The organism is Streptomyces sp. NPDC030143 (assembly GCF_055573695.1).
On record NZ_JBVIAY010000023.1, the window covers coordinates 1 to 104,966 of the forward strand.

Below are 104,966 nucleotides of genomic sequence, written 5' to 3' on the forward strand. Positions count from 1 at the left end.
GTTGATAGGCCGGATCTGGAAGCACGGTAACGTGTGGAGGTGACCGGTACTAATAGGCCGAGGGCTTGTCCTCAGTTGCTCGCGTCCACTGTGTTAGTTCTGAGGCAACGACCGTTGCCGGCTTTGAGCTAAAACAAGTAAAGAGTGTGCTTGTTCGCTCGAAACCATTAGGGTTTCGGTGGTTATAGCGTGAGGGAAACGCCCGGTTACATTTCGAACCCGGAAGCTAAGCCTTACAGCGCCGATGGTACTGCAGGGGGGACCCTGTGGGAGAGTAGGACGCCGCCGAACAATCTTTGGGAAGGACCCCTGGTCACCAGCGTTCAGCTGGGACCAGGGGTCCTTTCGTTTTTTGGAGCGCACCGGGTACTCGGCTGCGCGAGAATGTTTGCGGTACCGAAGACAGGAGTCACCGATGTCCACCAACTCTCCCGACGACCGACCGGAGCGCGACCAGCGGCGACGGGACAGTGGGGATCGCGGCGATCGTGGCGGCTTCCGCCGCGACAGCGACCGCGGTGGTTACGGCCGTCGCGGTGACAACCGGGGCGGCGGCGGGTTCGGCCGGCGTGACGACCGTGACCGTGGCGACCGCGCTGGCGATCGCGGTGGCGACCGCGGTGGCTTCCGCCGCGATGACCGGCGTGACGATCGACGCGATGACCGCCGTGACGACCGTCGTGACGACAGCCGTGGTGGCTACGGCGACCGTGACCGTGGTGGCTACGGCGACCGTGACCGTGGTGGCTACGGCCGGCGGGACGATCGCCGTGAAGGTGACAGGGGTTCCCGTCCGGCCGTCCAGCGGGACGACCGTGATCGCGACCGCGGATTCCGTCGTGACGACCGTGGCGATCGCCCGGGTTTCCGGCGCGACGACAACCGCGGTGGGTTCGGTCGGCGTGACGACCGTGACCGTGGCGATCGCGGTGGGTTCCGGCGCGATGACCGCCGTGATGACCGCCGTGATGAGCGCCGTGACGACCGACGTGATGACCGGCGCGATGACCGCCGTGACGACCGACGTGATGACCGGCGGGGCGACCGTCGTGACGACAGCCGTGGTGGCTACGGCGACCGTGACCGTGGGAACTACGGACGGCGGGACGACCGGGACCGTGGGTTCCGGCGGGACGATCGTGGTGGGTTCCGTCGCGATGACCGGCGTGACGACCGCCGTGACGACCGACGCGATGACCGGCGTGACGACCGACGCGATGACCGCCGTGACGACCGCCGTGACGACAGCCGTGGTGGTTACGGGCGGCGTGACGACAGTCGGGGTGGCGAGCGTGGTGGGTTCCGGCGGGACGATCGTCGGGGCGGCGAGCGTGGTGGGTTCCGGCGGGACGACCGCGGTGGGCGGCCCGGGAGTTTCCGGGGCCGTGATGGGCGGGACGCCCCGCGCAGCGGTGGTCGCTTCCGCGACGAGCGTGACCGGGACCGCGAGCCGATCAAGCGGCTGCCGATCCCGGAGGACGTCACCGGTGACGAGATCGACAAGGACGTGCGGCAGGAACTGCAGAGTCTGCCCAAGACGCTCGCCGAGGACGTCGCCAAGAACCTGGTGATGGTCGCGCGGCTCATCGACGAAGAGCCCGAGCGGGCCTACGGGTACTCGAAGGTGGCGCTGCGACTGGCGTCCAGGGTCGCTGCCGTGCGGGAGGCGGCCGGGTTCGCGGCCTACGCCAACCAGAAGTACAGCGAGGCGCTCGCCGAGTTCAGGGCTGCCCGGCGGATGACCGGGAGCGTGGAGCTGTGGCCTGTCATGGCGGACTGCGAGCGCGGGCTGGGGCGGCCCGAGAAGGCGCTGGACATGGCCGGGGCGCCCGAGGTGCACAAGCTCGACAAGGCAGGACAGGTCGAGATGCGGCTCGTCGCGGCCGGGGCCCGGCGTGACATGGGGCAGCTCGACGCGGCCATCGTGACGCTGCAGAGCCCCGAGCTGGCCTCCAACTCGATGCAGCCGTGGACCGCGCGGCTGCGGTACGCGTACGCCGACGCGCTGCTCGCCGCCGGGCGGGAGAACGAGGCGCGGGAGTGGTTCGCGAAGGCCGTCGAGGCCGACCGGGACGGCAGCACCGACGCCGCCGACCGGCTGGCCGAGCTGGAAGGTGTCGAGTTCGTCGACGCGCTGGACGAGGACGAGGCCGCCGGCGGCGAGCCGGGCGAGGGCCAGGACCGTCCCGGTCAGGACTGACCTGCGGGAACAGTGAGGGGCGGGACTCCGGTGACATCCGGAGTCCCGCCCCTTCCCCGTGCCCCGTGCGCGCGGGTCAGTGGTGCAGTGCGCGCAGGACCAGGCCCGAGGCCGGTTTCGGGCCGAACGACGTGGACTTGCGGGGCATGGTGACGCCCTGGCGGGCGAGGTCGCGGACGACCTCCTCGCGGACGGGGTGCAGCAACACCGCCGTACCGCCGTCGCGTTCGGCCTTCTCGACCGTCGCGGCCGTGTCGTGGATGTAGGCGATGCGGGTGGGGTCGTCCTCGGGGACATGCCAGACGTGGGGGAGGAGCGTGGCGTGCAGGACCGTCGCGTCCAGGGTGCGCCAGGGCTGGGGGCGGTCGGTGGGGACCGTGCGGTCGAGGAGCGCCGGGTCGGGACGGTCCAGCAGGTGGAAGGCACCGTCACCGGCGAGGAGGAAGGCGTTGCCCGCGCAGGCGGCGTCCGCCAGGGTGTCCAGGGCCTCGGGCAGGGGGGCGTCGAGACGCCGGACGCGGAACAGGCCCTCGACCGCCGCGAGGGCCTCGGCGACCGGCAGGCCGGGCAGGAGGTGGATGGCGCGGACACGCAGGGGGTAGCGGGCCGTGTCCACCAGAAGGACCAGGCCGTGGTCCCAGGGGCTCGGTGAGGGGTGCTCCGCGCGTAGACGCCGGTAGGTCGCCCAGCGGTGGTGGCCGTCGGCGATGAGCGCCTGGCGGGTCGAGAGGTCGGCCCGCACGCGGGCGATCTCCGCCGCGTCCGTGACGGACCACAGGCGGTGGCAGTAGCTGTCCTCCGTGGTCGTGGACAGCAGCGGGGTGCGGTCCGCGGCGCGTTCGACGACCTCGGCCGCTTCGCCGTCCCCTCGGTAGGTGAGGAGGAGGGGTTCCAGGTTCGCGCGGGTGGCGCGCATCAGGGCCGCGCGGTCGGCGACGACGTGGGGCATGACGTCCTCGTGGGGCAGGACTATGCCGTCGGAGGGTTCAGAGACGCGCAGGGTGCCGATGAGGCCGCGCTGGACCATGCCGTCGGCGTGCCGCTGCTCGTAGACGTACAGGGCGGGCTCGGGGTCCGTCGTCAGGACGCCCTCGGACAGCCAGTGGCGCAGGGTGGCGGCGGCCTGTTCGTTGCGGGCGGCAGGGGTGGTGGCCTGGGGCAGGATCAGACGGACGATGTTGTGCGGATCGGCGTCCTGTAGCTGGTGCAGGCCGTCGGGGCGGACCACGACGTCGTACGGCGGGGAGGTGACGGCGGCGAGGCTGCCGACCCGGTCGGGGTCGTAGCGCAGGCCTCGGAACGGGGTGAGTTCCAGGCCTCGGGGCGCCGTTGCCTTCGAGTGACCTGCTGTGTTCATCCCGGCATCGTACGTGTGTCAGTGCCGTGCGGGATGATCGGGGGAAAGGCGAGCGAACGAGGAGCGATGCGGAATGAGCCAGGGCGTCAGGACGAGGCCCGAGGGCAGTGGGCAGGCCCTGAGCGAGGCGTACGACACGGCGCTGCTCGACCTCGACGGAGTGGTGTACGCGGGCGGCAGCGCGATCGTGCACGCCGTCGAGTCGCTGGCGACGGCACGGGCGGGCGGGATGCGGCTCGCCTACGTCACCAACAACGCGCTGCGGACCCCCGACACCGTGGCCGAGCACCTGACGGAGCTGGGGATACCGACGGCGGCCGACGACGTCATCACCTCGGCGCAGGCGGTGGCCCGGTTGATCAGTGAGCAGGTGCCGGCGGGGGCGCGGGTGCTGGTGATCGGCGGGGAGGGGCTGCGGGTCGCGCTGCGCGAACGCGGGCTGGTGCCCGTCGAGTCGGCGGACGACGATCCGGCGGCCGTGGTGCAGGGGTTCGGCGGGCCGGACCTGCCGTGGGGACGGTTCGCCGAGGCGTCCTACGCGGTCGCGCGCGGGGTGCCGTGGTTCGCGTCCAACACGGACCTGACGATTCCCAGCGGCCGGGGGATCGCCCCGGGCAACGGGGCCGCGGTGGAGGTCGTGCGGATCGCGACCGGGGCCGAGCCGCAGGTCGCGGGCAAGCCGCTGCCCCCGATGCACCGGGAGACCGTCCTGCGGACGGGCGCGCGGCGTCCGCTGGTGGTCGGCGACCGGCTGGACACCGACATCGAGGGGGCGTTCAACGGGGAGGTGGACTCGCTGCTCGTCCTGACCGGGGTGACCGACGGGGCACAGCTGCTGGCCGCGCCGCCGCAGCACCGGCCGACGTATGTCGACGCCGATCTGCGGGGGTTGCTTACCGGTCAGCCGGAGGTGACGGAGTCAGGGGACGGCTTCCGCTGCGGTGGCTGGAAGGCGACGGCTGGTGCGGAGCGCCTGGAACTGGAGGGCGAGGGCGAGGCACTGGACGGGCTGCGGGCGCTGTGTGCGGCGGCCTGGACGGCGGCCGGCTCGGACGGGTGCGGTCTGGACGCGGGGAAGGCATTGGCACGGCTGGGGTGGTGAGCCGCTCGGGCGCAGGGCGCCTGGTGAACCTGTGGGCCCGGCGAAGGCCCCTGACCTGGGATCAGGGCGGCTTCACAGGGTAGGCTAACCTAACTGACGTGTTGGTCGACAGTGTTCCCGAACAGCGCGCGGAGACCGCCCCCGCGCCCCCAACCCGCCGGGTGGTCCGTTCCGTCGGACTGCTCGTCTCGGTCGCCGTGCTGCTGCTGGTGGCGTTGGCGAGCATCGCCATCGGGGCCAAGGAGCTGTCCGTCGAGCAGGTCTGGCACGGACTGTTCCAGGACACCGGCACCTACGGCGACGTCGTCGTGGGGGAGCGGGTCTCGCGGACCGTGCTCGGGCTGCTCGTGGGGGCGGCGCTCGGTCTGTCCGGGGCGGTGCTCCAGGCGCTCACGCGCAATCCCCTGGCCGACCCGGGACTGCTCGGCATCAACGCGGGTGCCTCGGCCGCCGTCGTCACCGCCCTCACCTATTTCGGCGTCACCAGCCTGAGCGGGTACGTGTGGTTCGCCTTCCTCGGGGCGGCGGCGGTCGGTGCGCTGGTGTGGTTCCTCGGCGGCAGCCGCGGGGCCACGCCGGTGCGGCTGGCGCTCGCCGGCACCGCCGTCGCCGCCGCCCTCTACGGGTACGTCCAGGCCGTGATGATCCTGGACGAGGCGGCCCTCGCGAAGATGCGGTTCTGGACGGTCGGTTCCCTGACGTCCGCCACCGACGAGGTGATCCGGCAGGTGCTGCCCTTCCTCGCGGCCGGCACGCTCCTCGCGTTCGCCCTGGCGCGGCCGCTCAACGCGATGGCCATGGGCGACGACACCGCCAAGGCGCTCGGCGCCCACCTCAACCGGACGCGGGCGCTGTCCATGCTCGCCGCCACCGTGCTGTGCGGTGCCGCGACCGCCGCCTGCGGGCCGATCGTCTTCGTCGGGCTCATGGTGCCCCACGCCGTCCGCTCCTTCACCGGCCCCGACCTGCGCTGGATCATGCCGTACGCGGCGATCCTGTCGCCGGTGCTGCTGCTGGGCTCCGACGTGCTCGGGCGGGTCGTCGCCCGCCCGTCGGAGGTCCAGGTCGGCATCGTCACCGCGATCGTCGGCGGCCCGGTCTTCATCTTTCTCGTACGACGGCGGAGGACGGCCCAGCTGTGAAGACCGCATCCCACACCGCACCGGAGCAGACCGGGCCGGCCCCGGAGCGCGGCGCCCGTACGCCCGGCGCCCCCCGTTCCCTGCGCATGCCCGGCGGCCTTTCCCTCCGGGTGGACGTGCGGGCCCTGGTCGTCGTCGTGCTGCTGCTGGTCGCCGCGCTCACCGCGAGCGTGGTGCTGATCGGCACCGGCGACTTCCCCATATCCGCCGGCGACGTGCTGAAGACGCTGGCCGGAAACGGCAGCGAGGGCCAGGAGTTCATCGTCGAGGAACTGCGGTTGCCGCGGGTCGTGGTCGGGCTGCTGGTCGGCGCCGCGCTCGGACTCGGCGGCGCGGTCTTCCAGGCGGTGTCCCGCAATCCGCTGGGCAGCCCGGACGTGCTCGGACTCGGGCAGGGGGCGACGGCCGGCGCGCTCGTGGTGATCGTGCTGATGTCCGGCACGGCCGATCAAGTCGCCGTGGGGGCGCTCGTCGGCGGTCTGGTGACCGGTGCCGCGATCTACCTGCTCGCCTGGAGGCGGGGCGTGCACGGCTACCGGCTGGTGCTGGTCGGCATCGGCGTCTCGGCGATCGCGACCGCGGTCAACGGCTACCTCATCACCAAGGCCGACCTGGTCGACGCGGCCCGCGCGGTCGTGTGGATGACGGGATCGCTCGACGGCCGTGACTGGAAGCAGGTCTGGCCGCTGCTCGCCGTGTTCTGCGTGCTCGTTCCGCTCGTCCTCGCCAACGCGCGCGGGCTGCGGATGTTGGAGATGGGCGACGACGTCTCCCACGCCCTCGGCGTGCGGGTGGAGCGGGTACGGCTGCTGCTGATGGTCGCCGCCGTCCTGCTGACCGCGTCCGCCACCGCGGCCGCGGGCCCCGTCGCCTTCGTCGCGCTCACCGCGCCGCAGCTCGCCCGGCGCCTGACCCGCTCACCCGGTCCGAACCTCGTGCCCGCCCTGTGCATGGGCGCCGTGCTGCTGGTCACCGCCGACTGGGCCGCGCAGCGTCTGTTCGGCGGCGGACAACTGCCGGTGGGCGTGGTGACCGGCGTCCTCGGCGGCGTCTACCTGCTGTGGCTGCTGGTCACCGAACGCAAGGCGGGCCGGATATGAGCGGCTCGGCGAAGAACACCCCTAGGAGCACCGTGAACCGCCTGTCCGCCGAGAACGTCACCCTCGCCTACGACCAGCGGGTCATCGCCGAACAGCTGTCGGTGGAGATTCCCGACAACTCCTTCACCGTGATCGTCGGCCCCAACGCCTGCGGCAAGTCGACGCTGCTGCGGGCGCTGTCGCGGATGCTGAAGCCGAGCGAGGGCCGGGTGCTGCTCGACGGGCAGGTGATCCAGTCGATGCCGGCGAAGAAGGTCGCCCGGACGCTGGGCCTGCTGCCGCAGTCGTCCATCGCGCCCGACGGGATCACCGTCGCCGACCTCGTCGGCCGCGGCCGCTACCCGCACCAGGGCATCCTGCGGCAGTGGTCGACGCAGGACGAGCGGGTCGTGCGGGAGTCCATGGCGCAGACCGGCGTCGCCGAACTGGCCGACCGCTATGTCGACGAACTCTCCGGCGGTCAGCGCCAGCGTGTGTGGATCGCGATGGCCCTCGCCCAGCAGACCCCGCTGCTGCTGCTCGACGAGCCGACCACCTACCTCGACATCCAGCACCAGATCGACGTCCTCGACCTGTGCGCCGAACTGCACGAGGAGCAGGGCCGCACGCTCGTCGCCGTCCTGCACGACCTCAATCACGCCGCCCGGTACGCAACACACCTCATCGCGCTGAAGGGCGGCGAGGTCATCGCGCAGGGCGCGCCGAACGACGTCGTCACGGCCCCGCTGGTCGAGGAGGTTTTCGGGCTGCGCTGCCAGGTCATCGACGATCCGGAGACGGGCACGCCGCTGGTGGTGCCGGCGGCGCGCAAGGCGCGCCCCGAGGACCGGAAGGCCGCGGCTACAGAAGCTTCCTGAGGTGGAACAGGTCCTTCAGACCGGCCTCCAGCCTCACCCGGCCCGAGGCCCACGCCTTCGCGAAGTGCAGCTCGCCGCCGACCAGCGCGACCAGGTCGTCGCCGGTCATGGCCAGTCTGATCTGGGCCTTCTCCCGCGGAGGGCCCTGGAGGGTGTCCTGCACCACGATCCGGCCGCCCGTCATGCGGCCGGCGAACGTGATGTCGAGGTCGGTGATGTGGCAGCTCACCGAGCGGTCCAGGGACGTGGCCGTGCGGACGTCCCCTTCGGCGCGCTGCATGCTGTCCGAGAGCTTGTCGAGTGCGGCGCGGCACTCCTCGATCGTGGCCATCGCGCTCGACGGTACCCCAGCCGTTCGCGGTAGCGTCTGGGCATGAGCGACACAGCGCCGGAGAGCGAGGGCCCGCGGGAGGCCGTGCCCGAGGCGGGACCCGAGCACGACCCCGCCGCGCCCGCTCCCCTGGACGTCCCCCGCACGCCCACCGGCCACGCCGAGGTGGACGCCCACCTGGAGCGGCTCGCCGACGCCGACCACCTCGCCACGGACGGCCACGTCGAGGTGTACGAGGATGTACACCGGGGGCTGCGCGACGCGCTCACCGCGCTCGACGCCCGCCCGGGACCTCCGGCGCCCCCACGGCCGTACGAGAGCAGGAGCTGAACGCAAGGTGGCAGGAGTCGCACGTCGTCGTCTGGACGCGGAGCTGGTGCGCCGCAGGCTCGCGCGCTCGCGTGAGCACGCCAGCCAGCTGATCGCCGCGGGCCGGGTCACCGTCGGCAAGACCGTCGCGACCAAGCCGGCCACGCAGGTGGAGACCGCGGCGGCCATCGTCGTCGCGGTCGACGACAGCGATCCCGAGTACGTGTCGCGCGGCGGGCACAAGCTCGCCGGGGCGCTCGCGGTCTTCGTGCCGCAGGGGCTCGTCGTCGAGGGGCGGCGGGCGCTGGACGCCGGCGCGTCCACCGGGGGCTTCACCGACGTGCTGCTGCGGTCGGGAGCCGCCCATGTCGTCGCCGTCGACGTCGGATACGGACAACTCGCCTGGTCCCTGCAGAGCGATGAACGCGTCACCGTCAAGGACCGTACGAACGTACGCGAGTTGACGCTCGAAGCGATCGATGGGGAGCCAGTGGATCTTGTCGTGGGGGATTTGTCCTTCATCCCGCTCGGGCTGGTGCTGCCGGCCCTGGCGCGGTGCACCGGGCCGGACGCGGATCTGGTGATGATGGTCAAGCCGCAGTTCGAGGTGGGTAAGGAACGGCTGGGCAGCGGGGGTGTGGTGCGCAGCGCGCAGCTGCGGGCCGAGGCTGTGCGGGGCGTGGCCGAGAAGGCGTGGGGACTGGGACTCGGGGTGAAGGGGGTCACCGCCAGTCCGCTGCCCGGGCCCTCCGGGAACGTCGAGTACTTTCTGTGGCTGCGGCCCGGGGCACCGGAACTGAACCCGGCCGACGTCGACCGTGCAGTGGCGGAGGGGCCGCGGTGACTCAGAACCGAGCTCGTACTGTTTTCCTGCTCGCCCACACGGGGCGGCCGGCGGCCATCCGCAGCGCCGAGCTGGTGGTGAAGGGTCTGCTGCGCGAGGGCATCGGGGTGCGCGTCCTGGAGTACGAGGCCGCCGACCTGCCGTTGCCGGACGAGGTGGAGCTGGTCTCCGAGGCCACCCCGCAGTGCCTGGAAGGGTGCGAGCTGCTCATCGTCCTGGGCGGTGACGGGACGCTGCTGCGGGGCGCGGAGTTCGCGCGGGCCTCCGGGGTGCCGATGCTCGGCGTCAACCTCGGCAGCGTCGGCTTCCTCGCCGAGGCCGAGCGCGACGACCTCGACAAGGTCGTCGACCGGGTGGTGACGAAGGCGTACGAGGTCGAGGAGCGGATGACCGTCGACGTGGTCGTGCACCGCAACGGGGACATCGTGCACACCGACTGGGCACTGAACGAGGCGGCCGTGCAGAAGGCCGGCGCGGAGAAGCTCCTCGAGGTCGTGCTGGAGATCGACGGGCGGCCGGTGACGGGTTTCGGGTGCGACGGCATCGTCCTGTCGACCCCGACCGGGTCCACCGCGTATGCCTTCTCCGCCGGGGGGCCCGTGGTGTGGCCGGAGGTGGAGGCGCTGCTGATGGTGCCGATCAGCGCGCACGCGCTGTTCGCCAAGCCGCTGGTGACCTCGCCCGACTCGGTGCTCGCGGTGGAGCTGCTGCCGCACATTCCGCCGGGCGTGTTGTGGTGCGACGGGCGGCGGACCTTCGAGCTGCCTCCGGGGGCCCGGGTGGAGGTGCGGCGGGGGGCGGTGCCGGTGCGGCTCGCCCGACTGCATCACGCGTCGTTCACCGACCGGCTGGTGGCGAAGTTCGCGCTGCCCGTCTCCGGGTGGCGGGGCGCTCGGCACTGAGGGCGGCGGGGGTCCGGCGCTGAGGGTGGCAGGCGGTCCGGCGCTGAGCGGGGCGGTGCCAGGGGCCCACGTCCACCCGCCCGGGTGACAGGGCGCCTCGCACTTCCGCCGTCGGACCTCGTAAGGTCTTCTCCGTGTTGGAGGAGATGCGGATACGGTCGCTCGGGGTCATCGACGACGCGGTCGTCGAGCTGTCGCCCGGCTTCACCGCCGTCACCGGTGAGACGGGTGCGGGCAAGACCATGGTGGTCACCAGCCTCGGGCTGCTGCTGGGCGGGCGGGCCGATGCCGCGCTCGTGCGGATCGGCGCCGAGAAGGCGGTGGTGGAGGGGCGGATCGCCGTGCCCGCGGACGCCTCGGTGGTCCTGCGGGCCGAGGAGGCCGGGGCCGAGCTCGACGACGGCGCGCTGTTGATCAGCCGTACCGTCTCCGCCGAAGGGCGGTCGCGGGCGCATGTCGGCGGGCGGTCCGTGCCCGTGGGCGTGCTCGCCGAGCTGGCCGACGACCTGGTCGCGGTGCACGGGCAGACCGACCAGCAGGGGCTGCTGAAGCTGTCCCGGCAACGGCAGGCGCTCGACCGGTACGCCGGGGACGCCGTCGCCGGACCGCTGGCCAAGTACACCGGGGCGTACCGGCGGCTGCGAGCCGTGTCCGCAGAGCTCGACGAGATCACCACGCGTGCGCGTGAGCGGGCCCAGGAGGCCGACATGCTGCGCTTCGGACTCGACGAGATCGCGGGCGTGGAACCGCGTGCCGGGGAGGACGTGGAACTCGCCGAGGAGGCGGAGCGGCTCGGGCACGCGGAGGCGCTGTCGTCCGCCGCGACGGCCGCACACGCCGCCCTGGCGGGCAATCCGGAGGACCCCGAGGGCATCGACGCGACGACGCTCGTCGCGGGCGCCCAGCGGGCCCTGGAGGCCGTGCGGTCGCACGATCCGGCGCTGGCCGCACTCGCCGACCGCATCGGCGAGATCGGCATCCTCCTCGGTGACGTGGCGGGAGAGCTCGCCGGATACGCCGACGACCTCGACGCCGACCCGCTGCGGCTGTCCGCGGTGGAGGAGCGGCGGGCGGCGCTGACCGCGCTGACCCGCAAGTACGGCGAGGACGTGAGTGCCGTGCTGGCCTGGGCCGAGCAGGGCGCGGCGCGGCTGACCGAACTGGACGGCGACGACGAGCGGCTCGACGAACTCACCGCCGAACGGGACGCGCTGCGGGCCGAACTGGGCGGGCTCGCGCAGGCCTTGACGGACGCGCGGACGGAGGCCGCCGAGCGGTTCGCCGCCGCGGTGACCGCCGAGCTGGCCTCCCTGGCGATGCCGCACGCGCGCGTGTCGTTCGACATCCGCCAGACCGAGGACCCGCAGGGCGTGGAGGTCGGCGGGCGCACGGTCGCCTACGGGCCGTCCGGCGTCGACGAGGTGGAGCTGCTGCTCGCCCCGCATCCCGGGGCGCCGGCGCGGCCCATCGCCAAGGGCGCCTCCGGCGGCGAGCTCTCGCGGGTCATGCTCGCCGTCGAGGTCGTGTTCGCGGGGACGGACCCCGTGCCGACGTACCTCTTCGACGAGGTCGACGCCGGGGTCGGCGGCAAGGCGGCGGTGGAGATCGGGCGGCGGCTGGCGCGGCTGGCCAGGACCGCGCAGGTCGTGGTGGTCACCCACCTGCCGCAGGTGGCCGCCTTCGCCGACCGGCAGCTGCTGGTGGAGAAGACCAACGACGGGTCGGTCACCCGCTCCGGCGTGAAGGTGCTCGAAGGGGAGGACCGGATCCGCGAGCTCTCCCGGATGCTCGCCGGGCAGGAGGACTCCGAGACGGCCCGGGCCCACGCGGAGGAACTGCTGGCGACGGCGCGCGCCGACGGCTAGCACCGCGGGGTGGTGCATCGGGTTGGGCGGGGCGGATCCGTACGGGTCCGCCCCGCCCTCGTGCGCGTGCGGCGCCCGGGCTTCTCCGACGCTCGCATCCTCCTGGGTGAGAGGGTGATCAGGGCGGCCGGTGCGTGCTCGCGCCGAGAGCGCCGGGGTTGCTGCGTCCGGGGCCGGCCGGGGAGCTGTCCGCCGCGGCGGCGGGTGGCGGCGGCCGTCCTGCTCCGGACGACCTGGCCCGGCGCACGATGCTGGCGGCTCCGGCGGCTCCGGCGGCTCCGGCAATTCTGGCGGCTCCGGCGGCTCCGGCGCGCACGCGCGGGGCGCGCTGCTCGGTGCGGCGGTCGTGACGGGGTGGGGGGACGCGCCGGGCTGGTCGGACACGCCGCCGCCGTGGCCGCCGCGGCGGTGAGCGGGGAGCGGGTGAGCGCGGTGGCGCGGTCGGTGTCGGTGTCGGCGTCGGCGGGGAGGGGCGGTGCGGACGTCTCGTCCGGCCGACGCACTCATGCCTCCAGCGCTCGACGGGCTCGGATCGGCCGGGCCGCAGGCGTGCGGAACCTCGACTTCCTTCACTCGTGTGGGTGGTACGCGGGGCCGTGTTGCCGGGACGCCGGGTGCTCGGCGGCACGGAACACCCGTACGTGCTGGCATCCTTGGCGTAGTACGTGGAGGAACCCGAGCGGTCCACCCCTCCGCCCGAGCCTTCTGTACGTTCCTTCGTGACCGTCCGACGCCGAACCAGGAGCCCCGGCCACGTGAGCAGCCACTCACCGCACGGCCAGTCGCCGCTGCGCACCGTGCAGGTGCTGGGCGGCGGGAACGCCGGCAGCAGCGCGCATGTGCGCTCCCTGGCCGCGGGGCTCGTCGCACGGGGCGTGCGGGTGACGGTGTGCGCCCCCACCGAGGCCGATCACTCCTACGACTTCACCGGCGTCGGCGCCGACCACGTGCACGTGCCCCGCAGCAGCGATCCGACGTCCGTCGCGGCGCTGCGCGCGGCCTGCACCGACGCCGACGTCGTCCACGCGCACGGACTGCACGCCTCCTTCCGGGCCGTGCTCGCGCTCAGCGGGCGGCCCACCCCGCTCGTCGTGACCTGGCACAACCGGGCGCACGCCGAGGGTGCCCGCGCCCATCTGCTGCGCCTGCTGGAGCGGCGCGTGGCGAAGGCGGCCGCCGTGGTCCTCGGCACCACCTCCGACCTGGTGGACCGGGCCCGCCGGACCGGCGCGCGCGACGCCCGGCTCGGTGCCGTGGCGCTGCCCGGGCCCCGCCCGGCGGCCGAGGACCCCGACCGGCCCCGCCCGAAGCTGCGGGCCGAACTCGGCGCCATCGGGCGCCCATTGATGGTGGCCGTCGGAGCCCTGGACCAGCACCGCGGCTACGACGTCCTGCTGGACGCCTCGCGCGCGTGGCGCGGGCTGGACCCGGTGCCGTTGGTCGTGGTCGCGGGGGAGGGCCCGTCGCGGGCGGAGTTCCAGCGCCGGGTCGAGGACGAGGAGCTGCCCGTCCGGCTGCTGGGACGGCGGGACGACGTGCGCGAACTGCTGGCCGCCGCCGACCTCGCGCTGCTGCCGGGCTGCGGGGAGTCGCGCTCGGTCCTGGCGCAGGAGGCGCTCCACGCGCGTGTGCCGCTCGTCGCGGTCCGCACCGCAGCGGTCCGCGAACTCGTCGGCGACGCGGCCGAACTGGTCCCCGACGGTGACGCCGCCGCCCTCGCCGACGCCGTCGTCCGGCTGCTCGACGATCCCGGACGCTGTGCGCGGCTGAGGGACGCGGGCAGCCGGCAGGCGGCCACCTGGCCGAGCGAGGACGAGACCGTCGCCCAGGTGCTCAGCGTCTACGACGAGCTGACACAGCCCCGGCCGATGTGAGCGGGCGGCCGGGAAGACCGCCGTCGATGCCGGGCCTCGGACACGGCGTGCTCAGCGGAGGGCCGCGCACGAGCGGGCGGGCGCGGGGCGTTCACGGTACGAAGCGTCTTGCGCGGAGGGCGAGGCTCAACGCCAGCACCGTGTGGGGGTCGTCGAGGTCGGTGCCCAGGAGTTCGCCGATGCGGGCCAGGCGGTTGTACAGGGTCTGCCGGTTGAGGTGCAGTTCGCGGGCCGTCTCCGCCTTGCGGCCGGCGTGGGCGAGGTAGGTCTCCAGGGTGGGCAGCAGCGGCGGCCTGGAGCGGTGGTCGTGGTCGCGGACCGGGCCGATCGCGCGCTCCACGAAGGCCGCCAGGTCGGGATGGTCGCGCAGCCGCCACAGCAGCAGATCGATGTCGAGGCGGCGGGCGTCGTACCAGGGGCGGTCCGACAGCCCCTGCGCGGCGGTCGCCGTCTCCGCCGCGTGCCGCAGACCCGCCGACGCCGCCGCCCAGCCGCCCGCGACCCCGACCACCACCACCGGTGGCGCGGCTCCCGGCCGCCGCATCCCGGCCCGTTCCGCCCCGGCCCGCAGCGCCGCCGCGACCCGGTCCGCGACCGCCGACCGCTCCGACTCCGCGCGCAGCCCCAGCAGCAGCGGCACCCGGCCCTCGACCGGCCGGACGCCCAGCAGGACCGGGACCCCGACCGAGGCCAGCTCCTCCGCGACCGCGCGGGCCAGGACCGCCCAGCCGCCGCCGGGAGCGAGCGTGTCGCCCAGCCGCATCACGACCGGCAGCAGCGGACTGTCGCCCGGCTTGAAGCCCAGCACCCGCGCCTGCCCCGGAGCGTCCACCGCCGTGATCCGGCCCTCGGCGAGGTCGGTCAGGAAGTCGCCCCGGCCGCGCGCGGCGAGCTCCTCCTCCTGGCGGGCCTGCATCAGCACCACGGCCAGGATGCCCGCGGCGCGCTCGGCGGCGATCCGGTGCACCGGGGCGAGCGGACCGCGCACGGGCAGCAGGACGAGCCGGGCACGCACCGCACCCGCACCCGGCCCACCCCCGGGCACGTCCACCAGCACCGAACCGGCCGGCGGCGGCGCGTCCCTGCGCGGGCCGCGCAGCCCCTCCCACACCTGGAGCGGATCCGCCCCCCGCGGGCCCTCCCCCGCGGCGTAGAGCAACAGCCCCTCGGTCGTCTCCAGGAAGACCGGGTTGGCGCTGAAGTCGGCCAGGATGCCGAGGACCTGGGGGATCCCGCCACCGCCCAACAGCGCCTCCGTGCAGCGCCGGTGGACCTCCTCCGCCTGCTGGAGCAGGGCGTAGTGACCGTTGACGATCTCCGTGTGGATCTCCTCGGTGACCGTCACGAACGCCACCTCGCGGTGCAGTTGGACCAGCGGGAGGCCGCTCGCCCGCGCCGTCTCCACCAGAGCCGAGGGCAGACGCGCGAAGCGCGGCCCCAGCTCGATCACCAGCGCCGCGATGCCCCGTTCGGCCAGGGTGCGCACGAAGGCCCGCTGCTCGGCCGGCCGGGTGCCGAGCCCGTAGCCCGTGGTCAGCAGCAGCTCGCCGCCCTTGAGCAGGGAGGCGATGTGGGGGACCTCGCCCGCGTGCACCCAGCGCACCGTGCGGCCGAGCCGGTCCCCGCCCGCGACGATCTCCGGCAGCCCGCTGCGCAGTCCGGGCAGTTCCAGCGCCCGCTGCACGGTGATGCCGGCGCCCCGGCTGTCGGGTCGGTGATCCGCGCGGCTGTCCATACACCGGACGCTACCTGCGCGGACGTGCCCACGGCATCCCGCGCGAAGGTCGTGATCACCGCGCGGGGTTGGGGCGCGGTCGGCCGGGTAGCGGCGGGCCATGGAGATGAGTGTGGTCGCCGTGGCACGTGAGGACGACAGCCCGGTCGAGGAGCCGCTGCGCATCGCGGCGCTCGCCGACCGGCTCGGCTACCGGGAGGTGTGGGCGGGGGAGGGACCGACGTGGGACTCCTTCGTCCTGGCCGCAGGGATCGCCCGGGTCACCGAACGGGCGACGCTGACGGCGGGCCCCGTCCCGGTGTCCGTCCGTGACCCGCTGACCATCGCACGGGGGGCCGCCTCGGTCGCCGCGGTCACCGGCCGGGCGGTCGGGGTGGCGCTGGGCACCTCCAGCAAGCGCGTGGTCGAGGGCGTGCACGGACGCCCCCGGACCCGGCCCGCCGCCGCCCTCACCGAGACGGCGGCGGCCCTGCGCGGGCTGCTGCACGGCGAGCCGGGCGAGCCGATCGTGCCCGGCAGCACCTTCCGGCGCCGCCTCGCACCGCCCGGCGGCCCGCTCACCGTCGCCGCGTTCGGCGACCGCGCGATCGCCGTGGCCGCCGCCCACGCCGACCGCATGCTGCTCGACCTCGTCTCCCCGCGACAGGTGCGCGAGCTGCGCGCCAAGCTGCTCGTCGCGGCCGAGCAGGCGGGTCGTACGCCCCCCACGCTCGCCGCCTGGCTGCCCGCCGCCGTCGACCCCGATCCCGCGTCGCTGAGGCAGGTGCTGGGGAGCATCGCCGGATACCTGACGGTGCCCGGGTACGCCGAGGTGTTCGCCGAGGCCGGATTCGGCGAGGCCGTCGCCCTGGCCGACTCCGGCGCCGACCGCGCCACGCTCGTCGGCGCCCTCCCGCCGCAGGCCGCGGCGGCGGTCGGCCTGGTCGGCGACCTGGACACCGTACGGGCCCGGATCGCGGCCTACGCCGAGGCGGGGCTCGACGAGATCGCCCTGGTGCCGGCGACGGCCGGGGACCCCGCGGGGGAGCGGACGCTCACGGCCCTCACGCCGGCCTGATGTTGTGGTTGAAGCGGAAGACGTTGTCGGGGTCGTAACGCCGTTTCAGCTCCGCGAGCCGACGGGCGTTGTCGGCGCCGACGCCGGCCACGACCCGCTCGGCGCCCTCGTCGCCGATGAAGTTGAGGTACACGTCACCGGTGCTCCAGGGGCGCACGTCGGCGCGGACCTCGCGGACCCAGCGCACGCACCGTTCGTCGTCCGCCGGGTCCTCCCAGGTCCCGTAGGGGTGCACCGACCAGGGGGCGGCGCGGAACGGCACCGGGTAGGCGTGCGGCCCGGCGGCGACGGCGCCGCCCTGCGGGAACAGGACGTGCTGGGTGCCGGTCGGCACCGGCATGGACCGCGCGCGGGCGCAGAAGACGTCCACGAAGGCGTCGGGCGCGCCCGTCAGGTACTCCGCCGACCAGTAGTTCCGCATCCCGGGCGGATCGTCGATCATGCACTGCACGTCGGCGTACGGCATGGCCCCGACGACCTGCGCCTCGTGCGGCAGCGCCAGCAGCGGTTCGGCGAGCTTGCGCAGGTCCGACTCGGCACCGGCGTACGTCAGCAGGACACCGCACAGCAGGGTGCCGACCAGGTGCGGCGGGACGAACTCCTCGGGCGGCCCGGTGAAGTACAGGACGGCGCCGGCCGCCTCGTCCGGTCCCGCGGTGATCAGGTCGCGGTAGGTGCGGGTGGCCTCGGGGCCGAACTCGGGGAGGTAGAGCACCAGCGCGATGGCGAACTCGGGCAGCTCGTACAGCTTCAGGGTGAGGGCGGTCGCCACACCGAAGTTGCCGCCACCGCCGTGCAGGGCCCAGAACAGGTCGGGGTTCTCGTCGGGGTTGGCGTGGGTGCGCTCGCCGTCGGCGGTGACCAGTTCCACGCCGAGCAGGTTGTCGACGGCCAGGCCGAAACAGCGGTCCAGCCAGCCGGTGCCGCCGCCGAGGACGAACCCGCCGACTCCGGTGGTGGAGGCCCGCCCACCGGTGGTGGCCAGGCCGTGGGGCTGGGTGGCCCGGTCCAGGTCGCTCATGGTGGCCCCGCCCTGGACGCGTACCGCCTCGGCCGCGGGGTGGACGGTCACCTCGCGCATCCGGCGCAGGTCGATCACGAGGGCCGCGTCGCCCAGCGCCATCCCGGCGACGCTGTGGCCGCCGCCGCGCACCGCGATCTTCAGGTCCAGGTCCCGGGCGAACCGGACGGCGCGCACCACGTCGTCCTCGTGCGCGCACCGCGCGATCACCGCGGGCCGGCGGTCGATCATCGCGTTGAAGACGGTGCGGGCCTCGTCGTAGCCCGCGTCCCTCGGGGCGAACACGTCGCCGGCCAGATCCTCGCGCAGCGCGGCGAGGGCCGCGCCCGCCTTCGACGGGGAAGCCATGGGGCGCCCCCTTCCTTGCAGGGGCTGATGCTTCCCAGCCTAGGGCGAAACACGCCTCAGGGTTCCTTGCACGGTGAGCGCCTGATCAGGCGCTCACCGTGCAAGGAACCCTTCTGTTCGGAGCTGTCAGGGCGGTCCCGCTCAGCCGCCGTACGCGCCGGACGCCGTCAGGCGCAGGGCCGTGTCGATCAGCGGGACGTGGCTGAAGGCCTGCGGGAAGTTGCCGACCTGGCGCTGCAGGCGCGGGTCCCACTCCTCGGCGAGCAGGCCGAGGTCGTTGCGCAGCGACAGCAGCTTCTCGAAGAGCTTGCGGGCCTCGTCGACGCGGCCGATCATCGCGAGGTCGTCGGCCATCCAGAACGAGCAGGCCAGGAAGGCGCCCTCGTCGCCGGGGAGGCCGTCCACGCCCTCGTCGTCGCCCTGGGTCGGATAGCGCAGGATGAAGCCGTCCGGGGTGGACAGCTCGCGCTGGATCGCCTCGATCGTGCCGATGACGCGCTTGTCGTCGGGCGGCAGGAAGCCCATCTGCGGAATCAGCAGCAGCGACGCGTCCAGCTCCTTCGAGCCGTACGACTGGGTGAAGGTGTTGCGCTCCTTGTCGTAACCCTTCTCGCAGACGTCCCGGTGGATGTCGTCGCGCAGTTCGCGCCACTTCTCCAGCGGTCCGTCCGCGTCGCCGGACTCGATCAGCTTGATCGTGCGGTCGACGGCGACCCAGGCCATGACCTTGGAGTGCACGAAGTGGCGGCGCGGACCGCGCACCTCCCAGATGCCCTCGTCCGGCTCGTCCCAGTGCTTCTCCAGGTAGCGGATCAGCTTCAGCTGGAGCAGGGAGGCGTAGTCGTTGCGGGCCAGGCCCGTCATGTGGCCCAGGTGGAGGGCCTCGGTGACCTCGCCGTACACGTCCAGCTGGAGCTGGTGCGCGGCGCCGTTGCCCACCCGGACCGGCGCGGAGTCCTCGTAGCCGGGCAGCCAGTCCAGCTCCGCCTCGCCGAGCTCGCGCTCGCCGGCGATGCCGTACATGATCTGGAGGTTCTCCGGGTCGCCGGCGACCGCGCGCAGCAGCCACTCGCGCCAGGCGCGCGCCTCCTCGCGGTAGCCGGTGCGCAACAGCGAGGACAGGGTGATCGCCGCGTCGCGCAGCCAGGTGTAGCGGTAGTCCCAGTTGCGGACGCCGCCGATGTCCTCGGGGAGGGAGGTGGTGGGGGCCGCCACGATCCCGCCGGTGGGGGCGTAGGTCAGCGCCTTCAGCGTGATCAGCGAGCGGATCACAGCCTCGCGGTAGGGGCCGTGGTACGTACAGTGCTCGACCCACTCCCGCCAGAACTCCTCCGTCGCCTCGAGCGACTGCTCCGGCTCGGGAAGCGGCGGCGGCTCCTTGTGCGAGGGCTGCCAGGAGATGGTGAAGGCGATCCGGTCACCAGGGGCGACGGTGAAGTCGGCGTACGTCGTCAGCGACTTGCCGTAGGTCTCGCAGTCGGTGTCGAACCACACCGAGTCCGGGCCCGCGACCGCGACCGTGCGTCCCTCGTGCTTGTGCACCCACGGCACGACCCGGCCGTAGGAGAAGCGCATCCGCAGGGCCGAGCGCATGGGGACGCGGCCCGAGATGCCCTCGACGATGCGGATCAGCTGCGGGGCGCCGTCGCGCGGGGGCATGAAATCGGTCACCCGGACCGTGCCGCGCGGGGTGTCCCACTCGGACTCCAGGATCAGCGAGTCGCCCCGGTAGGAGCGCCGGGCCGCGGTGGGCGGCCGCTGGTCGGAGGCGTGGGCCGGCCCGAGCCGCCAGAAGCCGTGCTCCTCGGTGCCCAGCAGCCCGGCGAAGATCGCGTGCGAGTCGAAGCGGGGCAGGCACAGCCAGTCCACTGTCCCGTCACGGCAGACCAGGGCAGCGGTCTGCATGTCTCCGATGAGTGCGTAGTCTTCGATGCGCCCGGCCACGTGCAAACTCCAGTCGAACGGCCACGTCACCCCACGAGGGGGCTGTCGCTAGTGCGGTCAGGGGGTCGTTGTAATGCGTCGTTGAGCGGTGAAGCAAAGCAGTCGCTCAGCGGTGTTGGCAAAACGCCAATTCTTGCTCAACGAACTGACGAGCTCTTGTTGTTCCGGTGGACACGGGCGGGGGTGGTGCCGTCTTGGCCGGCCGGGCTCGGCAGCGAGTGTCCGAGCAGGATACGACGCACGTAGATGATCTGCGTGCCGCTCGGGGCAACGCGGGTGGGCCGAACGGGTGAGCACCGGGTGAGGGCCCGGTGCGTGTACGCACGTGCGTGTCGAGCCGTGTGCGGAGCGTGGCCGGAAGCCATCTCCCCGAGGCGCTGTTACCCTGGTAGCCCGTGGACCGGTGGGCTCGAAACCCCCGAACCGCAGCGACGGCACCCTCGGAAACCTCCGGCCCGAACCGCTGGTGAGAGCCTCCGGGAGCCGCACCGCACCCCCAGACCGCGACCACGGGAGCCCCCTCTTGGCCATGCCGACCAAATCTCCGACGACCAAGCACATCTTCGTCACCGGGGGTGTCGCCTCCTCTCTCGGCAAGGGTCTGACGGCCTCCAGCCTCGGCATGCTGCTCAAGGCGCGGGGCCTGCGCGTCGTGATGCAGAAGCTCGACCCGTACCTCAACGTCGACCCTGGCACGATGAACCCGTTCCAGCACGGCGAGGTGTTCGTCACCAACGACGGCGCCGAGACCGACCTGGACATCGGCCACTACGAGCGCTTCCTCGACCGCGACCTCGACGGCTCCGCCAACGTCACCACCGGTCAGGTCTACTCGACGGTGATCGCCAAGGAGCGGCGCGGCGAGTACCTGGGCGACACCGTGCAGGTCATCCCGCACATCACCAACGAGATCAAGCACCGCATCCGCCGCATGGCGACGGACGAGGTGGACGTCGTGATCACGGAGGTCGGCGGCACGGTCGGCGACATCGAGTCGCTGCCGTTCCTGGAGACCGTCCGCCAGGTCCGCCACGAGGTCGGCCGGGACAACGTCTTCGTGGTCCACATCTCTCTCCTTCCCTACATCGGCCCCTCGGGCGAGCTCAAGACCAAGCCCACCCAGCACAGCGTCGCCGCCCTGCGCAACATCGGTATCCAGCCGGACGCGATCGTGCTGCGCTGCGACCGCGAGGTCCCCACCGCCATCAAGCGCAAGATCTCGCTGATGTGCGACGTCGACGAGGCCGCGGTGGTCGCCTGCCCCGACGCCCGCTCGATCTACGACATCCCGAAGACCGTGCACGGCGAGGGCCTGGACGCCTACGTGGTCCGCAAGCTGGACCTGCCGTTCCGGGACGTGGACTGGACGACCTGGGACGACCTGCTCGACCGCGTCCACAACCCCGACCACGAGATCACCCTCGCGCTGGTCGGCAAGTACATCGACCTGCCCGACGCCTACCTGTCGGTGACCGAGGCGCTGCGCGCCGGCGGCTTCGCCAACAAGGCCCGCGTCAAGATCAAGTGGGTCACCTCGGACGACTGCAAGACCCCGGCGGGCGCCAAGGCGCAGCTCGCCGACGTGGACGGCATCTGCATCCCCGGCGGCTTCGGCGACCGCGGTGTGCTCGGCAAGGTCGGCGCGATCAAGTACGCGCGCGAGAACCGGATCCCGCTGCTGGGTCTGTGCCTCGGCCTGCAGTGCATCGTGATCGAGGCGGCCCGCAGCCTCGCGGACATCTCCGACGCCAACTCCACCGAGTTCGACCCGGCCACCTCCCACCCTGTCATCTCCACCATGGCGGAGCAGCTCGACATCGTCGCCGGCGAGGGCGACATGGGCGGCACGATGCGGCTCGGCATGTACCCGGCCAAGCTGGCCGAGGGCTCCATCGTGCGCGAGGTGTACGACGGCAAGGAGTACGTCGAGGAACGGCACCGTCACCGCTACGAGGTGAACAACGCCTACCGCGCGGAGCTGGAGAAGAAGGCGGGCATCCAGTTCTCCGGCACCTCCCCGGACGGCAAGCTCGTCGAGTACGTCGAGTACCCGCGCGACGTCCACCCCTACCTCGTCGCCACCCAGGCCCACCCCGAGCTGCGCTCGCGGCCGACGCGCCCGCACCCGTTGTTCGCGGGCCTCGTGAAGGCGGCCGTCGAACGCCAGCAGAGCGAGGGCGCGGGGCGGAATTCGAAGTAACACACCAGCTTGTACGGTGGCCGGGGTGCATCCCTTCAACGGGAGGGCACCCCGGTTTCATCGGTGCACGTGGGAGGAGAGGGCATGACGATCAAGGACACCCCCGAGGCGTGGGAGATCCGGGCGACGGAGACCCCCTTCGTCGGCAACAAGACCTCCGTCCGCAAGGACGACGTGGTCATGCCGAACGGCTCGGTGGTCCGCCGCGACTACCAGGTCCACCCGGGTTCCGTGGCCGTCGTCGCCCTCGACGCCGAGGACCGCGTCCTGCTGATCAAGCAGTACCGCCACCCCGTGCGCGAGAAGCTGTGGGAGATCCCGGCCGGCCTGCTCGACGTGCCCGGCGAGAACCCGCTGCACGCCGCCCAGCGCGAGCTGTACGAGGAGGCCCACGTCAAGGCCGAGGACTGGCGGGTCCTCACCGACGTGTACACCACCCCCGGCGGTTGCGACGAGGCCGTGCGGATCTTCCTCGCCCGGGACCTGTCGGAGGCCGAGGGGGAGCGGTTCGAGGTGGAGGACGAGGAGGCCGACATGGAGCACGCGCGCGTGCCGGTCGACGAGCTGGTCCGGGGCGTCCTCGCCGGCGAGTTGCACAACAACTGCCTCGTGGTGGGCGTCCTCTCCCTGGTCGCGGCGCGCGCCGGCGGCGGCCTCGACGCCCTGCGCCCGGCGGAGGCGCCCTGGCCGGCCCGGCCCTTCGCGTCCTGACGCCCTGTCCGCGCCCTGGTTCCGGGTGACGCGGACGGGCCTTCGCGGTCCGCCCCCGGTGGGCGCCGCCGGGCGGGCGACCGCCGAACGGCTTGTGCGGTGTGACGATCGCCTGATCCGATCGGGCGACGTCACCGCCGTGCTCCTCCCGGAACGTCGCAGAGCGTGAACTAGGCTCGGGACCGCCCGATCCGGAGACCCGGCGGGCCGGCGCGTGCGTGGGACGGGAGTGTGGCCCGTGACGGATCAGGCAGTGGACACAGACGGCGTGCAGCTGTCGGGACACGCTGCGACGGAGGGCCATTTCCTGGGACGCACCCGGGAGTTGAAGGAGCTGCGCGCCGACATCGAGCGCGCGGGACTGGACACCATCTCGGGGAAGAAGGCGCCCCGCGCGCGCGTGCTGCTCATCGCCGGACGGCCCGGATCCGGCCGTACCGCCCTCGCCGAGGAACTCGCCCGACGGGTCGCCGACCGCTACCCGGACGGCGTCCTGCGCGCCCGTCTCGCCGAGCCCGACGGCACCCCCGTGCCGGTCGAGCGCGCCGCCCGCGAACTGCTGGCCGCCCTCGACCTGCCGACCCCGGCCGGTGCCGCCGAGGACGACCTCGCGGCCACCCTGCGCGAGGCGCTCGCCGACCGCCGCATGGTGCTGCTGCTCGACGACGCGGCCGGCGCCGACCAGGTCGACGCACTGCTTCCGGACACCCCCGAGTGCCTGCTCGTCGCCGTCTCCTCCGGCCCCCTCACCGGCATCTCGGACGTGCGGCCCTGCACCCTCGGCGGCCTGGACACCAAGTCCGCTTTGGAGCTGCTGACCCGCTACACCGGCTCGGTCCGCATCACCGTCGACCCGTGCGCCGCCGAGGGCCTGGTCGAGATCTGCCAGGGCCGGCCCGCCGCGCTGATCCTCGCGGGCGGCTGGCTCGCCGCCCGCCCCAAGGCGACCGTCGCCGACCTCGCCAAGCACCTGCACGCGGAGTCCGGTGACGACACGGCCGGCGACGACCCCCTCAGCCGCGTCTTCCGGCTCGTGCACACCTCCCTGCCCCCGGCCGCCGCGCGGACCCTGCGGCTGCTCGGCCTCGCCCCGGCCGGCCTCGTCGACCCGCACACCGCCTCCGCGCTCGTCGGCTGCTCGATCGACGCCGCCCGCACCACCCTGGACGACTTCGTCACGCTGGGCCTGCTGCGCGCGGTGGACTCGCCCCTGCCCGAGTACGAGGTGCCCGGCTGTCTGCACCCCCTGCTGCGGGCCGCCGCCGAGCTCCACGAACGCCCGGCCGAGCTCCAGCTGGCCCGCGCCCGCATGCTGGAGCGCACGGTACGGCTGCTGCAGTCCTGCCGGGCGATCACCGAGACGGACAACCCGCAGGCCCGGGAGAAGCTCCAGGGCATGCCGCGCGCGCTGCGCTTCCCCACCCCGCGCGCGGCCGCCGACTGGCTGCGGCTGCGCCGCCCCGCGCTGCTCGCCTCGGCCCGGCTCGCGGTCGCCGACGGGGAGCTGGACACCCTGGCCAGGCGCCTGATGTCCCAGCTGGTCCGCGCGATGGTCGCGCACTTCGGCACCCAGGGCGCGGCCCCCGACCTGTACGGCATCCACCGGTTGGTCCTGGACGTGGCCGAGCGCCGTGGGCTCCCCCGCGAGAAGGCCGCCGCGCTGCTGAACCTGGCCGATGTCGACGCCCGGACCGGGCGGACGGCCGAGGCCCTGGTGCGTTACCGCGCCGCGCTCGACGCCGGGCGCGAGGCGAACGACCCCTACGCCACCGGCCGTGCCATGGAATCCGTAGGCGGCGCGCACCTGGAGCTCGGGGACTACGAGCGGGCCGCCGACTGGTTCGGCCGGGCCCTCGCCCAGCGGCTGGCCCGCGACGAGCGCGCGGACGCGGCCCGGCTGTACGGCCGGATCGCGACGGCACACACCTACGCGGGCCGCTACGGGGAGGCGCAGCGCCACTGGCGGGCGGCCGCGGTCGGACACCGCAAGAACGGCGATGTGGCCGCCCAGGCGCGGGCGTTGAGCGAGCTGGCCCGGGTCCAGGAGTACGCGGGCCGGCCCGAGGAGTCGCTGCGCACCTGCCAGGAGGCGGTGGACAGGGCGTGCCGCGCGCAGGACACCCGGCTCCAGGCTGCGCTGCGGCTCCGGCTCGCCGACACCCTGGAGCACCTCGGCGACCCGACGGCCGCGAGTCTGCACCGCAGCGCGGCCGAAAGCATCCTGGGAGAGGAGGCCCTCCCTGAGGAATCAAGGCCGGAACACGACCCTAACGCCTGCGAAATCCGCAGTGCACCCGCTGAAGATTGATGCATTGAAAGGCTAGACAGCGGGAACACCTTCATTAGACTGGCTCTGCCGCACGTTCTCCTGCGGTGCATCCCGGTGTGTCCCTTACTTCCGGGTATGTCATGTAATGCCCCATACCCTCTGAGCCAAGGACCGTGATCGACGTGAAGGTCGGCATCCCCCGCGAGGTCAAGAACAACGAGTTCCGGGTGGCCATCACCCCCGCCGGTGTGCACGAGCTGGTGCGCCACGGCCACCAGGTGGTCATCGAGCAGGGCGCCGGAGTCGGCTCGTCGATCCCGGACGCGGAGTACGTGACCGCCGGCGCGCAGATCCTTCAGACGGCCGACGAGGTGTGGGCCTCCGCCGACCTGCTGCTGAAGGTCAAGGAACCCGTCGCGGAGGAGTACCACCGCCTCCGCAAGGACCAGACGCTCTTCACCTACCTGCACCTGGCCGCCTCCAGGGAGTGCACCGACGCCCTCCTGGAGTCCGGCACCACCGCGATCGCCTACGAGACGGTCGAGCTGCCGAGCCGCGCGCTGCCGCTGCTCGCCCCCATGTCCGAGGTGGCGGGCCGGCTGGCTCCGCAGGTCGGCGCCTACCACCTGATGCGCGCGGGCGGCGGTCGCGGCGTGCTGCCCGGCGGTGTCCCGGGTGTGCCGGCCGGCAAGGCCGTCGTCATCGGCGGTGGCGTCTCCGGCTGGAACGCCGCGCAGATCGCCATCGGCATGGGCTTCCACGTGACCCTGCTCGACAAGGACATCAACAAGCTCAAGGAGGCGGACAAGATCTTCGGCACGAAGATCCAGACCGTCGTCTCCAACGCCTTCGAGCTGGAGAAGGCCTGCCTCGAGGCCGACCTCGTCATCGGCGCCGTCCTCGTCCCGGGGGCCAAGGCCCCCAAGCTGGTCACCAACGAGCTGGTCTCCCGGATGAAGCCGGGAAGTGTCCTTGTCGACATCGCGATCGACCAGGGCGGCTGCTTCGAGGACTCCCGGCCCACCACCCACGCCGAGCCGACCTTCCCGGTCCACGAGTCGGTCTTCTACTGCGTCGCCAACATGCCGGGCGCGGTGCCCAACACCTCCACCTACGCGCTCACCAACGCGACGCTGCCGTACATCGTCGAGCTCGCGAACCGGGGCTGGGCCGAGGCCCTGCGCCGTGACGCCGCGCTGGCCAGGGGCCTCAACACCCATGACGGCAAGGTCGTTTACCGCGAGGTCGCCGAGGCGCACGGTCTGGAGCACGTGGAGCTCGACTCGCTCCTCGACTGAGCCGCACGGCAAGTCACCTTTTCGTAAAGGCGATACGTCAACATGACGCGTCAACCGCGCACAACCGGCCGGACCTTGCCCGACGAGGTCCGGCCGGATGTGTGTATGGTCACTTTGCGGCTCTCGTTCAACTCGCCTCGAACGTAACCCTTCGACCGATTCGCACACCCGCGAAACCTGCCGTGCGACGGCCGTACGCCCTTGACAGAGGGATGTTTCATTGCCGACACATCGGGCCGGGTCCGGCGGATTGTGTTGCTGCGGACGCCCGACACGCCATAGAGTCGCCAACCGTCGGCATGGTGCCACGCTGACCTTGTCTAGAAGTTTCCTGGTCACCAAGGAGGTAAGACGACTTGTGAATGAGTCGACATTTTCTCCCGGGGGTGGTCAACCAGGAATGCCTACGCGGGGCCCGGGCCCCACGGGGCTCGAGGCTGTCGGCTCCGTCGCTGTCCGAACCTTCGCAGCCCACCAGAGCCTGAGAAGCCCCCACACGGCTCTGTCAGCACACCAGAGCATGGATGGCCATCACGTGAACGCCATGGCCGGCGACGGAAGTGGCGCGCCCCACGACCACTTCGCCGACTACGACGAACTGCCCGACGGGCACTTCTACGACCCCGACGCCGAGTACGAGCCCGACCCCGAGTACGCGGCCACCCTCGCGCCCGACGCCGCTCGCCAGCGGCGCGAGCGCATCGGCCCGACCGGTCGCCCGCTGCCGTACTTCCCGATCCCGGGACCGCTCACGAACCACGGTCCCGCGACGATCATCGCGATGTGCAACCAGAAGGGCGGCGTGGGCAAGACGACGTCGACCATCAACCTGGGTGCCGCGCTCGCGGAGTACGGACGCCGGGTGTTGCTCGTGGACTTCGACCCGCAGGGCGCGCTGTCGGTCGGACTCGGCGTCAACCCGATGGAGCTCGACCTCACGGTCTACAACCTGCTCATGGAGCGGGGCATGTCGGCGGACGAGGTGCTCCTGAAGACGGCGGTCCCCAACATGGACCTGCTGCCCAGCAACATCGACCTGTCCGCCGCCGAGGTCCAGCTGGTCTCCGAGGTCGCCCGCGAGTCGACGCTCCAGCGCGCGCTCAAGCCGCTGATGGACGACTACGACTACATCGTCATCGACTGTCAGCCCTCGCTCGGTCTGCTCACGGTCAACGCGCTGACGGCCGCGCACAAGGTGATCGTCCCGCTGGAGTGCGAGTTCTTCGCCCTGCGCGGTGTGGCGCTGCTGACCGAGACCATCGAGAAGGTCCAGGAGCGCCTCAACCCGGAGCTGGAGCTCGACGGGATCCTCGCGACCATGTACGACTCGCGCACCGTGCACAGCCGCGAGGTGCTCGCGCGGGTCGTCGAGGCGTTCGACGATCACGTCTACCACACGGTCATCGGACGCACGGTGCGCTTCCCGGAGACCACGGTCGCCGGTGAGCCGATCACCACGTACGCCTCCAACTCCGTCGGCGCCGCCGCCTACCGTCAGCTCGCCAGGGAGGTGCTCGCCCGGTGTCACGCCGAGTGAGTCTGCCGGGGGCCGACGAACTCTTCCGCACGACAGGGGGAACGGCGCTCCAGCCGTCCGCACCCCGGCGCCCCGCAGGCGGCGAGGCCCGGGTGCCCGCGCCGGCGGGCGAGAGCGACGCGGTGGCGGCCGGTACGGCCGAGGACGCGCCGCAGGCCGTGCCCGCGCAGGGCGGTGACGGCGAGGGCGCCGAGCACGTGGCGGCCGACGCGGAGCAGGCCGACGCAGGGGAGTCCCGCAGCCGGGCCGCCGGCGCGGAGCGCGGCCCACGGCGTCAGGGCCCGCAGGAAGGTTCTGCCGCCCCCGCCCCCGCGGCCGGCGCCGCCGCCGCGCCCCGCAAGCGCGGGCGGTCGTCGGCGCGGCGGCCCAGCGGCCGGGAGCGGCACGACGAGAAGATCACGGTGTACGTGTCCGCCGAGGAACTGATGGACCTGGAGCATGCCCGTCTGGTGCTCCGCGGCGAGCACGGACTGGCCGTCGACCGGGGCCGTATCGTCCGTGAGGCGGTCGCGGTCGTCCTGGCCGACCTGGAGGCCCGCGGGGACGCCAGCATCCTGGTACGACGGCTGCGCGGGCGGTAGCGGTAGCCTGCGGGGGCCATGACCTCGAACGACGCTCCCGTCCCCGCCCGCGGCTCCGGCTCCGCAGCCGGTCGCCGGCGCGCGCTGGGGCGGGGCCCCGGAACGACGCGGCCCGGACCGGCCGAGACGGTCGCCGGGGTCGCGCCGGAGGCCGAGCCCGAGGGCGCGTCCGACGTCGCGTCGGCGACGGAACCAGAGGCCGAGTCCCGAGCGGCAGCCGCGGTCGCGGCGGCGGTGGAACCGGTGACCCTGCCCGAGGCGGAGCCCGAGGCCGCCCCCGAAGCCGCGTCGGGGGTCGCACGGACGGTGCGGACCGGCGTCGCGCCTCGGGGCCCCGCGGTGGAGCCTGAGCCCGTGCCCGAGGCCGCACCGGCGGCGCGGTCCGTCGCCGCGCCCGAGGCCGGACCGGAGGCGGAGCCGGTCGCCGCACGCACGGCCGCCTCCGCGGGCGGGCCCCCGTCCGCCTTCACGGCCGCCCCGGACACGCAGGCCGCACCCGAGGGCGCTCGTGCGGGGGAGCCGCCCGGTGCGGAGTCCCGGGATGTGCCCGACGGTGTCTTCACGGTGCGGCTCGCCAACTTCGAGGGGCCCTTCGACCTGCTGCTCCAGCTGATCTCCAGGCACAGGCTGGACGTCACCGAGGTCGCGCTGTCCAAGGTCACCGACGAGTTCATGGCGCACATCCGGGCCATGGGGCCGGACTGGGACCTGGACCAGACGACCGAGTTCCTCGTCGTGGCGGCGACGCTGCTCGACCTGAAGGCGGCCCGGCTGCTGCCCGCCGCCGAGGTCGAGGACGAGGCGGACCTGGCGCTGCTCGAGGCCCGCGACCTGCTCTTCGCGCGTCTGCTCCAGTACCGCGCGTACAAGCAGATCGCCGACATCTTCACCGGCAGGCTCGACGAGGAGGCCCGCCGCTACCCCCGTACCGTCGGTCTGGAGCCGCACCACGCCGAGCTGCTGCCCGAGGTCGTCATCAGCATCGGCGCCGAGGGGTTCGCCCGGCTCGCGGTCAAGGCGATGCAGCCGAAGCCCAAGCCGCAGGTGTACGTCGACCACATCCACGCGCCGCTCGTCTCCGTGCAGGAGCAGGCCGGGATCGTCGTCGCACGGCTGCGGGAGCTCGGGGAGGCCAGCTTCCGGGTGCTGGTGGAGGACACCGACGACACCCTCACCGTCGTGGCGCGGTTCCTGGCGCTGCTGGAGCTGTACCGGGAGAAGGCCGTCGCCCTGGACCAGGAGGCCGCCCTCGGGGAGCTGACGGTGCGCTGGACCGGAGGGGACGGGGACGAGACGCCGCGGGTGACCGACGAGTTCGACCGGCCGCCCGAGGAGCCGAAGGAGGAGAGGAAGCCGTGAGCGAGGACACGAGCGGGGACGCGGCCGGGCCGCGGGCCGTCGCCGACCTCGACCTCAAGCCGGCCCTGGAGGCCGTCCTGATGGTCGTGGACGAGCCCGCGACCGAGGAGCACCTCGCGAGGATCGTGGAGCGGCCGCGCCGGCACGTCGCCGACGCCCTGCGCGAACTGGCCGACGAGTACACCGTGCAGGGCCGCGGCTTCGAGCTGCGGTTCGTCGCGGGCGGCTGGCGGTTCTACACCCGGGGCGCCTTCGCCCCCGCCGTCGAACGCTTCGTGCTCGACGGCCAGCAGGCGCGGCTGACCCAGGCCGCGCTGGAGACGCTCGCCGTGGTCGCCTACCGCCAACCGGTCAGCCGCAGCCGGGTCTCCGCGGTGCGCGGAGTGAACTGCGACGGCGTGATGCGCACCCTCCTCCAGCGCGGTCTGGTCGAGGAGGCGGGCACGGAACCCGAAACAGGTGCGATCCTGTACAGGACGACGAACTACTTCCTGGAGCGGATGGGCCTGCGCGGTCTGGACGAGCTCCCGGAGCTCGCGCCCTTCCTGCCGGAGGCGGAGGCGATCGAGGCCGAGACCCAGGAAGGCGTACCGTCGTTCGATCCGGACGCCCCGGATCCGGACGACGGTCCCACGACGAACACGACGACGACGGAACTTTGATGCGAAGCAGCGGCAGCGGTAGCGGCAAGAGCGGCGGGCGCGGTAACCACCGCGGGGCCGGCAACAACAGGGACCAGAAGCAGGGCCAGGGTCGGCCCCGCAAGCCCCGCCCCGAGGAGCGCCGCTACGATGTGGGCCCCGGCGCCTCCCAGGAGGGCCCCAAGTCCGGCCGCGGCGGCACCGCCCGCGGCGGCGCCAAGGGCGGGCCGAAGCAGTCCCAGAAGCAGTCCCAGCCGGGCCGTGGAGGCGGCGGCCGTACGGCCCCGTCGCGCTCGCGCGAGTACGAGACGCGGGTCGAGGAGCGCAACCGCGAGCGGTACGCGGGGAAGAAGGAGATCAAGCTCCCCAAGACCTTCCCGGGCGCCGAGCAGGAGGGCGAGCGGCTGCAGAAGATCCTCGCGCGCGCGGGCTACGGCTCGCGGCGCGCCTGCGAGGAGCTGATCGAGCAGGCGCGGGTCGAGGTGAACGGCGAGATCGTCACCGAGCAGGGCAAGCGGGTCGACCCGAAGAAGGACGAGGTCCGGGTGGACGGCCTGACGGTCGCGACCCAGTCGTACCAGTTCTTCTCGCTGAACAAGCCCGCCGGTGTGGTGTCGACGATGGAGGACTCCGAGGGACGGCAGTGCCTCGGTGACTACGTCACCAACCGGGAGACGCGGCTCTTCCACGTCGGGCGGCTGGACACCGAGACCGAGGGCGTCATCCTGCTCACCAACCACGGCGAGCTGGCGCACCGGCTGACCCACCCCCGGTACGGCGTGAGGAAGACCTACCTCGCGCACATCGTCGGCCCGATCCCGCGTGACCTCGGCAAGCGGCTGAAGGACGGCATCCCGCTCGAGGACGGCTACGCGCGCGCGGACCACTTCCGGGTCGTCGAGCAGACCGGCAAGAACTACCTCGTCGAGGTCACCCTGCACGAGGGCCGCAAGCACATCGTGCGCCGCATGCTCGCCGAGGCCGGCTTCCCGGTCGACAAGCTGGTGCGCACCGGCTTCGGCCCGATCACCCTGGGCGACCAGAAGTCGGGCTGGCTGCGGCGGCTGTCGAACACCGAGGTCGGGATGCTCATGAAGGAAGTGGACCTCTAGAGGACCCGCCCCCGGCGCGCCCGGGACTTGTGACGCACCCGCACCCCCTTTTATAGTCACTGCGACTATAAAAGGGGGTGCGGGTCGTGCAGGGCTACGACAAGTACGCCTTCGAGCCCTTCGCGGTCACCGTCGACCTCGCCGTGTTCACCCTGCGCGCGGGCGCCCTGCACGTCCTGCTCGTCGAACGCGGCCAGGAGCCCCACGCCGGCCGGTGGGCGCTGCCCGGCGGTTTCCTGCTGCCCGACGAGTCCGCGGAGACCGCCGCCCGGCGTGAACTCGCCGAGGAGACCGGTCTCGAGGACGTCTCCGGGCTGCACCTGGAACAACTGCGCACCTACAGCGAACCCGACCGCGACCCCCGGATGCGGGTCGTGTCCGTCGCCTTCGCCGCGCTGCTGCCCGACGCACCCGAGCCGCGCGGCGGCGGTGACGCGGCCCGGGCCCGCTGGCTGCCGTACGACGACGTCCGGCTGCTCGCCTTCGACCACGACCGGATCCTGGCCGACGCCCACGAACGGGTCGGCGCCAAGCTCGAGTACACCTGCCTCGCCACGGCCTTCTGCCCGCCCGAGTTCACCCTCGGTGAGCTCCAGCACGTCTACGAGACGGTATGGGGCACCGGCCTGGACCGCCCCAACTTCCGCCGCAAGGTGCTCGCCACCCCGGGGTTCGTCGAGCCCGTCCCCGGCGGCGCGCGGCTGACCGGCGGCCGGGGCAAACCGGCCGCCCTCTACCGCGCGGGCACCGCCACCGCCCTCCATCCGCCCCTGCTGCGACCGCCCCGGGAAGGACGTCCCGCATGACCGCCCCCACCACCGTCAGGAAGCGCGCCGCCACCGGGGCCCTCGTGGGTCTCGCGCTGGGGGACGCGCTCGGTTACCCCACCGAGTTCAACGACGTCCCGTCGATCCTCGCCACGTACGGGCCCTGGCGGGAGATGCGGCTGCCGCAGCGGGCGCTCGTCTCCGACGACACCCAGATGACCCTGGCCGTGGGGCGCGCCCTGCGCACCGCCACGGACCGGGGGCCGCTCGTCCCGGCGGGGCTGGAGCAGCCGCTGCGCGAGGAGTTCGTCGCCTGGTACCGGTCGCCGGACAACAACCGGGCCCCCGGCCACACCTGCCTGACCGCCTGCGGACTGCTCACGGACGACGCGCGCCGCTGGCAGGAGGCGAGCCGGATCGAATCCAAGGGCTGCGGTGCCAACATGCGCGTCGCCCCCCTCGGGCTCGCACCCGGCCTCAGCGACGAACAGCGGGCCGGCGCCGCCCAGCTCCAGTCCGCCCTGACCCACGGACACCCCACGGCGCTCGCCGCCTCCGACCTCACCGCCCACGCCGTACGGCTGCTCGCGCAGGGCGCCGAACCGACGGGCCTGGTCGGGCTGCTGCGCTCGTACGCCCTGGACAACCGCGACCGGTACCACGAGCGCTGGCTCGGCGACCTGTGGACCCGCTCCCAGGACCCCACCCCGGAGCACTTCATCGCACGCGGCTGGGACGACTGCCTGGTGGCCCTGGAGCGGCTCGCCGCGGCCCTGCGCACCCCCTCGCCGGAGACCGACCCGTGCCTGGCCACGGGTGAGGGGTGGATCGCCGAGGAGGCGATGGCCTCCGGGCTGCTGTGCTTCCTGCTCTTCCCCGACGAGCCGGTGACCGCGCTGCGCCGGGCGGCCTGCTCCGCCGGCGACTCCGACTCCATCGCCTGTCTCGCCGGTGCCTTCGCGGGCGCGTACGCCGGCGCCGACGCGTGGCCGACGGACTGGGCGGACCGGATCGAGTACCGGGGCGAGCTGGTGACGCTCGGGGCGCTCTGGGACCAGTGACCGCTCCCGCCCGGGCCGCCCGGTCAGGCCAGCCTGATGGAGCCGCCCTCCACCGTGATCCGCTCCGCCGGCAGTGGTCTGGTCGCCGGGCCGCCCGTCACCGAGCCGTCGGCGATCCGGAAGCTGCTGCGGTGGCACGGGCAGTTGATGGTGCCGTCGGCGACGGCGGCCACCGTGCAGGACTGGTGGGTGCAGATCGCGGAGAAGGCCTTGAACTCGCCCGGGGTCGGCTGGGTGACCACGACCTTCTCGTCCGGGAAGATCCTGCCGCCGCCGACCGGGATGTCGGCCGTCTTCGCCAGTTCCCGGCCACCGGTGGCGTCCGTGGGGGAGGCGTCCGACGTACCGCCGCCGTCCGAGCCGCCGCAGCCCGTGACGAGCGCCGCGGCGCCCGCCGCGCCCGTGGCGAGGAGAACCGTACGGCGTGATGCGGAAAGGGTCATGCGCGTCATCCTGTCAGCGAAGGCGGCGAACGGGAAGCAACACGGAGAAGTGCCGCAAAAAGGGTGCCGTCTCAGCGGGCGGGCGACCGGCACCCGTCCCCGGCGGGCTGACTACGCTGGATGGGCCAGAGCCGTTTTCATCAGCACATCACCGAGGAGCAGCACCGTGGCGGTACGAGCGGTCCGGGGGGCCGTCCAGCTGGAGAGGGACGAGTCCGGGCACATGGACGAGCAGGTCGGGGCCCTGCTCACCGCCATCATGGAGCGGAACTCCCTCAGCGCCGACGACCTGATCAGCATCTGGTTCACGGCCACGCCCGACCTGCACAGCGACTTCCCGGCGGCCGCCGCCCGCAAGCTCGGCATCGTCGACGTGCCGCTGATCTGCGCCCAGGAGCTCGACATCAGGGGCGCCATGCCGCGGGTCGTGCGGGTCCTCGCGCACATCGAGTCCGACCGGGCCCGCGCCGACCTCCACCACGTCTACCTCGGCGCCGCCGCCGCCCTGCGCAAGGACATCGCCCAGTGAGGACCGCACTCGTCATCGGAACCGGGCTCATCGGCACCTCCGCCGCCCTGGCCCTCGCCCGGCGGGGCGTCGTCGTCCACCTGGCGGACCGCGACCCCGAGCAGGCCCGGACGGCGGCCGCGCTCGGCGCCGGCACTGACGAGGCCCCCGACGGGCCGGTCGACGTCGCGATCGTCGCCGCTCCGCCGGCCCACGTGGCCGCGGTCCTCGCCGACGCCATCCGCCGCGGCGTGGCCCGCGGCTACCTCGACGTCGCCAGCGTCAAGGGCGGCCCCCGCCGCGAGCTGGAGGCGCTCGGCCTCGACCTGTCGGCCTACCTCGGCACCCACCCCATGTCCGGCCGGGAGAAGTCCGGACCGCTGGCCGCGACCGGCGACCTCTTCGAGGGCCGCCCCTGGGTGCTGACACCGACCCGGGACACCGACACCGAGGTGCTCAACCTGGCGCTGGAGCTGGTCTCGCACTGCCGGGCCGTGCCGATCGTGATGGACGCCGACGCCCACGACCGGGCGGTGGCGCTGGTCTCCCACATGCCCCACCTGGTCTCCAGCATGGTCGCCGCCCGCCTCGAGCACGCCGAGGAGGCCGCCGTGCGGCTGTGCGGGCAGGGCATCCGGGACGTGACCCGGATCGCCGCCTCCGACCCCCGGATGTGGGTCGACATCCTCTCCGCGAACCCGGGGCCGGTCGCCGACCTGCTCACCGACGTCGCCGCCGACCTGGAGGAGGCCGTGCGAGCCCTGCGGGCCCTGCAGTCCTCCGACGAGGACAAGCGCCGCACGGGCACCGACGGCATCGAGGACGTCCTGCGCCGCGGCAACGCCGGCCAGGTCCGCGTCCCCGGCAAGCACGGATCCGCTCCGCGGGTGTACGAGGTCGTGGCGGTGCTCATCGACGACCAGCCGGGCCAGCTGGCCCGCATCTTCGCCGACGCCGGACGGGCCGGGGTCAACATCGAGGACGTCCGCATCGAGCACGCGACGGGGCAGCAGGCGGGTCTGGTCCAGCTCATGGTCGAGCCCAAGTCGGCGGCCGTGCTGGGCGCCGCGCTGCGGGAGCGGGGATGGGCGCTGCGGCAGTAGGACGCCCGGCGGCGGGCCGGCCGGGGCAGGCCGTCACCGCGGCCCGGAGCCCGCTCGGCCGCCGCGGCGGCGAGAGCACGGCCCGACAGCCCCGGCCGGACGAGTGACCCGTACCCAGTAACCTTGTCCAGGGCACACTCGCGCCCCGCACAGCCCACCACCTCGCACCAGGAAGGTGTCCCCCCGTGGAAAACGGCGCCGCCCAGCCCGTGATTGTCGCCATCGACGGCCCCTCCGGCACGGGCAAGTCGAGCACCTCCAAGGCCGTGGCGGCCCAGCTCGGCCTGAGCTACCTCGACACCGGCGCCCAGTACCGGGCGATCACCTGGTGGATGGTGACCAACGGGATCGACATCGAGGACCCCACCGCGATCGCGGCCGTCGCGGGCAAGCCGGAGATCGTCTCCGGCACCGACCCGCTGAACCCGACGATCACGGTCGACGGCACGGACGTGGCCGCTCCGATCCGCACTCAGGAGGTCACCTCCCAGGTCAGCGCGGTCAGCGCCGTACCGGAGGTGCGGACGCGGATCACCGAGCTGCAGCGCTCGCTCGCCTCCTCCGCCGAGCAGGGCATCGTCGTCGAGGGCCGCGACATCGGGACGACCGTGCTGCCCGGCGCCGACCTGAAGATCTTCCTGACCGCCTCGGCGGAGGCCCGGGCGGCCCGCCGCAGCGGTGAACTGAAGGGCGCGGACGTCGACGCCACCCGCGAGGCCCTGATCAGGCGGGACGCGGCCGACTCCTCCCGCAAGACCTCCCCGCTCGCCAAGGCGGACGACGCCGTCGAGGTGGACACCACCGAACTGACGCTGGCGCAGGTCATCGAGTGCGTCGTCACCCTCGTCGAGGAGAAGCGGGCCGGAAAGTGAGCGAGCAGTCTTCGGAGCGGGGCGCCGAGGTCGGGCGGCGCATCGGCGTCGGCCTGATGTACGGGCTGTGGAAGCCGCGCGTGCTGGGTGCCTGGAAGGTCCCGGCGAGCGGACCGGTGATCCTCGCGGTCAACCACTCCCACGTCCTCGACGGACCCATGGTCATGGGCGTGGCGCCCCGGCCGACGCACTTCCTGATCAAGAAGGAGGCGTTCGTCGGGCCGCTCGACCCCTTCCTCACCGGCATCGGCCAGCTCAAGGTCGACCGCGAGACAACCGACCGCACGGCGATCACCCGCGCGCTGGGCGTCCTGGACGACGGCGGCGTCCTCGGGATCTTCCCCGAGGGCACCCGCGGCGAGGGCGACTTCGCCTCCCTGCGCGCCGGGCTCGCCTACTTCGCGGTGCGCAGCGGGGCGCCGATCGTGCCCGTCGCCGTGCTGGGAAGTTCCGAGCGGCGCGGGCGGTTGATCAAGGGACTGCCCCCGCTGCGCTCGCGCGTCGACGTCGTCTTCGGCGACCCGTTCGAGGCGGGCGACGGCAGCGGACGACGCACCCGCAAGGCGCTCGACGAGGCGACCGAACGCATCCAGAAGCAGCTCTCCGCGCACCTGGGGCACGCCAGACGGCTCACCGGTCGGACGCCCGGCGCGCGGTAAAAACGCCGGGCGTCCGACCGGGCGCTGGGCGACACTGAGTAGTGGTTCAGCCGGCACACACCGGGTGTTCCACCGATCACCACGAATGAACGACGAGGTACGGACTTCATGAACGACCACATCCAGCCCGACGGCTCGGACGGGTTCGAGCACGATCACGGGGCGCTCGGCGACGCCGAGTACGCGGAGTTCATGGAGCTCGCCGCGGAAGAGGGCTTCGACCTCGAGGACGTCGAGGGCGCGATCGAGGAGGCGGGCCACGGTCCGCTGCCGGTGCTCGCCGTCGTCGGCCGCCCCAATGTCGGCAAGTCGACCCTGGTGAACCGGATCATCGGCCGTCGTGAGGCGGTCGTCGAGGACAAGCCGGGCGTCACCCGCGACCGCGTCACCTACGAGGCCGAGTGGGCGGGCCGTCGCTTCAAGGTCGTCGACACCGGCGGCTGGGAGCAGGACGTCCTCGGCATCGACGCCTCCGTGGCCGCGCAGGCCGAGTACGCGATCGAGGCCGCCGACGCCGTCGTGTTCGTCGTCGACGCCAAGGTCGGCGCCACCGACACCGACGAGGCCGTCGTCCGTCTGCTGCGCAAGGCCGGCAAGCCCGTGGTGCTGGCCGCCAACAAGGTCGACGGCCCCAGCGGCGAGGCCGACGCGGCCTACCTGTGGTCCCTCGGCCTGGGCGAGCCGCACCCGGTCTCCGCGCTGCACGGCCGCGGCACCGGCGACATGCTCGACGCCGTCCTGGAGGCGCTGCCGGAGGCGCCCGCGCAGTCCTTCGGCACGGTGGTCGGCGGCCCGCGCCGCATCGCCCTCATCGGCCGCCCGAACGTCGGCAAGTCCTCGCTGCTGAATAAGGTGGCGGGTGAGGAGCGCGTCGTCGTCAACGAACTCGCGGGCACCACCCGCGACCCGGTCGACGAGCTCATCGAACTCGGCGGCACCACCTGGAAGTTCGTCGACACGGCCGGCATCCGCAAGCGCGTCCACCTCCAGCAGGGCGCCGACTACTACGCCTCGCTGCGCACCGCGGCCGCCGTCGAGAAGGCCGAGGTGGCGGTCGTCCTGATCGACGCCTCCGAGACCATCTCGGTGCAGGACCAGCGCATCATCACCATGGCCGTCGAGGCGGGCCGCGCGCTCGTCCTCGCGTACAACAAGTGGGACACCCTCGACGAGGAGCGCCGCTACTACCTGGAGCGCGAGATCGAGACCGAGCTGCGCCAGGTGGCGTGGGCGCCGCGGGTGAACGTCTCGGCGCGCACCGGACGGCACATGGAGAAGCTGGTGCCCGCGATCGAGACGGCCCTGGCCGGCTGGGAGACGCGCGTGCCCACGGGCCGGCTGAACGCCTTCCTCGGCGAGCTGGTCTCGGCCCATCCGCACCCGATCCGGGGCGGCAAGCAGCCGCGCATCCTCTTCGGCACCCAGGCGGGCACCAAGCCGCCGCGGTTCGTGCTGTTCGCCTCCGGCTTCATCGAGGCGAGCTACCGGCGCTTCGTCGAACGGCGGCTGCGTGAGGAGTTCGGCTTCGAGGGAGCGCCGATCCACATCTCGGTGCGGGTGCGCGAGAAGCGCGGCGCGAAGAAGAAGTAGGCGACGGCCCGACGGCTGGAGGGCGGCCCCCTGTCACAGGGAGCCGCCCTCCAGCCGTCGTCGCGTGTTTCCGCGGCTCAGAAGCCCTTCCGGGGCGCCGGGGGAAGCGCCGCCGGGACGTGGTGCATCCCCGTGTGCGAGGACGTGTGCTGCTGGCCGGTCTGGCCGAGCGGCCCGACCCGCTGCCACTGCGACTGCTGTCCGAGGCCGTGCCGCGCGCTCTGCGCGCCCGCACTGTAGGCGCTGTAGGAGCTGCCGTACGAGCTGCTGAACGACCCCGTGCTGTGCGGGCTGCTGCCGAACGCGGTGAACCCCAGTCCCTCCTCGCCGCTGCGGTCTCCCGGCAGGGAGCGGAACGACCTGACGTACTCGGCGTAGAGCGTGTCGTAGATCGGCGTGGCCGATGGGCCGCCCTGCGGCTCCGGGGCCGGTCGCGCGGACGGGATCGGCGGGTAGGCCTGGCGGCGGGGAGCGTCGTAGGTGTGCACGTATGTCCAAACGACCCCGGGCGGGAAGGGATGCGGCCGCGCGGCGCGGGCCGGTGGCTCAGGTGCCCGCGAGCGGGAGCGCGGCGGCGACCAGCTTGCCGTTGGCCGCCGCCTTGTCCAGCGCGTCGCGCAACAGGTCCTCCCGCGGCTGACGGCCGATGGAACCGACCGGCGCCGCGAACATCAGCACCTGCTGGTGCTTGTTGGCGGCGGCCCGCCAGCCCTCGGTGACCTGGAGCGGCTGGTGCGCCTGCCACCAGGCGACCGGCTGGCCGCCGTTGGCCGACGGCTGGAGCACGGCGTGCAGCTGGCCCATGGCCAGCAGCACCGACCAGCCGTGCTGCACCGGCGGCACCTCGGAGAGTTCGGTCACCGGCATGAAGCCCTGCTCGATCAGCAGCGGCAGGAAGTCGTCGCCGGCGCCGATCGTGCCGGGGCGCACGATGGGGGCGGTCGGCTCGACGACGAGGGCCGGGTGCAACTCCCCGGCGATCAGGACGAGTCCGCTGGTCACACCGAGCACGGCCTGCTCGGGGACGACCTTCTCGGGGTCCAGGTCGACGGTGTCGCCGCTGATGGAGCGCACCGCGCCCTGGAGTTGCTCCTCGGTGACCTGGACGACCTGGGAGGGCAGGCAGGTGGCGTGGGCGAAGGCGAGGACGGCGGTCTCGTCCCCGATGAACAGGACGGTGCTGGTGCGCTCCTGCTCGGAGTCGCCCGGTGTGCGGCAGGACGTGCAGTCGTAACTGCCGGGGGCGTTGTCTCCGATGAGCAGCCGGTCGGCTTCTTCGTCGCCGATCTCGGCGCGTACCTCGTCGCTGACGTCGAGCATGCGCGGCACGGGTGACTCCCTCGGATGCGGTGCGGTGGCGGGACCGGGTGGCTCCCCGGCTCATGAAGATGACAACGGGCGTTCTGTGGCGGGAGTCACGCTGCACGGCGAAGGGAATCGAGACGCCGGACGCGGACGGTCACGATGTGTGCGGAATCGGACACTCTTTGTCAAGTAACGGGAAGGTCACGGAGGTTGGTCGCGTGAGGTCGGCCACAGGTCGGGGTGGAGTGTCGGTCGACATATGCGGAAATCAGGGCATGAAGGGTGCGGCAGAGGCTGGGTGTTACTTGAGGTAACAGTCAACTGACCTGCGCGGACGGCCAGTTGGTTGATGACGGGCCGTCAGCCTCCGTACATTCCTCCGCCGTGTGCAACGAGCACCGCTCGGGTACGTCCGCCGGCCGCGCAGAGCCAGACCTTCGCGCAGCACCACCGCCGACGGACGGGGCGGAGCGTGTCGACCGCGTACTCGCGCGGACGGCCCGCCCCGCTCAGGGGGAGCCCGGGTCCGTAGAGAGGGATCCACATGTCCGTTTGTGCCGATGACAACCGCTTCGACGCCCGCACCGGCGCCGGCAGGGCGCGCACCACGGCGGTCCTCGCCGGGGCGGCGCTCCTCGCCCCGCTCGGGCTGCTGGCCGCGACCGGCAACGCCGCCGCGGCGGACAGCGGGGTGTGGGACCGCATCGCCCAGTGCGAGAGCGGCGGCAACTGGCACATCAACACCGGCAACGGCTACTACGGCGGACTGCAGTTCTCCGCGTCCACGTGGCGTGCGTACGGCGGCACGGCCTACGCGCCCACCGCCGACCAGGCCACCAGGGCACAGCAGATCTCCGTCGCCACCAAGGTCCAGCGATCCCAGGGATGGGGCGCGTGGCCGACCTGCTCGGCACGCGCCGGGGCGTCCGGCAGCGCACCCGACGCCTCCGGAGGAGGCTCGGCGTCCACCGGGTCGGGTTCCGCGTCCGACTCGTCGGCGGGCTCCTCCGCGTCGAAGAAGTCGTCGAAGTCCACGAAGGCGAAGTCGGCGAAGCCCACGTCGTCGCCGGCCGCCGAGCGCTCGGCGCAGCACAACTCCCGCGGCACCTCCCGCGGCGACCACACGGTCCGCGAGGGCGACACGCTGAGCGAGATCGCCGCCCGCAACGGCACCACCTGGCAGCGGATCTACGCCGCCAACCAGGCCGTCATCGGCGGCGACCCCGACCTGATCAAGCCGGGCCTGCGGCTGTCCTTCTGAGCCGAGTCCTCCCACGGCCCCGCCCGGCGCACCGACCGGGCGGGGCCGTGGGACGTTCAGCGCCGGCCATGTGCCCGGGCCGTCCACTCGCCCGCCTCGCCGGCGAACGCGACGGTCCCGCGCCGCAACTCGTACACGAAGGCCGCCCGCTCGCGCAGCGCGGGCGGCAGCCGCTGCTCGGCGACGACCACGCACGCGTCGAGCGAGGCGAGCAGGTCGTAGGTGCGGCCCGCGATCGCCGGTGACATGCCCTGGGCCGGTTCGTCGACGAGCACGACGCGCGCGGGCGCGGACACCACGGCGGCCACGGCGAGCATGCGCTGCTCACCGCCCGAGAGGGATCCGGCGCGGCGTCCGAGCAGGGCCCGCAGCCGGGGGTGCGCGGCCAGGGCGGCCGACGGGTCCGCGGTGGTGAGCTCCAGGTTCTCCCGCACCGTCAGGGACGCGAACACCGCCTGCCGTTCGGGAACCAGACGCAGCCCCCGCCGCGCCCGTGCGAACGCGGGCATCGCGGTCACGTCCACGCCGTCCCACACCACGGCGCCCCCGGTCGGCGACACCGTCCCGGCGAGCGCCCGCAGTACCGTCGTCCGCCCGGAGCCGTTGCGGCCCACCAGCACCGTCAGGGCGCGCGACGGGGCGACGAGGGTGACGCCGTGCAGCGCCTCCAGGGGGCCGTAGCGCACGCGCGCGTGCCGCAGGGCGATCGTCATGGGTCGCTCTCCCCGGCGGTCGGGGCGTCGAGGACGCGGCCGGGCGGGCCGGAGGCGACGATCCGGCCGGCCGCCATGACGTGCACGACGTCGGCGAGGCCGGCGACCAGGTCGAGGTCGTGCTCGACGACGAGCAGCGCGGTACCTTCGGCGGCCAGGGCCCGCAGGATCCGGGCCAGCGCGCTCACCTCGGCCGTGTCGAGACCGGCGGCGGGCTCGTCGAGCAGCAGCACACGCGGGCCGCCCGCGACGGCACGGGCCAGCTCGACCCGGCGCAGGGTGCCGGTGGGCAGGTCGGCGGCGGGCCGCTCCCGGACCGGCCCGTCCAGCCCGAACAGCGCCAACGCCCGCTCGACGGCGTCCGGATCGGCGACACGCCCCTGCTCGGCGCCCACCCGGACGTTCTCCGCCACGGTCAGCGACGGGAAGACCGCCAGCCGCTGGAACGTGCGGGCGACGCCGAGCCGGGTACGGGCGTGCGCCGGGAGCCGGGTGACGTCCCGTCCGTCGAGCAGGACCTGTCCCCGCGCGGGGCGCAGGGTCCCGGCGAGACAGTGGAACAACGTGCTCTTCCCCGCCCCGTTGGGCCCCACGACGGCGCCGACCGCCCCGGCCGGCACCTCAAGCCCGACCCCGTCCAGCGCGGTGAAGCCGCCGTAGCGGGCGTGCAGGCCACGGGCGCGGAGAACGGGAGGGGCGGTGCCGGGCGGACGTCGGACCGCTCCGCCTCCTGGTACGGCGGGCAGGACGTCCCGTCGGCCGGGGGGCGGAGGGCGCCGGTCGGCGCGGGGCTCCCGGCGCGGAGTCGGCGACCGACCGCCGCGGCGGGGGTGGGCGTCGGATGGTGCAGGGCCCTCTTCGGCGGGGAGGCCCCCGCCGGCCGGTGCGGGCCGGTTCGACCGGCGGCCGTCACGCCCTTCGGGCAGGGGCGCTCGCAGTCTGTCCCGGGCCCGTTCGCCCATCGCCGTGAGCACCGGCCGGGGCCGGCCGCGCGGTGTCCGGGGCCACCGGCCCGCCGTCACCGCCAGCAGTCCGATCGCCGCCGCCGCCACTCCGCCCCGCGCGCCCGCGTCGAGGCCCACCAGCAGCGCGGCCGCGGCCAGGGCGGCCAGGGGACCGTCGGCGCCCAGGACGACCAGCGCCGCGAACCACAGCAGGCCGCGGACGGGGTCGAAGGCGCCCGCGTCGAAGGCGCGCAGCCCCATGGCGAGCATGCCGCCGCCGAGGGCGGCCAGGGCCGCCCCCGCGACGAAAACCCGCAGCTTCAGGGACGGGACGGGCACGCCCGCCGCCGACGCGCCCGCCTCGTGGTCCCGCATCGCCGCCAGTGCCCGGCCGGTGCGGCCCCGGCGCAGGGCGCGCGTCGCCAGCAGGGCGCCCGCCAGCAGGGCCAGCTCCAGGACGTAATACGCGCGGTCCCCGCCGAAGCCGGCGGGACGGGCCGGCGACAGCCCGGACGTGGCGTACGGCTGGACGAAGACGAAGCGGCTGACCCCGACGCCGACCGCGAACGTCGCGAGGGCGAGCGCCAGGCCGCGGCGGCCGATCGCGGGCCAGCCGGTCGCCAGGCCGAGCGGGGCGACGAGGAGGACCGCCACGGCCAGCGCCGCCAGCTCGGGGAGGCGGGGCAGGGCGGGGAAGCGTCCGGCCGCGAGGAGGGCCGTGAAGAGCGCGCCCAGCCCCGCGTAGGCCGCCTGCCCGAGGGAGATCTGGCCGCCGCGGCCGGTGACGACCACCAGGGACAGCAGGACCACGCCCAGCGCGGGCACCTGGATCGAGGTGTGCAGGTCCGCGCCGGCGAAGCCCAGCGGCAGCAGGAACAGCACCCCGGTGACGATCCGGGCGCCCACCGGGGCGGGGAGGCGCGCGGTGACCGGGCGCGGGAGCGCGTCACGGGTCCCCACACCCGGCAGGACGAGGGCGGTGACCAGCAGGGCGACCACGAAGAGGTTCGCGGCGAGGGCCTGGACCAGCGGCGCCGTCCAGCCCGACGGGTGCAGCCGCGTCAGCTGACTCTGCGCCACGCCGACGCCCAGCGCCACCACCACGGCCACCGTCAGGTTCCGCATCCGCGCGGCCACCGCCACCGCCATCACCTCCAGCACCAGCAGCGGCAGACCGTAGGGGTCCAGACGGACGTACGGCGCCAGCAGCACGCCCGTCAGGCCCGCGGTGAACGAGCCGAACGCCCAGCCCGTCGCGGCCACCCGGTCGGCGTCCACACCGCTGAGCACGGCCAGCCCGCGGTCGTCCACCACCGCCCGCAGCTCCCGCCCGAACCGCGTCCGGCGTATGACGACGGCGACTCCCGCAGCCAGCGCCGCCGCCACCGCCGTCTGCCCCCACGGTTCCGCCGGCACCAGTTCCGGCGCGCCCTCCCGCGCCCCCTGCCCCCACACCAGCGCCGCCCCGCCCACCAGCAGCACGAACACCCCGAGGGAGGCGACGAGGGTCTGCGCCGGATCACCGCCCAGCACCGCGAGCGGGCGGAAGACGAACCGTTCCAGCACCACCCCGATCCCCGGCGCCACCACCAGGAGCGTGAGCGCCGCCGCCGGCCACGGCGGCCAGCCCCACTCGACCACGCACTGACGCAGCAGATACGCGCACACCATGGCGATCGCCCCGTGCGCGAAGTTGAGCACCCCCGTCGCCCGGTAGGTGACGATCAGCCCGATCCCGGTGAGGGCGGCGGCGCTGCCGACCGCCAGGCCCGCCAGGGTGAGGTCGTAGGTGAGGGAGGACATCAGGAGTCCGCGGCGTCCGGCTCGCACACCGGGCACGGTCCGAGGCCGCCGCTCGCGAGCAGCGCGCCGTCCACCGGGACCGCCTCGGGCTTCCCGGCGACCAGCGGGCAGTCCGCGCGGTGCCACAGCGTGCCGCCCGGCACCGTCCGCAGCTCGCCGCTGACCGCCACCGGCGCGGCGGCGGGGTCGCCGCCGTCCGCCTCCGGCTCCCCGGCGGCGACCAGCAGCCCGTACAGCTCCTCCACGCGCGAGGCGGCGGCGTCCGCCCGGCCGTGGGCGAGGAGCACCGCCCCGGCGACGATCAGGGCGCCGCCGGGGACGGTGCAGGAGGCCAGGTACGGCAGTTGCCGTTCGGCGTACCGCTCGCCGGAGACGCCGTACCAGCCGACGACGCACAGCACCGCGCCGGCGGCCAGCGCGACCCAGCCGGCCCACAGGACGGGGTGCGCCGTCCGCACTCGCGCTGTCCGCATCGTTGGCTCCCACAGGTCGTGTTCCGTGCAGGCCGGCCGACGCGGCTTGCACTATGCCCTCTGCCAGCTGACCCTGAAAGCACCGGGCGCGCACGCCCGGTCCGACACCCGGTGGTGAGCCCTATGGTCCTCGGGAGCGACGTCAGAGGGGGTCACGCGCGCGGTCCACGGGCGGCGGGACGGGGCGCCGCGGCACTGACGGCCACCCTCGTCCTCGGGTTCGGCCCCGCCCTCGCGGCCTGCACCGACGACGGCGGCGGCGGTACGAGCACGCCCACCCCGGACCGCACGACGAGCGCCCCGGCGGCCACCGCGGCGACCGGGCCCGCCGACCCGGCGGCGGCCGAACAGCAGATCCGGCGCAACTGGGAGACGTTCTTCGACCCGGCCACCTCGGCCGAGGAACGGCAGGCCGTCCTGGAGAACGGCGAGCGGATGGGGCCGCTGCTCCAGGCCTTCGCCGGCGACCGGCGCGGCGGACAGGTGGCGGCGGAGGTCGGCGAGGTCGAGTTCACCGGTCCGGCCGAGGCGACCGTGACGTACACGCTCACCCTGGACGGCACCACCGCGCTGCCCGACGCCTCCGGTACGGCCGTCGAGCAGGACGGCACCTGGAAGGTGTCCGTACGGACACTGTGCGCGCTGGTCCGGCTGAGCGGCGATGCGGCCTCCCCGGCGCTTCCGGGCTGCTGAGACCGCCGCCGCGGCGCTGCTGCTCCTGTTGAGCGCCGCCTGCGGCAGCCGGCTCCCCGAGAGCGACTTCGAGCGGTCCCCGACAGCCTCCCCGGCCACCCGGGAGCCGATCCGCGTCGGCATCCTCACCAGCGCCACCAGCCCGGTCGGCAGCGCCTTCACCGGCCCGCGCGACGGCGCCAGGGCATGGTTCGACCGGCTCAACGCACGCGGGGGCATCGACGGCCGCCGCATCGAGGTGCGCGAGTGCGACGACGGCGGAAGCGGCGTCGGCAACAACACCTGTGTGCACCGCCTCCTCGACGAGGACGAGGTCGTCGCCCTGGTCGCCACCACAGCCCTCGACTACGCGGGCGCCTCCCGCGTCTCCCAGGCGCGCGTGCCCGACATCGGCGGCCAGCCCCTGGGGGCCGCCTACGACACCTGGCCCCACCTGTACGGCATCTACGGCAGCCTCGCACCCCGCGACGGCACCCCCGGCTGGAACGGCGAGCTGTACGGCGGCACCGAGGTCTACCGCTACTTCAAGCGCGCGCACGGCGCCCGCACGGCCGCCGTCGTCTCCTACAACCAGGCCGCCTCCGCCGCCTACGCCCGGCTCGTCGAGCGCGGCCTGAAGGCCGAGGGCTACGACGTCGTCGCCGAGCAGGTCGACTTCGCGCTGCCCGACTTCCGCGCCGCCGCCGCCGACCTGAAGGAACGGGGAGCCGACCTCGTCCTCGACGCCCTGGACACCCACGGCAACGCCCGGCTGTGCGCGGCGATGGACGCCGTCGGCGCGCGCGTCACCGCCAAGGTGACCAACGTGCAGAACTGGACGTCCACCGTCCCCGAGGACTACGCGGACTCCCCGGTCTGCCGCAACGCCCTGTGGGCGACCGGGGCGAGCCGCAACCTCCAGGACACCTCCCACCCCGCCGTCCGGGAGTTCCGGGAGGCGACCGGGCACCTGAAGACGCACACGCAGTGGCAGCTGGAGGGGTGGGCCGCCGCGATGTGGTTCACGCGGGCCGCCGCGTCGTGCGCGCGGAGCGGCATCACGCGCGCGTGCGTCGACGACTTCATGAACCGCAGCGACGGCTACACCGCCGACGGGCTGCTGCTCCCCGTCCGGTTCGAGCGGCTGCCGGAGCCGCCCGGGACACGACGCACCTGTCTGTCGGTGGCCCGCTGGCGGGACGGCGCGGGGTGGGTCTCCCAGGGCGAGATGACCGACACCTGCTTCGACGTGCCGCAGCTCGCCTACACCCCCTGAGGGGTCCTTGCACTGGGCCCGCCCGGGCCGCGCGGCCCGGTACCGCATCGCCGCGTTGCCGGAGAGCCCTGGTCGCTCCGCTTGTACTCGCCGGCGCCTTGCGATGCACGGCACCGGATCACGCGGCCTGATCAGGCGCTCACCGTGCAGGGCCCCCTGAGGGGCCGCCGAGCCGGGGGAGGCGTCAGGACGACTCGCCGCCCGCCTGGTGCTTCTTCGGCTCGGGCTGCGGGATCTCCGCCGCGTACTCCGGGTACCGCAGGTCGAACGCCGGGGACTCCGAGCGGATCCGGGGCAGGGTGGTGAAGTTGTGCCGGGGCGGCGGACAGGAGGTGGCCCACTCCAGGGAGCGGCCGAACCCCCACGGGTCGTCGACCTCGACCTTCACGCCGTACCGGGCGGTCTTCCAGACGTTGTAGAGGAACGGCAGCGTCGACAGGCCGAGCAGGAAGGAGCCGATCGTGGAGACGGTGTTCAGGGCGGTGAAGCCGTCCGCGTCCAGGTAGTCGGCGTAGCGGCGGGGCATCCCCTCGGCGCCCAGCCAGTGCTGGACCAGGAACGTGGTGTGGAAGCCGACGAACAGCGTCCAGAACTGGATCTTCCCGAGCCGCTCGTCGAGCATCCTGCCGGTGAACTTGGGCCACCAGAAGAAGAACCCGGCGAAGATCGCGAAGACCACCGTGCCGAAGACGACGTAGTGGAAGTGCGCCACCACGAAGTAGGTGTCGGTGACGTGGAAGTCCAGCGGCGGCGACGCCAGGATCACCCCCGTCAGACCGCCGAACAGGAACGTCACCAGGAAGCCCACCGCCCACAGCATCGGCGTCTCGAAGGACACCGAGCCCCTCAGCATCGTCCCGGTCCAGTTGAAGAACTTCACGCCCGTCGGCACCGCGATCAGGAACGACATGAGGGAGAAGAACGGCAGCAGCACCGCGCCCGTGGCGAACATGTGGTGCGCCCACACCACCATCGACAGCCCGGTGATCGCCATGGTCGCGCCGACCAGCGTCAGATAGCCGAAGATCGGCTTGCGGCTGAAGACCGGGATGATCTCCGTGATGATGCCGAAGAACGGCAGCGCGATGATGTACACCTCCGGGTGCCCGAAGAACCAGAACAGGTGCTGCCACAGCAGCGCCCCGCCGTTGGCCGCCTCGAAGACGTGCGAACCGAACCGCCGGTCCGCCTCCAGGACCAGCAGCGCGGCCGCCAGCACCGGGAACGCCATCAGGATCAGGATCGACGTGAACAGCGTGTTCCAGGTGAAGATCGGCATCCGGAACATCGTCATGCCGGGGGCGCGCATCCCGATGATCGTGGTGATGAAGTTGACCGCGCCGAGGATCGTGCCGAACCCGGCCAGCGCCAGGCCCATGATCCACAGGTCGGGTCCCAGACCCGGCGAGAACGCGGAGTCGTTGAGCGGCGCGTAGGCGAACCAGCCGAACGCCGCCGGCCCCTCCGGGATCAGCAGCGACCCCAGCACGATCAGCCCGCCGAACAGGAACAGCCAGTACGAGAACATGTTCAGCCGTGGAAAGGCGACGTCGGGCGCGCCGATCTGGAGCGGCATGATCTCGTTGGCGAACCCGGCGAAGGTGGGGGTCGCGAAGAGCAGCAGCATGATCGTGCCGTGCAGTGTGAAGAGCTGGTTGAACTGCTGGTTGTCCACGATCTGCAGCCCGGGCCGGGCGAGCTCGGCCCGCATGACCAGCGCCATGACCCCGCCGATCAGGAAGAACGCGAACGACGTGATCAGGTAGAGGTGCCCGATCTTCTTGTGGTCGGTGGTGGTCAGCCAGTCGACGACCACCCGGCCGTAGCGCCTGGTCGCCGCGGATCGCGCAGCAGCCGGTTCGGTCTGCGTCCCCATCGCTCGCTCGCCCCTTCGCTTCTCGCGCCCCGGGCCCGCCGTCGCCCGCGCGGCTCGGGTGTCCGCGAGCTGTCGTCATGATGCTCGCGCCGACGCACGCTCCGACAGGGGATGTGCGGAGGTGATGTGGGGGAGCCGTGTATTTCCCATGAGGATCCGGCTCCCGGACAGCCCCTGCGGAATCCAAATGCAAAGCGGGTTCGGGACGGTTCTCCGGGAACTTTCCGCCGCGCTTTTCGGTGAGTCGCGACGACACGCGGTAATTGGGTTCGAATACCTGCGGAAGGCGTACGAAACCGCTCGTACGTGTGACGGGGTTAGGCCGAAACGCGTGTCGTGATCCTGTGACAGAAGTGTGACCGGAGTGATCCACATCTCCGGTCCGGGGTTCCCGGAAGGCCGCCCTCGGCCTAGCGTGGCGGTATGGCACCGATTCCCACTCCGCCCGCGGAGCCCCAGGACAGTCCGGACGGTTATGTCGGCCTCGAGACCGAGCGGGCCGAGCGGCTCGCCCGCGAACGGGGGTGGTCGACGGTGCGCTCGCTGGCGCCCGGGACGATCATCACCATGGAGTACCGGGTGGGCCGGCTGAACTTCGAGGTGAGCGACGGGCGCGTGGCGAAAGCCTGGAAGGGCTGAGGACCCGGCGACGCCGCACGACCCCGGCCGACGACGAATGCCCCGGCTCCTGGACCAGGAGCCGGGGCATTCGTGCGCGGGGCCGGGCTGTGCGTACCGGCGGCCCCGCCGCTCAGCCGCCGCTCAGCCGCCGGTCAGGGGGCGGGCCGCCGGGGTGGCCGTACCGCGCGGGAGGCGGTCGGGGTGCGGCGGGCGACGGCTGCCGCCAGGGGCGACCGGGGTGCGCTCCGGGCGCAGGGCGTGCTCCGAGCGGATGGTGTGCGCGCCGGGCGCCAGGTACACCGGTGACCTGGGCGCACGGCTCGGCGTGGCCGCGTCGCAGGCCGAGCAGACCTCCTCGTCCTGGACCGGGGTGCGCGTCGTGAGCGCCACCGGCACGGGGACGGGGGCCGGCGCGGGCACCGTACCTGCGGCACGGGCACGCCGACGGTCGCGCAGGTCGAGGATCCTGACCTCGGCGCGGGCGATCAGCGGCTCGAACCACGGCAGCGCCAGCAGGATCAGCAGCCCCGCCGCCCAGCCCAGCAGCACGTCGCTCAGCCAGTGCGTACCGAGGTAGACGGTGGCCAGCCCGACCCCGAGCGAGGTCACGGCGGAGAGCGCGGACAGCCAGCGGCGGGCTCTCGGGGTGGAGGCCAGATAGGCCAGGATTCCCCAGGTCACGACGGCGTTGGCGGTGTGGCCGCTGGGAAATATATCGCCGCCCAGCCACATCTCGTTCGAGCCGATGGTGGTGGCGTAGTGCGGTCCGAGACGGCCCATGCCGATCTTCGCGGCGCCGACGGTGATGTTCAGCAGCAGCAGCGAGACGCCGAGGGCGAGCAGCGGACGCAGGGTGTGCTGACGCCACGATCTCCAGCCGAGCCAGGCCGCGACCATCACGGCCGTCGGGCCGCGCTGGCCGAGCACCACGTAGTAGTCGACGAACCAGTGGATCTCGGACCACTGCTGGTACGGCCGGAAGAACATGACCTGCCAGTCGAGGCGGACCAGCCACGACGTGATCACCACGAGCCAGATGATGGCCGCGTAGAACACCAGCGTCGAGGCCAGCAGCGCGACCCGGTGCCGGCTCATCTTCGGCTCGTCGAGGTGGGTCGGCCGTTCCGGCTCGCGGTCGAGTCTGGCGAACACCCGGTCCAGACGGGTGAGGTTTCGTTCGGTACGCACCCAATCGACGTTACAGCGAGTGAGCTCTGTTCCCCGCCGATTCCACGGCTTTGTGATGACGATGTGATGTGGGATTACTCTCAAGGCGGCCGTTATTCCTGGCCATTAGCCAATGGGCTCGCGCCGATCCCTTCAATTCCTTTGATCATTCTGGGGGGACAGTTTTAGGGAAAGTATGAATGTGTTCACCGTCAGTCGCTCAGGGCGGCCCGGACCCGTTCAGCCACCACGCCCCGTACACGGCCGAGGCCGTCGCCACGGCGGCCAGCACCGCGGCGGCCCCGGCCGTCCGCGGCCGCGCCAGCGTCAGGGCGAGCGGCAGCAGCAGCGGAAAGGCGGGCAGCAGCAGGCGCGGTTTCGAGCCGAAGTAGCTCGACGCGCACAGCGCGAGGACCAGGACCACACCCGTGTACACCAGCAGCGCGAGCGGCTGGCGCCCGCGGACACCGGCGAGGTACAGCCGGATCAGCAGGGCGACACCGACGACCAGGGCCAGCCCCGCGAGGGCCGACGGGAGCGACGTGAACTTGTCGAGGACGAACCGGGCGAAGGCGTGGCCGCCGTCGAAGCCGTTGCGCCAGCCCGCCTGCACGTCGAGGTAGCCGAGGGGTCCCCGGCCGGTGCGGTGGCCGACCCACAGGACGTAACCGGCGGTCCCCAGCGGCGCGAGCAGCATGCCGAGGGCGCGTACGGCCCCGGCGGTGCCCTCGGCCGGTGCGCCGCGGCGCTCGCGCACGAACGAGGCGATGCCCGCAGCCCACACCGCCGCCACCACGGCGACCCCCACCGGCCGGGTCAGACCCGCCAGCGACGCCAGCACCCCCGCCGTCACCCACCGGCCGCCCAGCACCGCGTACAGCGACCACGCGGCCAGCGCGGTGAACAGCGACTCGCTGTACGCCATCGACTGCACGACCCCGACCGGCAGCACCGCCCACAGCAGCACCGCGCACACCCCCGCGCGACGCCCGTACACCCGGTCGGCGACCGCGAAGATCCCCCAGGCCGCCGCGAGCGAGGCGAGCAGGGAGACGGTGAAGCCGGCGTCCGCGTACGACAGCGGGGTCACCGCGTGCAGCCACCGCTCCAGCCACGGCAGCAACGGGAAGAAGGCCAGGTTGGAGTGGACGTCGCCGTTCGGCAGCCGCACCTCGTAGCCGTAGCCCAGTTCGGCGACCCTCGTGTACCACAGGGAGTCCCAGCGGGCCGTCAAAAGGGTGTACGCGCTCTTGTCGCGCGCGGCGCTCCACACGGCGAGGACGAGCAGCCCCACGGCGCGGACGGCCGCGTACCCGAGCAGGGCCGGTGCCGCCCGGCGCAGGGCCGCCGAGCCGCGGTGCGCCACGCGCGTTTCAAGATCGGTCACGGACCCGATTATCGGCCGGGCGGGCCTGCGCAGGGTGTGCCGGGTTGTACGGACCGTGAGGGAAGTGGCGTACGCCACACGGTTGCTCCGGAAGGGTGAGAGGTCCGCCACGTGGCCGAGCCGGGAACTCGCGTACGCTGCGTGTCACTCGTCGTTCGTCTGCGCGGGCCGGAGACCACCGCTCCTCTCCGGCCGAGCCGCGGGAGCCCCCGTCCCGTGAGCCCGCCGAACCCGAGGAAACACCTGGGAGGTACGTACATGTCCGGGACGACCACGGCTGCCGTTCGGCTGCGCCGTCGGGCGGCCGGGGCCGGTGCCAACCGCTGGGTCGTGCTGGTGGTGCTGTGCGTCAGCCTGCTGCTGGTCGCCGTCGACGCGACCGTGCTGCACGTGGCGGCGCCCGCCGTCACCGAGGACCTCCGGCCCGGCGCCATCGAGCTGCTCTGGATCGTCGACACCTATCCACTGGTCTGCGCCTCGCTGCTGATCCTCTTCGGCACGCTCGGCGACAAGGTCGGCCGCAGAAGGGTCCTGCTCCTCGGGTACGCGCTGTTCGGCCTCGCCTCCGCGCTCGCGGCCTTCGCGGGCGACGCCCGGATGCTCATCGTCGCCCGGGCCCTGCTCGGCGTGGGCGGCGCGATGATCATGCCGGCGACGCTGTCGATCCTGCGGCAGGTCTTCCCCGACCGCCGCGAACGGGCACTCGCGATCGGTGTCTGGAGCGCGGTCGCCGCGGTCGGCGCGGCGGCGGGGCCGTTGCTCGGAGGCTTCCTGCTGGAGCACTTCTGGTGGGGCTCGGTGTTCCTCGTCAACATCCCGCTGATGCTGGTCAGCCTGCCGGTGGGGCGACTGCTGCTGCCGGAGTCCAAGGGCACGGGCGAGGGGCCGTGGGACGTCGTGGGTGCCCTGATGGCGGCGGCCGGGCTGTTCTGCGTGGTGCTGGGCGTGAAGCGGCTGGGCGGCGGCGAACTGGGCCCGTTCACCCTGGTGCCCCTGGTGGTGGGCGGTGCGCTGCTCGTGGCGTTCGTACGGCGCCAGCGGCGGCGTGAGCATCCGCTGGTGGACCTGCGCATGTTCGCCCGGCCGGCGTTCAGCACGTCGGTGGGGTGCATCGTGCTGGCGATGCTGGCGCTGGTGGGTCTGGAACTGATCGCGGCGCAGTACCTCCAGCTGGTGCTGGGACTCTCCCCCCTGGAGACGGGGTTGCGGCTGCTGCCGCTGACCTTCGCGGCGATGGCGGCGGGGCTGGCGGGGGCGCGGCTGCTGCGGCGGTTCGGGCCCCGGCGGATGGTGTGCGGGGGCTTCTGCCTCACGGCGGCGGCGGTGCTGACACTGACCGCGATGGGCCAGGAGGACGACGCGGGGCTGCTGGTGTTCGGGTTCGTGCTGCTGGGGTTCGGGCTGGAGACGACGCTGTTCGCGGCGTACGAGTCGATGCTGAGCGAGGCTCCGCCGGAGCAGGCGGGCGGGGCGGCGGCGATCGGGGAGACGTCGTACCAGCTGGGGGCGGGCATCGGGATCGCGCTGCTGGGCACCGTCATGAACGCGGCGTACGCTCCCGGGGTGTCGTCCGTTCCCGGGGTGCCGGCGTCGGCGTCGGCCTCGGCCGGGCGCTCGCTGGGGGAGGCCTACGACGTGGCCGGGCGTCTGGGGGGCTCGGCCGGTGAGGCGCTGCGGCGGGTGGCCCGGGACTGTTTCGTGCAGGGTCTGCACATCACGCTGCTGGTGAGTGCGGGGCTGCTGCTGCTCGGGGCGGTGATGGCGCTGCGGCTGCCGCGGGCGATGCAGTGCGAGGCGAGCGCGGTGGAGCTGCCCTCGCCGAGGGAGGTCGCGGAGTCCCGCGTCTCCGCCTGACCCACGCCGCCCGACCCGCCGTCGGCCCCCGAGGGGGCAGGGCCGGTGAGCGGCCCTGCCTCAGCTCTGGTTGAAGAAACCGTCCGCGCGGCGCGCGGCCGGGTCGCCGTTCACGATCTCGGTGTGCGCCGGGGTCAGCAGGAACACCCGCGTGGACACCCGCTCGATCGAACCGCGCAGTCCGAAGATCAGTCCGGCCGCGAAGTCCACGACGCGCTTGGCGTCGGCCGGCTCCATGGCCGTCAGGTTCATGATGACCGGGACGCCCTCACGGAACAGCTCGCCGATGGCTCTCGCGTCCCGGAAGCTGTCCGGGGTGACCGTGCCGATCCGGCGGCCCTTCTCCTCGGCCGTGTCGCTGGCGACCTTCACGCGCGGGTCGGTGACCCAGGCGTCGCCGGAGTCTGTCCCCTCGGAATAGTCGTCGTCGTAGTAACGCTCGTCATCGTTGTCGTCGACGAGGCCAAGCCAGGCACTCGCCTTGCGTACCGATCCCATGGACGCCTCCTCTCACAGCGGTCTTTCTTGCTTTCCGCATTCCCCATGGTCGTCCATGATGCGGATGTCGCGCCAAGTGGATAGACGCCGCGCGGGGGGTTTGTGACGGTACTGGTGCACAGCCGATCCGTCGAGAGTCCGTGTGCCCCAAGGGTCCGGCCCTACACGGCTGCTGACTGTGAGTGAAATATGATTTCTCGCGGCGTACGGGTGACGGGCGGTGCGTACGGGTGAACCGGGCGTGCCGCTGCGGTGTGACCTTCGGTCGATACGATGCGGCAGCTCAACCGTCGTACGGATCGCGGGGGATCGTCGTGTTCGGAATCGTCAGGCCGTGCAGGCACCGGCTCGGAGAAGGACTCAGGAGCCAGTGGATGGCGCACCTGTGCGGGCTGTGTCTCGCGCTGCGCGGTGACCACGGACAGTTCGCGCGGATCGTCACCAACTACGACGGGCTGCTGATCTCCGTCCTGACGGAGGCTCAGACCGCGCGTGACGGAGGCCGCGCAGGAGGCCGGCGCACGGCGGGCCCCTGCCCGCTGCGCGCCATGCGCACCGCCTCCGTCGCGCAGGGTGAGGGCGCCCGGCTCGCGGCCGCCGTGTCGCTGGTGCTCGCCGCCGCCAAGGTGCGCGACCACGTCGCCGACGGCGACGGGCTGCTGGCGCGCCGCCCGGTCGCCCTCGCGGCGCGCCGCGTCGCCACGAGCTGGGGGCGGGCCGGGGAGCGCACCGGCTCCGCCGTCGGCTTCGACACCGCGGTCCTGGTGGACGCCGTGGACCGGCAGCTCGGCATCGAGGCGCTCGCCGGGCCGGGTACGCCGCTGCTGACGGTCACCGAGCCGACCGAGACCGCCACCGCCGCGGCCTTCGCGCACACCGCGGTCCTCGCGGGCCGGCCGGGGAACGTCGCACCGCTCGCCGAGGCGGGACGTCTCTTCGGTCGCCTCGCCCACCTGCTGGACGCCGTCGAGGACCGGCACGCCGACGCCGCGGCGGGCGCCTGGAACCCGCTGACGGCGACCGGCACCTCGCTCCCCGAGGCCCGGCGCCTCGCGGACGACGCTCTGCACGGCATCCGGCTCGCCCTGCGCGACGTGGAGTTCACGGACGGCAGGCTCGCCCACGTACTCCTGGCGCACGAGCTGCGACGCTCGGTGGACCGGGCGTTCGGCACCGAGTCCTGCGGGCACGCGGCGGTGGCGGAGGGCGGGCACACGGCGGTGGCGGAGGGGTCCTTCGGGGCGCCGGTGCCGCCCGGGGGACCGCAGGCACCGCAGGGGCCGATCGACCCACGCCGTCCCGGCAACCCCTTCGGCACCCCCGGCAACCCCTTCGGCGGCGAACCGCCGAGGCAGGGCCGGGGCCTGCTGGCCGGTTGTGCGGCCGCCATCGGACTGTGCTGCACCTGCCAGGTGTGCTGCGCCGACGAGTTCGAGGGTCCGTGGTCGCGCAGGAGGCGGGAGGGCTGGTGCAGCGACTGCGGCAACTGCGACTGCTCCTGCTGCGAGGCGTGCCAGTGCTGCGAATGCTGTGAGTGCTGCTCCTGCGACTGCTCGTGCTGACGCGTCGTCACTGAGCACACGGCGGCCCCCGGCCGTATCTCACGGCGGGGAATCGCGGACCCGCCGCGCCGCTCCAGCCGCTCGAAGGGATCAGGGACCATGCCGGGGTGCTCTGACAGGGCCGTTCCGCTCGCCGTGAAGATCGTGGTGAGCGGCGGGCTGGGAGTGGGCAAGACGACGTTCATCTCGGCCGTCTCCGAGATCGAACCGTTCGACACCGAGGCCGCGATCACGCAGCTCTCGGTGGGGGTCGACTCGCTCGACGGCGTGGAGTCGAAGACGACGACCGTCGCGCTCGACTTCGGGCGGATCGCCCTCGGTCCGACCATCGCGCTGTACCTGTTCGGCACGCCCGGGCAGGGCCGGTTCTCGTTCCTGTGGGACGAACTGGTGGAGGGCGCGCTGGGCACGGTCGTCCTCGTGGACACCCGGCGGATCGAGGACTGCTTCCCGGCCGTCGACTACTTCGAGGCGCGCGGGGCACCCTTCGTCCTTGCCGTCAACCGCTTCGACGGCGCCGAGCGCTTCCCGCCCGAGGTGCTGCGGGAGGCGCTCGGCCTGGACGCCGTCGTGCCGGTGCTGGAGTGCGACGCGCGGGAGCGCGGTTCCGTGCGGGACGTGCTGGGTGCGTTGGTGGACCGGGTGTTGGACGGCCGGCCGGCCGAGCGGCGAAGGGCGGCGACGGTGCCCTGAGGCCTTGGGTGGACCAGGCCGCGGGGCGCCGACCGCGGAGTTCGGGTGCCGGTGAGCGGGGTGAGGGGGATGCGCGAGGGTGAAGGCGGGGCTCAGCGGGGGGAGAACGCGAAACGGCGCCCGGGAGTCAGGGCGCGCAGTGGGGTCGGCTCAACAGGAACAGGACCACACTCGACCGAAGTCGATGTGGGAGCGCGTGACCGGCCACTGCTGCGGATGCATGAGCCAAGTGGAACAGGCATTCGGTGGTGCGTCAACCGAGTCGAGACGTACGGCTCACAGTGTGGACGGCCTTGACAGTGACGGGAAACGCCGCCGTACCCTCGGTGGACGGCCCTGCTGAGGGGCTCGGCCGTACCGCGCCCGCGCGGCGCACCGGTGTGAAGGCACCCACCCGTGTTCCCTTCTGCCACGGAGCCTTCGCATGTCTTCCGACACCCCTCGCCGAAGCCCCCGCCGCACCGGCCGTACCGGCGCACGAACGGGCCGTCGCCCCGCTGCCGCAGCGGACCGCCGTCCACCGCCGTCCGCGGCGCGCCGTGCGGATCGACGGCTCCCGCGCAGGACACCGACGGCTGCGGCCGGAGGGCCGCCCCCGGTTCCTGCTCGCCGGCCTCGTGCTCCCCGCCCCCGGTCATTCGGACGCCGAAGGGGGCGCCGCGCGACGGGAGTCGACCACGTACCTACGCGAGCACGGACCACCTGAGCCGCCGTCACGTCCCCGCGCACGGTCCCGATGCGACCGTCTCCCTCGCACCGCTGAGCTCTTACCCGGCCGCGCACCGCGGCCGTGAGTGCGAAGGCGCTGCCGGTTCACCGGACGCCGTGAGTGCGAAGGCGCTGCCGGGCCCGTCCGGCGCCGTGAGCGTGCAAGGCGCCGGCGCACCCGGCACCGCTTGTTTCCGGGGCGCTGCCGGTCCACCGGACGCCGTGAGGCGGCGACGCCTCGACCGCCGGTGTGTTCCGCGGGACGACGGATCGTCGTGCCGCATCGACAGAAAGGGTTTCCTCCCCATGACCTCACCGCACGGCCGGGGCCTGCTGCACCTGGCCGCCGCCGTCGACCAGCCGGGGGCGCAGGATGTCGCCTCCTACGTCGAGCTGGCGAGGCTCGCCGAGCTCGGCGGGCTCGACTTCGTCACGCTGGACGACGGTCCCGACCGGCCCGGGCCGGACGCGCCGGCCGTGCTGTCCCGGGTGGCGTCCGCCACCCACCGCGTCGGCCTGGTGCCCACGGTCACCGCCGCGCACCCCGGGACCGTCCGCATCCGGGCCACCGCCGTCGACGCCCTCGACGCCCTCGACGAGGTGAGCCGGGGGCGGGCCGGCCGGTGGATCGACGTGCCCGTCACCGGCGTCCCCGGCGACGAGGGCGACCAGGGCCGCCCCGTGCGTCTGGTCGACGCCACCGAGGGGAACGCCCGCCGTGTCGCCGCCCGGTACGCCGACGTGGTGCTGGTGCGTGCGTCCGGCTCCGCGCAGGCCCGCGCCGTGCGGGACGAACTGCGCTCCGAGGCCGCCGGGTTCGGCCGGGACCCCGGCTGTCTGCGGGTCCTGGTGAGCCTGCTGGTCGACCTCGGCGACGGCGAGCGCGCCGCGGTACCTGGCCACGGCGGGGGCGGCCCCCGGCGGACCGCGCGCGGGCCGCTGTACCGCGGCGGCCCCGTCGACCTCGCCGAACTGATCGCGGCCTGGCACCAGGACGGCGCCGCCGACGGCTTCCACCTGACGCCCGTCGAACCCCGGCGCGATCTCGAACGGCTGGTCAACGGCACGGTGGCGCTGCTTCAGCACCGGGGACTGTTCCGCACGTTCTACCCGGGCAGCACGCTCAGGGAGCATCTGGGCCTCGCCCGTTCCGCCCACCGGTCCGTGACGGGCAGCACCTCGTGAGCGCGCGGACGGCCGGCGGAGACAGAGGAAGGGCCGACCCGCACGACGGACCGGGTTCGGGGACCGGAAGCGGGGGCGGGAGGGGCGGGAGTACCGCGCCGCGACCGTCGCGGCGCCCCACGGGACGCTCGCGCTCCTCGGGACGCAACTGGCCGGCGGACCATCCGGACGGTCGACTTCCGGACATCCCCGGCGTTCGGCGGTCGAAGAGGAGGGGGTCGTGCTCACCGCGCGCGCGGCCGAAGGGGTGACCGTCGGCGGCGACGTGCTCGACGGGAGGCGGCGGCTCGGCGCCGACCGGGGGCGGTGACCGCGGGCCGGGCCGCACGGCGTGCGGAGGCCGGTGGCGCTGGTCGGTGAGGGGACGCGGGGGGATCAGCGACGTCGGTCCGGACGCCGAGGCCGGACGCCCGTTCCGGGACGTCGGGGCCACGCCGTACGACGCCCGCTGGCCGGCGCCGGGGCGGTCCTTGCCCTACGACGGGGAACCGCACGGTGAGGGAGACCCCTGAGTCTCGGTCAGCGCCGACGTGGCCCACGGAAGGCCCAACGGAGGCCAAAAAGGGTTCAATCTCGCACAGTTTCGTTCATGGGCCGTCGGCCGAAAGGTGCTCTTGTGCCGACCGGCCGTTCGGCCGAATACTCCCCCTCAGCGCTTGTCAGGGTCACGACGTGTTCGGATTCCGGACGCGCTGTGGTTCTCGACTGCGCCTCACGGGCCCCGACCCCACGCGGGCCCCCAACTTCCCCTGGGAGGGAACGAAACGTGAGGATCAAGCGCACCACCCCCACCAGCGGCATCACGAGACGGACCCGGCTCACCGCCGTCGCCACCGGCCTCGTCGCCGCGGCCGCCATCGCCATCCCCCACGCGAGCGCGGCGGAGCCCACCCCCTTCAGCACGGCCGAACTGCAGAGCGCCAGCAGCTCGGTGCTGAAGGCCGACGTGCCGGGCACCGCCTGGGTCGTCGACAGCAAGACCAACCGTGTCGTCGTCACGGCCGACAGCACGGTGTCCGAGGCCGAGATCGCGCAGATCAAGCAGCAGGCCGGCGCCAACGCCGACGCGCTGACGATCAAGCGCACCGAAGGCCGGTTCCAGAAGTACATCCAGGGCGGCGACGCCATCTATGCGAGTAGCTGGCGCTGCTCCCTCGGCTTCAACGTCCGCGACAGCGCGGGCAACCACTACTTCCTGACGGCCGGTCACTGCACGGACGGCGCGGGCACCTGGTACGCCAACTCGGGTCGCACCACGGTGCTCGGCCCGACGACCGGGTCCAGCTTCCCGAACAACGACTACGGCATCGTCCGGTACAGCAACACCTCGATCGCCAAGGCGGGCACCGCGGGCGGGGTGGACATCACCCGCGCGGCCAACCCGACCGTGGGCACCACCGTCTACCGTGACGGCTCGACCACCGGCACCCACAGCGGACGGGTCACCGGACTCAACGCGACCGTCAACTACGGCGGCGGCGACATCGTCTACGGCATGATCCAGACCAACGTCTGCGCCGAGCCGGGCGACTCCGGCGGCTCGCTCTACGGCAGCAACGGCGTGGCCTACGGTCTGACCTCCGGCGGCAGCGGCAACTGCACCACCGGCGGCACCACCTTCTTCCAGCCCGTCGTGGAGGCCCTGAACGCCTACGGCGTGAGCGTCTTCTGACGGACCGGCCCGGTCCGGGGCACCAGCGGCACCCGAGCCCCCGCACGCCTCCGGCGCGCGGGGGCTCGTCCCGTTCGCACACGTGCGATGTTCGCAGTGCTGTGCGCCACGGCGCGTACGGGGAGGTGAAGGCGCGGAGGGTGCGCGGTGCTCACCGTGTGCGCGTCCCGAGGGCGACCTTGTGTGCTCCCTGTGCGGTTCGGAAGAGTGGGCGCCCGTCAACCAGCCTTCCGGCCCGGACGGTCCCCACCACCGTCCGGATCGACCCCCCACAGGAGGACGTGAGTTGAAGCACCGACGCATACCCCGACGACGGGCCGTCATGGCAGGAGCGGGCATCGCCGCGCTCGTCGCCGCGGGCGTCACCTTACAGACCGCGAACGCCGGCGAACCCCCGAAGACCCCCGAGCCCCGGCTGCTGACGGCCCTGTCCGCCGGGAAGCTCGCCTCCACCCTCGGGGCGGACCTGGGCGCCGACGCGGTGGGCACGTACTACGACGCCACGAGCAGGAGCCTCGTGGTGAACGTGCTCGACGAGAGCGCCGCGAAGACCGTCGAGGCGGCCGGCGCCAAGGCCAGACTCGTGGAGAACTCCCTGGCCGAGCTGGCCGGCGCCCGCACGACGCTGAAGAACGACGCGGCCATCCCCGGCACCGCCTGGGTGACCGACCCGCGCACGAACAAGATCGTCGTCACCGCCGACCGCACGGTCTCCGACGCCGGGTGGGCGAAGCTCACCGAGGTCGTCGAGGGCCTCGACGGCACCGCGCGGCTCCAGCGGACGAAGGGGGAGTTCAAGCCCTTCATCGCCGGCGGCGACGCCATCACCGGCGGCGACGGACGCTGCTCGCTCGGCTTCAACGTGGTCAAGGGCGGCGAGCCGTACTTCCTGACCGCCGGCCACTGCACCGAGTCCGTCTCCACCTGGTCGGACTCCTCCGGCGCGAGGATCGGCACCAACGAGGCCTCCAGCTTCCCCGGTGACGACTACGGCCTGGTCAAGTACACCGCCGAGGTGGACCACCCGAGCGAGGTGAACCTCTACAACGGCTCCACGCAGGCCATCACGGACGCCGCCGAGGCCACCGTCGGCATGCAGGTCACCCGCAGCGGCTCGACGACGCAGGTGCACTCCGGCACGGTCACCGGCCTGGACGCCACGGTCAACTACGGCAACGGCGACGTCGTGAGCGGACTCATCCAGACCGACGTCTGCGCCGAGCCCGGCGACAGCGGCGGCTCCCTCTTCTCGGGCAGCAGCGCGATCGGTCTCACCTCCGGCGGCAGCGGCGACTGCACCTCGGGCGGGGAGACGTTCTTCCAGCCGGTGACGGAGGCGCTGTCGGCCACCGGTACGCAGATCGGCTGACGGCGGACCGCTCAGCCCGCGGCCGGGCCGGATCCCACGGGAGCCGGCCCGGCCGCGTCCGGGCCGCGCGCCCCGGGCCCGCCCCTGCCGCGCAGCACGGCGGCCAGCAGCGTGACCCCGATGCCGGCGACCGCCCACGCCACCAGGACGAGCAGCGCGGTCGTCATGTCGTGGCCGTCGAAGTACGCGACCGAGCGCGCCGACCAGGTCCCTGCGCCCGGCGGCAGCGCCGGGCCGACCGCCTGCCAGAACGGCGGGAGCAGGGGCGGCGGGAGGGCGCCGCCCGCGCTGGGGTTGCCCAGGATCACCACGATCAGGATGACCAGCCCGATGCCGGCGAGCCCGAAGAGGCCCTGGAAGGCGAGCGTGGCCGCGCCGACCGCGAAGACGATCAGGGCGCCCAGCCCCCAGTAGGCCACGACCGGGCCCGGCAGGGCGCCCAGGACCGGCCCGACGATCAGGGCGCCGCCGAGTCCGCCGGCGACCGCGACGAGAGCCATGGCGAGGAGCCGGATGACCGCGCGCCTCGGTGTGGAGCGGGCGGCGCCCGCGCTGATCGTCATGATCGACGCGCACAGGTAGCCGCCCACGCACCAGCCGACGGTCACGTAGAAGGACGACAGCCCGTTGGCGTCGCGGGTGTCGGCCGGAGCCACGTCGACCGTCCGCACGGTGCGGCCCTCGGACCTCTCCAGGGTGGTGGTGAGGGCCTCCAGGGTGGTGGTGAGGGCCTCCAGGGTGGCGGCGAGCGCCCGGCCGCCGCCGCCGGCCACCAGGAGGGTGTCGGTGGTGCCGGCCGGGTCGACGATCAGTGCGCCGTCGATGTCCCGGCTGCGGATCTGCTGCCGGGCCGTCGCCGCGTCGGCCACCGCGCGCGGGTCCAGCGGTTCGCCGGGGAGCCGCTCCAGCCGGGTCACCGCCTGCGCGACCGCGGCCCGCGGGGCAACGACCCCGAAGGGCACGTCCTTGGGCTTGGGGTCGTGCAGCGCCCCCACGTAGGAGGCGATGAAGAGCAGGTGGAGGGCGACCACGCCGATGACGAGCAGGGTGGCGCGCGGGGTGACGGCGTCCTTCACCTCGTCGAGGAAGGACGCGGTGCCGGCGGTCGGTGTCATGTCCCCACGGTCCGGGGCGACGGATGTTTGCGCAGGTGGGGGGCGCCCGAACGGCTGTCGTACAGATGTTCGGGATTTGGTCTATGGTGGGAGTGGGGATCGGAACTGATGTTCGAAAGCAGGAGGTGTGGATGCCGGGGTTCACCCACCTGCACACCGCCTCCGGGTTCTCCCTGCGCTACGGCGCCTCGCATCCGGAGCGGCTGGCCGAGCGCGCCTCCGAGCGGGGCATGGACGCCCTCGCCCTCACCGACCGCGACACCCTCGCCGGAGCGGTCCGCTTCGCCAAGGCCTGCGCGCGGGCGGGCGTCCGCCCCCTGTTCGGCGCGAACCTGGCGGTGACGCCCCCCGAACAGGTACGGCAGGCCGCCGTACGCGGGGAGAGGCGCCGCACCCCCGTGCGCGGCGGGGTCTTCGTCGACGAGTCGGCCCCCCGTGTCACCTTCCTCGCCCGCGACGGCGCCCGGGGCTGGGCGGACCTGTGCCGTCTCGTCACCGCCGCCCACACGGCCGAGGACACCCCGGTGCTGCCCCGGGGCGACAACCACGGCGACGGTCTGACCGTCCTGCTCGGCCCCGCCTCCGACGTCGGCCGCGCCCTCGCCGCGGGGCGCCCGGACCGCGCGGCCGGGCTGCTGGCCTCCTGGCGGGAGACCTACGGCGACGCCCTGCGCCTGGAGGCGGTCTGGCACGGCCGCGGCGGCACCGGCCCCGGTTCGCTGCGGCTGGCCGCCCGCACCCTCGGCTTCGCGGCCGAGCAGCGCGTCCTGCCGGTGCTCAGCAACGCCGTCCGCTACGCCGACCCCGGCCAGGGCCCGGTCGCCGACGTCCTGGACGCCGCCCGCCGGCTGGTGCCGATCGATCCGACCGGGGAACTGGACTCGGGCGAGGCCTGGCTGAAGGACGCGGACGCCATGCTCGGGGCGGCCGAGCGGATCGTGGAGGCGGCGGGCTTCCGGCGGGACACCGCCCACCGGCTGTTGGACCAGACCCGCGCGACGGCCGCCGCGTGCCTGGTCGACCCCGAGGACGACCTCGGCATCGGCACCGTCCACTTCCCCGAGCCGCACCTCGTCGGCGCCGGTGGCCGCACCGCCCAGCGGGCGCTGGCCTCGCGCGCCGCCGCGGGGATGGTGCTGCGCGGCCACGCGGGCCGCCGGGAGTACTGGGAGCGGATGCACCGCGAGCTGGACATCATCGCCCACCACGGCTTCGCCTCCTACTTCCTGACGGTCGCCCAGGTCGTCGACGACGTACGGAGGATGGGCATCCGGGTCGCCGCGCGCGGATCCGGCGCGGGCTCCCTCGTCAACCACCTCCTCGGCATCGCGCACGCCGACCCGATCGAGCACGGACTGCTCATGGAGCGCTTCCTGTCCAAGGAGCGGGTGGTGCTGCCCGACATCGACGTCGACGTGGAGTCCGCACGCCGGCTGGAGGTCTACCGCGCGATCATCGACCGGTTCGGCGCCGAGCGGGTCGCGACGGTCGCGATGCCGGAGACGTACCGGGTGCGCCACGCCATCCGGGACGTCGGTGCGGCCCTGTCCATGGACCCCGCCGACATCGACCGTCTCGCCAAGTCCTTCCCGCACATCCGGGCGCGGGACGCCCGGGCGGCCCTGGCGGAACTGCCCGAACTCAGTGCGCTCGCGGAGGAGAAGGAGAGGTACGGGCGGCTCTGGGAGCTGGTCGAGGCGCTCGACGCCCTTCCGCGCGGTGTCGCCATGCACCCCTGCGGGGTCCTGCTCTCCGACGCCTCCCTGCTGACCCGTACGCCGGTCATGCCGACCAGCGGCGAGGGCTTCCCCATGGCGCAGTTCGACAAGGACGACGTGGAGGACCTCGGGCTGCTCAAGCTGGACGTGCTGGGGGTGCGGATGCAGTCGGCGATGGCGCACGCGGTCGCGGAGGTGGAACGGGCGACGGGCGACAGGATCGACCTGGACGCCCTGCCGGCCGGCGACCCGGCGACCTACCGGCTCATCCGGTCCACCGAGACGCTCGGCTGCTTCCAGATCGAGTCGCCGGGACAGCGGGACCTGGTCGGGCGGCTCCAGCCGGCGACCTTCCACGACCTCGTCGTCGACATCTCCCTCTTCCGGCCCGGGCCGGTCGCCGCCGACATGGTGCGGCCGTTCATCGAGGCGCGGCACGGGCGGGCGCCGGTCACGTACCCGCACCCGGATCTGGAGGAGCCGCTGAGGGAGACGTACGGGGTCGTCGTCTTCCACGAGCAGGTCATCGACATCGTCGCCGTCATGACCGGCTGCGGGCGGGGCGAGGCGGACCGGGTGCGGCGCGGGCTGTCCGAACCGGAGTCACAGGGGCGTATCAAGGTGTGGTTCGCGCAGCACGCGGCGGCGCGAGGGTACGACGCGGAAACGATTCAGCGGACCTGGGAGATCGTCGAGGCCTTCGGGTCCTACGGCTTCTGCAAGGCGCACGCGGTCGCCTTCGCCGTCCCGACCTACCAGTCGGCGTGGCTGAAGGCCCATCATCCGGCCGCCTTCTACGCCGGGCTGCTCACGCACGACCCCGGGATGTACCCCAAGCGGCTGCTGCTGGCGGACGCGCGGCGGAGGGGGGTGCCGATCCTGCCGTTGGACGTGAACCGGTCGGGAGTCGCCCACCGTATCGAACTGGTGTCTGATGGCCCTGGTTTCTCCGCTTCCGCTGCCTCCCCCGCCCCTCCGGGGCGCTGGGGCCTGCGGCTCGCCCTTTGTGACGTGCACGGCATCAGCGAGGCCGAGGCCCGGCGGATCGCGGACGGGCAGCCCTACGCCTCCCTGCTGGACTTCTGGGAGCGGGCGCGCCCGAGCCGTCCGATCGCCGGACGGCTCGCCCAGGTCGGCGCACTGGACGACTTCGGCGCCAACCGGCGCGACCTGCAACTGCACCTGACCGAGCTGCACCGGGGTTCCCGGGGGGCCGGCGGGGGGCAGCTCCCCCTGGCGGGCGGACGGAGGACGGCCCCCGCCGGGCTGCCCGACCTCACCTCGGCGGAACGGCTCAGCGCCGAGCTGGGCGTGCTGTCCATGGACGCCTCGCGCAACCTGATGGACGACCACCGGGAGTTCCTGCGCGAGCTGGGCGTGGTCTCGGCGCGCCGGCTGCGCGAGACGCGGCACGGGGAGACGGTGCTGGTGGCGGGCGCCAAGGCGGCGACCCAGACCCCGCCGATCCGCTCCGGCAAGCGGGTCATCTTCACCACGCTGGACGACGGCAGCGGTCTGGTCGACCTCGCCTTCTTCGACGACTCCCACGACGCCTGCGCCCACACCGTCTTCCACTCCTGGCTGCTGCTGGTGCGCGGGGTGGTGCAGCGGCGCGGCCCGCGCAGCCTCAGCGTGGTGGGCGCCGCCGCGTGGAACCTCGCCGAACTGCTGGAGGTGCGGCGGGAGGAGGGGCTCGACGGGGTCGCGGCCCGGCTGGCCGAACCGCCCGGGGCGGACGCCGCGCCGGCCGACGGTGACGGGTCCTCGCCCGCGGACGGCGACGGGCCGGCGCGCAGGCGGCTCGCCGGGTCGGACGGGCGGCCCGCGCCGGCCGGCTCCGCCGCCCAGGACGCGATGGGACAGCGGCGCATCCGCATGCCCACGGGGTACGAGATGCACCCCTGGGCCGATCTGCGCCCCGCGGGCGAAGGGCCCGCGGTGGGAAGGAAGTTGTGGCACCAGAGTCCGGGGAGTGCGGGATGACCATCCTCTGCGTACGTTTCCAGCTGCCTCCGACGCGCGAGGCCGCCCTGCCGGGGCTGCTCGGACTCCTGGAGGAGTTCACACCGGTCGTCGAGGCCCTGCCGCCGGACGGGGCCCTGGCCGATCTGCGCGGCGCCGAACGGTACTTCGGGCGCAGCGCCGTCGAACTGGCCTCCGTGATCCGGGTGCGCTCGCTCGCGCTGCACGGCGTCGACTGCGTGATCGGCGCCGGGCCGGGCACGATGCTCGCCCGCATGGCGCTGCGGGACGCCCGGCCCGGTGTGACCTTCGCGGTCCCCGAGGACGCGGTGGCGGAGTTCCTCGCCGAGAAGCCCGTGGCCGCCCTGCCCGGCGTCGGCCCCGCCACCGCCCGCACCCTGTGCGAGTACGGCCTCGACACCCTCGGCCGGGTCGCCGCCGCGCCCCTGTCCACACTCCAGCGGCTGGTCGGCGCTCGGATGGGCCGGGACCTGCACGAGAAGGCGAACGGCGTCGACCGCGGCCGGGTCGTCCCCCATGCCGTCTCCCGCTCGCTCGCCACCGAACGGCCCTTCGACCGCGACGAGTTGGACCCCGACCGCCATCGCAGGGCCCTGCTGTCGGCCGCCGAGGAACTCGGCGCCCGGCTGCGCGCCCTGGAGAAGGTCTGCCGCACCCTGACGCTCACCGTCCGCTACGCCGACCGCTCTGCCACCGCCCGCAGCCGCACCCTCGGCGAACCCACCGCACACTCGGCGGATCTGACGCGGGCGGCGTACGGCCTGTACGAGGCCCTCGGTCTCCAGCGTGCCCGCGTCCGTGCGCTCGCCCTGCGCGCCGAGGGCCTCGACCCCGCCGACCAGGCCTCCCACCAGCTCACCTTCGACCCCGCCGACGAGAAGGCCCGCCGCATCGAGGAGGTCGCCGACCGCGCGCGGGCGAGGTTCGGACCGCGGGCGGTGATGCCGGGGGCGCTGGCGGCGTGAGAGGGCCGGCCGGGTCAGTTGGCCCACGGCGGGGTGATCCGCGTCCCGTCGGCCAGCTCCGCCTCCAGGCCGAGGGAGGTGGTGACCCAGGTGAGCGCGGTGTGGTCGGTCGGGTTCTCGACGGCCAGGGTCGTGCCGGCGTTGACGATCGCCGTGTCGCCCGCCCTGATCCGCTCGGTGCGGCCGTCGAGGGTGAGGAGCAGTTCGCCTACGAGCAGATGGAAGATCTCCTCCCGGTTGACGGTGTGCGCCGGGGCCTTCGTCCCCGGCGGGATCTCGCCGCGCCAGGCGGCCAGATCCCGGCTCCCGGTGCGCGGATGGGCGTAGGAGACGAAACGGGCGCCGTGGATCTCGTGAGCGACGGCTTCGGACGCACGGACGACGGGCATGACGGCCTCCAAATGGTCAATTGACTTGACTATATAGTCAAGCTGCTTGACTGCTTCGTCAAGGGTGTTTCAATGCCCCCGTGCAGAACTCCGACGCCCTGGCCCTGTCCGCCGCCCTCCTCGCCGTCGCCGGTGAGCTCACCCAGCGCATCAACGAGGGTGTCGTCGCCCGCGGCTTCGAGGGGGTGCGCCCCGCGCACGGTTTCGCGTTCGCGCGGCTCGCGCCGGACGGGGCGACGGTCACCGACCTCGCCGCCCACCTCGGAGTGACCAAGCAGGCCGCCAGCCAGTTCGTCGACGATATGGTCCGCCGGGGGTACGTCGAGCGTCGGCCGCACCCCCGGGACGCGCGGGCCCGGCTGATCGTGCTCACCGAGCGGGGGTGGGAGTGCAGCCGGGCGGCCGAGGAGGCGGCGGCCGAGGTCGTGCGGGGGTGGGGCGAGGTGCTGGGGGAGGGTGAGGTGCGCGCGTTGCGCGACCGTTTGGCCCGCATCGCCCCCTACGGTCCCCTCAGGCCCGCCTGGTGACGGAATGTCGGGGGATGTTGCGCCCTCGGCTGCCCCGAGAAGTTTTTACCGACGCGTAACTTCACACTTCACCTACTCGCCCGTAACTTGACGCATGAACAGCATCCTCGTGATCCGGATCACCAGGCGTAAGGCCGTCGACCCTCCCTTGAGTCGCAAGGAGATCACGCGATGCTGCCCTGGAAGCGCCTGGTCAGACCCCTGGCCGCCCTACTGCTGGCCGCCGCGGCCGCCACCGCCACCGCCTCCTCCGCCCACGCCGCCGCACCCTCCGGCGGGGGAGGCTGGAACGACTACGACTGCGAGCCCTCCGCCGCCCACCCCCGCCCCGTCGTCCTCGTCCACGGCACCCTCGCCAACTCCGTCGACAACTGGCTGTCCCTCGCGCCCTACCTGAAGCACCGCGGCTACTGCGTGTTCTCCCTCGACTACGGGCAACTGCCGGGCGTCCCCTTCTTCCACGGCCTCGGCCCCATCGACAGGTCCGCCGAACAGCTCTCCGCCCACGTCGACGAGGTGCTCGCCGCGACCGGCGCCGCCGAGGCCGACCTCGTCGGGCACTCGCAGGGCGGCATGATGCCCCGCTACTACCTCAGGTTCCTCGGCGGAGCCGCCAAGGTGAACGCCCTCGTCGGCATCGCGCCCAACAACCACGGCACCACCCTCGGCGGACTCACCCGCCTGCTGCCGTACTTCCCCGGCGCCGAGGACCTGCTCACCGCCGCCACCCCCGCACTGGCCCAGCAGATCGCCGGATCCGACTTCATGAACAGGCTCAACGCCGGCGGCGACACCGTGCCGGGCGTCCACTACACCGTCATCGCCACCCGGTACGACGAGGTGGTCACGCCCTACCGGAGCCAGTTCCTCAACGGCCCCGGCGTCAGGAACGTCCTCGTCCAGGACCTCTGCCCGCTCGACCTCTCCGAGCACGCCCTGCTCGGACTGACCGACCGGATCGCCTTCCACGAGGTGGCGAACGCCCTGGACCCGGCGCACGCCACCCCCACGACCTGCGCGTCCGCGGTCGGCTGACGCGCCAGGTCGTCCGCCGGGGCCCGACCGGCCTGAGCCGCCGGTCAGGCCCCGGGACCGAGGACGGTCAGCGGCCGTGCCGGCCGCCGCCCGCCGGTGCACCGACGCGGACAGCACCGCGGCGCCCAGCGCCGGCACGGTCGCGCCGCCCGTCGCGAGGTACCCGCGCCGCCGTCACCGCCGGTCTCGGCGAGACCGGGGTCCCCGCCCGCCCGCAGGACTCCTCGGAACCGGGCGGTGATGTGTGCCGGAACCAGGAAACCCTGAAATCGCCTGCCGGGGACGGTCCGGGACGATCTTTAGGGCCCCCTTGAGGAAGGGCTCAGACGGGGATCAGGCAGGGAGCGTGCGGGCCATGACCCACGAGGAGATCCGGTCCGCCACGGCGGCCGACGTACCGGCCGTGCGGGCGGTGACCGACGCCGCGTACCGCCCCTACCTCGAGCGCATTCGCGTCGTACCGCAGCCCATGGAGACGGACCACGCGGCGAACGTCGCCGCGGGCAGGGTGACGGACCACGCGGCGAACGTCGCCGCGGGCAGGGTGTTCGTGACCGGCGACCCCGTCGTCGGCCTGGTGGTCGTCGAGGCGTTCGCCGACCACCTGTTCCTCGACGGCATCGCCGTCCGCCCCGACGCCCGGGGCACGGGCGTCGGGGCGGCGGTTGCTGCACTTCGTGGACGCACACGCGCGCGCCCTCGGCCTGCCCGAGGTGAGGCTCTGCACGAACGCCTTGATGTGGGAGAACCAGAGGATCTGTCCGAAGTACGGCTACGAACGCGTGGAGAGACGCGTCGACGGTCCGTACGACCGCGTCCACTACCGCAAGCGGCTCGCCTGACGGCAGCCGGGGTCAGCCGTCGGGCCACCAGGTGCGCGCGATGTCCTTGCGCACCTCGGGCCGCCCGGCGGGCCGTTCGTCCGCCTCTTCCCGGAGCCGGCGGGAGTCCGTCTTCTTCAGGGGCTTCTGCACGGTCGTACGGCGCATGGCTGCCTCCTTCAGGGACTACCGGGTTCCGCGTTCTCACGGAGGTAGACCCGTTCCGGGAGAGTTCCTCATCGGCGCCTGTTCTGTCAGTGGCGGTTGTCACGATTCGAGTGTCAGTGGCAGGTGTCACTCTGGGGGGCATGGCACACACGAGTGACGGGACGACCGCGGGCGGTGTCGACTGGGACGCACAGGCCCCCGCCTTCGACGAGGAGCCGGACCACGGACTGCGCGACCCCGAGGTGCGCGCGGCCTGGGCGCGGCGGCTGCGCACCTGGCTGCCCGGCCGCGCCGGCGATCTGCTCGACCTCGGCTGCGGTACCGGCAGCCTGTCGCTCCTCGCCGCCGAACAGGGACACCGCGTCACCGGAGTCGACCTCTCCCCGGCCATGATCGGCCTGGCCCGCGCCAAGCTCGCGGGACGCGACGCGAGGTTCCTGCTCGGGGACGCGTCGGCGCCCCCGGTCGGCGAGCGGCGCTTCGATACCGTCCTCGCACGGCACGTCCTGTGGGCCCTGCCCGACCCCGGGCGCGCCCTGCGGCAGTGGTGCGGCCTGCTGCGGCCCGGAGGCCGGCTCGTGCTGGTCGAGGGCGTGTGGGGCACGACGAGCCCGGTCGGCGTCCCCGCGGACCGCCTCACCGCCCTGCTCTCCCCGCTCGCCGGCCCGGCGCGCGTGGAGCGGCTGTCGCAGGACGCGCGGCTGTGGGGGAGAACCGTGACGGACGAGCGGTACGCGGTGGTGGCGGCGATGCCCACCGTTGTGCCCGCCGACTGACCAGCGGCTCGGAACGGCCCTGCCCCGCTGCGGGACACGAGCGGGCGAGGCCGGCCCGCCCGCACGGGCGGGACCGCGCGCCGTCGCGTCGGCGCGGGCCGGTGCTTCGGTGGTGTGCCGGCTACCCCAACAGCCCCTCGAAGCCGCCCTCCCGGGCCAGTGACTCCAGGTGGTCCAGGGCCGAGACGGCGGCCGCCGCGGCCTGCGGGTCACGGTCCGCGAGGCCGCTCGCCGCGAACTCGTCCTCGTCCAGGCGGCGTACGTCCGTGCCGTCGGCGGAGCGCCACAGATCCAGGTCGAGGTCCTCGACGACCAGTTCGGCGCCGGTGCGCACGGCCGGGCGGGTGATGTCGCAGTACCAGCCCTTCAGGGCGCCCGTGGCGTCCCGGACCTCCTTCACGGAGTACCAGCGGTCGCGCCAGTAGTACTCCGTGAAGACGTCTCCCGCCTCGAACCGCACGAAGCCGAAGTCGCGCACCGCGTCGCCGGCCCACGGGGCGCGGACGGCAAGGCGGGTGCCGTCGTCGGACAGCAGGTCCGCCGGATAGCGGATCTTCGTCCGGCCGGCCTTGACCAGGACGACGTCCACCCGGCTCGAGGCGTCAGATGTCACGGACATGGCGTACCTCCGTCGCGCGGATCTCGTACCCGAACCACTTGTTGACGGCGAGCATGGGGCCGTTCTCCGCGTCGTTGCCCGTCAGGGCCACCGAGTACCCCGCCGCGCGGGCGCGGTGCAGGGAGTGGTTCTTGGCGAGCTTGGCCAGGCCCCGGCCGCGGAAGGCGCGGACGGTGCCGGTCATGGCCGTGTGGTAGCGGCCGGAGCCGTCGGTGTGGGCCGCGCTGAAGGCGACCGGACGGCCGTCCACCAGGACGACCGAGGTCAGGTCCAGGTCGAGGAGGGGATGCTTCCAGGTTTCCTCGATCCAGGCCTCGTAGTCGGTGAACTCCGTCTCGATGTCGCTCGGTTCGTCGGCGACCACCGCGGCGTCCAGGGCGAACATCGGGCGCGGGTCGGCCGCGAAGTCGGCGGCGGTGCGCAGCTCGACGCCCGGCGGTGGGTCCTGCAGCGGCGGCAGCGGGGCGCCCGCCAGGTCCAGCACCAGGAAGTGCGCCGAGCGGCTCGGACGGTAGCCGTGCCGCTCGGCCCACGCGCGGTGGCGGGGCTCGTCCAGAACCCAGCTGAACAGCCGGGTCGCGCCGCGGGCGGTCAGGTGCTCCTCGGCGGCCCGCACCAGCAGCGTGCCCGCGCCCCGGCCGGTGTGCGCGGGGTCCACGTACACGTTGAGCGAGCCCTGGCCGGGCTGCGGACTGTCGTGGGCGAGGCCGATCTGCGCCGTCCCGACGATCTCGCCGTCCACTTCGGCGACGAGCTTGCGGGCGTGCGCCTCGGGTCGGGTGCGGGCCAGGTCGTGGGCCACGGACTCCGGGGTGGACAGCAGGTACGGCAGAGCGAGGTTCCGGACCCGGATGAAACCCTCGGTGTCGGCCGGTACGTCGGGGCGCAGATCGCGCACGATGACCGTCATGTGAGGGCACGGTACGGGGGAGCGGCCGACGGGCGCCTCCCGTTTTCCGGCGGGTGCGGGACAATCGGGCCGTGACGCTGAAGATCCACATCCATGAGGGCGGCGCGCCGTACGAGCAGGTGCGGGCGCAGATCGCCGAGCAGGCCCGGTCCGGGCGGCTGCCCGCGGGCTACCGACTGCCGACCGTGCGCGGCCTGGCCGAGTCGCTGGGCCTGGCGGCGAACACCGTCGCCAAGGCGTACCGGGCGCTGGAGGCCGACGGGGTGATCGAGACCCGGGGCCGCAACGGCACGTTCGTCGCCGCCGCCGGCTCGGCGGCCCAGCGCGAGGCCGCGACCGCCGGCCAGGCCTACGCCGAGCGGGTGCGCCGGCTCGGGCTGACGGAGGACGAGGCCCTGGCCGCCGTGCGCGACGCCCTGCGAGCGGCCTACGGCGGCTGATCCCGACGGCCGGGGCCCGCCGCCCGCGGGCGCCGCCCGTCGCCGCGTCTCACGCCGGCAGCACGGCGCGGGTCGTGCGCAGACCCGCCCGCTGGGCCGCCGTCGCGAACAGGGCCGCGTTCCTGACCGCCGCGCCGCCGGGGTCGTTGTTGAAGTAGGCGTGGACGTCGGCGTCGGCCGGCCAGGTGGTGGCGATGCGGTCGAGCCAGCTCTCCAGGGCGCGCCGCCCGTAGTGCGGCCAGGGGTGGGCACGGCCCTGGTGGAAGCGCACGTACCCCCAGTCGGCGGTCCTCCACAGCGGGGTGACCGGGCGGGAGAGGACGTCGGCCCAGCACAGGGCCGCACCCCGCGCCGTCAGGACCTCGCGGACCGCCGGGGTCCACCAGGAGGCGTGCCGGGGCTCGACCGCGACCCGGGTGCCGGCCGGGAAGCAGGCGAGGCAGGCGTCCAGCAGCGCGGTGTCGGCGCGCAGGGTCGGCGGGAGTTGCAGCAGGACCGGGCCGAGGCGCGCACCGAGACCGGCCGCGTGGCTCATCAGGCGGTGCACGGGCTCCTCGGGGTCGCGCAGCCGCTTGATGTGGGTGAGGTAGCGGCTCGCCTTGACGGCCACCACGAAGTCGGACGGGACGCGCTCGCCCCAGGAGGCGAAGGTCTCCCGGGACGGCAGCCGGTAGAACGCGTTGTTGATCTCGACGGTGGCGAAGTGCTCCGCGTACTCCTCCAGCCACCGCCGCACGGGGACGTCGGCCGGGTACAGGACACCCTTCCAGTCCTTGTACTGCCACCCCGACGTGCCGACGAACAGGGTCATCACCCCATCAAAGCACTTGGAGCTCCGGGGAGCCCGGCTCGCGACGCCCGGCACGCTCGCTCGCTCGCCGCGTTGCCGGAAAGACCTGGTCGATCCGCCACAAGGACTCTCCGGCGCCTTGCGATGCCCGGCACCGGACCACTCGGCCGGATCAGGCGCTCATCGTGCAGGGCCCCTTACAGGTACAACCCCGCGTCCGCCCCGCCCCGCGGCTCCGGCAGGGCCGTCGGGGAGGTCCCTCGCCGCAGCGCGTACAGCTCCGCGAGGGACGCCCCCTCCCGGCCGACACCCTCCTCGGTGCCGAGCCACCGCACCGCCTCCGGGCGGGTCAGCGGGCCCACCTCGATGCGGGCCAGACAGCGGCCGGGGCGGACGACGGCCGGGTGGAGGCGCTCCAGGTCCTCGTTGGTCGTCACGCCCACGAGCACGTTGCGGCCCTGCCCGAGCAGTCCGTCGGTCAGGTTCAGCAGCCGGGACAGCGCTTGGCCCGCCGTGTGCTTGGCCTCGCCGCGGATCAGTTCGTCGCAGTCCTCCAGGAGCAGCAGCCGCCAGCGGCTCTTGCCGGTGCCGTCCTCCTCGCCGATCGCGATGTCCATGAGATAGCCGACGTCGGAGAACAGCCGCTCGGGGTCCAGGACGCAGTCCACCTGGCACCACTCGCGCCAGGACCGGGCGAGGGTGCGCAGCGCCGACGTCTTGCCCGTGCCGGGCGGGCCGTGCAGGAGCAGCAGCCGGCCGGCGATGTCCTGCGGGGTGGTCCCCATCAGCCGGTCCATCGCCTCGGCCACGGGCGCCGTGTAGTTGGGGCGGATCTCCTCCCAGGTGCCCGCGGAGATCTGACGGGTGGTGCGGTGCGGGCCGCGTCGCGGGGAGACGTACCAGAAGCCCATGGTGACGTTCTCCGGCTGCGGTTCGGGTTCGTCCGCGGCGCCGTCCGTGGCCTCGTTGAGCACCTCGGCCGCGAGTTCGGCGCTGGTCGCCGTGACCGTGACGTCGGCGCCGCGGTTCCAGCGGGAGATCAGCAGCGTCCAGCCGTCGCCCTCGGCGAGCGTCGCGCTGCGGTCCTCGTCGCGGGCGACGCGCAGCACGCGGGCCCGCTCCGGCAGCAGGTTCGCGCCGGAGCGCACGCGGTCGATGTTCGCCGCGTGCGAGTACGGCTGCTCGCCCGTCGCGAAACGGCCGAGGAACAGCGCGTCGACGACGTCGGACGGGGAGTCGGAGTCGTCGACGGTGAGCCGGATCGGCAGGGCTTCGTGTGGGTGCGCGGACATGCCGCCATGATCCGGCACACGGGGCCCGCGTGCACCCGGTTTCCGCACCGGGCGTCGGTGTGTCGGAGGTGTCCGGCACGTGCCGTACGGAGGCGGGGGACGGAGGAGGGCGCCGGGGCGGCACTCGCCCCGGTCGCCCCCGTCGGCTCACAGGAGCGTGCCGACGGCCCTGCGGTGGAACTGCCGGGTCCTGCGGACCATCGCGTACCCCTTGGTCAGGGCCCGGTCGCGGGCGAAGGCGCGGGCGACCGCCCGGCCGTCGAGGAGCCGCGCGAACTCCTCGGCGTCCGTCCCGCGCCGCACGGTCACCCGCCGCAGGGCGTACGGCCCCTGCGCGCGCCGGGCCAGCGCGTTGCCCACGGCGAGCGCCTGGGCGAACCCGTTCTCCCGCACCGCCGTGCGCACCCGACGGCTGGAGTAGCCGTACGGGTAGGCGAACGACACGGGCAGGGCGCCCAGTTCGTCGGCGACGATGTCCCGGCAGCGGGTCAGCTCGGCGCGCAGAGCGGCGTCGCCGAGCTGGTCGAGCTGCGGATGGGTGTGGCTGTGGCCGCCGATCTCGACGTCCGCGGCCGCCAGGTCGCGCACCTGCCCCCAGTCCAGCATGGTGTCGAGGCCGCCGCCGGTGTCGTACGCGCCCCGCAGCCAGCCGGTGGAGACGAACAGCGTGGCCGTGAAGCCGTGCGCGGCCAGCACCGGGAGGGCGTGGCGGTGCACGCCCTCGTAGCCGTCGTCGAAGGTGATCAGGACGGGCCGGGCCGGCAGCGGCCGGCCGGAGCGCCAACGGGCCGCGAGGCCGGCGGTGGTGAGCGGGGTCAGACCCCGGTCCGCGACCAGCGTCATCTGCTCGGCGAACGCCTCCGGCGTGACCGACAGGGCGTGGGTGGCGTCGTTCGGGTCCGCCGCGACCGCGTGGTACATGAGGATCGGAACCCGCCCGTCCGTCATGCGGCCCCCCGTTCGTCCCCGTGCCCCGCCGAGTCGATCCGTACGACCGAGAAGGTCGTGCCGGCCCGCCGTGCCCGCACGCTGCCGACCAGGTAGCCGCCGGCCGCGGCGAGCACCCCGGCGACGATGGCGCCCGCGCGGCGGGCTCCGCCGGGGCGGGCCAGCGCCCCGTCGCGCAGCCCGCGGGCCACCCCGGCCGGCAGCACCCGGGTGGTGTACCGCCGTTCGGACTCCAGGCCCTTGCCGGCGCCGACGCTGCGGGCGACGAGCGCCTTGGACAGGCCCTCGGCGTAGGTGCGGGTGCGGAAGTACGCGAAGTGCTCGCGCGTCTCGGGCACCTTGTGGTGGATCACCGCGCGGTCGTCGAGGAGCAGCACGGCGTCGGGGCGGGCCCGGCCGAGCCGGATGCACAGCTCCGTCTCCTCCCCGCCCAGCGGCCGCCTGTCGCCGTCGCGCCCGATGCCGGTGGCGAAGCCGCCCGCGAGGTCGAACGCCGTGCGCCGGAAGGAGGCGTTGCCGCCGAGGACGTTGCGCACCCGGGCCCGGCCGGGCGGCAGACCCCGGTAGGAGCAGCCCACCACCCAGTCGAACTCCTCGGGGAACCACACGGGCCGTCGCCCGGACGCCCAGACCGGCACCGTGCGGCCGCCGACGGCCAGCACCCGGGGGTCGTCGTAGCCGCGGGCGAACCAGCGCAGCCAGTCCCGTTCGGCGACGGCGTCGTCGTCGAGGAAGGCGACGACCTCGCCGCGCGAGGCCGCCACACCGGTGTTGCGGCCGGCGGACAGGCCGCGCGGGCCCGCGTTGGCCAGCACCCGGACCGTGTCGTCGTCCTCGTACTCCCGGGCCAGCCGGTCCCGCAGCGCCGGGTTGTGGTCGACGACCAGCAGGGTCTCCAGGGCCGGACGGGACTGCGCCCGCACCGAGGCGACGGCGGCGAGGACGTCCTGCCAGCGGTCCTCGGTGTAGGCACAGATGACGACGGAGATGCGCGGCGGGTGGGGAGCCGGGGTGCCGTGCGGGCTCAAGACACCTCTCCCGGGACCGTGTCGAGCATCCGCGTGTGGCGGGCCTGCCGGCGCAGCGCCCGCCGGTTGGACCGCTCGTTGAGGATCACCCGCAGCACGCGCAGCCCGTCGCGCACGGCGCGCAGGTTGCTGACGCCGTGGATGCGCAGGTACTCGTGGCTGGGGATCTCCTGCACCTTGAGGCCCGCCTTGACGACGCGGATGTTCATCAGGGTCTCGACCTCGAAGCCGGTGCAGTCGAGGTCGATCTTGTCCAGGCAGTGCCTCCAGAAGGCGTTGTAGCCGTAGCACAGGTCGGTGTAGCGGGCGCCGAACTTGCGGTTGACCACGGCGCACAGGACCCGGTTGCCCAGCCGGCGGACGAAGGTCATGTCGTCGGTGCCGCCGCCGTTGGCGAAGCGGGAGCCCTTGGCGAAGTCCGCGCCGGAGACCAGGGCGGAGACGTAGGAGACAATCTCGTTGCCGTCGGCCGAGCCGTCGGCGTCGACCATCACGATGATGTCGCCGCTGCACGCCTCGAAGCCGGTGATCAGGGCGTCGCCCTTGCCCCGGCCCCGCTGCCCGACGACCTTGACGCCGGGCCACAGTCCGCGCGCGACCTCGACGGTGTCGTCGGTGGAGTTGCCGTCGACCAGGACCACCTCGTGGATCCAGTCCGGCAGGGTCTTGAAGACGTACGGAAGGTTCTCGGCCTCGTTCATCGCGGGGATGACCACGCTCACCGGCGGCGCGATGGCCAGGTGAGAGGAGATCGGCCGGTACGTGCCGACCGTCGAGGGCGCCGAGGGATCCGGCAGGTCCTCGCTCGATGTGGCCGGCTGCAGAACGGAACTCATGAGTCTGGTCCCTCTCGTCCGGTGGACCGCCCGCCCCTGGGCGGCCCGGATCCACGTCCGGTTCGAAAGGGGGGTTTCCCACCCACGGCCGCACGGCAGGACGGAACACCTCTCCGCCGACCGGCGACACGGCACGGCGGAGGAACCCTCCGCGCACGCCGGGTGAGCTGGCAAAGCTGGACGGCCCGGAAAACGGCAGCCGACCGCGCGGCACGGCCCGGTCACCCAGGTGCGGTCACCGAGCACGGCACCCCCCTACCGCGCTCCCGCGCCGGACCCCCTCGCGGTCCTTGAGCCCTCCCCTAGAGCCGCTTGCCGACGGTCCGATGCGGGTGAGATGTATGACGGTATTGATGATTGCGCCCGTATGGCAAGGCCTGGAAAGAGACCTCACCTTTTTGTTCGTTTGACCGTTACGCAACGGGTCGTCCGGTCCGCAGGATGGCTGATGGTGTTCGCCGAGCTGACACACACGTTCCCCGGAGGCGGTCTCGGCCTCCGGGGAACGTGTGTGTCAGCTCACCGCCGGACCGACGGTGTTCGGATCACATGGCGTGCGCGGACCCTCAAGGGACGATCTTCAGCAGACGGTTCGGCGAGCCCGTTCCCGCACCGGTGACCTTGCCCGTGGTGGCGCCGTTCACCAGTGCCGTGGCGACCTGGGCAGGGGTGGCCGAGGTGTGGTTCGCCAGGTAGACCGCGGCCGCGCCCGCGACGTGCGGCGTCGCCATCGACGTACCGGAGATGGTGTTGGTGGCGGTGTCGCTGGTGTACCAGCCGGCCGTGATGGACGAGCCGGGGGCGAAGATGTCCAGGACCGAACCGTAGTTGGAGTAACCGGCCTTGGCGTCGGTGCTGGTGGTGGCGCCGACGGTGATGGCCTCGGTCACGCGGGCCGGGGAGGACGAGGAGGCGGTGGTGCTGCTGTTGCCCGCCGCGACGGCGTAGGTGACGCCGCTGGCTATGGAGCGGCGCACGGCCGCGTCCAGGGTGGTGGAGACGCCGCCGCCGAGGGACATGTTGGCGACCGAGGGGCCGGAGTGGTTCGCCGTCACCCAGTCGATGCCCGCGATGACGCCGGCCGTGGTGCCGGAGCCGGCGTTGTTCAGCACCCGCACCGCCACGATCTTCGCCTTCTTGGCGACGCCGTACGTGCTGCCCGCGATCGTCGTGGCGACGTGCGTGCCGTGGCCGTTGCCGTCCTGCGCGACGGTGTCGCCGTCGACGGCGTCGTAGCCGTTGACGGCCCGTCCGCTGATCTGGGAGTGGGTGATGCGGACGCCGGTGTCGATGACGTACGCCGTGACGCCGCTGCCGGCGGAGTCCGGGTAGGTGTACGTGCCGGACAGCGGGAGCGAGGTCTGGTCGACGCGGTCCAGGCCCCACGGGGCGCTCGACTGCGTGGTGTCGCTGATGCGGACGGTCTGGTCCTGCTCGACGGCGGCGACCGCCGGGTCCGCGGCGAGTCTCCTCGCCTCGGCGGCGGAGAGCGTGGCCGTGTAGCCGTTCAGCGCGGCGCCGAACGTCTTCCGGACCGTGCCGCCGTACTCCTCGATCAGATCCCTGCCGGTCACCGACGACGCCTTGAAGCCTGCATCCTGCTTCAGCGTGACGATGTAGCTGTCCTTGACGGCCGTGGGGGAGCCGGCCGCGAGCACCCGGCCCTCGGCCGGGGCGGCCTGGGCGGGAAGCGCGGTGAGCCCGCCGACCAGGGCGGCGGCCGCCACGGTGACGGCGGCGGTGACGCGGGCCTTGTTGCTGCGAAGTGGTGCCATACGAGGGAGTCCTCCTGCTGGCTGCGCCCGTTCGGGTGGAACGCGCGTCTGTGGGGGATGCGCGCGGAGTCGCGCACACGGCGTCGAGCGTCGCGGCGTGCCGCTCTTCGGTGCGACACAGCCTGTTTCAACTACCCGGCCTGCACAAGGGAGTTGACGTCTTGTCAACAAGCTTGACATGGCCACGTAATAAACGGGACCTGATCAATCGTGATACGACACCAAAAGACTTGGCATGAACACTTCCCGTCAACCCGCGTAGTTGCTACGACGGTTGGGGCAGAGATCCTGCTAAAGGGAGGTTCCATGAGACGTTCCCGCATTGCCGTCTTCGTCAGCTCGGTCCTCCTCGCCGCCGCCAGCGCCCTCACCGGGGCGGCCTCGGCGCACGGCGCCGTACCCGCCGCAACCGGCGGGTACGTGGCGCTCGGCGACTCCTACTCCTCCGGTGTCGGCGCGGGGGGCTATATCAGCTCCAGCGGCGACTGCAAGCGCAGCGCGAAGGCGTACCCCTACTTGTGGAACGCCGCCCACGCCCCCTCGTCGTTCGCGTTCACCGCCTGCTCGGGTGCCCGGACCGGTGACGTCCTCTCAGGCCAGCTCGCCCCCCTCAACTCCTCCACCGGACTCGTCACGATCACCGTCGGCGGCAACGACGCGGGCTTCGCCGATGTCATGACCACCTGTGTGACCGGCTCCGACAGCACCTGCGTCAGCCGCATCGACACCGCCCGCGCGTACGTCGACTCCACGCTCCCCGGCAAGCTCGACGGCGTCTACTCGGCGATCCGCTCCAAGGCGCCGAACGCCCACGTCGTCGTCATCGGCTACCCCCGCTTCTACCGGACCGGCACCGCCTGTCTCGGTATGTCCGAGACCAAGCGCACCGCCATCAACAACGCCTCCGACCACCTCAACACCGCCATCGCCAAGCGCGTCGCCGCGCACGGCTTCACCTTCGGCGACGTCCGCTCCACCTTCACCGGCCACGAGATCTGCTCCGGCAGCTCCTGGCTGCACAGCGTCAACTGGCTGAACATCGGCGAGTCCTACCACCCGACCGCCAACGGCCAGTCGGGCGGCTACCTGCCGGTGCTGAACAGCGCGGCCTGAACCGCCGTCACTCCGAGGGTGACACCGAGGGGGAGGCCCCGTCCGACGGGGCCTCCGTCTCGCACGTGACCGAGAACGGCACCGCGTCCGACGTCACCCGCCGCGGCTCACGCACCTCCATCGCGATGGCGTTGCGGTACGTCCCGCTCTCGGCGTACGTCGTGACCGTCACCCGGGTCTGCCGGGACGTCCCGCCGTCCGCCGGGAAGTCGAGAGTCTTCCAGCCCGAGTCCGCGAGCTCCCCCTCCTGCGCCACCCAGCGGTAGGACACCTGCGCGGGCAGCCGGCCGACCGTCACGGTCGCCGTGAAGGTGGGCGCCGCGTCCCGCGGCGGCGGACAGGCGCCGGAGTAGTCCGTGCGCGACCCGGACACGGTGACCGAGACGGACTGCGCCGGAGCCTCGCTCGTGACGCTCCCGCTGTCCTCGACGCTCGGGCTCGGTGAGGACTGCGCGCTCGGCGTCCCGCTCTCCCGGACCGACGCCGACGGCGTCACGCCCTGCGACTGGCCGGTGGTGGTCCCGCCGGAACCCCCGCCACCCCCGTCGCCCCCGTCGTCCCGGGTCAGCAGCGCGTACGTCAGCCCGGCGACCGCCAGCGCCAGGGCCGTGACACCGGCGACCAGCACACCGGCGGCCCGCCGGTCGCGCCCCGGCCCGGTCCGGGCCGTGGTCGACCCGCCACCCGTCCCGGGAGGGGGCGGCTGCTGCGGGAAGGGGGCGGTGCCCGACGGCCGCGGAGTCCGGTGCAGATCCGCGCCCGGCGGCGGATACGGTGCCGGCACCGCCGTCCGCGACGAGGTGACGGTGCCGCCCGCGGCGACGATCCGCAGCTCCCGCTCCGCCACCTCGGCCGGCAGACGGTCGGCCGGGTCCTTGCGCAGCAGCCCCTCGATGACCGGGGTGAGCGGCCCCGCCCGGTACGGCGGCGGCAGCTCCTCGTCGACGATCGCGCGCAGGGTGCTCAGCGGGGTGTCGTGCCGGAACGGGGAGTGCCCCTCCACCGAGGCGTACAGCAGCACCCCCAGCGACCACAGGTCCGACTCGGGGCCCGGCGTACGCCCCAGCGCGCGCTCCGGCGCGAGGAACTCCGGCGACCCGATCACCTCGCCGGTCATGGTCAGCGCCGAGGTGCCCTCGACGGTGGCGATGCCGAAGTCGGTGAGCACCACCCGGTCGTCGTTCGACAGCAGCACGTTGGCCGGCTTCACGTCGCGGTGCAGCACCCCGGCCCCGTGCGCCGCCCGCAGCGCGGACAGCACCTCCGCCCCGACGTGCGCGGCCCGCGCCGGGTCCAGCGGACCCTCGGCGTCCAGCTGGTCGGCGAGCGAGATCCCGCGCACCAGCTCCATGACGATCCACGGCCGTCCGTCCTGCGTGGCCACGTCGTACACGGTCACCACGTTGCGGTTCGCGACCCGGGCCGCCGCCCAGGCCTCGCGTTCCAGCCGGGCGTACAGCCGCTCGACGTCGCCGGCCGGCAGCCCGGCCGGGGCACGCACCTCCTTCACGGCGACCTCGCGGTGCAGCACCTCGTCCCGGGCCCGCCACACCGTGCCCATGCCGCCCTCGCCGAGCGGGGACAGCAGGCGGTAGCGGCCCGCGATCAGACGTTCACTGCCCGGTTCCTCGGACACCGCGCCCCCTTCGCATCCCGGCGAATACCTCCACAAACGTAGCTCAGGCGAGGACGGATGCGGCCCCCTTGAGCACCAGTCCGACCCCGAGCGCCACCACGAGGAGCGCGGACCACAGGGGCACGTTCCGGCGGACCAGGACGGCGACCGGATGCGTCGTCCAGCGCGGGCCGCGCTCCAGGAACCGGGTCGCGCCCGTCCCCAGCCGGACGACGGCGAACGCGGCGGCGGTCAGGGTCAGCGCGAGTCCGACCCCGTAGGCGACGACCAGCAGCAGCCCGAACCAGGCGTGCCCGAGCGCCGCCGCGCCGACCAGTACGACGACGGCGGAGGGGCTGGGGACGAGCCCTCCGGCGAAGCCGAGGAGGATCGTGCCCCGGAGCGTGGGGGAGGTGGAGTGGGTGTGGGTGTGGCCGCCGTGGGTGTGGGTGAGGGCGTGGCCGTGCTCGTGGGCGTGGCCGTGCTCGTGGGCGTGAGTGTGGCCGTGGCCGTGGCCGTGATCGTGGTGGTCGTGATCGTGGTGGTCGTGATCACGGGCATGGCCGTGGGGGTCGTGACGGTGGGCGTCGTGTGTGTGTTCGCCGGGGGCGCCGACGAGGGCGAGTTGACGGGCGGGGGCCTGGGTGTGGGCGTGCCCGTGACCGTCCCCCGGCCCGTGCGCGTGCCCGCCCCCGGGACCGTGCTCGTGCCCGCGCTGGTGCCAGGCACGGCGGACGAGGGTCGCGCCCGCGAAGAGAACCAGGGCGCCGCTCGCCAGTCCCAGCCAGGCGATCACCGAGGGGGCCGCGGCCGAACCGGCGGTGACCAGGAGGCCGAGGGCGACGACGCCGAGCGTGTGGGTGACCGTGACCGACGCGGCCAGCGGCATGACGTCCCGGAGGCGGGCCCGGCCGCCCCGGGCGGCGGCCGTCGCCGCCATGAGCGTCTTGCCGTGACCGGGCGCGACCGCGTGCATCGCGCCGAGGACGACGGCGACGACCAGGGCGAGGGCGGCGAAGCCGAGGGTGAGGTCCTGCCGGGCGACGAGGCTGTCCAGGGCCCGCGTCCAGCGGTCGACGCCGCGGGGCAGGACGGACGCGGCGGGCGCGTCCCCGTCCCGCTCGGCGAGGGCCGGGCCGCCGGGCCGCACCCGCAGGGAGGCGGTCGCGGTGTCGGCGGGGGAGGAGAGCAACTCCGCCGGATAGTCGGCGAGTTCGTCCGAGATCGACGCGGCCGGCACATCGGAGTCGGTGAGCGTCATGCGGTCGCCGCGCGCGGTGATCTCGCGCCAGCCGGGACCGGAGGAGGCACCCGCGCCGCGGAAGGTGAGGGTGACGCTCTCGCCCTCGGGCAGCGGAGCCGTCAGCCGGCACTGCACGCGCAGGGTGTCGAGCCCCGCCTGGCCGGGCCTCACGACCGCCTCGGCGCCGGCGGCCGTGAGGGCGACCGTACGGCCGTTCACGGTGAGTGCGCTGTCCGCGGCGGCCGTCGCGCACCGCCGGCGGGCCCACTCGGTCATGCCGAGCCGTTCGACGTCCGGCTTCACCTGGGTCGCCGGGATCTCGGCGAGGTCCTCGACGTGGTCGACGCGCAACTGCCCGGGTGCGGCGACCAGGCCGTCGTAGCGGTTGACGGTGAAGTTGCCGAGGGGGTGCGCGCTCGCGCTGGTGGAAGGGAGCAGCGCGAGCGCGCAGCCGGCCGTCAGAACGGCCGCGCAGGAGGCGGACACACGACGGAGTCTCACTTGGCCGCCTCCAGCGTCTTCAGTGCGGTACGGGCCGCGCGCGCGCCCGGCGCGGAGAAGCCGGGGTTCAGCTTCAGGGCCGCCGTGAGATGGCTGCGGGCCTCCTGCGCGTGACCGGTGGCGGCCTCGATCACCCCACGGTGGTACAGGAAGGCCGCGTTGCGGTATCCGGTCGCCGTGGCCTGCCGGGCGTAGGGGAGGGCCTCCGCGTCCCTGCCGTTGACGTGCAGGGCCCAGGCGAGGGCGTCGGCCGTGTGCACGGTGTGCCGGCGGGCCCACTCGGCGCGGGCCGCGCGCAGGGCCGCCGCCCTGTCGCCGTGGTCGGCGGCGGCGAGGGCGGTGTCGAGGTCGACGTTGACGCCGCCCGCGCGGGCGAGGGCGGTCCAGGCGTCGACGAGGGTGTACTGCTCCTCGGCCTTCGCCTCGTCGCCCGCGCCGCCGCGGGTCTCGTACAGCTCACCCAGTTCGACGAGCGGACCGGGCAGCGGGAAGCGGGCGACGACACCCTCCAACCCCGCGATCGCGTCGGCGAGTTGTCCGCTCGCGGCCTGGGCGCGGGCCCGCCCTTCGAGCGCCGGGAGGTAGGTGTCGTCGGCGGCGAGGGCGCGGGCGTAGTGGGTGAGGGCGTCCGCGTAGCGGCCCTGGCTCCAGGCGAGCTGCCCGAGCTGGGTGGCGACGTAGGCGACGTCACCGGGGGAGACGGACGCCGCGAGCGCCTTCTCCAGCACGCGGCGGGCGGTGGTGACGTCGCCGCGCAGCTCGTGGACGTACGCGTACCGCGTGAACACCGGTACCCCCGGCCGCCGTCGGTCGGCGACGCGGGCGGCCTTCTCCGCGTCCACGTAGCGGCCGAGCTCGACGAGGGCGTCGACGCGGGAGCAGAGGGCGCGTTCGTTGTAGGGGTTGGCCGCGAGGGCGCGGTCGGCGTGCTCGAGGGCGCCGGGGAAGTCGTGGCGGGCGGCGGCGAGGGCGGCCCGGCCGGACAGGGCCTGGTCGTTGTCGGGGCGCAGCTCGAGCGAGCGCCGCAGTGCCTCGTCGGCCTGCGGGTAGCGGGAGGGGTCGCCCTGGGTGCGCGCCTGCTCGACGTAGGCCAGCCCGAGGGTGGCCCAGCCGCCGAAGTCCTTGGGCTGGGCGCGCAGATGGGCCTGGAGCGCGGTGATGCCGGCGTTCAGGTCGCCTCCGGTGAGCGCCCCCGGCGGCAGCGCGGCGGCCGCCGTCACGGACCTGCCCCCGCTGTCCCCGGCGGCCCCGAACGCGATCGCCCCGGCGGTGAGCCCCACGGCCAGCATCGCCGCGCAGGCCGCCGTCCCGACCGCCCGCCGGCGCCGCCCGAGGGCCGCGACCCGTCGCACCGCGGCGACCCGGACGTCGACCTCGGCCGTGGCTTCGGCCGCGTCCGAGGACTCCGACTCCGCCACGCCGGAGGCCGGCCCTTCGGTGCCGGGCGTGTCCTCGGGGGTCGGTCCCGGGGCCGGTGACCCGGGGTCCGGTTCGGCGTGGGTGGTGCGCGGGGACATGCCCTCTCCTTGGTCGCCTGGGGTGGATCTGCCTGCGGGTGGGGGGGCGCGGCCCGCGCCGTGGGGGAATGGACACGCGGGCCGCGCCCGTCGGTGGGGCCGGGGAGCGCAGGATTCTCCCCGGCCCGGCTCAGGTGTCGGCGGGTGGCCTTGGGGGTGTCAACACCCCTAGGGGGTGTTTCGAAAGTCCTGTGCGGTGCTCGCGGTGTCCGGTGCGTGCTCTCGGCGTGCCGGACGGAAGCGCTCGTACTGGGTGTACTCGGGCTTTCGGCCGGTGCGGCGAGAGGGCGTGCCGGGCGCCGTGGGTGCTGTGCGGGACTTTCTAAACACCCCCTAGTAGGCCCGGCCCCGCATCCGACGCCACCACATCAGGCCACCGCCGATGAGGAGGATTCCGGCCGCGCCGGCGCCGGCGGAGGCGGCGATCAGCGTGGTGTTGCCGTCGCCCCAGGCGGACGCCGGCTGAAGGGCGTCACCGAGCTGGTTGCGGACGTCGTTGCCGCCGGTGCCCTTGGCGAGCGGGCCGCGGGAACCCTCGGTCGGCAGCGCGACGTACGGGAAGGCCTTCTCGAACTCCTTGTCGTTCTTGTCGACGGCGTCGCCCAGGTCGTTCTTCGCGCCGAGCAGTTCACCCTCGACGACCTGGAGCGAGGCGTCGATCACGTCGTCGGTGAGCCGGCGGCCGTTCGGGAAGCCCGCGGTGTCGCCGTCCAGGACGCCCAGCCGCTTGGGCTCGGCGGCCGGCTTGACGGAGGTGTTCAGGCGCAGCTGCTCCGAAGGCGTCACGTGCGGAGGCTGGTTGAGGCCCTTGACGCCCTTGAGGAACACGTCCACCAGGTCGTTGCGCGGCTCGGCGGGCGCCTTGATCTTGTAGATCGCCTCGATGAGCTTCGGCAGCTCGGGGTTGGTGACGTTCTTCAGGAACCGGGCGTCGTCCTTGGGCTCGGACGCGTTGAACCGGTCCTTGTCCTTGATGGGGTTGACGACCTCGTTGACCAGGGGGCTGCCCAGCCGCGAGACCTGCGTGTAGTAGCCCTCGGCGTTCTCGCGCTGGGTCGTCGACCAGATGCCCACGATCGGCTGGTGGGACGACTCGGCGATCAGGTCGTTCGGGACCTGCAGGGCGATGGAGTTGACGTTGTAGCCCTTGAGCGTGTCGTTGCCGACCTCGGAGAGGTTCCCGCCGTACAGCAGGTCGAAGACGCGCAGGTCGAGGAAGAACGGGTCGTCGGCCTGGCCGGCGAAGGTCTGGGCGCCGTTGGAGAGCTTGTAGACCGCCTGGCCGCGCAGCTTGGCGTAGTCCGGCATCGACGCCTTGCCGACGTTCGACGGTGCCACCGGCACGTTGTCCGCCAGCTTGGTCCGGTGGGCGACCTTCCCCCTCTTCAGCTTGAGCAGCTCCAGGTCGTACGTCTGCGTCACGTTCAGGTCGGGGTCGTCCAGGCTCTCGACGGCACCGGTGTTGTAGAGGAACGTCTTCTTGTTCTTGACGTGCGTCCGGAACGTGTACCGGAACGTCAGGTCCTGCCGCGCGTCGCCGTCCCGGTCGACGTGGAGGTCGTACTGGGCGTCCTCGGCGAAGGGGAAGAAGTTGGGGCCGCCGGCCGGCTCCTCGAAGGGGGTCCAGTTCGCGATGATCGTCGTCGAGTCCGGCTTGTCCGGGCTGACGAAGGCGTACACGTCGGTGTTGTCGTACTGCGGGGTCCCCGAGATCAGCGGCGCCTCCCGGTGGCTGGAGGCCGACGCCGTCCGTGGTTCCAGCGCGGCCGCACCGGCGGCCGCGAGACCTCCGGCGGCCAGCGCACCGCATATGAGAGTCGCGACGCCCCTGCGTCCCGCGCCGCTGCTGGAGATTGCTTCCATGCCGTCCGTCCTCCGTGCCAACTTGCCTGACGGACAGGAATACGGAGCGGAGGGGCGGTTCGGATTGGTCGGAGACGAAAAACTTTTTTCCGGTCTCCGACCCGCGTTTCCAGCCCGGCGATCCGTATTACCTCCCTCGGAGGTGTGTGCGTTGCCAATGCCCGGTAGGACGGGACGGCCCGGGTGCGGCCGTCGGGAGGGGGACCGTATGGAGGCGGACGAACTGCTGGTCCTGGTGGCGGGCGGTGACCAGAGGGCCTTCGAGCAGCTCTACGCGTTGGTGTCCGGCCCGGTGTTCGGTCTCGTGCGTCGCGTGGTGCGCGACCCCGCGCAGTCGGAGGAGGTGGCGCAGGAGGTGCTGTTGGAGGCCTGGCGCTCGGCCGCCCGCTTCGATCCCGGACGCGGCAGCGCCCTGTCGTGGATCCTCACCCTTGCCCACCGCCGCGCCGTCGACCGGGTGCGCAGCGCCCGCGCGGCCGGTGAGCGCGAGCAGCGCGAGGCCCAGCGCGCCCACCACCCCGCCTTCGACCAGGTGTCCGAGGAGGTCGAGGCCGGGCTGGAGCGCCAGTTGGTCCGCCGCTGCCTGGACCGGCTGACGAGCCTGCAACGCCAGTCCGTCACCCTCGCCTACTACGACGGCTACACCTACCGTGAGGTGGCCGAGCGGCTGTCCCTGCCGCTGGGCACCGTCAAGACCCGGATGCGCGACGGACTCACGCGGCTGCGCGACTGCCTGGGAGGAGCCGCATGATCCTGTTCCGCCGCGAGGACCTGCACTCGCTCGCCGCGCCCTACGCGCTCGACGCCCTCGACGCCGGTGAGCGCCACCGCTTCGAGAAGCACCTGAAGAGCTGCGACCGCTGCGCCGCGCAGGTGCGGGAGCTGTCCGAGGACGCCGTCCGGCTCGCCTGGTCGACGGCCGCCCCGCCGCCGCCCGCGATGCGCGACCGGGTGCTGGCCGCCGTGCGGTCGACGCCGCAGGACCCGCGGCCCGCGCCGGTACGCGAGCGCGCGCCCCGACTGCCGCCGCACGTCTGGGGCATACAGCCGCTGCCCGGGCGCACCCGTGCGCCCCGTGCGCGCCGCCCGCTGTTCGTGCCGTTCGCCACAGCGACGGCCGCCGCCGCCCTCGTCGTCGCCTCCCTCTTCGCCGTCCAGGCCGACCGCACCCAGGACCGACTGGACGCCGAGCGCGCCCAGGCACGTGAGATCGCCCACGTTCTCGCAGCTCCGGACGCCCGGGCGAGCACCGGTCAGGACGCTCGGGGCCGAAGTATCGGAGTAATCGCTTCCGCTTCGGAGGGGGAGGCGATCGTCACACTCAACGGCTACGACGGACTGGCCGCCGGGCAGGTGCACCAGCTGTGGCTCATGCGCCCCGGCGCGCAACCGCGCTCCCTCGGCCTCTTCGACGGCGACACGCCCCTGGTCGCGACCGGCCTGGAAGCCTCCGCCACGTCACTGGCTGTGACCGTCGAGCCCGACGGCGGGTCGCCTCAGCCCACCACGCAGCCGGTTGTACAACTCACCCTGAAAACGGTCGGATTCGGAGAGTGACCGAAGAGGCATTGTCAACCCCCTTACGGGGAAGGTGAATCCTGTGACCGCGATACACGTGTGCCTCGACGGGGCGATAGGGTTACCCTGCCCGGGCCGGGTGGACTCGTACGGGTGGGGAGTGACATGGAACAGATAACGATGCGCAGCAGGGCGAGGGTCCCTGCGATCACCTGCGGCAGCAGCGCGAGCAGTTCGCGTCTCGACCGCCATCTCTCGGTGCTGGCGGGTCCCGCCATCCCGCAGCGGGAGACCGTCGAGGCGACCTCGCTGATGCGGGAACTGACCGCACGTGAGCCCGCCCACCGCAGCTCCAGGGGCGCCCGGGTGAGCCGTGTCTCGCTCTTCGCGCCACTGCGTCGACTGCGCCGTTCGCTGTTCGGCGGCAGCAACAAGCACTGAAGCCCGCGCTCAGGCGGCCACACCGTCCCGGCGAAGCGCTGCGATCTCGTCGTCCGTCATCCCCACGGCACGCAGCACCGCCCCGGTGTGCTCCCCGAGCGCGGGCACAGCCCCCATCCGCGCCTCCGCCCCGCCCGGCAGTGTGATCGGGGGCAGCAGCGCCCGCAACGGCCCGACCGGCGAGTCCACCTCCCGCCACCGCTCACGGGCCGCCAGCTGCGGATGCTCGGCCAGCTCGTGCAGGTCCCTCAGGCGCGCGCAGGCGATGCCGGCGCCCTCCAGTCGCGCCAGCGCCTCGTCGGTGTCCAGTCGCGCCAGCGCCGCGCCGACCAGCTCGTCCGTGCGGTCCCGGTGCGCCACCCGCGCCGCGTTCGTCGCGAACTCCGGTTCGGTCCCCCGCTCCGGCTGCCCGAGGACCCGTTCGGCCAGGCGCCGCCACTCGCGGTCGTTCTGCACCGACAGCAGCACCCGCCCGCCGTCGGCGGTGGGGTAGGCGTCGTAGGGCGCGATCACGGCGTGCGCCAGGCCGGTGCGGGCCGGGGCGGTCCCCCCGTGCAGCACGTGGTGCAGGGGGTGTCCCATCCACTCCGCGAGCGCCTCCAGCATCGACACCTCCACCGGCCCGCCCCGCCCGGTCGCGCCGCGCCGCACCAGCGCCGCCAGCACCCCCGAGAAGGCGTACATGGCCGCCGCGATGTCCGCCGCCGGGACGCCCGCCTTCACCGGCCGGTCGGGCGTCCCGGTCACCGACACCAGCCCGGCCTCGCACTGCACGAGCATGTCGTACGCCCGTTTGCCGGCGTAGGGTCCCGACGCCCCGTACCCGGAGATGTCGACGGCGATCAGCCGGGGGTGCGCCGCGCACAGGGTGGCCGCGTCCAGGCCGAGCCGGGCCGCCGCTCCCTGGGCGAGGTTCTGCACGAAGACGTCCGCGTCCGCGACCAGCCGTCGTACGACGTCCAGGCCGCGCGGGTCCTTCAGGTCCAGGGCGATCGACTCCTTGCCGCGGTTGCACCACACGAAGTGCGAGGCGAGGCCGCGGGCGGCGGTGTCGTAGCCGCGGGCGAAGTCGCCGCCGTCGATCCGCTCGACCTTGATCACCCGGGCGCCCAGGTCGGCGAGCTGCCGGGTGGCGAACGGGGCCGCGACGGCCTGCTCGACGGCGACGACGGTGACGCCCGCAAGGGGCGGGGGGAGCTGGTCCATGGGGTGGATCATGGCTCCCGGCTCACGGGTTTGTCATGCCCGGGGGCGGGCGTGGGCGCGCACGGCCAGCGGCGCGAACACCGCGATCAGCACCAGGCACCAGGCCAGCGAACCGGCGACCGGGTGCGCCACCGGCCAGGCGGCACCCTGGGGCACCGGCGCGTTGTCGAACAGGTCCCGCAGGGCGGTGGTGAGCGCGCTGATCGGGTTCCACTCGGCGAGCGTGCGCAACCAGCCCGGCAGGTGGTCGGTGGGGATGTAGGCGTTGGACAGCAGCGGCAGCATGAACGTCGCACTGCCCAGCTGGCCGGCCGCCTCCTCGCTGCGGGAGAGGATCCCGAGGAAGATCCCCGCCCAGGTGCACGCGAACCGGAAGAGCAGCAGCAGGGCGAGGGCGCCGGCCGCCGCGGGGACGGAGCCCTCCACCCGCCAGCCCACCGCGAGCGCCACCAGCAGGAACGGCACGGTGCCCGCGGCCGTGACGACGAGGTCGGCGACCGCCTGCCCGAGCGGCACCGCCGCCCGGCTCACCGGAAGGGTCCGCAGCCGGTCGGTGACGCCCCGGTGCACGTCCTGAGCCGCCTGGAACATGCCCGTCATGATCCCGTTGGCGGCGGTCGCCACCAGCAGGCCCGGCACGAGGAAGGAGCGGTACTCCGCGCCCGGCATGGCCAGCGCGCTGCCGAAGACGTAGCCGAAGAAGAGCAGCATCGTGACCGGCATGGTCTGGGTGAGGACGACCAGGGCCGGGTTGTTGCGGATCCGCAGCAACTGCCGTCCCAGCATGACGGTTCCGTCGTGGGCGAGGCCGTTCACGCGGCGGCCTCCCCGGCGGCCGTCAGGCGCAGGAACACGTCGTCGAGGGTGGGGGGTCTCAGGCTCGCGTCGAGCAGCGGCACGCCCGCGGTGTCGAGCGCGCGCACCAGCCGGGGCAGGGTGAGCGTGGTGTCGCGGGTGACCGCGCCGACGGCACCGCGGGCGCGGTCGATCGACGGCCGCCCGCCGGTGAGCTGGTCCAGGACGCCCGCCGCCTGCGTCAGCGCGTCCGGGTCGGTGACGACCACCTCCGCGTAGGAGCCGACGAGCGCCTTGAGGTGGCCCGGCGAACCGGTGTGGGCGACACGCCCGCGGTCCACCAGGGCGATGTCGTCGGCGAGCCGGTCCGCCTCCTCCAGGTACTGGGTGGTCAGCAGCACGGTCGTCCCCTCGCGCCGCAGGTCCCGCACGGCGTCCCAGATCCGGTTGCGGCCGGCCGGGTCCAGTCCGGTCGTCGGCTCGTCGAGGAAGAGCACCTCCGGGCGGCGGACCAGGCCGGCCGCGATGTCGAGACGGCGGCGCATGCCGCCCGACCAGGTCGACGCGGGGCGGTCGGCGGCCTCGCCGAGCCCGAAGCGCTCCAGCAGCTCGTCGGCGCGCCGCGCCGGGCCGCGCACCCGGTGCAGCCGGGCGAACAGGCGCAGGTTCTGCCGGCCGGTGAGGTCGCCGTCCACCGAGGCGTACTGGCCCGTGACGCCGATGGCACGCCGTACGGCGGCGGCCTCCCGGACCAGGTCGTGGCCCGCGACCCGGGCCGAGCCGGCGTCCGGCCGCAGCAGCGTCGTCAGGAGACGCACCGCGGTGGTCTTGCCCGCCCCGTTCGGCCCGAGGAGCCCGCAGACCGTGCCCCGCTCGACGGCCAGGTCCAGCCCCCGCAGGGCGACCACCTCGCCGAACCGCTTCCCCAGACCTTCACTAAGTACAGCGTACGTAGTCGTCATGGGGTGACCATAGCGCACTACGTACGTCGTACGTAACTACGATGGTGGCCGAGGTGATGAGCGATGGCGGGCCGAGCGGCCGTACCCGAAGTGATCTGGTCCCGTCCCGAGCGGACGGGACGGGGGCCCAGACCGGCGTACTCGCGTGCGGACATCGCGGCGGCGGCCGTCCGGATCGCCGACGCCGACGGACTCGACGCCGTGACCATGCGTCACGTGGCGGCCGAGCTGGGCTGCGGCACGATGTCGCTGTACAACTACGTCCCCCGCAAGGAGGACCTGTACGAGCTGATGGTGGACGCGGCCGGCGGTGAGCACGAGCTGTGGGAGCCGAGCGGGGACTGGCGCGCCGACATGCTCAGGGTGGGCCGCCAGACCCGGGCGCTGATGCAACGCCACCCCTGGCTGCCCCGGCTGATGTCCCCCGTCCACGGCTTCAGCCCGAACGCGCTGCGCTACCTGGAGCACTGTCTGGCCTGCCTGGACCCGCTGGACATGACCTACGGCACGAAGATGCAGCTCGTCGGGATGCTGAACGGTGTGGTGACCATGTACGTGGCCAACGAGCTGGCGACCGCCGAGCGGGCACGGTCGCTGCCGTGGTCGGTGGAGGAGGAGAACGCGGCGCGGATCGCGTATCTCGGGAGCCAGGTGGCCGGCGGTGCCTATCCCCGGATGGCGGCGGCCTTCGCGGAGGACCCGGGCCCCATCGACCTGGAGGCGGTGTTCGACCTGGCGCTGCACCGGGTCCTGGACGCCTTCGCGCCCCGGCCCGAGCAATGATCCGGGCGCCCCGGATCACCCGGTGGGGCCGGCCGCGCGGCCCGGTACCCGCACCTCGCCGCGTTGCCGGAAGGCCCTGGTAGCTCCGCTCCAGGGACTCTCCCTCTCCGGCGCCTTGCGATGCACGGCACCGGACCACGCGGCCTGATCGGGCGCTCACCGTGCAAGGACCCCCTCAGAGCAGGGTGAACTGGCCCTCCGGGCCCTCCTCGGGGAGGTCCAGCACCGACGCCGGACGGCGGGTCGGGGCTGCGGGCGGCAGGACACCCGCCGCGCACAGCTCCGCCGCCGTCACCGGCGCGGTGATCTCCGCCCGCAACGCCTCGCGCCGCGGCAGCAGCTCCGCCAGCAGGGCCAGGACCGTGATCAGCTCCAGCAGCTCGGAGGTCCAGCTCTGCGGCCAGGTCGCCGGGCGGATCGCGCCGAGGGTGCCGGGCTCGCCCTCGCTCGTGCGGTGCGCGAACCACTGCCCCAGCACCCGGGCGCCGCCCGCCTCGAAGTCCCAGGCCTGCGGCGGCACCGGCGAGATGCGGCCCTCGTCGAGGTGGAGGGTCTCCTCCTCGCGGTCGTAGTGGAGGGTGAGGGGGAAGGCGGGGAGCGGGGCGCGCACGTAGGGGCGCCGGCCGCCGGGCAGCTTGGGGCGTTCGCCGTCGCGGCGCTGGAGCCACAGCAGCCGGCGGCCCAGCTCCACGCCCCGCGACCACAGGCCGGGGTCGCGGGTGAGGGGGACGGTGAGGTCGTCGCCGACGGCGGCCACGATCCAGGCCAGGAGGTCCAGCGGCTCGGGGGAGTGGCCCAGGTGGCCGTACAGGCCCGGGGCCACATTGGGTTCCTCGGCGCCGGGGCGCCGGTAGAGGGGGCGGATCCGGCCGGGGCGCGCGAGCGGGAACCGGGACGTGACGACGACGGGCGGGCCGGGCGCGTACGCCGTCTCCACGACGAAGACCTGCCGGTCGTCCGCCACCCGCCACAGCTCGGGGCGGGCCGCGTCGATCAGGCGGTGGTCGGGGATGAGCCACTGCTCGTCGAGGGGGCCGAAGAGGACCCGGACCGGTTCCGGGCAGGGGCCGACGGCGCGGACCAGCCTCTCGGTGCCGCCGGAGCTCCCCGGGAGCTGGCCGACCGCGGAGTGCAGGGTGCGCGCCCGCGTCGGCTCGAAGAGGGCCTCGCGCTCCGGGCCCTCGGCCTTCACCAGGGCGTCCCAACGGGCCTTCAGGGACGCCGGGTCGGGGGCCGTCGGCCAGCCCCGGCCGAGCCGCGGCGGTGCGACGGACCACGGCATGAGGTCCGCCAGCGGCGGAGCGTCGTCGTGCGTCACGCTGGGCATCGTACGACGGCCTGCGGACGGGCGGGTCAGGTGGCGTCGAGCGTCACCGTGAAGGAGAAGCGGTCGCCGCGGTAGTGGATGACGGCCACGTCCAGCGGGCGGCCGTCGGCGTCGTAGGTGACGCCCGTGTAGTGCAGGATCGGGCTCAGCAGCGGCACCCGCAGCAGCCGCGCCGTCTCCGGGTCCGCCAGGCGGGCCTCCACGGTGTCCGTGATGCGGCTGATGTCCGCGCCCGCGACGTCCCGCAGCACCCGGGTCATCGGCCAGCGGACCAGGTCCTGCGGGTCGAAGAGGGCGGCGACCTCGGGACGGACGTAGTTGCGGGCGTGGTTGGTCGGCTCGCCCGTCGCCTCGTCGGCCCGCAGCCGGTGGTACGTCGCCACCTGCGTCAGGTCCGGGAAGTGCTCGGCCAGTTCGGCGGGGACCTCGTCCCTGCCGTGCTCGAGCAGCTCCGTCACCATGCCGGACTGCTGGGCCACGATCGCGTCGACCGAGCCCAGCAGCCGGACCGGGGCGCCCCGTCGCGCGCTCGGTTCGATGAAGGTGCCGCGCCGGCGGTGGCGGGTGATCAGCCCCTCGTCCTCCAGCTCCTTCAGCGCCTGCCGCATGGTCAGCACGCTCACCCCGTAGTGTCCGGCCAACTGCTCCTCGGTGGGCAGCCGCAGCGGATCGCGGGGCGAGCGGCCGAGTATCGAGGCGCGCAGCGACTGCGACACCTGGTACCAGAGCGGCAGCTTGCGGGTGAGGACGATCGAGTCCGGGGCGAAGGAGGTCACGGGCTATCCGTACCTTTCGCGGTCGGTCAGTGCAACGGGCGGAAGTGCCGCTCGAGGCCCGACCACACGTCGTCGTACCGCTGTTGCAGGTGCTCGGCGCCGGCCGCCCCGGGGGTGAGCGTCAGCGGCCAGCGCGTCTCGAACATGAACGCCAGCCCGTCGTCGACCTTCTGCGGCCCCAGTTCGGCGGCGCTCGCCCGGTCGAAGGTCTCCCGGTCCGGACCGTGCGCCGACATCATGTTGTGCAGCGACCCGCCGCCCGGCACGAACCCCCCCTTCCCGGCCGTCTTCGCGTCGTAGGCGCCCTCGATCAGCCCCATGTACTCGCTCATGACGTTGCGGTGGAAGTACGGCGGCCGGAAGGTGTCCTCGCCCACCAGCCAGCGCGGGGCGAACACCACGAAGTCCACGCCGGCCAGGCCCGGGGTGTCCGACGGCGAGGTCAGCACCGTGAAGATCGACGGGTCGGGGTGGTCGTAGGAGACGGTGCCGATGACGTTGAAGCGACGCAGGTCGTAGACGTACGGGACGTGGTTGCCGTGCCAGGCGACGACGTCCAGCGGGGAGTGGTCGTACGTGGCCGTCCACAGGTTGCCGCAGAACTTGTTGACCACCTCCACCGGGCCCTCGACGTCCTCGTACGCGGCGACCGGGGCGCGGAAGTCGCGCGGGTTGGCCAGACCGTTGGCGCCGATCGGGCCGAGGTCGGGCAGGCGGAAGGGAGCGCCGTAGTTCTCGCAGACGTATCCGCGGGCGGAGGCGTCCAGCAGTTCGACGCGGAAGCGGATGCCGCGCGGAATCAACGCCACATGGCCCGGCTCGGCGTGCAGCAGGCCGAACTCCGTGCGCAGCAGCAGCCCGCCCCGCTCGGGGACGAGCAGCAGCTCGCCGTCGGCGTCGCCGAACACCCGGTCCATCGAGGCGTTGGCGTGGTAGAGGTGCACGGCCATGCCGGTGCGCTGGGCGGCGTCGCCGTTGCCGCCGAGGGTCCACAGGCCCGCCAGGAAGTCCGTCCCGGCCGGAGGCTCGGGCAGCGGGTCCCAGCGCAGCCGGTTGGGGTCGGGCACCGTCTCCGTGAAGGGGGCCGTGCGCAGCGCGCCGTTCGCCGTGCGGGTGAACGCCGGATGCGCCGCCGAGGGGCGGATCCGGTACAGCCACGAGCGGCGGTTGTGGGAGCGGGGCTCGGTGAAGGCCGAGCCGCTCAGCTGTTCCGCGTACAGGCCGAGGGGGGCGCGCTGCGGCGAGTTGCGGCCCTCGGGCAGGGCTCCCGGCACGGCCTCCGAGGCGTGCTCGTTGCCGAACCCCGACAGGTGGGCCAGGCCCTCGGCCGTCTTGCGTACGTCCCCGCTGTTCATGCGTGCTCCCTCGCCGCTGATTCCTATGCAACACCGTAGGATTGCGGTTTCCCGGGCGCAAGAGGTCCGGGTGTCCTCCTGCGGGAGGACGATCATGTCGGCCGAGAACCAGACTCCAGGGGGATCCAGGTGTCGTACCGGTGTTCTAGGCTCCCCGGCATGTCGTGGACGCGTCGAAGGAGCGCCGCGCTCGCGGTCGGTGTGCTGCTGCTGGCCGGATCCGCGGGCTGCGGCTCCAGTGACACACCCGGGTCCGGGGGCGGGCGGAGCCCGGCTGCCTCCCTCTCGCCCGTCGGCACGGTCATGGACCACACGGACGCCGAGGGGCGGCACTACCGGGAGGTGGACGAGAAGGGGGCGCCCCAGGTCGGCCTCGAGGTCGAGCCCGACGCCGACGGCGGCTGGGACGTGCGGCTGAAGGTGCGCGACTTCCGGTTCTCGCCGGCCGGGACGGCACCGGGCGCGGTCACCGGCCGCGGCATCGCCCGGCTCTTCGTCGACGACCGTCCCGTCGCCGACCTGCGCGGTCCCTCCCACCGCATCCCCGCCGGCTACCTCCCGCACGGCACCCACCAGGTCACCGCCCGGCTGTACGCCGACGACGGCACGGTCTGGGCGGTCGACGGCAAGCCGGTCGAGAGCACGGCGGACATCACGGCGTCGGAGCCGGACGCCTCGTCGGGAGTCCCCTCGCGGTCGCCGGCCGACCGGTCGCCCTCCCCGCCGTCCCCCTCCGCCCGGTCGTCCTCCGCGCAGTCCCCCTCCGCACTGAGTGCACCGGGCATCTTTCTGCGTACCCAGGGGAGAGGTTCACCGGACGGCGGCGGAAAGGCATCATGAAGCCCGTGCCCCACGCGACATCGCTACGCCGTGCGCCCGTGCAGCGGCGCAGTGCCGAACGCCTGACCAGAATTCTGGACGCCTGCGCCGACCTCCTCGACGAGGTCGGCTACGACGCTCTGAGCACCCGTGCCGTCGCCCAGCGCGCCGGCGTCCCGATCGGATCCGTCTACCGCTTCTTCGGCAACAAGCGGCAGATGGCCGACGCGCTCGCCCAGCGCAACCTGGAGCGCTACTCGGAGCGGGTCACCGAGCGCCTGAAGGAGGCCGACCGGGGCGACTGGCGGGCCGCCATGGACGCCGTGCTCGACGAGTACCTGGCCATGAAGCGCACCGCGCCCGGCTTCTCGCTCGTCGACTTCGGCAACCAGATCCCGGTCGGGGCGCGCGGCGAACCCAACCACCGCGTCGCCGACCGTCTCGGCCTGCTCCTCGCCGACTACCTCGACCGTGAGGCCGACGAGGACCTGAACCGCACCTTCCTGATCGCCGTCGAGACCGCGGACACCCTCGTCCACCTGGCCTTCCGGATGGATCCGGAGGGCGACGCCAAGGTGATCGAGGAGACGCGGGAGCTGCTGCGGGCCTACCTCGCACGGGTACTGGACTGACGGACGGCGGCCACCCCTCCCCGGATGGCATACCGGTCGGTATGCTCACTCGGGACAGGCACCGCTGCCCCCGGGAGGACCCGTGCCCCGCACCGCCCTGCGAATCTGCCCCCTGTGCGAGGCCACCTGCGGGCTGACGCTCACCATCGAGGGGACACGGGTCACCGGCGCCCGGGGTGACCGCGACGACGTGTTCAGCAAGGGGTTCATCTGCCCCAAGGGCGCCTCCTTCGGGGCCGTCGACGGCGACCCCGACCGGCTGCGCGCCCCGCTGGTGCGCCGCGACGGCGAGCTGCGCGAGGCCACCTGGGAGGAGGCCTTCGACGCGGTCGCCGCCGGACTCCGCCCGGTTCTCGAGCGGTACGGGCCGCACGCCGTCGGTGTCGTCCTCGGCAACCCCAACGTGCACACCATGGCCGGCGCGCTCTACCCGCCGGTGCTCATCGCCGGGCTCGGCACCCGCAGCCTGTTCACCGCCTCCACGGTCGACCAGATGCCCAAGCACGTCTCCAGCGGACTGCTCTTCGGCGACGCCAACGCCATCCCCGTGCCCGACCTCGACCGCACCGACCACCTGCTGCTCATCGGCGCCAACCCGCTGGAGTCCAACGGCAGTCTGTGCACCGCCCCCGACTTCCCCGGCCGGCTCAAGGCGCTCAAAGCCCGCGGCGGCACCCTCACCGTCGTCGACCCGCGCCGCACCCGCACCGCGCGGCTCGCCGACCGGCACCTCGCGATCCGCCCCGGCACCGACGCCCTGCTGCTCGCGGCGATGGCCCGGGTGCTGTTCGAGGAGGACCTCGTCGCGCTCGGCGAGCTGACCGGGCACGTCCAGGGGATCGAGGAGCTCGCCGCCGCCGTGCGGGACTTCACCCCGGAAGCCGTGGCCGACGCCTGTGACGTCGACGCCGGGACGATCCGCGCGCTCGCCCGCGAACTCGCCGCCGCCCCCACCGCCGCCGTCTACGCCCGCATCGGCAGCTGCACCGTCCCGCACGGCACCCTCGCCAGCTGGCTCGTCGACGTCCTCAACATCCTCACCGGCAACCTGGACCGGCCCGGCGGTGCCCTCTTCCCGCAGGCCGCCACCGACAGGACGCCCCGGCCCGCCGGCCCCGGCCACGGCTTCGCCCTCGGCCGCTGGCACTCCCGGGTGAGCCGCCACCCGGAGGCCAAGGGCGAGCTGCCGCTGTCCTCGCTCGCCGAGGAGATCGACACCGTCACCGCGGAGGGCGAGCCGATCCGGGCGGTGATCGCGATAGCCGCCAACCCCGTCCTCTCCGCGCCCGACGGCGACCGGCTCGACAAGGCGCTCGACTCGCTGGACTTCATGGTCAGCGTCGACCCCTACCTGAACGAGACCGCGCGTCACGCCGATGTCGTCCTGCCCCCGCCGCCGCCCTCCCAGAGCCCCCACCACGACTTCGCCTTCAACACCCTCGCGGTGCGCCACCAGGTCCGCTACACCCGCCCCGCGGTGCCCCTCGAACCCGGCCGGATGGCCGAGACCGAGATCCTCGCCCGGCTGGTCCTCGCCGCGACCGGCATGCACGGCGCCGACCCGTCCGCCGTGGACGACCTGGTCGTCGGGCAGACCCTCGGCAAGGCCGTGCGCGAAAACCACTCGCCCGTGCACGGCCGTGACCCGGAGGAGCTGGCCGCGCTGCTCACCGGCGAGAGCGGCCCGGAACGCCGCCTCGACATGATGCTGCGCCTCGGCCCCTACGGCGAGGGCTTCGGCGCGCGGCCCGACGGACTGAGCCTGGACAGGCTGCTCGCCCACCCGCACGGCATCGACCTCGGGCCGCTGCGCCCGCGTCTGCCGCAGCCCCTGAAGACCCGCAGCGGGCGCATCGAGCTGCTGCCCCGGCCGATCGTCGACGACCTCCCCCGGCTGCGGGAGGCGCTGCGGCGACAACCCGAGGGGCTCGTCCTGGTCGGGCGCCGCCATCTGCGCTCCAACAACAGCTGGATGCACAACGTCCCCGCCCTCACCGGCGGCAGCAACCGCTGCACCCTGCACCTGCACCCCGAGGACGCCGAGCGGCTCGGTGTGCGCGACGGCGAGCCGGTGCGGGTGAAGGGCGCCGGAGGAGAGGTGACCGCGCCGGCCGAGGTCACCGACGCCGTCCGCCCGGGAGTGGTGAGCCTGCCGCACGGCTGGGGCCATGACCGGCCCGGCACCCGCCTCGGCCACGCCGTGCTCGACCCCGGAGTCAACGTCAACCAGCTCCTCGACGGCAGCCTGCTCGACCCCCTCTCGGGCAACGCGGTCCTCAACGGAGTGCCCGTGGAGGTCGCCCCGCTGACCGAAAAGCTCACCCCGCTGACCTGAGCAAAGCCGTGACCAGGAGTTTTGCGCTTATTGCTCGCACGTCAACGTCTTGTTAACACCGTTTGAACGGTCCTAACGTCAACGCACCGCCGACCCCCAGGTGGGATGTTCAAGGGCGAACGTTAGGTATCCACTCATGCTGACCATCCTCGGCTTCGCCATGATCGCGACCTTCCTGGTCCTGATCATGCTGAAGAAGATGTCGCCGATCGCGGCGCTCGTACTGATCCCCGCACTCTTCTGTGTCTTCGTCGGAAAGGGCGCCAAGCTCGGCGACTACGTCATCGAGGGAGTGGGCAACCTCGCGCCCACCGCCGCGATGCTGATGTTCGCCATCGTCTACTTCGGCGTCATGATCGACGTCGGCCTGTTCGACCCGATCGTCCGGGGCATCCTGAAGTTCTGCAAGGCCGACCCGCTGCGCATCGTCGTCGGTACGGCTCTGCTCGCCGCGATCGTGTCGCTGGACGGCGACGGCTCCACCACCTTCATGATCACCGTCTCGGCGATGTACCCGCTGTACAAGCGCCTGAAGATGAGCCTGGTCGTGATGACCGGTGTCGCCGCCACCGCCAACGGCGTGATGAACACGCTGCCCTGGGGCGGTCCGACCGCCCGCGCCGCCACCGCGCTCAAGCTCGACGCCGGCGACATCTTCGTCCCGATGATCCCGGCGCTCGCCGTCGGTCTGCTCTTCGTGATCGTCCTCTCGTACTTCCTCGGCCTGCGCGAGCGCAAGCGGCTCGGAGTGCTCAGCCTGGACGACGTCCTGCAGCAGGAGAAGCTCGTCAAGGACGAGGAGGAGCAGCAGGAGACCGAGGCCGTCCTGGTCGGCGCCGGCGCCTCCGGCGGCTCGGGCAAGGTCCGCCTGACGAAGGCCACCGGCGGGGCCGGCTCGGGCACCGACGCGGACGACGCCGAGGACGACACCGACGACCCCCGCCTCCAGGGCCTCGACCCCGACCGGCCGACGCTGCGCCCCAAGCTGTACTGGTTCAACGCGCTGCTCACCGCGACCCTGCTCACCGCGATGATCATGGAGTGGCTGCCGATCCCGGTGCTGTTCCTGCTCGGTGCCGCGCTCGCGCTGACCGTCAACTTCCCCCACATCCCCGACCAGAGGGCCCGGCTCGCCGCCCACGCCGACAACGTCCTCAACGTCTCCGGCATGGTCTTCGCCGCCGCCGTCTTCACCGGCGTCCTGCAGGGCACCGGCATGGTCGACTCCATGGCCAAGTGGATCGTCGACAGCATCCCCGGCGGCATGGGCCCGCACATGGCGCTCGTCACCGGCTTCCTGAGCCTGCCGCTGACGTACTTCATGTCCAACGACGGCTTCTACTTCGGCGTCCTGCCGGTGCTCGCCGAGGCGGGTGCCGCGCACGGCGTGTCGCCGCTGGAGATCGCCCGCGCCTCGCTCGTCGGCCAGCCGCTGCACATGTCGAGCCCGCTGGTCCCGGCCGTGTACGTCCTCGTCGGCATGGCGAAGGTCGAATTCGGCGACCACACCAGGTTCGTGGTGAAGTGGGCCGCCCTCACCTCCCTGGTGATCCTGGGCTCCGGCATCCTGTTCGGCATCATCTGACCCCCTCGGAGGACCCGACCATGAGGCCCGGTGGGAACCGGGGCTGGCTGCTCCGCCTCGTCATCGCCTTCGGCTTCGCGCAGGGGGCGGTGTCGATGGCCCGGCCCGCCGTCTCCTACCGGGCCCTCGCGCTGGGCGCCGACGAACGGGCCATCGGCGTCATCGCGGGCGTGTACGCGCTGCTGCCCCTGTTCGCCGCCGTCCCGCTGGGCCGCCGCACCGACCACGGCCGCTGTGCGCCGCTGCTGCCGGCCGGGGTGGTCCTGATATCCGGCGGCTGCGCGCTCAGCGGGGGCGCCGGGTCCCTCTGGACGATGGCCCTGTGGAGCGGGGTGATGGGCCTCGGGCACCTGTGCTTCGTCATCGGCTCGCAGTCGCTCGTCGCCCGCCGGTCCGCGCCGCACGAACAGGACCGCAACTTCGGGCACTTCACCATCGGCGCCTCCCTCGGCCAACTCGTCGGTCCGGTCGCGGCGGGTGCCCTGATCGGCGCTCACGACATGGCCGGCAGCAGCGCGCTGGCGCTGCTCGTCGCGGGGGCGGGCGCCGCGGTCGCGTTCACCTCCCTGTGGCGCATCGAGCACCGGGACACCGCGCCCGCGTCCCGTACCGGGCGGGGCGAGCGGGTGCCCGTCGGCCGCATCCTGCGCACCCGCGGCGTGCCGGCCGGCATTCTCGTGAGCCTCTCCGTGTTGTCGGCGACCGACATCCTCACCGCCTACCTGCCGGTGGTCGGCGAGGACCGGGGCATCGCGCCGTCCGTCGTCGGCGTCCTGCTCAGCCTGCGCGCGGCGGCCAGCATCGCCTGCCGGCTGGTGCTCACCCCGCTGCTGCGGCTCCTCGGCCGGGCCGCGCTGCTGACCGTGACCTGCCTGCTCGCCGCCCTGCTGTGCGCCGGGATCGCACTGCCGGTGCCGCTGTGGGGGCTCGCCGCGATCCTGGTCGTCCTCGGCTTCTGCCTGGGCGTCGGCCAGCCGCTGTCCATGACGACGGTCGTCCAGGCCGCCCCCGACGGCGCCCGCTCCACGGCCCTCGCCCTGCGCCTGACCGGCAACCGCCTCGGCCAGGTCGCCGCGCCCGCCGGAGCCGGCCTGGTCGCCGGGGTGGCGGGGGTGGCCGCGCCCTTCCTGCTGCTCGGCGTGCTGCTGTTCCTGTCGGCGGGGGTCGCCCTGCGCGCGCCGGCCGTCCCGTAGGGCGCCGGGGAGCCGCGAACCGCCCGCCGGGGCAGACGGACCGAGCCGGGCGCACGGCGGCCGCGGAGGACCTGAGGGCCCGTCACGAGTGCGGGACGGCGGGGGCGGGCGAGCCTGAGGCGTCCTCAGGGTGCGGGGGAGTGCAGGGGTCGTGGGGTCGGGGCAGGTCTGAGGTGTGTCCTCAAGGGTGAGGTGCGGGAGGGCGTCGGCGCGCGGGGCGGTCCGAGAAGACCCGAGGCACTCTCAGGGGCGTGGAGGGCAGGGATCCGCGGCGGTCGGGGAGCCCGAGACCGCCTTCGGGGTTCGGGGGGGGGCGCCGGGTTCGCGGCGGCCGGAGTAGATCTGAAGTGCCCTCAGGTGCGCGCGTCCGGCCCGGTCTTGCGCCGGTCGGGGGATATCCGACGGCGCGTCGGAGCGTGCTCCCGCACCGGTGACGCGGATGTGAAAGAGAGTCAAGTGAAAGCGCGATTTGTATGAAAATCGTCTGACTCGGAGGAACATCCATGCCCACCTCGATGCTCCCGTCCGCCGTCGGCAGCCGCCTCGGCGTCGCGGCCCTCACGGCCCTCACCGCGGCCGGGGCCACCTGGCTCGCGGCGCCGACCGCCACGGCCGCTCCCGGAGACGGCGCCGACATCAGGATCCACCATGAGCGCGTGCCGTTCGGGGTGTCGAAGGACGACCCCGTGGTCTGCCGCTTCTACCTCGACGCCGCGAACTTCGGCGAGCTGACGAGCGTCGCGTACACCATCCAGGCCCAGCCCCCGCTGCCCACCGCCGCCATCGTGACCGGCACCATCACCCTCGCCGGGGGCGCCGGACACACCGACACGCTGGGGCTGGCCGACGGGCAGTACAAGCTCGTGTGGACCGTCGTGGGCGGCACCGGGCCGCGGGAGAAGATCTTCCGCGTCGACTGCGACGACGAGCGGCGCCAGGGCGACGGCCAGGGATTCAACGGCCCCGGTTCCAACGGTCCGGGCTCCAACGGCCCCGGTTCCAACGGTCCGGGCTCGAACGGTCCGGGCTTCGACGGTCGGGGCCGGGACGGGTCGTCGAGCAGCCGGGGCGAGGACCCCAGCCGCCCGATCCAGGACGGTGGCCAGAGCTCGGGCAGCCGCTCCGGTGAGGGCCCGAAGGGCGGCGTCCACGCCGGCGGCGGCGGTCTCATCGACCCGACGAAGGCCTTCACGCCGCTCAGCGCGGCCGCCGCCGTGGGCCTGGTGGTCGTCGGGGGCGCCGCGTACATGCGGATGGTCCGCCGACGCTCGCACGGTGCCGCGTAGGCGCGGACGCAGGCCCTGGTACCGGACCCGGGCCTACCGGCTCGGGGGGGGAGGGGGGGGGGGGGGGGGGGTGGGGGGGGAGGGGGGGGGCGGGGGGGGGGGGGGGGGGGGGGTGGGGGGGGGGGGGGTGGGTGGGGGGTGGGCCGGGTCCCCCCCCCCCCCCCCCCCCCCCCCACCGCCGCTGTACCGGGCGCGGGGCGTCCCGGCACAGGTGCGGGGCGGGACCCG

Annotated in this window: 91 protein-coding genes, 1 rRNA gene and 1 pseudogene; 57 read left to right on the forward strand and 36 right to left on the reverse strand. The window is 73.4% G+C overall.

What is annotated here, in order from left to right; translation table 11 throughout:
* The first annotated feature begins 174 nt into the window (after positions 1-174).
* The 3 genes from rrf (at position 175) to ACZ4YY_RS30345 (ending at position 2,200) form a co-directional block, all read left to right on the forward strand.
* A 5S ribosomal RNA gene (rrf, locus tag ACZ4YY_RS30335) occupies positions 175-291 on the forward strand.
* Between the two features lie 344 nt (positions 292-635).
* Positions 636-1,571, forward strand: a complete 936-nt coding sequence (locus tag ACZ4YY_RS30340) for a hypothetical protein (protein ID WP_468297755.1) — start codon at positions 636-638, stop codon at positions 1,569-1,571.
* Positions 1,463-2,200, forward strand: a complete 738-nt coding sequence (locus ACZ4YY_RS30345) for a tetratricopeptide repeat protein (RefSeq protein WP_468297758.1) — start codon at positions 1,463-1,465, stop codon at positions 2,198-2,200. The genes ACZ4YY_RS30340 and ACZ4YY_RS30345 overlap by 109 nt, the downstream gene beginning before the upstream one ends.
* Positions 2,201-2,276: 76 nt before the next feature.
* On the opposite strand, the gene ACZ4YY_RS30350 is transcribed toward ACZ4YY_RS30345, so the two are convergent.
* Positions 2,277-3,557, reverse strand: coding sequence for a DUF1015 domain-containing protein (locus ACZ4YY_RS30350; protein WP_468297488.1), 1,281 nt, complete (start codon positions 3,555-3,557; stop codon positions 2,277-2,279).
* 73 nt (positions 3,558-3,630) lie between these two features.
* Here ACZ4YY_RS30350 and ACZ4YY_RS30355 point away from each other — a divergent pair, with 73 nt between their 5' ends.
* The 4 genes from ACZ4YY_RS30355 to ACZ4YY_RS30370 all read left to right on the forward strand — a co-directional run bounded on the left by ACZ4YY_RS30355 (position 3,631) and on the right by ACZ4YY_RS30370 (position 7,758).
* Positions 3,631-4,659, forward strand: coding sequence for an HAD hydrolase-like protein (locus ACZ4YY_RS30355; protein WP_468297492.1), 1,029 nt, complete (start codon positions 3,631-3,633; stop codon positions 4,657-4,659).
* A gap of 98 nt (positions 4,660-4,757) precedes the next feature.
* Complete coding sequence (locus ACZ4YY_RS30360) at positions 4,758-5,801, forward strand: FecCD family ABC transporter permease (protein WP_468297495.1); 1,044 nt, start codon at positions 4,758-4,760, stop codon at positions 5,799-5,801.
* Between the two features lie 86 nt (positions 5,802-5,887).
* Positions 5,888-6,901, forward strand: coding sequence for a FecCD family ABC transporter permease (locus tag ACZ4YY_RS30365; protein WP_468297761.1), 1,014 nt, complete (start codon positions 5,888-5,890; stop codon positions 6,899-6,901).
* Positions 6,898-7,758 carry an ABC transporter ATP-binding protein gene (locus ACZ4YY_RS30370; protein WP_468297498.1) on the forward strand — a complete coding sequence of 287 codons (861 nt, stop codon included), beginning with the start codon at positions 6,898-6,900 and terminating at the stop codon, positions 7,756-7,758. The genes ACZ4YY_RS30365 and ACZ4YY_RS30370 overlap by 4 nt, the downstream gene beginning before the upstream one ends.
* On the opposite strand, the gene ACZ4YY_RS30375 is transcribed toward ACZ4YY_RS30370, so the two are convergent.
* Positions 7,742-8,089 carry a sterol-binding protein gene (locus ACZ4YY_RS30375; protein ID WP_468297503.1) on the reverse strand — a complete coding sequence of 116 codons (348 nt, stop codon included), beginning with the start codon at positions 8,087-8,089 and terminating at the stop codon, positions 7,742-7,744. The genes ACZ4YY_RS30370 and ACZ4YY_RS30375 overlap by 17 nt on opposite strands.
* A 42-nt stretch (positions 8,090-8,131) precedes the next feature.
* Between ACZ4YY_RS30375 and ACZ4YY_RS30380 the strand changes: the two genes are divergently transcribed.
* The 5 genes from ACZ4YY_RS30380 to ACZ4YY_RS30400 all read left to right on the forward strand — a co-directional run bounded on the left by ACZ4YY_RS30380 (position 8,132) and on the right by ACZ4YY_RS30400 (position 13,883).
* Positions 8,132-8,419: a hypothetical protein gene (locus ACZ4YY_RS30380; RefSeq protein ID WP_468297508.1), complete on the forward strand. Its 288-nt coding sequence runs from the start codon at positions 8,132-8,134 to the stop codon at positions 8,417-8,419.
* Positions 8,420-8,426: 7 nt separating this feature from the next.
* On the forward strand, positions 8,427-9,242 hold the full coding sequence (locus ACZ4YY_RS30385) for a TlyA family RNA methyltransferase (protein WP_468297511.1): 816 nt from the start codon (positions 8,427-8,429) through the stop codon (positions 9,240-9,242).
* Positions 9,239-10,144 carry an NAD kinase gene (locus ACZ4YY_RS30390; RefSeq protein WP_468297517.1) on the forward strand — a complete coding sequence of 302 codons (906 nt, stop codon included), beginning with the start codon at positions 9,239-9,241 and terminating at the stop codon, positions 10,142-10,144. Before ACZ4YY_RS30385 ends, ACZ4YY_RS30390 begins: the two co-directional genes overlap by 4 nt.
* A gap of 146 nt (positions 10,145-10,290) precedes the next feature.
* On the forward strand, positions 10,291-12,009 hold the full coding sequence (gene recN / locus ACZ4YY_RS30395) for a DNA repair protein RecN (RefSeq protein ID WP_468297763.1): 1,719 nt from the start codon (positions 10,291-10,293) through the stop codon (positions 12,007-12,009).
* Between the two features lie 755 nt (positions 12,010-12,764).
* Positions 12,765-13,883 carry a glycosyltransferase family 4 protein gene (locus ACZ4YY_RS30400; protein ID WP_468297520.1) on the forward strand — a complete coding sequence of 373 codons (1,119 nt, stop codon included), beginning with the start codon at positions 12,765-12,767 and terminating at the stop codon, positions 13,881-13,883.
* A 91-nt stretch (positions 13,884-13,974) separates the two neighbouring features.
* Here ACZ4YY_RS30400 and ACZ4YY_RS30405 read toward each other — a convergent pair whose 3' ends face one another.
* On the reverse strand, positions 13,975-15,618 hold the full coding sequence (locus ACZ4YY_RS30405) for a PucR family transcriptional regulator (RefSeq protein WP_468297523.1): 1,644 nt from the start codon (positions 15,616-15,618) through the stop codon (positions 13,975-13,977).
* 100 nt (positions 15,619-15,718) lie between these two features.
* Here ACZ4YY_RS30405 and ACZ4YY_RS30410 point away from each other — a divergent pair, with 100 nt between their 5' ends.
* On the forward strand, positions 15,719-16,675 hold the full coding sequence (locus tag ACZ4YY_RS30410; protein ID WP_468297526.1) for an LLM class F420-dependent oxidoreductase: 957 nt from the start codon (positions 15,719-15,721) through the stop codon (positions 16,673-16,675).
* Here the strand turns inward: ACZ4YY_RS30410 and ACZ4YY_RS30415 are convergent.
* Both ACZ4YY_RS30415 and ACZ4YY_RS30420 read right to left on the reverse strand, forming a co-directional pair.
* On the reverse strand, positions 16,662-18,044 hold the full coding sequence (locus ACZ4YY_RS30415; protein WP_468297529.1) for an FAD-binding oxidoreductase: 1,383 nt from the start codon (positions 18,042-18,044) through the stop codon (positions 16,662-16,664). The genes ACZ4YY_RS30410 and ACZ4YY_RS30415 overlap by 14 nt on opposite strands.
* Before the next feature lie 141 nt (positions 18,045-18,185).
* Positions 18,186-19,988, reverse strand: coding sequence for a glycoside hydrolase family 15 protein (locus ACZ4YY_RS30420; protein WP_468297533.1), 1,803 nt, complete (start codon positions 19,986-19,988; stop codon positions 18,186-18,188).
* Positions 19,989-20,517: 529 nt separating this feature from the next.
* On the opposite strand from ACZ4YY_RS30420, the gene ACZ4YY_RS30425 reads away from it, so the two are divergent.
* From ACZ4YY_RS30425 to ACZ4YY_RS30475, 11 genes are all read left to right on the forward strand, one after another.
* The gene (locus tag ACZ4YY_RS30425) at positions 20,518-22,188 is read left to right on the forward strand and encodes a CTP synthase (RefSeq protein ID WP_468297536.1); all 1,671 of its coding nucleotides are present in this window, start codon (positions 20,518-20,520) and stop codon (positions 22,186-22,188) included.
* An 84-nt stretch (positions 22,189-22,272) separates the two neighbouring features.
* Positions 22,273-22,899, forward strand: coding sequence for an NUDIX domain-containing protein (locus tag ACZ4YY_RS30430; protein WP_468297541.1), 627 nt, complete (start codon positions 22,273-22,275; stop codon positions 22,897-22,899).
* Positions 22,900-23,137: 238 nt separating this feature from the next.
* Complete coding sequence (locus tag ACZ4YY_RS30435; protein WP_468297546.1) at positions 23,138-25,207, forward strand: tetratricopeptide repeat protein; 2,070 nt, start codon at positions 23,138-23,140, stop codon at positions 25,205-25,207.
* A gap of 134 nt (positions 25,208-25,341) precedes the next feature.
* The gene (gene ald, locus ACZ4YY_RS30440; protein WP_468297548.1) at positions 25,342-26,466 is read left to right on the forward strand and encodes an alanine dehydrogenase; all 1,125 of its coding nucleotides are present in this window, start codon (positions 25,342-25,344) and stop codon (positions 26,464-26,466) included.
* A gap of 400 nt (positions 26,467-26,866) precedes the next feature.
* Positions 26,867-28,003 (forward strand): ParA family protein, encoded by a 1,137-nt coding sequence (locus tag ACZ4YY_RS30445; RefSeq protein ID WP_468297551.1) that lies wholly within the window; start codon positions 26,867-26,869, stop codon positions 28,001-28,003.
* Positions 27,988-28,584, forward strand: coding sequence for a hypothetical protein (locus ACZ4YY_RS30450; protein ID WP_468297554.1), 597 nt, complete (start codon positions 27,988-27,990; stop codon positions 28,582-28,584). The genes ACZ4YY_RS30445 and ACZ4YY_RS30450 overlap by 16 nt, the downstream gene beginning before the upstream one ends.
* Before the next feature lie 18 nt (positions 28,585-28,602).
* On the forward strand, positions 28,603-29,943 hold the full coding sequence (locus tag ACZ4YY_RS30455; RefSeq protein ID WP_468297557.1) for a segregation and condensation protein A: 1,341 nt from the start codon (positions 28,603-28,605) through the stop codon (positions 29,941-29,943).
* On the forward strand, positions 29,940-30,605 hold the full coding sequence (scpB, locus tag ACZ4YY_RS30460; RefSeq protein WP_468297560.1) for an SMC-Scp complex subunit ScpB: 666 nt from the start codon (positions 29,940-29,942) through the stop codon (positions 30,603-30,605). The genes ACZ4YY_RS30455 and scpB overlap by 4 nt, the downstream gene beginning before the upstream one ends.
* Entirely contained in the window at positions 30,605-31,696 is a 1,092-nt protein-coding gene (locus ACZ4YY_RS30465; protein ID WP_468297564.1) for a pseudouridine synthase, read from the forward strand. The genes scpB and ACZ4YY_RS30465 overlap by 1 nt, the downstream gene beginning before the upstream one ends.
* Positions 31,697-31,782: 86 nt before the next feature.
* Positions 31,783-32,502, forward strand: coding sequence for an NUDIX hydrolase (locus ACZ4YY_RS30470; RefSeq protein ID WP_468297766.1), 720 nt, complete (start codon positions 31,783-31,785; stop codon positions 32,500-32,502).
* The gene (locus ACZ4YY_RS30475) at positions 32,499-33,524 is read left to right on the forward strand and encodes an ADP-ribosylglycohydrolase family protein (RefSeq protein ID WP_468297567.1); all 1,026 of its coding nucleotides are present in this window, start codon (positions 32,499-32,501) and stop codon (positions 33,522-33,524) included. Before ACZ4YY_RS30470 ends, ACZ4YY_RS30475 begins: the two co-directional genes overlap by 4 nt.
* Before the next feature lie 23 nt (positions 33,525-33,547).
* On the opposite strand, the gene ACZ4YY_RS30480 is transcribed toward ACZ4YY_RS30475, so the two are convergent.
* Positions 33,548-33,967, reverse strand: coding sequence for a Rieske (2Fe-2S) protein (locus ACZ4YY_RS30480; protein WP_468297570.1), 420 nt, complete (start codon positions 33,965-33,967; stop codon positions 33,548-33,550).
* Between the two features lie 166 nt (positions 33,968-34,133).
* On the opposite strand from ACZ4YY_RS30480, the gene aroH reads away from it, so the two are divergent.
* The 5 genes from aroH to der all read left to right on the forward strand — a co-directional run bounded on the left by aroH (position 34,134) and on the right by der (position 38,699).
* The gene (gene aroH / locus ACZ4YY_RS30485; RefSeq protein ID WP_468297573.1) at positions 34,134-34,496 is read left to right on the forward strand and encodes a chorismate mutase; all 363 of its coding nucleotides are present in this window, start codon (positions 34,134-34,136) and stop codon (positions 34,494-34,496) included.
* Entirely contained in the window at positions 34,493-35,578 is a 1,086-nt protein-coding gene (locus tag ACZ4YY_RS30490; RefSeq protein WP_468297576.1) for a prephenate dehydrogenase, read from the forward strand. The genes aroH and ACZ4YY_RS30490 overlap by 4 nt, the downstream gene beginning before the upstream one ends.
* A 185-nt stretch (positions 35,579-35,763) precedes the next feature.
* Positions 35,764-36,450, forward strand: a complete 687-nt coding sequence (cmk, locus tag ACZ4YY_RS30495; protein WP_468297579.1) for a (d)CMP kinase — start codon at positions 35,764-35,766, stop codon at positions 36,448-36,450.
* A complete protein-coding gene (locus ACZ4YY_RS30500) occupies positions 36,408-37,109 on the forward strand; it encodes a lysophospholipid acyltransferase family protein (RefSeq protein WP_468297582.1) in 702 nt (233 codons plus the stop codon). The genes cmk and ACZ4YY_RS30500 overlap by 43 nt, the downstream gene beginning before the upstream one ends.
* A 108-nt stretch (positions 37,110-37,217) precedes the next feature.
* The gene (gene der / locus ACZ4YY_RS30505) at positions 37,218-38,699 is read left to right on the forward strand and encodes a ribosome biogenesis GTPase Der (protein WP_468297585.1); all 1,482 of its coding nucleotides are present in this window, start codon (positions 37,218-37,220) and stop codon (positions 38,697-38,699) included.
* A 77-nt stretch (positions 38,700-38,776) separates the two neighbouring features.
* On the opposite strand, the gene ACZ4YY_RS30510 is transcribed toward der, so the two are convergent.
* The gene (locus ACZ4YY_RS30510; RefSeq protein WP_468297588.1) at positions 38,777-39,187 is read right to left on the reverse strand and encodes a hypothetical protein; all 411 of its coding nucleotides are present in this window, start codon (positions 39,185-39,187) and stop codon (positions 38,777-38,779) included.
* A 58-nt stretch (positions 39,188-39,245) separates the two neighbouring features.
* Entirely contained in the window at positions 39,246-40,028 is a 783-nt protein-coding gene (locus ACZ4YY_RS30515; protein ID WP_468297591.1) for a hypothetical protein, read from the reverse strand.
* A gap of 520 nt (positions 40,029-40,548) precedes the next feature.
* On the opposite strand from ACZ4YY_RS30515, the gene ACZ4YY_RS30520 reads away from it, so the two are divergent.
* Positions 40,549-41,265, forward strand: a complete 717-nt coding sequence (locus ACZ4YY_RS30520; RefSeq protein ID WP_468297594.1) for a transglycosylase family protein — start codon at positions 40,549-40,551, stop codon at positions 41,263-41,265.
* 56 nt (positions 41,266-41,321) lie between these two features.
* Here the strand turns inward: ACZ4YY_RS30520 and ACZ4YY_RS30525 are convergent, their stop codons facing one another.
* From ACZ4YY_RS30525 to ACZ4YY_RS30535, 3 genes are read right to left on the reverse strand one after another with little or no spacing between them, the layout of a single operon-like run.
* A complete protein-coding gene (locus ACZ4YY_RS30525; RefSeq protein ID WP_468297597.1) occupies positions 41,322-41,978 on the reverse strand; it encodes an ATP-binding cassette domain-containing protein in 657 nt (218 codons plus the stop codon).
* Positions 41,975-44,725, reverse strand: coding sequence for an ABC transporter permease subunit (locus tag ACZ4YY_RS30530; protein WP_468297600.1), 2,751 nt, complete (start codon positions 44,723-44,725; stop codon positions 41,975-41,977). Before ACZ4YY_RS30530 ends, ACZ4YY_RS30525 begins: the two co-directional genes overlap by 4 nt.
* On the reverse strand, positions 44,725-45,198 hold the full coding sequence (locus ACZ4YY_RS30535) for a hypothetical protein (protein WP_468297603.1): 474 nt from the start codon (positions 45,196-45,198) through the stop codon (positions 44,725-44,727). Before ACZ4YY_RS30535 ends, ACZ4YY_RS30530 begins: the two co-directional genes overlap by 1 nt.
* 123 nt (positions 45,199-45,321) lie before the next feature.
* Between ACZ4YY_RS30535 and ACZ4YY_RS30540 the strand changes: the two genes are divergently transcribed.
* Positions 45,322-45,891: an MTB12 C-terminal domain-containing protein gene (locus ACZ4YY_RS30540; RefSeq protein WP_468297606.1), complete on the forward strand. Its 570-nt coding sequence runs from the start codon at positions 45,322-45,324 to the stop codon at positions 45,889-45,891.
* Positions 45,860-47,146 carry an ABC transporter substrate-binding protein gene (locus tag ACZ4YY_RS30545; RefSeq protein ID WP_468297609.1) on the forward strand — a complete coding sequence of 429 codons (1,287 nt, stop codon included), beginning with the start codon at positions 45,860-45,862 and terminating at the stop codon, positions 47,144-47,146. Before ACZ4YY_RS30540 ends, ACZ4YY_RS30545 begins: the two co-directional genes overlap by 32 nt.
* A 184-nt stretch (positions 47,147-47,330) precedes the next feature.
* On the opposite strand, the gene ctaD is transcribed toward ACZ4YY_RS30545, so the two are convergent.
* Positions 47,331-49,022 carry an aa3-type cytochrome oxidase subunit I gene (gene ctaD / locus ACZ4YY_RS30550; protein WP_468297613.1) on the reverse strand — a complete coding sequence of 564 codons (1,692 nt, stop codon included), beginning with the start codon at positions 49,020-49,022 and terminating at the stop codon, positions 47,331-47,333.
* A 423-nt stretch (positions 49,023-49,445) separates the two neighbouring features.
* On the opposite strand from ctaD, the gene ACZ4YY_RS30555 reads away from it, so the two are divergent.
* The gene (locus ACZ4YY_RS30555) at positions 49,446-49,661 is read left to right on the forward strand and encodes an I78 family peptidase inhibitor (RefSeq protein WP_468297617.1); all 216 of its coding nucleotides are present in this window, start codon (positions 49,446-49,448) and stop codon (positions 49,659-49,661) included.
* 123 nt (positions 49,662-49,784) lie between these two features.
* Here ACZ4YY_RS30555 and ACZ4YY_RS30560 read toward each other — a convergent pair whose 3' ends face one another.
* Entirely contained in the window at positions 49,785-50,831 is a 1,047-nt protein-coding gene (locus ACZ4YY_RS30560) for a phosphatase PAP2 family protein (protein ID WP_468297620.1), read from the reverse strand.
* A 199-nt stretch (positions 50,832-51,030) separates the two neighbouring features.
* Positions 51,031-52,197, reverse strand: a complete 1,167-nt coding sequence (locus ACZ4YY_RS30565) for a glycosyltransferase family 39 protein (RefSeq protein ID WP_468297623.1) — start codon at positions 52,195-52,197, stop codon at positions 51,031-51,033.
* Between the two features lie 258 nt (positions 52,198-52,455).
* Between ACZ4YY_RS30565 and ACZ4YY_RS30570 the strand changes: the two genes are divergently transcribed.
* Positions 52,456-54,051, forward strand: coding sequence for an MFS transporter (locus ACZ4YY_RS30570; protein ID WP_468297626.1), 1,596 nt, complete (start codon positions 52,456-52,458; stop codon positions 54,049-54,051).
* Between the two features lie 60 nt (positions 54,052-54,111).
* Here the strand turns inward: ACZ4YY_RS30570 and ACZ4YY_RS30575 are convergent, their stop codons facing one another.
* Positions 54,112-54,549 (reverse strand): cell division protein SepF, encoded by a 438-nt coding sequence (locus tag ACZ4YY_RS30575; protein WP_468297628.1) that lies wholly within the window; start codon positions 54,547-54,549, stop codon positions 54,112-54,114.
* A gap of 314 nt (positions 54,550-54,863) precedes the next feature.
* Between ACZ4YY_RS30575 and ACZ4YY_RS30580 the strand changes: the two genes are divergently transcribed.
* The 5 genes from ACZ4YY_RS30580 (at position 54,864) to ACZ4YY_RS30600 (ending at position 61,738) form a co-directional block, all read left to right on the forward strand.
* On the forward strand, positions 54,864-56,111 hold the full coding sequence (locus ACZ4YY_RS30580) for a DUF5685 family protein (protein WP_468297631.1): 1,248 nt from the start codon (positions 54,864-54,866) through the stop codon (positions 56,109-56,111).
* 99 nt (positions 56,112-56,210) lie between these two features.
* Positions 56,211-56,804: a GTP-binding protein gene (locus ACZ4YY_RS30585; RefSeq protein WP_468297634.1), complete on the forward strand. Its 594-nt coding sequence runs from the start codon at positions 56,211-56,213 to the stop codon at positions 56,802-56,804.
* Between the two features lie 1,014 nt (positions 56,805-57,818).
* Positions 57,819-58,697, forward strand: a complete 879-nt coding sequence (locus ACZ4YY_RS30590; RefSeq protein WP_468297637.1) for an LLM class flavin-dependent oxidoreductase — start codon at positions 57,819-57,821, stop codon at positions 58,695-58,697.
* A gap of 766 nt (positions 58,698-59,463) precedes the next feature.
* The gene (locus ACZ4YY_RS30595) at positions 59,464-60,369 is read left to right on the forward strand and encodes a S1 family peptidase (protein ID WP_468297640.1); all 906 of its coding nucleotides are present in this window, start codon (positions 59,464-59,466) and stop codon (positions 60,367-60,369) included.
* Between the two features lie 286 nt (positions 60,370-60,655).
* Positions 60,656-61,738: a S1 family peptidase gene (locus tag ACZ4YY_RS30600; protein ID WP_468297643.1), complete on the forward strand. Its 1,083-nt coding sequence runs from the start codon at positions 60,656-60,658 to the stop codon at positions 61,736-61,738.
* Positions 61,739-61,749: 11 nt separating this feature from the next.
* Here the strand turns inward: ACZ4YY_RS30600 and ACZ4YY_RS30605 are convergent, their stop codons facing one another.
* Positions 61,750-62,853: a DUF3533 domain-containing protein gene (locus ACZ4YY_RS30605; protein ID WP_468297646.1), complete on the reverse strand. Its 1,104-nt coding sequence runs from the start codon at positions 62,851-62,853 to the stop codon at positions 61,750-61,752.
* A gap of 131 nt (positions 62,854-62,984) precedes the next feature.
* Here ACZ4YY_RS30605 and ACZ4YY_RS30610 point away from each other — a divergent pair, with 131 nt between their 5' ends.
* Both ACZ4YY_RS30610 and ACZ4YY_RS30615 read left to right on the forward strand, forming a co-directional pair.
* Positions 62,985-66,554 carry a DNA polymerase III subunit alpha gene (locus ACZ4YY_RS30610; protein WP_468297649.1) on the forward strand — a complete coding sequence of 1,190 codons (3,570 nt, stop codon included), beginning with the start codon at positions 62,985-62,987 and terminating at the stop codon, positions 66,552-66,554.
* Complete coding sequence (locus tag ACZ4YY_RS30615; protein ID WP_468297652.1) at positions 66,551-67,519, forward strand: DNA polymerase Y family protein; 969 nt, start codon at positions 66,551-66,553, stop codon at positions 67,517-67,519. The genes ACZ4YY_RS30610 and ACZ4YY_RS30615 overlap by 4 nt, the downstream gene beginning before the upstream one ends.
* Before the next feature lie 14 nt (positions 67,520-67,533).
* Here the strand turns inward: ACZ4YY_RS30615 and ACZ4YY_RS30620 are convergent, their stop codons facing one another.
* Positions 67,534-67,908, reverse strand: coding sequence for a cupin domain-containing protein (locus tag ACZ4YY_RS30620; RefSeq protein WP_468297657.1), 375 nt, complete (start codon positions 67,906-67,908; stop codon positions 67,534-67,536).
* 80 nt (positions 67,909-67,988) lie between these two features.
* Here ACZ4YY_RS30620 and ACZ4YY_RS30625 point away from each other — a divergent pair, with 80 nt between their 5' ends.
* The 3 genes and pseudogenes from ACZ4YY_RS30625 (at position 67,989) to ACZ4YY_RS30635 (ending at position 70,312) form a co-directional block, all read left to right on the forward strand.
* Entirely contained in the window at positions 67,989-68,435 is a 447-nt protein-coding gene (locus tag ACZ4YY_RS30625) for a MarR family winged helix-turn-helix transcriptional regulator (RefSeq protein ID WP_468297660.1), read from the forward strand.
* A gap of 171 nt (positions 68,436-68,606) precedes the next feature.
* On the forward strand, positions 68,607-69,470 hold the full coding sequence (locus tag ACZ4YY_RS30630) for an esterase/lipase family protein (RefSeq protein WP_468297663.1): 864 nt from the start codon (positions 68,607-68,609) through the stop codon (positions 69,468-69,470).
* Between the two features lie 355 nt (positions 69,471-69,825).
* A pseudogene (locus ACZ4YY_RS30635) lies at positions 69,826-70,312 on the forward strand (GNAT family N-acetyltransferase).
* A gap of 12 nt (positions 70,313-70,324) precedes the next feature.
* On the opposite strand, the gene ACZ4YY_RS30640 reads toward ACZ4YY_RS30635, so the two are convergent.
* Entirely contained in the window at positions 70,325-70,459 is a 135-nt protein-coding gene (locus ACZ4YY_RS30640; protein ID WP_389335050.1) for a hypothetical protein, read from the reverse strand.
* Positions 70,460-70,599: 140 nt separating this feature from the next.
* Here ACZ4YY_RS30640 and ACZ4YY_RS30645 point away from each other — a divergent pair, with 140 nt between their 5' ends.
* Positions 70,600-71,235, forward strand: coding sequence for a class I SAM-dependent methyltransferase (locus tag ACZ4YY_RS30645; protein ID WP_468297666.1), 636 nt, complete (start codon positions 70,600-70,602; stop codon positions 71,233-71,235).
* 121 nt (positions 71,236-71,356) lie between these two features.
* Here ACZ4YY_RS30645 and ACZ4YY_RS30650 read toward each other — a convergent pair whose 3' ends face one another.
* A complete protein-coding gene (locus tag ACZ4YY_RS30650; RefSeq protein WP_468297670.1) occupies positions 71,357-71,854 on the reverse strand; it encodes a ribonuclease FAU-1 family protein in 498 nt (165 codons plus the stop codon).
* The gene (locus ACZ4YY_RS30655) at positions 71,838-72,764 is read right to left on the reverse strand and encodes a GNAT family N-acetyltransferase (protein WP_468297673.1); all 927 of its coding nucleotides are present in this window, start codon (positions 72,762-72,764) and stop codon (positions 71,838-71,840) included. The genes ACZ4YY_RS30650 and ACZ4YY_RS30655 overlap by 17 nt, the downstream gene beginning before the upstream one ends.
* 71 nt (positions 72,765-72,835) lie before the next feature.
* Between ACZ4YY_RS30655 and ACZ4YY_RS30660 the strand changes: the two genes are divergently transcribed.
* Positions 72,836-73,204, forward strand: coding sequence for a GntR family transcriptional regulator (locus ACZ4YY_RS30660; RefSeq protein WP_468297676.1), 369 nt, complete (start codon positions 72,836-72,838; stop codon positions 73,202-73,204).
* Positions 73,205-73,253: 49 nt separating this feature from the next.
* Here the strand turns inward: ACZ4YY_RS30660 and ACZ4YY_RS30665 are convergent, their stop codons facing one another.
* From ACZ4YY_RS30665 to ACZ4YY_RS30690, 6 genes are all read right to left on the reverse strand, one after another.
* Positions 73,254-74,015 carry a DUF72 domain-containing protein gene (locus tag ACZ4YY_RS30665; RefSeq protein WP_468297679.1) on the reverse strand — a complete coding sequence of 254 codons (762 nt, stop codon included), beginning with the start codon at positions 74,013-74,015 and terminating at the stop codon, positions 73,254-73,256.
* A 176-nt stretch (positions 74,016-74,191) separates the two neighbouring features.
* Positions 74,192-75,286: a DUF5925 domain-containing protein gene (locus tag ACZ4YY_RS30670; RefSeq protein WP_468297682.1), complete on the reverse strand. Its 1,095-nt coding sequence runs from the start codon at positions 75,284-75,286 to the stop codon at positions 74,192-74,194.
* 147 nt (positions 75,287-75,433) lie between these two features.
* The gene (locus ACZ4YY_RS30675; RefSeq protein WP_468297684.1) at positions 75,434-76,234 is read right to left on the reverse strand and encodes a polysaccharide deacetylase family protein; all 801 of its coding nucleotides are present in this window, start codon (positions 76,232-76,234) and stop codon (positions 75,434-75,436) included.
* The gene (locus tag ACZ4YY_RS30680) at positions 76,231-77,262 is read right to left on the reverse strand and encodes a glycosyltransferase family 2 protein (protein ID WP_468297687.1); all 1,032 of its coding nucleotides are present in this window, start codon (positions 77,260-77,262) and stop codon (positions 76,231-76,233) included. Before ACZ4YY_RS30680 ends, ACZ4YY_RS30675 begins: the two co-directional genes overlap by 4 nt.
* Positions 77,259-78,098 carry a glycosyltransferase family 2 protein gene (locus tag ACZ4YY_RS30685; RefSeq protein WP_468297690.1) on the reverse strand — a complete coding sequence of 280 codons (840 nt, stop codon included), beginning with the start codon at positions 78,096-78,098 and terminating at the stop codon, positions 77,259-77,261. The genes ACZ4YY_RS30680 and ACZ4YY_RS30685 overlap by 4 nt, the downstream gene beginning before the upstream one ends.
* Positions 78,099-78,664: 566 nt before the next feature.
* Positions 78,665-79,873 (reverse strand): S8 family peptidase, encoded by a 1,209-nt coding sequence (locus ACZ4YY_RS30690; protein ID WP_468297693.1) that lies wholly within the window; start codon positions 79,871-79,873, stop codon positions 78,665-78,667.
* 306 nt (positions 79,874-80,179) lie between these two features.
* Here ACZ4YY_RS30690 and ACZ4YY_RS30695 point away from each other — a divergent pair, with 306 nt between their 5' ends.
* A complete protein-coding gene (locus ACZ4YY_RS30695; RefSeq protein WP_468297696.1) occupies positions 80,180-80,986 on the forward strand; it encodes an SGNH/GDSL hydrolase family protein in 807 nt (268 codons plus the stop codon).
* A gap of 7 nt (positions 80,987-80,993) precedes the next feature.
* Here ACZ4YY_RS30695 and ACZ4YY_RS30700 read toward each other — a convergent pair whose 3' ends face one another.
* The 4 genes from ACZ4YY_RS30700 to ACZ4YY_RS30715 form a co-directional block, all read right to left on the reverse strand.
* Entirely contained in the window at positions 80,994-82,622 is a 1,629-nt protein-coding gene (locus ACZ4YY_RS30700) for a serine/threonine-protein kinase (RefSeq protein ID WP_468297699.1), read from the reverse strand.
* Between the two features lie 43 nt (positions 82,623-82,665).
* Positions 82,666-84,345, reverse strand: coding sequence for a HoxN/HupN/NixA family nickel/cobalt transporter (locus tag ACZ4YY_RS30705; RefSeq protein ID WP_468297703.1), 1,680 nt, complete (start codon positions 84,343-84,345; stop codon positions 82,666-82,668).
* Entirely contained in the window at positions 84,342-85,862 is a 1,521-nt protein-coding gene (locus ACZ4YY_RS30710) for a tetratricopeptide repeat protein (protein ID WP_468297706.1), read from the reverse strand. Before ACZ4YY_RS30710 ends, ACZ4YY_RS30705 begins: the two co-directional genes overlap by 4 nt.
* Positions 85,863-86,195: 333 nt before the next feature.
* Positions 86,196-87,725 carry a DUF4331 domain-containing protein gene (locus tag ACZ4YY_RS30715; RefSeq protein ID WP_468297709.1) on the reverse strand — a complete coding sequence of 510 codons (1,530 nt, stop codon included), beginning with the start codon at positions 87,723-87,725 and terminating at the stop codon, positions 86,196-86,198.
* A 208-nt stretch (positions 87,726-87,933) separates the two neighbouring features.
* On the opposite strand from ACZ4YY_RS30715, the gene ACZ4YY_RS30720 reads away from it, so the two are divergent.
* The 3 genes from ACZ4YY_RS30720 (at position 87,934) to ACZ4YY_RS30730 (ending at position 89,684) form a co-directional block, all read left to right on the forward strand.
* A complete protein-coding gene (locus tag ACZ4YY_RS30720; protein WP_468297712.1) occupies positions 87,934-88,476 on the forward strand; it encodes a sigma-70 family RNA polymerase sigma factor in 543 nt (180 codons plus the stop codon).
* Positions 88,473-89,282, forward strand: coding sequence for an anti-sigma factor (locus tag ACZ4YY_RS30725; RefSeq protein WP_468297715.1), 810 nt, complete (start codon positions 88,473-88,475; stop codon positions 89,280-89,282). The genes ACZ4YY_RS30720 and ACZ4YY_RS30725 overlap by 4 nt, the downstream gene beginning before the upstream one ends.
* Before the next feature lie 126 nt (positions 89,283-89,408).
* Entirely contained in the window at positions 89,409-89,684 is a 276-nt protein-coding gene (locus tag ACZ4YY_RS30730) for a hypothetical protein (protein ID WP_468297718.1), read from the forward strand.
* A 9-nt stretch (positions 89,685-89,693) separates the two neighbouring features.
* Here the strand turns inward: ACZ4YY_RS30730 and ACZ4YY_RS30735 are convergent, their stop codons facing one another.
* Genes ACZ4YY_RS30735 through ACZ4YY_RS30745 form a run of 3 tightly spaced genes read right to left on the reverse strand, consistent with a single transcriptional unit; the run spans position 89,694 to position 92,647 of the window.
* Positions 89,694-90,890, reverse strand: coding sequence for a CaiB/BaiF CoA transferase family protein (locus ACZ4YY_RS30735; RefSeq protein WP_468297721.1), 1,197 nt, complete (start codon positions 90,888-90,890; stop codon positions 89,694-89,696).
* Between the two features lie 33 nt (positions 90,891-90,923).
* A complete protein-coding gene (locus ACZ4YY_RS30740; protein WP_468297768.1) occupies positions 90,924-91,676 on the reverse strand; it encodes an ABC transporter permease in 753 nt (250 codons plus the stop codon).
* Between the two features lie 26 nt (positions 91,677-91,702).
* A complete protein-coding gene (locus ACZ4YY_RS30745) occupies positions 91,703-92,647 on the reverse strand; it encodes an ATP-binding cassette domain-containing protein (RefSeq protein WP_468297724.1) in 945 nt (314 codons plus the stop codon).
* Positions 92,648-92,710: 63 nt separating this feature from the next.
* On the opposite strand from ACZ4YY_RS30745, the gene ACZ4YY_RS30750 reads away from it, so the two are divergent.
* Complete coding sequence (locus ACZ4YY_RS30750; RefSeq protein WP_468297726.1) at positions 92,711-93,430, forward strand: TetR/AcrR family transcriptional regulator; 720 nt, start codon at positions 92,711-92,713, stop codon at positions 93,428-93,430.
* 175 nt (positions 93,431-93,605) lie between these two features.
* Here ACZ4YY_RS30750 and ACZ4YY_RS30755 read toward each other — a convergent pair whose 3' ends face one another.
* The 3 genes from ACZ4YY_RS30755 to hmgA are packed head-to-tail and all read right to left on the reverse strand — an operon-like array spanning position 93,606 to position 96,888.
* Positions 93,606-94,757: a type ISP restriction/modification enzyme gene (locus tag ACZ4YY_RS30755; RefSeq protein ID WP_468297729.1), complete on the reverse strand. Its 1,152-nt coding sequence runs from the start codon at positions 94,755-94,757 to the stop codon at positions 93,606-93,608.
* A 26-nt stretch (positions 94,758-94,783) separates the two neighbouring features.
* Complete coding sequence (locus ACZ4YY_RS30760) at positions 94,784-95,533, reverse strand: GntR family transcriptional regulator (protein WP_468297732.1); 750 nt, start codon at positions 95,531-95,533, stop codon at positions 94,784-94,786.
* Between the two features lie 26 nt (positions 95,534-95,559).
* On the reverse strand, positions 95,560-96,888 hold the full coding sequence (gene hmgA / locus ACZ4YY_RS30765) for a homogentisate 1,2-dioxygenase (protein WP_468297735.1): 1,329 nt from the start codon (positions 96,886-96,888) through the stop codon (positions 95,560-95,562).
* A gap of 159 nt (positions 96,889-97,047) precedes the next feature.
* Here hmgA and ACZ4YY_RS30770 point away from each other — a divergent pair, with 159 nt between their 5' ends.
* The 6 genes from ACZ4YY_RS30770 to ACZ4YY_RS30795 all read left to right on the forward strand — a co-directional run bounded on the left by ACZ4YY_RS30770 (position 97,048) and on the right by ACZ4YY_RS30795 (position 104,738).
* Entirely contained in the window at positions 97,048-97,728 is a 681-nt protein-coding gene (locus ACZ4YY_RS30770; protein WP_468297738.1) for a hypothetical protein, read from the forward strand.
* Complete coding sequence (locus tag ACZ4YY_RS30775) at positions 97,725-98,339, forward strand: TetR/AcrR family transcriptional regulator (RefSeq protein WP_468297741.1); 615 nt, start codon at positions 97,725-97,727, stop codon at positions 98,337-98,339. The genes ACZ4YY_RS30770 and ACZ4YY_RS30775 overlap by 4 nt, the downstream gene beginning before the upstream one ends.
* Positions 98,340-98,421: 82 nt before the next feature.
* Positions 98,422-100,674 carry a molybdopterin oxidoreductase family protein gene (locus ACZ4YY_RS30780; protein ID WP_468297743.1) on the forward strand — a complete coding sequence of 751 codons (2,253 nt, stop codon included), beginning with the start codon at positions 98,422-98,424 and terminating at the stop codon, positions 100,672-100,674.
* A 136-nt stretch (positions 100,675-100,810) separates the two neighbouring features.
* Positions 100,811-102,259 carry a CitMHS family transporter gene (locus ACZ4YY_RS30785; protein ID WP_468297746.1) on the forward strand — a complete coding sequence of 483 codons (1,449 nt, stop codon included), beginning with the start codon at positions 100,811-100,813 and terminating at the stop codon, positions 102,257-102,259.
* Positions 102,260-102,279: 20 nt separating this feature from the next.
* The gene (locus tag ACZ4YY_RS30790) at positions 102,280-103,452 is read left to right on the forward strand and encodes an MFS transporter (RefSeq protein WP_468297749.1); all 1,173 of its coding nucleotides are present in this window, start codon (positions 102,280-102,282) and stop codon (positions 103,450-103,452) included.
* A gap of 503 nt (positions 103,453-103,955) precedes the next feature.
* Entirely contained in the window at positions 103,956-104,738 is a 783-nt protein-coding gene (locus tag ACZ4YY_RS30795) for a hypothetical protein (RefSeq protein WP_468297752.1), read from the forward strand.
* Positions 104,739-104,966: the final 228 nt, after the last annotated feature.

Excerpts from the sequence above, each read along its gene's own strand:
- ACZ4YY_RS30785 (WP_468297746.1), top strand. The coding sequence starts at position 100,811 with ATGCTGACCATCCTCGGCTTCGCCATGATCGCGACCTTCCTGGTCCTG.
- ACZ4YY_RS30715 (WP_468297709.1), bottom strand. The coding sequence starts at position 87,725 with ATGGAAGCAATCTCCAGCAGCGGCGCGGGACGCAGGGGCGTCGCGACT.
- ACZ4YY_RS30640 (WP_389335050.1), bottom strand. The coding sequence starts at position 70,459 with ATGCGCCGTACGACCGTGCAGAAGCCCCTGAAGAAGACGGACTCCCGC.
- ACZ4YY_RS30745 (WP_468297724.1), bottom strand. The coding sequence starts at position 92,647 with ATGACGACTACGTACGCTGTACTTAGTGAAGGTCTGGGGAAGCGGTTC.
- ACZ4YY_RS30650 (WP_468297670.1), bottom strand. The coding sequence starts at position 71,854 with ATGTCCGTGACATCTGACGCCTCGAGCCGGGTGGACGTCGTCCTGGTC.
- ACZ4YY_RS30655 (WP_468297673.1), bottom strand. The coding sequence starts at position 72,764 with ATGACGGTCATCGTGCGCGATCTGCGCCCCGACGTACCGGCCGACACC.
- ACZ4YY_RS30685 (WP_468297690.1), bottom strand. The coding sequence starts at position 78,098 with ATGAGTTCCGTTCTGCAGCCGGCCACATCGAGCGAGGACCTGCCGGAT.
- ACZ4YY_RS30750 (WP_468297726.1), top strand. The coding sequence starts at position 92,711 with ATGGCGGGCCGAGCGGCCGTACCCGAAGTGATCTGGTCCCGTCCCGAG.
- ACZ4YY_RS30645 (WP_468297666.1), top strand. The coding sequence starts at position 70,600 with ATGGCACACACGAGTGACGGGACGACCGCGGGCGGTGTCGACTGGGAC.
- ACZ4YY_RS30720 (WP_468297712.1), top strand. The coding sequence starts at position 87,934 with ATGGAGGCGGACGAACTGCTGGTCCTGGTGGCGGGCGGTGACCAGAGG.
- ACZ4YY_RS30740 (WP_468297768.1), bottom strand. The coding sequence starts at position 91,676 with ATGCTGGGACGGCAGTTGCTGCGGATCCGCAACAACCCGGCCCTGGTC.
- ACZ4YY_RS30545 (WP_468297609.1), top strand. The coding sequence starts at position 45,860 with ATGCGGCCTCCCCGGCGCTTCCGGGCTGCTGAGACCGCCGCCGCGGCG.
- hmgA (WP_468297735.1), bottom strand. The coding sequence starts at position 96,888 with ATGAACAGCGGGGACGTACGCAAGACGGCCGAGGGCCTGGCCCACCTG.
- ACZ4YY_RS30690 (WP_468297693.1), bottom strand. The coding sequence starts at position 79,873 with ATGGCACCACTTCGCAGCAACAAGGCCCGCGTCACCGCCGCCGTCACC.
- ACZ4YY_RS30770 (WP_468297738.1), top strand. The coding sequence starts at position 97,048 with ATGTCGTGGACGCGTCGAAGGAGCGCCGCGCTCGCGGTCGGTGTGCTG.
- ACZ4YY_RS30340 (WP_468297755.1), top strand. The coding sequence starts at position 636 with ATGACCGGCGTGACGATCGACGCGATGACCGCCGTGACGACCGTCGTG.
- ACZ4YY_RS30605 (WP_468297646.1), bottom strand. The coding sequence starts at position 62,853 with ATGACACCGACCGCCGGCACCGCGTCCTTCCTCGACGAGGTGAAGGAC.
- ACZ4YY_RS30775 (WP_468297741.1), top strand. The coding sequence starts at position 97,725 with ATGAAGCCCGTGCCCCACGCGACATCGCTACGCCGTGCGCCCGTGCAG.
- ACZ4YY_RS30355 (WP_468297492.1), top strand. The coding sequence starts at position 3,631 with ATGAGCCAGGGCGTCAGGACGAGGCCCGAGGGCAGTGGGCAGGCCCTG.
- ACZ4YY_RS30540 (WP_468297606.1), top strand. The coding sequence starts at position 45,322 with ATGGTCCTCGGGAGCGACGTCAGAGGGGGTCACGCGCGCGGTCCACGG.
- ACZ4YY_RS30735 (WP_468297721.1), bottom strand. The coding sequence starts at position 90,890 with ATGGACCAGCTCCCCCCGCCCCTTGCGGGCGTCACCGTCGTCGCCGTC.
- ACZ4YY_RS30570 (WP_468297626.1), top strand. The coding sequence starts at position 52,456 with ATGTCCGGGACGACCACGGCTGCCGTTCGGCTGCGCCGTCGGGCGGCC.
- ACZ4YY_RS30350 (WP_468297488.1), bottom strand. The coding sequence starts at position 3,557 with ATGAACACAGCAGGTCACTCGAAGGCAACGGCGCCCCGAGGCCTGGAA.
- ACZ4YY_RS30790 (WP_468297749.1), top strand. The coding sequence starts at position 102,280 with ATGAGGCCCGGTGGGAACCGGGGCTGGCTGCTCCGCCTCGTCATCGCC.
- ACZ4YY_RS30455 (WP_468297557.1), top strand. The coding sequence starts at position 28,603 with ATGACCTCGAACGACGCTCCCGTCCCCGCCCGCGGCTCCGGCTCCGCA.
- ACZ4YY_RS30405 (WP_468297523.1), bottom strand. The coding sequence starts at position 15,618 with ATGGACAGCCGCGCGGATCACCGACCCGACAGCCGGGGCGCCGGCATC.
- ACZ4YY_RS30575 (WP_468297628.1), bottom strand. The coding sequence starts at position 54,549 with ATGGGATCGGTACGCAAGGCGAGTGCCTGGCTTGGCCTCGTCGACGAC.
- ACZ4YY_RS30555 (WP_468297617.1), top strand. The coding sequence starts at position 49,446 with ATGGCACCGATTCCCACTCCGCCCGCGGAGCCCCAGGACAGTCCGGAC.
- ACZ4YY_RS30535 (WP_468297603.1), bottom strand. The coding sequence starts at position 45,198 with ATGCGGACAGCGCGAGTGCGGACGGCGCACCCCGTCCTGTGGGCCGGC.
- ACZ4YY_RS30445 (WP_468297551.1), top strand. The coding sequence starts at position 26,867 with ATGCCTACGCGGGGCCCGGGCCCCACGGGGCTCGAGGCTGTCGGCTCC.
- ACZ4YY_RS30620 (WP_468297657.1), bottom strand. The coding sequence starts at position 67,908 with ATGCCCGTCGTCCGTGCGTCCGAAGCCGTCGCTCACGAGATCCACGGC.
- ACZ4YY_RS30475 (WP_468297567.1), top strand. The coding sequence starts at position 32,499 with ATGACCGCCCCCACCACCGTCAGGAAGCGCGCCGCCACCGGGGCCCTC.
- ACZ4YY_RS30730 (WP_468297718.1), top strand. The coding sequence starts at position 89,409 with ATGGAACAGATAACGATGCGCAGCAGGGCGAGGGTCCCTGCGATCACC.
- ACZ4YY_RS30525 (WP_468297597.1), bottom strand. The coding sequence starts at position 41,978 with ATGACGATCGCCCTGCGGCACGCGCGCGTGCGCTACGGCCCCCTGGAG.
- ACZ4YY_RS30615 (WP_468297652.1), top strand. The coding sequence starts at position 66,551 with ATGACCATCCTCTGCGTACGTTTCCAGCTGCCTCCGACGCGCGAGGCC.
- ACZ4YY_RS30610 (WP_468297649.1), top strand. The coding sequence starts at position 62,985 with ATGCCGGGGTTCACCCACCTGCACACCGCCTCCGGGTTCTCCCTGCGC.
- ACZ4YY_RS30465 (WP_468297564.1), top strand. The coding sequence starts at position 30,605 with ATGCGAAGCAGCGGCAGCGGTAGCGGCAAGAGCGGCGGGCGCGGTAAC.
- ACZ4YY_RS30430 (WP_468297541.1), top strand. The coding sequence starts at position 22,273 with ATGACGATCAAGGACACCCCCGAGGCGTGGGAGATCCGGGCGACGGAG.
- ACZ4YY_RS30410 (WP_468297526.1), top strand. The coding sequence starts at position 15,719 with ATGGAGATGAGTGTGGTCGCCGTGGCACGTGAGGACGACAGCCCGGTC.
- ACZ4YY_RS30665 (WP_468297679.1), bottom strand. The coding sequence starts at position 74,015 with ATGACCCTGTTCGTCGGCACGTCGGGGTGGCAGTACAAGGACTGGAAG.
- ACZ4YY_RS30795 (WP_468297752.1), top strand. The coding sequence starts at position 103,956 with ATGCCCACCTCGATGCTCCCGTCCGCCGTCGGCAGCCGCCTCGGCGTC.
- ACZ4YY_RS30590 (WP_468297637.1), top strand. The coding sequence starts at position 57,819 with ATGACCTCACCGCACGGCCGGGGCCTGCTGCACCTGGCCGCCGCCGTC.
- ACZ4YY_RS30695 (WP_468297696.1), top strand. The coding sequence starts at position 80,180 with ATGAGACGTTCCCGCATTGCCGTCTTCGTCAGCTCGGTCCTCCTCGCC.
- ACZ4YY_RS30425 (WP_468297536.1), top strand. The coding sequence starts at position 20,518 with ATGCCGACCAAATCTCCGACGACCAAGCACATCTTCGTCACCGGGGGT.
- der (WP_468297585.1), top strand. The coding sequence starts at position 37,218 with ATGAACGACCACATCCAGCCCGACGGCTCGGACGGGTTCGAGCACGAT.
- ACZ4YY_RS30480 (WP_468297570.1), bottom strand. The coding sequence starts at position 33,967 with ATGACCCTTTCCGCATCACGCCGTACGGTTCTCCTCGCCACGGGCGCG.
- ACZ4YY_RS30585 (WP_468297634.1), top strand. The coding sequence starts at position 56,211 with ATGCCGGGGTGCTCTGACAGGGCCGTTCCGCTCGCCGTGAAGATCGTG.
- ACZ4YY_RS30710 (WP_468297706.1), bottom strand. The coding sequence starts at position 85,862 with ATGTCCCCGCGCACCACCCACGCCGAACCGGACCCCGGGTCACCGGCC.
- ctaD (WP_468297613.1), bottom strand. The coding sequence starts at position 49,022 with ATGGGGACGCAGACCGAACCGGCTGCTGCGCGATCCGCGGCGACCAGG.
- ACZ4YY_RS30370 (WP_468297498.1), top strand. The coding sequence starts at position 6,898 with ATGAGCGGCTCGGCGAAGAACACCCCTAGGAGCACCGTGAACCGCCTG.
- ACZ4YY_RS30675 (WP_468297684.1), bottom strand. The coding sequence starts at position 76,234 with ATGACGGACGGGCGGGTTCCGATCCTCATGTACCACGCGGTCGCGGCG.
- ACZ4YY_RS30670 (WP_468297682.1), bottom strand. The coding sequence starts at position 75,286 with ATGTCCGCGCACCCACACGAAGCCCTGCCGATCCGGCTCACCGTCGAC.
- ACZ4YY_RS30520 (WP_468297594.1), top strand. The coding sequence starts at position 40,549 with ATGTCCGTTTGTGCCGATGACAACCGCTTCGACGCCCGCACCGGCGCC.
- ACZ4YY_RS30375 (WP_468297503.1), bottom strand. The coding sequence starts at position 8,089 with ATGGCCACGATCGAGGAGTGCCGCGCCGCACTCGACAAGCTCTCGGAC.
- ACZ4YY_RS30755 (WP_468297729.1), bottom strand. The coding sequence starts at position 94,757 with ATGCCCAGCGTGACGCACGACGACGCTCCGCCGCTGGCGGACCTCATG.
- ACZ4YY_RS30365 (WP_468297761.1), top strand. The coding sequence starts at position 5,888 with ATGCCCGGCGGCCTTTCCCTCCGGGTGGACGTGCGGGCCCTGGTCGTC.
- recN (WP_468297763.1), top strand. The coding sequence starts at position 10,291 with ATGCGGATACGGTCGCTCGGGGTCATCGACGACGCGGTCGTCGAGCTG.
- ACZ4YY_RS30530 (WP_468297600.1), bottom strand. The coding sequence starts at position 44,725 with ATGTCCTCCCTCACCTACGACCTCACCCTGGCGGGCCTGGCGGTCGGC.
- ACZ4YY_RS30725 (WP_468297715.1), top strand. The coding sequence starts at position 88,473 with ATGATCCTGTTCCGCCGCGAGGACCTGCACTCGCTCGCCGCGCCCTAC.
- ACZ4YY_RS30380 (WP_468297508.1), top strand. The coding sequence starts at position 8,132 with ATGAGCGACACAGCGCCGGAGAGCGAGGGCCCGCGGGAGGCCGTGCCC.
- ACZ4YY_RS30415 (WP_468297529.1), bottom strand. The coding sequence starts at position 18,044 with ATGGCTTCCCCGTCGAAGGCGGGCGCGGCCCTCGCCGCGCTGCGCGAG.
- ACZ4YY_RS30630 (WP_468297663.1), top strand. The coding sequence starts at position 68,607 with ATGCTGCCCTGGAAGCGCCTGGTCAGACCCCTGGCCGCCCTACTGCTG.